Source organism: Rickettsia africae ESF-5 (genome assembly GCF_000023005.1).
In the GTDB taxonomy this organism is placed as follows: domain Bacteria; phylum Pseudomonadota; class Alphaproteobacteria; order Rickettsiales; family Rickettsiaceae; genus Rickettsia; species Rickettsia rickettsii.
Genome location: NC_012633.1, coordinates 57672 through 173014, shown reverse-complemented (window position 1 = coordinate 173014; position 115343 = coordinate 57672). Strand labels below are relative to the sequence as shown.

The window sequence follows — 115343 nt, the reverse complement described above, 5'->3', positions numbered from 1 at the left end:
CAACACCTCTATTATTAGAAGCTTCAAACAGCTCTTCGGCAAGTTTATCAATCATCATTTTTTCAGAACGTTTTGACGCAGCATTAATAATCCAACGGCTAGCAAGGGCATATCCTCTTCTTTCATCAACATGCGTCGGGACTTGATAATTAGCTCCTCCAACCCTAACCGAAGTTACTTCTAAATGCGGCTTCACGTTATGCATAGCATTATTAAAGGTTTGATACGGATCAACTCTATGCTTCTTTTCAATTTTATTAAAGGCTGAATAAACAATTTTCTCTGCAAGGGCTTTCTTCCCTTCTTTCATAATATTATTGATAAATCTTGACAGTAAAATACTGTTATATTTCATATCAGGTAAAATTACTCGCTTCTCTGCGGCATGACGACGTGACATTTTATTTTTTCTCTCTAACTAATAATTTATTTTTTTGTAACTGCAACTTGTTTACGAGGAGCACCGTAACGTGACCGACCTTGCTTACGTCCTTTAACTCCGGCAATATCATAAGCACCGAGTACGATATGATATTTCACCCCCGGAAGATCAGGAACCTGACCGCCTCTTACTAACACCCTATCATGTTCCTTTACACTATGCTTTTCACCAGGAATATATGCATTTACGGTTCTTTTATTACTTAAACGCACCGTTGCAATCTTACGAAGTGCAGAGTTAGGCTTTTTAGGGGTAACGGTTTTTACAACTAGGCAAACACCGCTTTTAAAAGGATTAGATTCTAAGGCAGGAGATTTGGTCTTACGAGTTTTTGACTTTCTCCCAAAACGTACTAATTGATTATATGTCGGCATTAAAAAAAATACTCCAAAAAAAACTTATATATACGATAATTAAAGGGTGAAAAATACTTCCACCCTTTATTTTCAATCATTTCTAAATACAAATTATAAGAATTTGTAAACTACACTAAATTTAAATTATAATTACTTTTTCCATAAAAGCAAGTATGTTTTAATTAACAATCATTTTTTTCTCAATTATTTTTGCTATAAAGCTGATTAACATCACTAAAATATAGTAACAGCACGCAGCAATAAGCATTGGAAAAAAATAATTATATGTTTCAATTGATACAATTTGTGCTCTACGCATTAAATCCATTTCTCCAAGCATAGAAATAATGGCTGATTCTTTAATCAAATTTACAAGCTCATTTACTAATGACGGAAAAATATTTTTAACTGCTTGCGGCAGAATTATATCTTTCGTTATTAAAAACTTTGGAATAGCAAGAGCTTCAGCCGCTTCAAACTGCCCTTTATCAACTGCATTAATCCCTGCCCTGATTACTTCGGAAACATATGCTCCCGAATTAAGAGAAAAAGCAATAGCTCCCGCCATAAACACACTAAATTTAATGCCTATGATATAAGGTGAAGCAAAATAAATAATACTTAATTGAATTAATAAAGGCGTTCCTCTGAAAATAGAAGTATAGAAATTTGCAAAAAGCCTTAAAGCACGATTTTTATTTACCTTACAAATAGCGAGCAGCATCCCTATTACTAAACCGAATATAACGGCAATAACGCTATATTTTAAAGTTACCAAAGTTCCCTCTACAATAAAAAAGATTTTTGGATAGAATTTTATTAAATACTCAAACATATTTTATATATATTTTTTTTTCTGTCATACCGCGGCTTGACCGCGATATCTAAAAAATAAGCATTTTTGGATCCCGCGATTTAATCGCGGGATAACATTAAAGGTTTCTAGATTCCTGCTTTCGCATGAATGACATAAGAACATTAATCAGTACACTCTCTTCACCGGCGGGACTGCTGTTACTTCATCGGTTAAAGTAGTTAAAGTCACAGGTTTATAATCAAGAACTACTTTACCTGCTTCATCGATAGAGCTAAGAGTATGCTTCATCCAATCCTCATCATTACGATCAGGATAATCTTCACGTGCATGAGCTCCTCTGCTTTCTTTTCTTGCAGCTGCCGAATATACCGTTACTAAAGCTTGATCAAGTAGATTATCTAGCTCTAAGGCTTCCACCAAATCGCTATTCCAAATTAAAGATTTATCGTTAATTTTTATATCTTTATAGCCGCTTCTTATTTCGCTAATCATTCCTGCCCCTTCATCTAGTACTTCTTGAGTTCTAAATACCGAAGCATGGCTTTGCATAGTTCTTTGCATTTTAAGCCTTAACTCTGCAACTAAAATATTACCGTTAGCGTGACGGACTTTATCAAATCTATTTATAATTTTTTCAAGGCTTTCTTCTTTTATAGACTTGTGGGGACTCGCAGGCTTAATAAGCTCGGCTGCTTTTAATGCAGAACTTCTACCAAATACTACTAAATCAAGCAAAGAATTTGATCCTAATCGGTTAGCACCGTGTACCGATACGCAAGCCGCTTCACCGATTGCCATAAGCCCTTTTACTACGCTATTATGATTTTTACCGTCTTTAATTATGACTTGACCGTGATAATTCGTCGGTATCCCGCCCATATTATAATGTACCGTAGGAAGTACCGGTATCGGCTCTTTAGTCACGTCAACACCGGCAAAAATTTTAGCCGTCTCAGAGATACCGGGCAAACGACTATGTAAAATCTCCGGCGATAAATGATTTAAATGCAAAAATACATGATCTTTATGCTCGCCGACTCCTCGCCCCTCTCTGATTTCTATAGTCATTGCTCTTGAAACTACATCTCTTGAAGCTAAATCCTTTGCAGCAGGAGCATAACGCTCCATAAAACGCTCACCGTTTGCATTAACGAGATATCCCCCTTCGCCTCTTGCCCCCTCGGTAATAAGACAGCCGGCCGAATATATACCTGTCGGATGGAACTGTACAAATTCCATATCTTGCAGTGGAAGACCGGCTCTAATCGCCATGCCGCCCCCATCACCAGTACAAGTATGAGCAGACGTCGCCGAAAAATAAGCACGCCCATATCCGCCCGTTGCAAGCACTACATTATGCGCTCTAAAACAATGCAGACTACCGTCATCTAAATTCCACGCAACTACACCTCTACATTCACCATCTTCCATCAATAAATCAATAGCAAAATACTCAACGAAAAACTGTACTTTATGTTTTAGTGACTGTTGATATAAAGTATGCAGTATTGCATGCCCTGTACGATCTGCCGCAGCACATGTACGCTGAGCTGCTTTTCCTTTGCCGTACTCTGTTGTCATTCCTCCAAAAGGACGCTGATAAATTTTTCCCTCTTCAGTTCTTGAGAAAGGTACGCCATAATGCTCTAGCTCTAAAATCGCATCGGGAGCGTTTTTGCACATATACTCAATGGCATCCTGATCGCCTAACCAATCAGAACCTTTGACCGTATCATACATATGCCAACGCCAATCATCTTCGCCCATATTCCCAAGAGCCGCACTAATTCCACCCTGAGCAGCCACAGTATGACTACGGGTTGGGAACAGCTTAGTTATACAAGCGGTATTTAGCCCTTCTTTAGCCATACCGAATGCAGAACGAAGACCTGCTCCGCCTGCACCTACAACTACTACGTCAAATTTATGATGAATGATATTATACGCTTTGGTCATTAAATTAATTTTTTACTATTTTGATACGTGAATTGTCTACCTCTGTCACCCCATGGCTTGACCACGGGGTCCAGTAATTCAATACACAATATTGTTTTCTGGATACCGCGGTCAAGCCGCGGTATGACAATTTTTATCCTTTATAAAATAGCACTACTACAAAAGCTACAATAGTAACAATGCAAAATAATTGCACTATTATAATCAATGTATTACGTAATTTGTGATAACTTATATAATCTTCAATTACTACACGCATACCAAGCATCGCATGATACAACGAAATAACCACCGTAATTAACAAAGCTACTACATTAAAAGGCTTTTTAAGTTCCCACAACATAATAATATTTATATCATTATTTTTGTTGGTTAACATAAAATATATTAGCCACACAGAACATAAAGCTAATATAATCCCCGTTACTCTTTGCAATAACCAATGATGAGAACCGCTTTTAGCAGAACCGCTATTTTTTGCTTTTACAATTTCTGCTTTAAAATCATATACCATTAATTTTCTCTATTATTTGTTTTAGCTTTTCGTCATTGCGAGGAAATTGCATAGCAATTGACGAAACAATCTCAGGCATTTGTTATTATTTCTGAGATTGCCATGTCGATGCTATGCATCTCCTCGCAATGACATTTTTAATTACTACACCCATAACAATACCGTTAATAATACAGATCCTACCACTACACACCAACCGGTGATATTAACCAATTTTATAGAAAAACCGTAACCGATATCCCAAAATAAATGCCGAATGCCGTTACATAAATGATAAAACCAAGCGTAGCTAACAGCTACTAAGCATATTTTTATAATACAGCATTCAGCAAGCTGTAAATAATTATTGTCATATTTACTAAGAATCAACCACCACACCAAGATTGACACCGCAAAAAACAAAGCTACGCCGGTCATACGATACAAAATTGATAATGTAGAACTTATTTGCGGCTTATATATAGTTAAATGCGGTGAAGTTGGACGCTTATTATAAATTTCTTGTTTGGTTTTAGTCATATATTTCTAATAAATAAACAAAGGGTTATGTCATTCCCGCGGAAGCAGGAATCCAGTAATTAAAAAATACAAATATACCGAATTTTTAAAATTAAAAGCTCTCTTTTTTCTGGATTCCCGTTTTCGCGGGAATGACATACTACACGTTTCAATCGGTCAACGACATCTATCTCTGCAACCAATGTCTTTCTACAGGCGATAAATCATCTGTCACTGCTCTCCTATCATCGAAGACAAAACATTCACCTTGCCATAAATTGTTCTTGTTTTGTGTATCTTCTAGATATTGCAGTATTCCACCCTTTAAATGATATACCTCATCATAACCTATGCTTTTAAGTAAGCTGGTGGATTTTTCACACCTGATACCACCTGTACAAACCATAGCAATTTTCTTACCTTTGAGCAATTCTTGATTCTGCTGAACCCAAGCAGGAAATTGTTTAAATGTTTTGGTATTAGGATTAACTGCTGATTTAAATGTACCAACCTCTACTTCATAATCATTTCGAGTATCTATTACTATAACATCTTGTTTTGTGATAAATTCATCCCAATCTTTCGGCTCTATATATTCGCCTTTAAACAAATCAACATTTAAACCATCAACGTTCATTGCTACGATCTCTTTCTTCAGTCTGACTTTCAATTTCTGAAAAGGATGAACATCACTATAATTTATTTTAACGTTAACATCTTTGGGACCGGTCAGCTTTATCAATTCTTCAAGTACAAGATTTACATTTTCATATGAACCTGAAAAAGAACCGTTAAAACCTTCATTAGCTAATAAAATAGTACCTCTAACATATTTTCTTTTACCTATAAGCAAAAGTTTCGGTATCAAATTCGCCGGTTCTTCTATATTAACAAAACTATATGCACTTAAAATTGCTATTTTTTCATTCATACATAAATTATTTAGGTATTATTTTTACATTCTATGTCATTCCCGCGAAGACGGGAATCCAGCAAAAGCTATAAAAAACTTATTTTTATAGCTTTCTTTTATTAAATATGTAATTTTTGTATCAATGTTAAGATTATTTTTCTGGATTTCCACCTTCGTGGAAATAACATAGAAAACTACATAACCTGCAATGGTACGAACATATTACTACTCCCCCTTTCAATCAAGAGCAAAATATTTTGCTTATCTGATTTTTTAGCATTTTCATATAATTCTTCTAGCTTACTTATATCGTCTATGCTTTTCTGATTAATATTGGTTATCACTATTCCCATTTTATCTTGAGGAATAGTATATTTTTGTCTTAGTTCTTCAGTCAAATTACCAAAAGTAATATTATTTTTAGTAATAGATAAATTATTTTCTTCTTTATTTGTTATTTCTTTCTTATTGGTCTCTTCTGTAGAATCTTTGGTAACCTCTTCATTATCCGAAGTAATTTTAATAGGTAACTCAAGCTCCTTTTTATCGCGAAGTATTTTTACTTTTACTTCCTGATCAATAGGAGCATCTGCAATAATTACACGTAATTTTTTAGTATTTTTAACCGGTATATCTGCAAACTCTATTATTATATCACCTGTTTTAATTCCCGCTTTATCACCTGGACCGTCTTCTTGTACTTTAGCTACTAACACTCCTCTAGTATTTTTAAGTCCTAGCCCTTCAGAAATTTCCTCGGTTAAATCTTGTATTGTTACTCCAAGGCGCCCTCTACTTACTTTTCCATCTTTCTTAAGACGTTCGATTATAGGCTTTGCAGTATTTGACGGTATTGCAAAACCGATACCTATATTAGTACCGAGCGGTGAAAAAATTGCCGTATTTACGCCGATTACTTTCTGATCCAAATTAAACATAGGACCACCGGAATTACCGTTATTAATTGCAGCATCCGTTTGAATAAAATTATCGACTATATTGTCCGTATCTATATCGATATCCCGCCCTTTAGAAGAAATAATACCACTTGTCACCGTACCACCTAGATTACCGAACGGATTACCGATCGCAATAACCCAATCTCCTACTCTTGCATCATTTGAATCTCCAAACTCAACAAAAGGTAGAGGTTCCTCGCTATCTATTTTTAAGAGAGCTAAATCGGTTTTAGTATCGTTACCTATTAATTTAGCCGATAATTCGGTATTATCTGCAAGTTTTATATTAATTTTATCAACATTTGCAATTACATGATAGTTTGTCACTATTAAGCCGTTAGGTTCAATAATAAATCCTGAACCAAGCGGGACACTTTTCGGAGTTTGATCAACCTCTTCCAAATTCAGCGGTATATTAAGCTTTTCTAAAAAATCATTAACTTTTTCTTGCAGAGGATCTTTCTCGGCGTTCTCCGATTTACTATTAACATATTCTATTGTTGAAATATTAACGACTGCAGGAATTAACGGTTCAACTATATCGGCAAAGCTATAACGAGCGGCTTCACTTACTTTTAAAGGAGCAGAATTTATTTCCGTAAATTCATTCTCTTCTTGAGCTGCTACTTTTAAAGACCTACTATTTTCTTTTGCTAGAACAACGTTACTTGATATTAAAACTATTATAACAATAACTATTTTCAGATTAACCATATACTCCAAGTAAATAAAAAGTAGATAAACTAGTATACTATTTAGTGAGATTTAGATATTTTAAAACTTCAGCATCCGGTGAAATTACAAAATTAGTATTCTCTTTCTTTAAAGAATTTTTATATACTAAAAGTGATCTATAAAATTTATAAAATTCCGGATCAACTGAATAAGCAGCATTATATATTTTTGCCGCCTTCTCATCACCGTCACCTTTAATAATTTGTGCATCTCGATAAGCTTTAGCAAGTATTATTTTACTTTCTTTATCTGCTTTTGAACGAATACGCACGCTTTCTTCTTGTCCTTCCGCTCTAATTTGGGTTGCTTCTTTTTCACGTGCCGTTTGCATACGACGATAAATAGCCGCACTATTTTCTTTTGGTAAGTCTGCTCTTAAAATTCTAACATCTACAACATCAATACCGAAGCTTTTAGCTTCACCGTCCACTTGATTTAAGATATTTAACATTACATTACTACGTTCCTGACTTAAAAGGCTACTTAGCGAGATTTTACCTATCACCTTACGCATTGACGATTCAAGATTACGAGTCAGCCTAATTTTCACACCTTGATAATCATGTACCGTTTTATAAAACATTACGGGATTATTAATTTGGAATTTGGCGTAGGCATCAACAATAACTCGTTTACCGTCAGCAGCCGTTAATTCTTTTGCCTCAACCTCAACATCTAAAAGACGCTTATCAAAAAATTCAACATTTTGAATAAACGGGATTTTAATATTCAGTCCTGGATTTTCTATAGTTCTAACTGCCTCACCAAACTGGAATACTACTGCAGATTGGCGTTGGTCAACTGAAAATAAGGAGCTAGAAATCAGTATCAGCCCAAAAACAATTGTAAAAATTATAGAATAAATCTTTTGTTGCATTTAATATTCCTTGTTGTTTAGATGTCATTTGTGTATAGCGTGAAAAACACGCTTGATGTCATGCCCGCAAAAGCGGGAATGACATAGCACCCCTATGGTTTAATAGCCATGTGCGGCAGTAGTGCATTATTAATAATCGTTTTATTTGAACCGCCTAATATCTCTTCGACTACTTCTAAATATAATCTATCTCTAGTTATTTGCCTACCTGTAGCATATTGTTTATAAATAGCATTAAATCTTTGGCTATCACCTTCTGCTTTCGATATAACTTCTGCTCTATAACCTTCTGCTTCTTGTATAATCTTTGCAGCCGCTCCTCTAGCTTCCGGCAAAATCTTATTATTATAGGCTTGAGCTTGATTTATTTCTTTTTCTTTATCTGCTTTTGAAGTTTGCACGTCTCTATAAGCGTCTATTACTTCGGCAGGCGGCTCGGCTTTTAATAATTGTACTTTCTCAATCATAACGCCGGCATTATAACTATCCAATATCTTCTGTGCTAATTTCTCTATTTTATAAGTAATCTCCTGCTTTTGATCGGATAATACCCAAGAAATAGGAGTATTGCCTATGACTTCCCTAACGGCACTCTCGACTGTTGCTTTTACTGTTTCTGCAGGTCTTTGTACGTTAAAAATAAAATCTTCAAGATTATTAATATGCCACATTACGTCACAATTTAAAGCAATGATATTTTCATCACCGGTGAGCATTATACTTTCACCGGCAATATTTTTAGTATTATCACCACCGCTACGCAGAGAGCTATTTGTACGATAACCAATCTCAATCCGACGTGATTGTTTAACTTTTTCAACTATTATCTTTTCAAAAGGTGCCGGTAAATGATAATTAAGCCCGGGGTAGCCCTTACGCACAAAACGCCCAAATCTTATTACCGCTGCTTCTTCGCCTTCTTTTATTTCATAAATACCCGAAGCGAGCCATAAAGCAACCACTGCAACAACAGCTAAAATTATTGTTTTAGCATTGAAATTAAACGGGAATTGAAATTGATCAAAATTAAATTGATTTTTACGCGGTCTTGTGAATATGTTATCTTCTTTATCAGAATCAAAATCTTTCCATGGGGATTTTTTTAAAATTGAGGTATGTTTTTTATTCAGCATTTGCTTTATTGTTTTATATTACTTTTAAAGATGAGATAATTATATATATTATAGTATATAACGTCAAGTTACGAGCTTAAACAGCTTTAAAAAGGAAATTTAATATGGCGAATTTACACCAACGACAAATTATAGATAAAATTCAGCATATTACCTTTAAAGACGGTACTTTTTTAAATGAAGTTATATCGGATATTATAATTAAAGGTAATAATATCGGTTTCTCAATAGATATATCAGGTAAAAACAAGTTAGAAGCTGAAGAAATTAGACTTAAGGCAATTAATAAACTTAACGAGATTTCAGAAGTAAATAAAATAACAATTGTTTTTACCGAAAGTAAACCGATGGAGAAAAAAGTTCAAAAACCAAAACATTTTGTAGAAAATGTAAAAAAAATTATCTTAGTAGCGTCAGGTAAAGGCGGAGTCGGAAAATCTACAATATCGGCTTTTATCGCTCAGCAGTTAAGTCTAGCAAATTACCGAGTCGGGATAGTAGATGCGGATATTTACGGTCCGTCAATTCCGCATATATTCGGCATTAACGAAGTACCGCAAACGAAAGATGGACGAATAATACCGGTACTTGCTCAAAGCATCGAAATTATATCTATAGGCTTCTTCGTTAAAGACCACTCAGCAATTATTTGGCGTGGTCCTATGGCGAGTAAGACTATTTATCAATTATTATCGGTAACAAAATGGGATAATTTAGATTATTTAATTATCGATATGCCGCCGGGAACAGGTGATATTCATTTAAGTATACTAGAAAATTATCATTTAGACGGCGTAATAATCGTAACTACACCACAAAAAATATCAGAAATAGACGTAATACGTTCTATAGATTTATATCAAAAACTAAATTTACCTATTTTGGGAATAATTGAGAATATGAGCTATATGCTTAAAAATAATAGTGGCGGACATTTATCACAAAAATATAATATACCACTAATCGCTCAAATTCCGATCACATCACAAATAGCCGAGGCTTGCGATAAATCACTACCTCTAACAAACTTATTAACATTACCTTTAGAGAAGTATTTACAATGAAAATACACGTATTGGAGGATGATAGAACAGGCAACACCCATCAGGCTATTGCACTTGCTGAAAAATTAACGGAAGAATATACAACAATTAAGCTTGAATATAATTGCTTAGCTAAGCTACCGAACTTTTTACTAAAATATTATCCTATTCATATAAAAAGTGATCTATTGCAGTATCTTTTGGATAAGTCCCCGCCTGATATGATAATTACCGCTGGAAGAAGAACGGCAGTACTAGCATTTTATTTAAAAAAGAAATTTAAAGATATCAAGTTAATACAAATAATGCAGCCTAATCTTCCTTACAATGCATTTGATGCCGTTATTCTGCCTTATCATGACCAACGTCATTGCGAAGCCACAAAGTGGCTGAAGCAATCTCAGGGCTTTTTTACTAGATTGCTTCGTCAATACTTCGTATTTCCTCGCAATGACGACTTTAAAAACATCATCCCCATCAACGGAGCTATCAACAACGTAACTGAACAGTTCGCCGCAGCGAACTTGGAACTCCAAAAACATTATCCTAATCTTAAACAGTTTATTGCAGTGATAATCGGTGGGAATAATAAAAAATTTAATTTCCATGAAGATGAAGCAGTTTTATTTGCTTCATTATTAAATAAAATATATACTAATCAAAAAATACCTTTTTTCATTAGTTTTAGTAGACGTACACCACACACTGTAAAATCAATTATTAAAAATAATATGCCGTCCTCCACAATTATTTATTACCCGAACGAAGACGCAGGCTATAATCCTTATATAGCTATGCTCTCCAAGGCAAAATATATAATCTCTACGGCCGACTCAATCTCAATGTGCAGTGAAGCAGCTTCAAGCGGCAAGCCTCTTTATATATTCTGCCCACCAAACTTTAATTCGTCAAAGCATAAGATTTTTATAAAGCAGTTAGTAGAACAGAAGATAGCAAGAATTTTTGATAAGTCGGCTATTGCTCTAGAAGAATATAGCTACAAACCCTTAAATGAAGCAGAAAGAGTAGCTGAAATTATTAAATCTTTAATCAAAAGCTGGTAATTATATGGATAAAGATATACAATCATATATATTCATTAATAAGCTAAAATCTTTACCGTTTGTCAACGAAATATGGCTTTTTGGTTTCTCGTGCTAGAGGGGATAACGATGAGCATTCTGTATCTGCCCTAATATTCCAAGATCAAGAATGGCTAGCAGTTATTTCTATTATAGAGAATGCCGACACGCTTTTAAAAATAGATTGTGTAAGGTTTGAAAGTACTAAAATAAGCTCTGAACTTTATAAAAATATATTAAAAGAAAAAAAATTATATATGTCAAAAATAAACCTTAAACTTGAAAAATTTCGTAAAGCTTTTATGACGCTTAAAGATATTTATTTAAAACCGACAACAGAAGATAGGGCTTATATTGATGCTACTATACAAAGATTTGAATTTACTTTTGAACTCGCTTGGAAGTTTTTAAAAGAATATTTTTCTCAAAAAGGCACATTTCTTCACTATCCTAAAGAAGTGATAAAGGAAGCTTTTGTTGCCGGTATTATAAATGATGAGAGTTTATGGATTTATATGCTTACTGATCGTAGTAATATGATATCTTATACTTACGATAAAAAGCTTGCTGATGTAATATATAACCGAATAAGAAATTATGTTCCTGAACTTAAGAAATTACTAAATATCATTGACTTAAAGATTTAATAATACCTTGCAGAGTTTGGACTTCAGGGGAAGAGAGACTATTTATACGTGTAAATATATTAGTGATATTTTGTTGCATAGCAGTTTTTTTGTCGGGAGCCTTGAAGAATCCAGCTTTATCGAGTTTGCCGAATAAATTTACTAAAAAATGCTCTATTTCTTCTTTAGTAGCTAATTTTTGAATGTTATGTACATCCTCTCTGGGCGTAGAATTACGCAACAACTCATAGCATATAATAATAACCGCTTGAGCAATGTTTAATGAGCTAAATTCGGTTGTATTAATAGTGATAATCTTATTAGCAAATGCGATTTCTTCGTTGCTAAGCCCATTATTTTCCCGTCCGAACATTATCCCGACTTTTTCAGAATTTGGATAATCTAAAGGTAAATTTTGTGAAAATACATAATCTTTATTCATAGCCCTTTTAATGCAAGTAGTAGCATATAAATATTCGAGGTCTTTAATGCTATCCTCTAGGCTATCAAAAATTTTTGCATGATCTATAATATTAACCGCTCCGACTGCATTACTACGTGCTTGCTCATTAGGCCAACCGTCTCTTGGAGCCACGATTCTAAGCTCATTTAAGCCAAAATTCTTCATTGCTCTTGCAGTAGCACCGATATTCGCACCCATTTGCGGGGCAACTAATATTATTATTGGATTCATTTTAATAATTTTTTGTAACTAAGCAGGTATAGGCAATCGCTACGGCGTCAGCTTCATCAGAATTGGTAATTAAGGCAGTGCCAGACAGCAAAAGCTTTATCATATGCAACATTTGGTCTTTCTCTGCATGCCCATATCCTGTTACGGTTTTTTTTACCGTATTTGGCTTAAACTCTCGCATGTCCAAATTATATCTACCGATCAGCGACATTATCGCCCCTCTAGCATATCCAAGCTTTAAAGAAGTCACGCTATTAGTATTAACAAATGTTTCTTCAATCGCTGCCATATTTGGTTGATATTCTAATATTACTTTTTCTAATGTACTATTAATAAAAGCAAGTCTATGATGAATTGCATCCTTACTATTTGTTCTAATAATACCACTAGCTAAATATTTCAACTGTGCGTTCTCCTTTGCCACTACTGCCCATCCAAGACTCCCAAGTGCCGGATCAATCCCAAGTATTATCATGATTATTTAATGTTATTTTTATTGGTATTATTATATGGCTTTTATGTCATTCCCGCTTTCGGGGAATGACATCGAAAACGATCCAACAAAGCCTGTCAAGCCACAGGGTGACAGCTTTATATCTTCATATACTGATAAAATTCTTGATTATTCTCCCACAGCTCACGCACCTTAACGAATAAAAATAAATGAACAGGAAATCCAAAAAATCTCTCCATTTGCATTCGGGATTTTGCTCCTATTTCTTTGATTTTAGAGCCATTTTTACCGAGTATTATAGTTTTATAGCTCTCTCTTGAAACTACTATAACTTGATTAATCTTTACGGATTTGTCTTTAAGATCTTCCCATTTTTCGGTTTGTACGGTTAATTTATAAGGGAGTTCTTTCTGCAAATTTAAAAATAACTGCTCTCTTGTAATTTCTGCTGCAATAAAACGCATAGGTAAATCCGTTATGTCGTCTTCCGCATAAAGCCAAGGAGAAATTTTGGCCTTACTTGTGATATATTCAAGTAATCCATCAATATTTTTGCCTGATAAAGCAGATATAGGAAAAAGCAAGCTATCAGGATGATTTTCTGTTAAAAAAGCTTTAATGTCATTTAGATATTTTGATTCGATGTCTATTTTGTTCAATAAAAATATCGGAACAATATTAAGTGAGCGAAGCTTATCTACAATATTATGCGTTATATCATCAAACGACTTTAGACTATCAATAATTAACAGAACTAAATCCGCACTATGCAAACTAGACCACGCACATCTTACCATTGCTTTCTCTAAGCTCCCTTTCGGCTCAAATATACCGGGCGTATCGTATAAAATTACCTGTGTATCTTTTAAGGTAATAATACCGGTAATAATTGACCTAGTAGTTTGAACTTTTGGGGTAACGATTGAAAGCTTCTCACCGATTATTCTGTTTAATAAAGTTGATTTTCCGCTATTAGGTCGCCCGATTATACAAACCGATACCGTTTTCTGATTAGGCATCTTCCCAAACTGCACTTCTAGAGGTAATTGAGACGTCGATCCAGTACTCGTATCCTCGCGTACTGCGGCGGCAAGTGCTTCCGTGTCTCCTTTAAATTCCTCTCTATAAGCGAATTTGGCAAGATGTCTATTAGTCATTTTTAAGTCTATGCAATAAGCTGCGTGCTGCGTTTTTCTCTGCTTCTTTTATTGCGTGACCAGTGCCTGTTTGTTCATAATCTTTTACTTTTACAAGAACCGTAAAAGTCGATGAATGGGAGGCTCCTTCTCTTTTGATCAGACGATATATAGGTAGGTGATGATCACTAGCTTGAGCCCATTCTTGTAAAGCAGTTTTTGGGTCATAATCCGTTAAATTCTGAACTTTTATAAATTCTGCCCATAACTTCTCGATAATATCATGGGTTGTTTCAATATTGCTATCAAGATATATAGCTGCAATTAAAGCTTCTGTGGCATTTTCTATATTATTAAGATTATCACGCCCGCCTGCTACTTCTTCGCCATGAGTCATAATTATATAATTTTTTAAAGTAAGTTTAGCTCCAACCATGCATATTGTTTCTTTGCAAACCAAATATGATCTAATTTTAGCTAAATTCCCCTCATTATAATTTGCAAAATTTCTAAATAAAATTTCTGTGATTACTAAATTTAATACAGCATCACCTAGAAATTCTAATCGTTCATAATCTTTATCATCCTTGTACTCGTGATGTTGCCTTAAAGACGGGTGACTCAACGCCTCTATTAAAAGCTCTTTATTTTTGAAACTATAGCTAAGTAGCTTTTCTAACTTCTCAAATGATTCCATTACGCATCCGTGTTATAAAGATTTCTGAAAATTCGATTTAACCTAACAGATTCAATCCATGGCTTTAACTTTAGTACTAGATTAATAACTCCTATATCATTATCCCACCAAGTTATTTTTGTTGAGAACCAAATAAATTGTGCTTTAGCAATAAAATTTTCAAACGGTACAAATCCAAGATTTACTCTACTATCATTTGACTGATCTCTATTATCCCCTAAAAAGAAATATTGCCCTTCAGGTACATAAAAAACATCCGTATTACCGTATCTATCATTATATATAACACCATAAATAGGAGCAAGCTTATAAGAAAAATATGTTCTACCGTTTGGCAGTGTTTCTTTAAACTTTAAATATTTTATTCCCTCTTCGCTTATATAAGTTCCAACTTCCGTGCGTTCTATTTTTTTGTCGTTAATATATATTACGTCATCAATCAATTGAATTTTATCACCGGGTAACCCTATTAAACGCTTTATATATCTAACACTCATATCGTTAGGCGGACGAAAAACTACAATATCGCCACGATCCGGTTCACGAGCAAATATGCGCCCTTTAAAAAGAGGAATAAAATCAAAAAAAGATAAAGAATAATTACTATAACCATAACTATATTTCGTAGAAAATATATAATCATTCTCAAGTATGGTTGCTTTCATAGACCCGGTCGGAACGGTAAACGGCTCCATAATAAGTATTCTAATAAGTAAAGCGATACATATTACAAAAGCAAAAGACCCCCACTCTTGCTTAGCTGTTTTATTAGTGTTTGATTTTGTATTATCTGTTTGCATAATCTCTTAATTATTTATAAATTGGAATCGTCATTGCGAGGAAATTATAAAGTAATTGACGAAGCAATCTCAGGAGTTTGTTATTATTTCATGAGATTACCACGCTCCTCTCTCCTTTCAGTCGTTCGCAATGACGGCTTAGTATCCACGCAGGCAATATCTCCTCGCAATGACGATAAAAAGTCAAACCACACTATCACTCTTTATCCTTGCCTCAATCTCGCTTCTAAAATGGCGTATCAGCCCTTGAATCGGCCAAGCTGCCGCATCACCTAAAGCACAGATAGTATGCCCCTCTATTTCTTTCGTAACGTTAAGGAGTTCGTCTATCTCAGATTTTTTGACATTACCTTTAACTAGTCGCATCATAACTCGCCACATCCAGCCCGTACCCTCACGGCAAGGAGTACATTGCCCGCAAGATTCATGCATGTAAAATTTACTAAGCCTTGCTATTGCATAAATAATATCGGTAGATTGATCCATAACTATAATACCTCCTGTACCAAGTCCAGAACCTGCTGTTCTTAAACTATCAAAATCCATATCCACTTCACATAATGACTTAGGAAGTAAAGGCACGGAAGAACCGCCCGGGATTATGGCTTTAAGATTATCCCATCCACCACGAACACCACCCGCATATTTCTCAATCAATTCTTTTAACGAAATGCCCATTGCTTCCTCAACATTACAAGGCTTGTTAACATGCCCTGATATGCAGAAAATCTTAGTGCCCGTATTGTTAGGTTTACCTATACCAGCAAACCAGCTAGCTCCTCGTCTTAAAATGGTTGGCACTACTGCGATAGACTCAACATTATTTATAGTAGTCGGACAGCCATATAACCCAAAGCCGGCAGGAAAAGGCGGCTTTAAACGAGGCATACCTTTTTTGCCCTCTAAGCTTTCAAGCAATGCCGTTTCTTCGCCACAAATATAAGCACCCGCCCCACGATGTAAATAAATATTACAATCAAAGCCCGAACCGCAAGAATTCTTTCCTATTAACCCTTCTTTATAGGCTTCATCTAAGGCACGCTGAATATTAGAGGCTTCATTATAAAATTCACCTCTAATATAGATATAACAATTATTTGCTCCTATAGCAAAGCTTGCAAGCAAGCAACCTTCTATTAATTTGTGCGGCTCAAACCTTAATATATCACGATCCTTACAAGTACCAGGCTCAGACTCGTCGGCATTTACTACTAAATAGCAAGACTGCTCTAAATTTTTAGGCATAAATGACCATTTCATACCGGTAGAAAATCCGGCACCTCCTCGCCCTCTAAGCCCTGATTTCTTAACCTCTTCAACGATGAAATCTCTACCTTTATCAAGCAAAGCTTTAGTATTCTCCCAATCGCCTCGCTTCTTGCTAGATTTCAAATCATGGCTTTGCTGCCCATGCAGGTTAGTAAAAATTTTGTCTTCTTCTTTTAGCATAAACTATTCTCGTTATGGCTTAAAAACGTCATTGCGAGGAAAAATTGAAAATTTTGACGAAGCAACCTCGTGCCAAAATCCTGAGATTGTCATGCAGGCTATGGCCACTCACAATGACAATAAAGCCGGCCCAAGCAACAATGCCTGCTCGCAATGATGATTCTTTACCTTTCTATTACTTTTTTATTAAACTTCCTATTAACAAACATTGTAAGTATCGGAGCAGAGATAAAAATTGAGGAATAAGTACCGGCTATTATCCCAAAAAATACAAGTACGCTAAAACTACGGATTGCCTCACCGCCAAAAAGAATAAGGGCTAAATTGGCAAGTAGCGTGGTAATGACAGTTAAAATAGTTCTTGATAAAGTCTCATTAATACTTAAATTTATAATGTCCGTGATATTTTTTTTATGATATTTACGTAAATTTTCTCTAATCCTATCATATATTACTACCGAATCATTAACGGAATAACCTATAATAGTTAACACTGCAGCAATAGTACTTAAGTTAAAATCAAGCTTTGTCATACTCATAAACCCAAGAGCGAGTATTACGTCATGCACTAAGGCGATAAGTATACCAAGACCAAAATACCACTCAAAACGCACCCAAATATAAACCATAATCGCTAAGAAAGAGAATAGCATCGCCATAGCCCCCGCTTCTATTAGCTGCCTACCGACTTGCGGACCGACAAAATCTACCTTACGATATTCAAACTTATACGGAAAATTACTTTGCAAAAATCCTTTAATTAACTCAATATTTTTCATGAGATTTTCTTCACTACTACTACCGAATCTAATCGATAAATCACGCTCACTACCGAAATTCTGTAAGACCACCTCACCTATTCCAAGCTTGCCTAGAACCCCACGCATTTTTGGCAAATCAGGAGCTTGATCAAGCCTTACTTCAATAACTATACCGCCGGCAAAATCAATACCGAAATTAAATTTATATATACCGATCCAAATAAAGCTAATGAGTGATAAAATAATTGAGAAAGTGTAACTAACTTTTTTAAAATTCATAAAATCAAAATCGATTTTATTAGGTAAAAGTCTTAAAGGATAAATTTGCATTATTATATATTTTGTTGAATAAGGATTATATTTGTATTATATAGTAAATTCAAAAAGGTTAAATGATTTTTTATGTCAGAAGTAGTAGTAAAAGAACAATTAGAGCAATATATAAGCAAAATAGAAAGATTAGAACAAGAAAAAGCTGATTTATCTCAAGAAGTAAAAGATATCTTCCAAGATGCTTCTTCACATGGATTTGATGTTAAAGCTATGAAATCTATATTGAAACTAAAGAAATTGGATAAAGATAAACTTGCCGAGCAGGACGCTATGCTTGAGCTTTATAGAGATACTTTAGGGATTTGAGGCATACGTCATTGCGAGGAAATTACGAAGTAATTGACGAAGCAATCTAAGGAGTTTGTTATTATTTCATGAGATTGCCATGCAGCCTACGGCTGCTTGCAATGACGTATTTAGTATTCACGTAGCAATGCACTCTTTCGCAGTAATGACATAAGAGATACAAATATATTTAAGCTTTTGCTGCCTTAGTTTTAGCAATAGGAATATGTCTCTCTTTAATTCTAGCCGACTTACCGCTTCTATTTCTTAAATAATAAAGTTTAGCACGACAAACTACTCCGTATTTTACTACATCAATAGAGTGTACTATCGGCGAGTAAGTCATAAAGCGTCTTTCGACTCCTTCACCGTGGCTAATTTTACGTACTAAGAAAGATGAAGTAATACCGCGATTTCTTTTTGCGATAACTACACCTTCATAAGCTTGAAATCTTTCCGTTAATTTTTCCTTACCGTCTTTCTCAATCGATCTATCAATAATTTTAACAGTTACCTTAACTGTATCGCCGGCTTCAAAATCAGGAATTTTTTTATTTGCAGTACGCTTTGAAATATTTTCCTGTTCAAAGCGGTCAATAATATTCATTTTTTAACTCCTTAACTCTATAAATCTTTAAGTAACTCCGGACGGCGTAATTTAGTAATCATATGTGATTGCTCTTTTTTCCATTCATTAATTAGTCTGTGGTTACCGGATAACAAAACACTCGGTACAGCTCGATCACGCCAAATTTCAGGTCTTGTATATAGGCTGCATTCAAGCCCACCCTTAAATTCCCCGTCTTCTTCAAAAGACTCAGAAGATAAGGTATTTTGGTTCATTAAAACACCTGGCAGTAGTCTAATTAAGCAATCGAGAATGGTGAGGGTAGGTATTTCTCCGCCGGATAAAATGTAGTCGCCTACACTAATTTCTTTAACATTATACTCTTCAATTACACGTTCGTCAATCCCTTCGTAACGTCCACATAAGAATATGAGGTTTTTATTTTTTAACATCTCTTTAGCAAAGCTTTGGGTAAAGACTCTACCGCGAGGTGAAGGATAGTACATTTCAGCATTAGGATTTAAAGCAAGAGCATGATCTATGCTACTGCCTAGAACATCAGGACGCATTATAAGCCCGTTACCACCGCCATAAGCCTCATCATCAATATTTTTATGCTTAGTTAAACCGAAATCTCGAATATTAATAACGTCATATGACCAAATATTTTTATTTAGTGCTTGTCCTGCTAAAGAATGTCCTAGAGTTCCAGGAAACATTTCAGGAAAAACGGTTAAGATTGTGGCATGAAGTATAGACATACGTTTAAAATAGTAGACAGTACCAATTAACGCAATAAAATTATAATTTAATTATTTATCCCACCCACCTGTCCTATAATCTTCTTTTCTTTGTTTTTTAGCAGCAGCTGTTGTACCACTCCTAAATGCTTCAGCTTTTTGTTGATGCGTTTTATGAGCTTGATCACTTTGAAATTTTTGAAATTCTGCTTTCTTAGCAGCTTCTATATTAATGGACTTGTTATTTTCTCTAAGCGTCTCATAGCATCTTTATCTAAACTAATACCTGCTTCTTTTGCTTGCTGCTCTATTTTTAATGCTGTCTTATAACCTGCTGCTGCGTTTTTAGCTATAACTTGCCTCTGCATCAACCCACTTTTCTAGAATCTTTCTTCATTGCATCATTATATGGATTTATCTTATTATTTTTAATATCCTTTATTTGTTTTTCTGCTTTCTTTTTATCAAAAAATCTTCTGGCATAACTTCCCCCAAAAATTAAGTTAAAAATATATCTATAGTTGCATATATTTCAAAAAAAGTTAATAAAGAAAAATATAGGTATAAGTAATTAAAAATTAACCAATTTGTGTTATAAAAACTTCATCACTTCCTCAGCGATGATTAGCTCTTCGTTTGTCGGCACAGCGAAAACTTTAACCTTACTGCTTTCAGCACTTATTAGATGCTCATTTTTTTGGTTTTTTGTATCATCTATTTTAATGCCTAGCCATACAAAGTTTTTCAGTAATCATTTCTCGTATTATGTCCAACACCGGCAGTAAAAATTAGACAATCAACTCCCTCAAGTGCAGCAGTTAGCTTACCTATTTCAAGTACAATGCGATACACAAATAAATCTATAGCAAATTTAGCATCAGGTGAGTTACTGGCAAGCCAAGTACGCATATCGGAGCTTTCACTGGACATACCGAGTAATCCTGATTTCTTATATAGTAACTCGGTTACTGCTTTCGTAGTCATTTGCTCATGATCGATAAGATATAACACTACTCCAGGATCAAGGTTACCGGTCCTTGTACCCATCATAACACCGTCAAGTACGCTAAGGCCCATGGAACTTGTTAAACTAAGACCGTTTTTAATAGCACATAGACTACTACTGCGTCCTAAATGAGCTATAATAGTCTTTGTAGGTAAATCTTCCTTTGTCATTTCGTTAAAATGGCTGCTAACATATTTATATGATAACCCATGAAAACCGTAACGAATTATCCCTTTATCATAATATTTTTTCGGTAAACCGAAAGCTTTTGTAATAGGAGGATTGGTAAAATGAAACGACATATCAAAACAAGCTATATGTGAGATTTCTTTATATTTTTGAAGAAATAAAGCCAGTACCTGCAAATTATAAGGTTGATGCAAGGGGCTTAGAGGTATTAATGGTCTTAAATCTTCACTAACTTTTTCATTAACAATAACCAGTTTATTAAAAATTTTCTCGCCATGGACAATACGGCGACCGGTTGCAATTAACTTGAGATTTTGTTGTTTTTTCCACCAATCTTCAAAAAGATCAATAATCATTTCAATAGCATCATCTTTAAATGTTGGTAGCAGATGCCTGTGTTTTATTTATATGAAATAATATTTTATTATCATTTTTTCTAAAAAAATATTATAAATTTTATCCTTAACTTTTTCATTTTGAATTTCAAAAATAGAAATTTTCAAACTAGATGAGCCAGCATTAGCTATTAAAATAACATTTTTCATTATTTACCTGCTTGGATATGTAGCTTCGCCTTAGTGTGATTATAAATAAATGAAGCAAGTACACAGGAAATAATACGCATATCCATAGGATCGGCTCTACTTGTTAAAATAATAGGCACACGGGCTCCAAGAACGATACCCGCCATAACCGCTTGACCCAAATATTTTAGCTGCTTTGCAAGCATATTGCCTGATTCAAGATTAGGTACTACTAATATATCAGCATTTCCTAAAACTGAAGAGCTAATGCATTTTGCTTCTGCAGCAAATAAAGAAATAGCATTATCAAACGCAAGCGGTCCGTCAACTATAGCATTCGTAATTTGCCCTCTATCTACCATTTGCGATAAAGCAGCAGCATCAAGGGTTGTAGGGATTGCAGAAGTTACCGTCTCAACTACCGATAATACCGCAACTCTAACCTGCGTGTCTTCTCTGATCATATGCATTAAATCAATAGCATTCTGCACTATATCACGCTTATCTTCTAGAGTAGGACGAATATTAATAGCAGCATCGGTAATAATGAACGGTTTTGGAAATGTAGCAACTGCCATTAAGAAAACATGGCTTATACGACGTTCAGTACGTAGAGTCCATTCGCCTTATAAACTACCACAGACATAAGCTTATCAGTATGAAGCGCCCCCTTGGCATAATAGCCGCAACTTCCCTTTTCTTCGCAAGCTCTACGGCTTTTTTTGCTGCTTCGTGGCTATGCTCAACATTAATTACTTGATAATCCTCAAGATCGACATTATTAACTTTTGCTACTGATTCAATTTTATGTTGTGGACCAATCAAGACCGGTTTTATTACATTAAATTGTGCCGCTCTAACTGCACCAAGTAATGATTCTGTATCGATCAGATGAACTACTGCAGTTTTAACAGGCTTAAAGCCGTCGGCTCTAAATAATAGATCGATGAAATGCTTTGCTGCTTCATCACAGTCAGGATCGTTGATTTCTTTTGGAGGAGTATAAGTAGTACCTAATTTCTTAGCTAGAATGGCATCTAAAAAAGTCTCGTTTATTATATGTTGCTTCTTCATAAACCCCTTAATAAATTAATCACTAACTTAATTAGATCGTATATAAGTTAATTAATAAAGGGAAAACTAATTATTGTTTTTAGCGGGCATTTCTTAAATGCTATTAACGCAACAGTGTATATTCGAATTCCGTGTAGGCATTGTTGCATAGTTCGGAAAATACCCTTATAATGTCATGCCCGCAGAAACGAGAATCCAGTCAAGCATAAAAAAACTTGTTTTTTATATGCTTATTTTATCAAATATGCAACTTCCGTATCAATATTGAAGTTATTTTTCTGGATTCCTGCTTTCGCAGGAATTACATAAGAGCTACATATCAATCATTTAAATAATTTCCAATTTCGTTCTTGCGGTGGAGCATCTTCTCTTCCTTCAGAAAAAAATTATTAGTAGGATTTGAGCTTAGTTCTGTAAATAGTTCTTCCCAACTTTTTGCGGTTTTAAGCTTTTATCTGATTATAAATACTTGAGTTCTTCAGAACCATTTTTAGTTTGATCGTTCATCAATATGTTTGTTTTTACATATTCTATATACTGTAATTGTTTAAAAAAACAATTATTAGTTATTCTACTTCATATTTCTTAAATGATCTTCTAATTTTCTTAGCTTTCTACCCTCGTTTACTATAGGCTTTACATAGGTTTGCATTTTGGCATTTTCTCTATATTTATTAATCTTATCGATCTGAGCATTGACTTCATCGGTAATGGCTTGCTTTCTATCCTCTATTTTATTTAATACTTCAGTACTATATTCATAATTTTTAACATCAGCATTAAAGTTATTAAGCTCTTCTGTAATCTTTTGGTCTATTTCAGCTCCCTCGGCGGTATCTTTAACTTTTTGTGCTATTAATGCCGGCATTTCTTCGATCTTGATATCATCTCTTTTGAAATGATCTTTAAGCTCTTTATAAGTTTGCTCTAAATTTTCCTGGGCTTTCTCGTGCATAATATCATAATGCTCTTGGCGACGAATATATCGATCTCCATCTATAAATTCTGCATATTTTCTATGAGCGTTATCTATCATATCGCGCATCTGAGAATCAGTAGCTTTCTCACACATAAATCTGTCGCCCATCATTACCGGTTCACCTTCCTCAAATAACCTACCATGCACCTCATGAATAAGCTTTCTTTGAGCTAATTCTTGATAATATTCCACATCACTATGTCTACCTGCTTTTTCTAGTCTTGCTAGATATTCCGGTGATAATATATCTGCTTGAGCAGCTAGCGCCTCCTTATTAATATGCATTTGGAGCTCTTCATGTTCTCGTGCTTTTTCATCATCTTTTAATTTTTCGCTATAAGTTCTAAGCCTTGGATCGTTATATTCAAAATCATGCCATTCGGCACTGGTTAGATTACCCTCATAAGCATCACGTAAATCTTTACCGACTATTGCAGTTAAAGCTCCTCTTTTTATTCCTGTATAACCTGCATATATTTTTTCGCCTATACCTACACGCTGTTCTTCTTTTAATTTACGTTTTGTATCAACACGATGCTTTATCTCTTGCCAACTTCTAAGCACTCCTATATTCTTACCAAACAGACCAACACCTCGCCCGGACATTTCTTGGTGAGCATTTTTATAAGCATCTTGATAATCTCTAGTAAAGTTTGCATCGCTAGCGAGTTCACGTAAGTTAGCATCTTTTAATGACTTATCAAGCTCAGCTTTTTGTTCTTTACTTAAAGCAGTGTAATCTTTCACTCCATATTTATTTGCAGCAATTTTATCTCGAAGCTGAGTAAACTTCATTTGCGATAGTTCTTTTGCTTTTAATTCATTCCCCTTAGGTAAATTCTTTAATAATCCTGCAATACCGTTTTCATAATCCGTAATAGCATTCATTTTTACATCTTTAGAATCTATACCGTATTTTCTCTTAACCTCATTTTGTACGGTTTTATTTGCTGAAGAACCGAGAGCTTGCTTTTCAAGCCTTCCCATCATCATATTTTCAAATTTCTCGGCAAAAAACATACGAACTTGCTCTTTCCCTGCACTTACACGGCTAGTTACAGGTGCACTTACCGTCTTAGCCACATAATTTAGCGGTCTATTCATTTGTTGCGCTGCAGATTCATAAGATTGCTGATTAACTTTTTGTATTTCTGTTAAATTACCTGAAGTACCAGCAATAAATTGTGCCGTTGACATAGCAGTATCGTTAAATTTACTTAGCAAATAAATAGACACAAAAATTAGTAATATCCCGTCAAGTTGGACAAATTTCCCATTTATAAAATTACTAATTCTTTTTGCATCTTTAACTAAATCTAAAAACGGTAATTCAATATAGCGTTCATCTATACACTCATACGCAGCACAATGCTTACATTTATCAGGGTCATTCTTACAAGAATCATCTACTATTATATGATCTTTAGGAACTAATATATTTGCTTTGTGGAAATTATTTATACCGCCTTTCATCGGTACTGGAAACCACCAATAAAATATTGAATGACCCAGGCTTGGATCTATATCCTCAAGGAAGCTACCGAATATTTCATTTATCGGACCTAAATTAGGAAAATCATGTTTACATACTGCAAAACCAAGCGTTGAATATATTTCGGTTCTGATGATCATTGAAATAAAAGCGATACCGGTAAATAAAATTATAGGCTGTAATGCATATGATATTAATTGTCTTAACCAATTCTCAAATAACGAACGAGTTATATTAAACAACATGAAACAAATAAATATCGGTCCCATAATTATAATCATCCCGATAGTTATAAGAGCGGTTAGATAGATAATAGTGGCTTTAAATATAAGAAAGAAAATAAAATATAAGGCTATTAAATATAGAATGATATATATAAAACCAAGCCAATCAACAAATAGTAAAGAAAATAATTTAGATAAAGTTTGAGGAGAAATAAGTAACCCAAGCAAGCTTTGAGAACCAGGACCGGTAGCCGAAGCTTCATTAATTATTTGCAGTATTTGCTGAACCCCATCAATAAAAAATACGAATAAATAATCATGAAAAAATGTCCAAGCTTTATCAGTACTTAATAATATTGAGACTATACTAACTTTTAATATTCTAACTATAAGTTCGACATGAGTAAGGTTTATATTACCTATTAAAAAGGAAAAACCTGTAAACATTATGTATAGAGTTAAAATAGCCGAGACACTCATCCTATAACCCGACGTATCAATTATTTGTTGATAAGTTTTCTTTATAATCCCATCCTTACCAAATAATACTCCTTTTATTAAATCCGTTAAAAATTGTAGCGGATCGGGTCTAGTATCAGTAACTCCAGACTTTATTACTAATCTATATTGCCCGCTATTATCATTATAAAATTTATCTATAATCTTAAAATAAAGAGGAGATTGAGCATATTTTGACTTATCTTCACCTTTATATTGATAATTTATACCGCCGGCTTCCAAGAATTGTCCTGTACTACTAGTACTATAAAATTCATAGCCCGAAGTAAGCTCCTCTCCTAAATGCTGAGTTATACCTTGCGGTTTACTCTGTGAGTCCGGTGAAATATTGGGATCGGTATTTTTAGCGGCAATAAGAAAATAAAGCCCGACACCGTTTGTCATTATACATGGAGCATTACTAATCATTGCATCATTTTGATTTGCGGGATTAGGAGTACACATATCAAGTCTAGTATTATCCCAAAAAGTACACGGTTGTAGCTTAACACAAAAAGCAGCCAAAGTAGTTGTGTTATTTTTTTGACCATACCATGGACACCATGCAGATAACTGACCTGAAGTATTTTTATCGCCAAGTATATAACTCCACGGTCTTACCATAATGGTTAAAGGATAGCCGTTTACTTTATAAGCACTATCACGCCATGGTGCTACCTGATTACCTTCCTGTCTTGAAGTAATTTCTTCCGGATCATATCTAGCAGAGACATTGAATTTGATAAAACCGAAATCATCAGGGTCAATACAAGTATCGCCGGTACAACCGGAAAGCAGCAATAGCGATATTAATAATGTAATAAAAATATTTTTGTTCATTTATTATGTGTTATTTCCATATGTCTTAATTTCAATGTCATTGCGAGCGACCATAGGGAGCGTGGCAATCTCATGAAGCAGTACTAAATTCCTGAGATTGCTTTGTCAATTGCTATGCAATTTCCTCGCAATGACGGTGAAAATATTTACAATTATTCTTTCTTCTCTCCTTCCTCTTTCTTCACATCATTACGCTCAGCAAGAAATTTATTTGTAAATTCACCACCTACTTCCGGTTTTCTAGCTTTATAATTTTGATCAATTATCTTGTCTTTGAAAACTCTAGACGGAGCCATTGCAGCCTTTTTAATCGGTTTTGTTACTGAATCTATATCCTGCATAACGGCTCCCACAGGATCAGAACGTTCTTGATAATTTCCTGATATTCGTGCCGGTGTAACATTTGTAAGCATTCCAACTACTATATTTACAAAAGTTACTAAACTATATGACATCAAGCAATATGAATAAAATAATAAAGCCGTAGTAAATAATACTAAGAAAGTATTAGCATTGTTCGTTAGAATATTCGAGCTACTAATTTCTGGAACATCCGGTACATAGAAAGGTATTCCGGGTAAGAACGGTAATGTAAAAGAGAAATGAAGTGGAATACCAAGATGTGTTAAATCAAGCCCTATTTTTATTGGTATAAGAGTATCCCAACAGGCTCTAACTACCACTTTTAAAAGCTGCTCAGATAAAACCTGATCTATCAATAAAAAGAAAATCAATAATATTGTCGGCTGCACTACATAGCTAAGCAATGTCGATATCCAATTATCAAATAAACTTTTAGTTTTTTCAAATAACATTAATATTATAAAAAACGGTGCCAATGAAATCATAACAGTTACCCCTATGAATGCAATCACATAACCTATTATAACTTCTAAAATAGCTCTAAAATAAGTAATAAGTGAATAAATGGTTATAATAGCGATAAATGCTAAACCATTATGTATTTGTAATAATTCAATAAATAGTAATCCCCAAATCCTACCGTTAGTATATTTATCAAATATAGGATCAATAAAACCAAAAATATTAGATCTAGAGCTTGTAACACCTACTACGTTAGTTACAAAGAAATCAATACCGTCAGTAAATGCACTAAAGAAGTATGTATTAAAGAAGCTCCAACTTTCTTCTCTAATTAAAAAAGCTACTATAGCTATTTTGCATATACGTGTTATTACTTCTACGGCAGTTAATTTTAATGCTCCTGTAACGAACATTAGCCCAAATATAGTAACATAAAGGGTTAATGCAGTTTTAGCTAAATTCTGCACTGCAGAATTTTTAACTAACTTAATATAAAAGTTTTGACTAAAAGTTCTAAACTGATCGGTAATAGGTTTAATAGCACCGTTATATATTATATCAGAAAACCAAGTTGTACCGGTATAATTAGCATAATTTACACTAACTACCCCTTGTATATTACTATTAGGATTTACCACCCTTAACCATAAATATCCATCTTGCGGGGCATCAGTCGCAAAGTTATAATCTACCGGCATACCACGAACAGATGGATCAGGTAATGTACCATCAGACGTTATTAAATATTCTAACTTTATATTTTGTTGATCATCAGGATTAATTAAATTTGCCCCATTACCTATTTCAACAATCATCGAATAACAACCAAAATATAAAAAATTAGCTGACCAATCATTCTTATTTATATAATCTACAAAACTAGCATAATTTGAAAAATTTCGGCTCCAATCACTCATTAAAACTGAATTACTAAACATGTTACTAACTTGCCAATCGCTAGTAAAATCCATAGTACCACCGCTAGTGGCTTGATAATATATAAAACTACTTTGAGTACTGCCTGAATTTACAAAACTCTGATCTTGTCCCTTAATAACCTGCCCGCCTACTTTAATTATCATCCCTCTACCTTGATCGTAATAGCAAGCAGGGCTAGTATTTATACCGGCATTAGCAGGACAAGCCTTAATTAAGCCCATGAAATACTGTACCGCTCCTGTTATCATAGGCTTACCGACTATTACTCCATTATCGGTATTTTTATACTTTGTAGCAGTACCCGTGCCGCTACATACACTTTTTCTTTCCTTATCTATCATATTACACACCTGCTCTGCAGAAGAGTAAATTATTCTATTATCAAAATCTCCAAGGTTACTTTGAGTATAAAGTGCAGAAGCAGCGAATATCGAGCTATCAAGTTCCTGTGTTAAAATATTATCTACGGTATTAGGAAGTTTTAGAGTATTAGGGCTAAAAAAATTATCTTTACCAACTAAACTAATATTTACTACATCGCCGGCCTTAACTTCAATTCTCGAATTACCGTTAGAATAGTTAAAATATTTAACAAAATCAGACATTTTAGTAAATGAAAGTGCATCAAGGTTTTTATCAGGCGGTATAGTCCCCGGTGTTTCACTGTTATTGTCCGTAACAAAACGAGGAAATCCTAAAGCTTCAAATTGTAATTTAGAATAATTATAAGTTTTAATGAAAACTTGCGGCATACTAAACCTTGGATCAATTCTATATAATACTAGATATTTTCTAGGTTCAAAAGTAATACCTGAAGTAGACCAATTTATTTTTAACAATTTACCTTTCTGAACAGTATTACCTGTTGATTGCCAAAGTCCGGCTGTAGATAAATTAATTCCTATATTACCCTCTTGAAAACTTGTAAATCCAGGCACTTCTAAACAACCGAATAAGCTTTTTAACCCGCCAAAGCTGGTTGACATCCATGAAAAAGCATCATCGGCTTTAGCTGGCATCGCCATAAACAAAACTAATAAAACTAAACTCTTAAGAATTTTCATAATTTTAAATTGTTATCCAACACGTCATACCGTGGCTTGTCCATAGTATTAAATAGTAAACCCGTCATTGCGAGCAGCTGTATGGCTGCGCGGCAATCTCATGAAATAACTCCTGAGATTGCTTTGTCAATTATTTCATAATTTCCTCGCAATGACGATTTTCGATTCACCCTCTATTTCGGTGTTTCAGGTTTAGGTGGTTCTTCATTTGTCTTCTCGCCCCCTTCTTTTGGCGTATTTTTCCTATTTTTCTCAGCCTGATCTAATGTCTTATTGCGTTGTTTTAATCGTGCTTCCGCTCTGCCGGTAATACCTTGTCTTGTTTTATCATCCATTCCTATTGAACTTAATGCTTTTTGTCCTGCATCATGAGACATTTTACCACCAATTTCAGTAGCCGAAGGCCCAACAGCACTAGTTAATTTTACTACCATACGTCCTGAAAATTCGACATAACCGTACATACCGTAAGCAATAATAACTAGAGCTACGATATTTTGCATATTTACTCCCATCATACCCGACATATAATCCATTCCCCAAGGGGCAAACCAATTAATACAGAAGATAGGTACATTCAGCAAGGCAATAGGTAAAATAGTACCGATAAACGGAATTTTTATCGGTAAAGCACATTTCCAACACACGCTATAACCTAAAACAAAATCTAGATAAATGGTAAATAGTTGTGTTAGCACTATAATACCTGCCATCATAACTACCGGTTCCAGCATATAGCGGATCGTAAACCTCACCCAATTATCAAATAAATACCTAGTAAAATCAAATAATAAGAAACTAATAAATAAAGGGGCTATACCGATTAATATACAAGTTGCCATAAATGCCATAATATAAACGGCAACAGCTCTAAGCGCCGTAATAATTACTATACAAACCGCAATAAAAGTAATTATAAAATATATAATACCGCTAAGCCCAAGAGAAAGAAGTGCAAGTAATTGAGCGATAAAGGTTTGACTAAAAAATATTTTACTCATTACTGCATCTAAAAACATGAAAGGATTAGAAATAGTATTAGTAGAAGTAAACAAACTATATCCACTCATATTAGCAATAATTGAGTCTGAAAAATTGGTAATTGCATCAAAAAGATAGTTATTGAAAAATTCAAAGGTATTACCGTTCATCAGTCCGCTAACTACCCCGATTTTTGCTATTCTAATTACTAGCTCTTTTTGGTTTATCTTAGCAAAACCAAGTAAAAACATTGCTCCGTAAGTCATCACATACAGAATTAAAATTGCTTTAATATAGGTAAAAAAGTTAGTACAGGACGAACTATCATTAGCTTTATAACATACCATATTTTTAAAAATAGAAGTAGCAGCCCCTTGCACTTTAGTTTTAAATAACTGAAGTAACGGATTCATTACTTTAATAGAAAAACTTCCTACTTTTAAGGATGTTGAGAAATGTACTTTATAGCTACCTTCACTATCTTTATAGTCCCTTAAATTATTACCAGGATCATTTAGAATTTTCATCCATATATAACCCGCCTCATTTGCGTTAAAGCTATATTTACCTTCACTATCAACGCTAATTCCTTGAGGTGAATAGGTTTTACCGCTAGTATTCGGGTTTTCCGAAGGCTTTACTATGATGTATTGCACTCGTCCTCGATCATCAAAAGTATCGTTAAAACTATTACCGTTTTCTCTATAGCATTTAGTCTGTTTAATATTTAAAACGTATCCTCCCGTATTCTTACTACTATCTTGTGAGGTAGGCGACCACAGCCTATATTGTAAATAACTTTTTGCAATATCACTGTTAAAAGGTATATTATATATAACTTTATATAAATATTTACCGTCTTTATCTTTATAGTCAGGCGGTTGATCTGTATCTGCAACAAATTTAGCAAATTCTAGCTTAGAAGGCAGAGCTTGACTTACAGAACCCGCATCATTCATTTGATATATTAATCCAGTTGGTCCTTTGCCTCCTTTACCGTCCGCCGTATACCAAAATCTCCGATTCTTTTGAAAATCTCCATCGCTACATATGCCCGAAGTACAATGTACACCTCCAATATAATCTTTATCTTTTGTACGACGATCGTGAACACGATCAGGACATTGATCAGCTGGAGGAATATTAGCATTATAAGAACATTGAAGGGCTGAATAGTCGATAAATAATTTACCTGTGTTGTCAGACCACGAAAATGTAAAACTCTCATCATCTAGGTAGTTTTCTGGTGCTGGTCTCATTATATTAACCCAAGCCATACATTTCGTTGTACATTCTGGTATCTTTTGACAAGACGCAATACAGCCCAATGCTCCCCAGTCGCAACCTGCTTGCTCATACCAGTTAGGGCACCTCCATGTGACTTGACAATTCCAATATTTCTCTTTTAACTCGCAAGCATTGACATACTTACCTGAATAAACAGAATATTTTCCACAAATTGGATTATAAGTAGTTTTATTCTCTGAACAATCTTGCGTAACTTCAGCACCTTTAAAAGCATCTTTAACTGTCGCATCCGTATTGGCAAAATTAGGAGATACGGAAACTAAAACTCTATCATTGGCGTATAATTCGGCAATATTACGCCATTCATTATTTTTTGCATCCATTATTAGAGAGACAGGTGGATTATTTGTATCGTTAATACGAGGAATCGGGATCATTTGACCGTTATCGTCTAAATTAGATCCAGCCCCTGTACGTTGTAAATTATCTTTCGGTATATAAGCTAAACACAAACTAACCTGACCGACCACTTGTAAATTCACCGGTTGGCTGTTTTCTACTAGCACCTGAGTATTTAGCCATTCACCGTAACGAGTAGGATCAGGAACAAGCAGAGTCGTGCCGTCGGACAACATCTTAGTAGTGTTTACATAATTAGCATTAGCATTAAGGGTTATAGTACCGGTTATTGAATCCGCTCCTCCTTGACCGTCCGATGCATATCTCATGTAGCAGCTGTCACCGACTTTTACTGCTCCTATCATACCAAGTGCTGCAAAAATAAAGCAAACTAACGTTGCTACTATAGCAAGTACTCCTAAAACTTTTAATAAGTTACCCTGCATATTCTATCATTTACCTCCACCCGAACCGCTTGCTAAATCCCTGCCTTGCTGCTCTCCCTCTTTACGCTTACCTCCAACACCCGGCTTATCTCCTACCAACGGCCTACCTTGCAAAGCCATAGCAGCATCCTTAAGGAAAGCTGCTCCTTTCTTTACTAAACCAACGATTTTAGTGGGACTTGCCGTTACTGCATCCATATTAGGACCATTAGTTAAATCAGAAGCAAATCGCCCTATAGATTTAGAGAAGTAATAAAAAATAACCGAAAATACCAATACGCATAAAAGTTCTGCTAAAATAGATACAACATCTCTAACAATTGATTTTATTGGAAAAAGTATCAATAAATGCTCTTCCCAACCTTTACCTGCATAATATTCTAACATTTTATATCCAAAACTTTCCTGACATTGATCTGCCCCGCCAACAGGAAGCCTTAACTCAAAAGTACTAAATCTAATATCCCCTTTTTCATAATCATATCTAAGAAATTCACAATTTTTAAATATTGCGGAATCATACATAGTTATTAATAAAGCTATAAAACCTGCTACTACTGCCGGCTGCAATGCACATGAAATACATACTTTTAGCCACCCGTCAAAATAAGCTTTTGTACGAGTAAATAGAGCCATAGGAATAAATATAGGAGAAATATATGTCATAACGTAAATAGTAATCATGCAAACTAAATAATGCGTAATAAAATATAAAAGTATAGATAAAAATATTACAGAAAATACTAAACCTGCTGCAAGTATAATAACATTTCCGGCCATAAAGAATCCAAACATAACGGTAAAAAATCTAAGTGCTCCTGCTTTACTTAAATCCTTCGGTCTGTCATTTTTGCCTTCAGGATCAAAATTAGGTATAGGTGTATTATTACCACGGGGACCATTGCCGACCACATTCCCTAACACTCCATTCTTATCTATATTATAAAGTAAATCCAAGCCAAGATAATAACCTATACGGCAATCAATCGCGTCCCATAAACCGTAAAATTTATAACCGTCCTTATACTTTGAATTATCAAATTGACATAATCCTCTAGAACCTGCTGCATTAAAGATCATCTGTGCAAAGTCCGGTGCTGCTCCTGTCAAAAGAGGTAATCCATATTTTAACATACCGTTTTCTTTTGTCGGCTGACCGCCGCTAAAATCTAAAGGTCCAAGACCGATAGAAAAATAAGCAACAAATAAGAATTTTATTACAAAAAGAGCTATTTTTTCAATACTTGCATATTCTGTATTTAGAGCCATATTAAAGGGCAAAAAACATAGTATAAAGAATTAATGCCGCACCTATAATTCTCTTTAAATAACCTTGAAACGTAGAAAAAGCAGCAAGATTAGTTATTCTAGAATTTTGATCTTGAGCACTACAACTCTTTCCAGCAAAAAATATTTTATTAAGCGTTTCACTCAAACACTGAACTGCAAGACCGGAAAAATTAATTAACGATTGACTATAATTTGCTCCCGTATAGCAACTTTTTCCTATATTACAATTCTCATCCTCAGAAGGAGGTGGAGTCGGTGTAGCACTCAAAGATTTACATGCTACCGGCATCGGTCCCCTTGACGTAGGCATAACTAAACATAGATCATTATCCCATTTTTTAACCGTTAAAACGATATTCTTTAATACAGGATTTGCTCCAAGATCAGGATTATTATCGGTACTTAAATCACTAATCTTTTTAGAGTCACCTTCATTTAAAGTATACATGGTGCAAGGGCTACTACTACCTTCTACATTTTTAAAACAAAACGTTATACTAGACGCAACTGAGTTACAATTACCTCTCGGATCCTTCATATCAATATTACGAATTATATAGCCATATGCCGTGTCCGTTTCTAAATACCCATCTGAAGTAGTCGGTAAACTAGAACATGATTCTCCAAAGCCGGCAAAGCTAGCTAAGCTTACAGACGCTATACAAACTGTAATAAATATCTTTAAGGTTTTAAGAGTTTTCATTAGAACTATTATCTTTTTTTTCTGTTACTACGCCGCTTTTTACTAACTCATCCCATGCCTTTTCAGCATTTGCACGTCGTTCTGATATTTCTCCTCCTTCTTGTTCTCTTACTCTTCCTCCTCCACTTGCTACTAGTTCATTCCATACTTTTTCTACTTTTACACGTTTATCTCGAATCTCTGCATTTTCCCGTATCTGTTTTACGCCTGTCGGATTATCATGTTCCTTTAAGTTAAAACTATAATCAATTACTCCTGTACCTTTACTTGTGCTGTCAACTTTTTCTTGTGGAGCTGCATTATCAACTTTTTCCTGTGAAGGCGGAGTATTATCAATCTCTTTTTTACTTTCTTGATTATTATCTCTTATGATTTTTCCAACACGTGGTGCAGGTGTAGAAATAGAAGTTCTAATACTAGCAGACGGTGGTGAAACAGCTTCTGTAGGAGCAGGAGGAATAACAACATCTGATCTTGCTTCACTACTTACAGTTTTTGGGCTAGAAGTTGCTACAGAAGACGAAGCTGTCGGCGTAGAAATAGAAGTTCTAATACTAGCAGACGGTGGTGAAACAGCTTCTGTAGGAGCAGGAGGAGTAACAACATCTGATCTTGCTTCACTACTTACAGTTTTTGGGCTAGAAGTTGCTACAGAAGACGAAGCTGTCGGCGTTGTTACCGCAGGTGCCGACGTACCTCCGCTTGCAGCAATATTATCATTTGGTAGTCCGCCTTTCCCTACCTCTAAATCACTTGCTCCTCCACCTTGACCAGCTTTTAAATCACCAACTCCTCCTCTACTTGCTATCTGATCGCCCCCCTTAGTTGCAGCACCCGCAGTAGCAAGTACTGCCATAGCTGCCTTAAATATTGCTTGCGGTTTTATAGCAACATTATTAAGAGCTACTCCTTCCGTCATATCTGCAGCAAATTCAGCTAGCTGACTACTAAAATTATACATCAAATACAATGTAAAACATGCCATAACTAACGCAAGCAAAATATTTTTAATTTTCTCAAAAAGCACTTTTGGAGACATGAAAAACATTCCGGGCCCTAAAACTACTCCCGATAAAAACTGGAATTTAGCAAGAAATTTATCGGTAGGGGTACTACCCGGTTTACTATCGACAATTTCACTTACACTATCTTTTGTAAAGTTAAATACTGTGGTAATAGGGTTATTTAACATATAACCTAAACTATTTTGACAACTTTCTACAGCATCTTTATCAGGATACTGTGACGTATCATCCCAATCATTATTAATGTAAAATATTAAAACATCCCTCTTAGAAGTAATGCCACCTTGAATTTTGTCTTCTATACTATTGTGAATTAACTTGCTCTTATATTGACATTTACCGTAGAAACCATAATCATATACCGAAAACATCGTGATCATAAAAGTAACTACCACCATAGGTTGTAGCAAGAACGAGATCATTAGTTTAACCCAGCTCTCAAAATAATTTCTTGTATATGCGAATAAAAACATAGGTACAAAAAGAGGAGCCAAAATACCGAGTATTACTATAGATATCATACACATAATCGTTGCATTAACCATAAAGGCAGCAACCGAAATCACAAGTAACGGATAAGAAAGAGCGAGTGACACCAACATCATATTACCGGAGATTATCGCCGGAATTAGCAAATAAATATATGGTGGAGCACTAAAACTAAAGAAATCAAAATTTAAAAAATCATGACTGCGATAAGCATTTTCGACAAGTAACGTAGATAATATATCAAGCCCTAAATAATGAGCTACCCTACAATCTAATGCATCCCATAATGCAATATAAGAAACGGTACCGTCATAAGAAAGATTGTTAAATTTACATAAACCGGACGGAGCAGCATTCATAACCCAACTTGCTAAACCGTTTATACCGTCAAGTAAGAAAGGAAACGCCCACTGAATCATGCCGTCTAACCGGTCATACGGAGAACCATTACCAGGGGTTATATTAATTCCTATTGAAAAATAAGTTACGAATATCATTTTCAATATAAAATTTATATACTCACTTTTTGGCGGCACTTCACCTGCAAGTAATAGTTTAAAGCCAAAAAACATAACATATAAAGTTAGAAAAGCCGTAACTATTTTATACATTCCTACTTGAAACTGAAAGAATACACTATCTTGCCTTGAAACCAAATTAACCACTTGGCTTACATTATCCAAACTACAAACATCTTTACTAATTAGTAATCTAGCAATCATTTGCCTCATACATTCTATAAGAGGAGAAGTCATGACTACTGCAGTTTTTGAAGCATTATAAGCTTTTTGATAACATCCATCACCCGCTGCACTACAGGAAACTAAAGCTAAAGGATCGGTAGGAGTTTTATTTGGATCCTCAATAAAATCCTTATCTGCTACATCCATAAAGCTATTATACATGGATTTTGGAAACGGCTCTTTCATATATTTACAGCCAACGGGAACGTCTCCTGTAAATCCTTTTGTCGATACGCATATTCTATCTTTATCTTGAATAACTTTCCAATATATTACAGGAAAACCTAAATCAAATGCAAAACCGTCATCACCGGGCTTACCACTATATGGAACATGATATTCCTTTTTTTTATTTGCCCACGCTGTCTTTATATCATCCCAAGGGTCGCTCCCTGTTAAGACGGCTTTAGCAATAGCAAGTGCCGATTCTGCAACAGATTTTGCCCGAGATACAATTAATTTAGCATTATTACATAAAGCAAAGCGTAATTCTGGATTTTTAGGATCAATTCTGTTTTCACGAGTACATTGACCTCCGGGAAAATTCCCAAAGTTACTATCGTTAAATAAATCACTGTCGTTTATTTTAAGCTTTAAAAACGTATTCATGTATAAAACGGGAGAGACAAGATTCATTACCGCAAAAGTAAAGAACGGAGCAACAATACATGTATGAGAAAATTCAGTACGCAGCAAATCGCCTACGCCTTGGGTTTCGCAAGTTAAGCCACTCAAAATATCTACAATGCTATCAAGAGTATCTTTAGCATGAGTTTTAGTAACTATCCCTAAATTTAGGGCAAAGCTTAATACTAATGTTATAAGTATACTACGAGGAAATAATTTCATAACTAGTTACTTGCCTCGCATTGTAAAAATGTCATCCCGTGGCTTGTCCACGGGATCTCAGAATACAGTCTGTGAGACAAGATCCCGCGGTCAAGCCGTGGGATGACAGACAGGCATTTATAATGTTTTAACTGCTGCATAAAATATAGGTAACCATTTATCCGGATCATTGCCATGTTTCTCTCTAATTTGATCGAGCAATATTACAGTCTCAACTCTACCGGATAAAACACTGATTATGTTATCCATACCATCTAAGCTAACTTTTGCCACTACGGCATCTATTCCTTGTTTTATTAAAAAATAACGTGTAGTAGGGTCGGTAGTTTTAATTAAAATATATTCTCGTTGACTTAACATAAATGCACTACGATAAATATCCGTAGCTTTCAAATTAGGTAAAAAAATCTGCGTAGCTGTTTGTTGAATCAACGTATCACTAATTCTACTTTTTGCAGCATCTTCAACACTCTGCGTAGCAAATATAACAAAAGTATTTAATTTTCTCAACACTTTTAACCAATCTTTGATCTTAGGTGCAAATACCGGATTATCGATTAAAGCCCATGCTTCATCAAGTACTATCATAGTTTTCTGCCCATCTAAAGAGATATTAATACGATGGAAAATATATAGTAATACCGGTGCAAGACTTACAGGATCTTTAAGTAATTCAGTCATATCAAAACCGAATACTCTTACTTTTTGTAAATCAATATCATCTATTTCATTGTCAAATATCTTAGCGTGTGAACCTTTACCAACCCACATTGCAATCCTACTTGCCAAACTATTTGGTGTATCAATACCAAGAAATGCTATAATATTACTAAGCCTTCTATCTTGTTTTGCTAATCTAAAATTACCGCTTACCGCTTGAGATAAGATTTTATTATCTTGTGCAGTTAAACTTTCACCGTTAGAAGTTACAAGCACACGAAGCCACTCTAAAATAAACGTTCTATTCTCACTAGTATCTTCAAGCTGTAAAGGGTTAAAGTTGCATTTTAAACCCGGATCAATTACTGTATAAACTCCGTTTAAAGCACGTATAAATATTTCTGCTCCTCGATCTTTATCAAAAAAGAACATACGAGGTTTGAATTTTTGTGCTTCAGCACATAAGAAATTCATAAGAACTGTTTTACCAGCACCGGTTGGACCGATAATGAGAGTATGTCCAACATCCCTTACATGGAAATTAAAATAAAACGGTGTACCTGAAGTAGTATCAAGTACTGTGACATATTCTCCCCAATGGTTATCTCTAATTTTACCGAGCGGATAATTATGTTGTGAGGCAAAGCTAGCCATATTAAGAGTATTTATAGTGGATTTACGCACTATATAATCCATATTTCCCGGCAACTGTCCCCAATAGCTAGGTTCCATGTTAACTTTTTCTCTAACCGGCTGAATTCCTGAATTAGAAAGCTCAACTGCTGCCATTGACAATATATCTTCCAAAGCTTTAATATTATTTGCGGAACATAAAAGCGATAAATGATGCTCACCGAAAGCGATATCACCGCTGGTGGCCATATCAAGGGCCGTATTAATTTCAGCAATTTGTGAAGTAGCTTTATCACCGGATTGTATCATTCTATTTTGCTGTAATTGCATTTTACCGATCGCTACTGTTCTATTAACAAAGACAAAGCTTTGCGTCATAACAAATTCAAAAGGCATTTGCAGGAATCCGTCAAAAATTCCTGCCGAAGTATTAGGACCGTATTCAAGTATACTAATCATTCCAGCATATTTCTTGCCAAGCGGACTTCTTACTTCAATAGTACGAGAATCAAAAAATAAGCGATGAGTCGGTAAATACTCGTCAATAGTACCACGCGGTAATGCTATAGGACCCGGTGAATCGCCACAATTGATTAAAGATGAAAGGAATTCTAAAATTTCACAATAACTACCTGACTGCGTTTGACGAACTCCAAGTAATCTTGCTCCGTAACTTCTGAATGTATTAATCACTCTAGTTGACATTTCTTGAAGATTTTCTTTCATCTCTTTCATGTCGTTTTCCCAAACGGTTTTATTAGATTTCTGTCTAAGCTTCTTTAGAAAATACTCAACTATAGCAACACCGCCAGTATCAGGCTTATATAAAATACTAACATATAATTCATTAAAAAACGACCTAGCCCCAGCATGTTTCTTACGCCATTCTGCACCTAAATAAGTAATAAAATCATTAGGGACTTTTACGGTAGGATCATAAGTAAATTCCGTATCGTCAAATATTACTGCTTTACGTCTTCTAATAGTATGGAAATACATAACGATATTTCCCGAGGCCATATTTTTAAGTAAGGCATTTCTGATATTCTTTTTAATGTCTAGATCTTCATCATCAGCAGTTTCAAAAGAAAATCCATTCATTTTAATAACTTGTAATAAAGAATTATCTTTCGTTAAAATAGTATTACTATCCCAATGACATTTATAAGGAATAAAATGCGAAGTGGGTCTTTCTTGTTTAGACCTTAATTCTTTAGCGGCTCTAGTTCTAAATAATTTCATTACCTCACCTGATTTAACTATTTTGATTTATTTTGTCAGTTATACCTCTTTTTATGTCATTCCCGCGTAAGGCGGGAATGACATAAAACTCAAATATTATACGAATTTGCTCCGTAGTAAAATTTATTAGGACATTGGCTAGTTCTTGACATTTTATTTAAATATAGCTCTATGAATCTCGGTTCTTTAAAACATATAATATAAGCTACCAAATGCAAAGCAGCTGCAATGAATAAAATCATAATGCCGTTATTCCAAATAAATACTATCATCGTCATTATCATATTTAATGCAGCAAACTTAATACTTACTCCAAATATCATCGGCGGTCTAGTTAACCCTACAAATAAAAGATCGGATGCTAATGCTCCTGCCATAAAAAATCTCTATTAATTTATATTAATATCAAACATAGTTGACAATATTGAATTCGGTGCTTCACTATTCACAAAATGTACGTAACCATTATTATTTTCAAGGGCATTAACTGCTATCTTAATTAATGCTTCTTCGATGAAATTATTACTATCATCTAACATTGATTTCAACAAGTTAATATCTCGTATTTTTATATTATACGGAAACGTCTCGGATACCTGTAATATCTCATATGGCAATATTAAATGTTCTACACTTAATGCAGAAGCAATTGTTGCTAACGTTAAGTTAACATTTAATAAATGCGTTTTCTCCTGATCGTCGCTCGCAAACGGTGCTATCACGGGTATAATATTATTATCTGCAAAATTTAATAAAATTTCTGGATTAATCAGAATAGGCTCGCTTAAAAAACCAATATTTATAACATCATGATTTACAATTTTTCGGTAAGATAGTTTTGATTTTTTTGCTTGCAGTAAATTAGCATCCTTACCTGAAATACCAACTGCATAACAACCTATACTACTTAACTTTGTTACTATAAGCTTGTTAACGTAACTGGATAAAATTTCCATAATAATAGGATTATTTAGAGAACTATAGTCGCTTATTTTACTAATTTTTTGACTAAAATTTTCATCTATTTGTGATATTAAAGACGAACTTCGTAAATCAATATGATCATGTACTATATATATTTTAGCACCGCACATCTCAAGCAATCTAACAGATTCAATAAAAGCCGTAAATAATTTATCGTCAATAATAATAGTAGCAGGTAATTTTAGAACTATTGCTTGATTCTTCAACTCACTACTACACTTTATTATATTCTTAATTATAGCAATGTTATTTAATGAAGAAATACTATCTACCTCTTTATTTTTGAGGTTTGATGCATTTTGCCAAACTAGCTTTAAGTTCTCTTGCACCTTCTTTACTCCTATTGCTTACATACATAACATTACATGAGTAGTTTAAAGTTGCAAGAAAATTCTGTGCTTCATCGTGAAGGTTTTTATGATCCGTAACTTTATCGGATTTTGTGAAAATAATTTGAAATTCTCTTTTATTTGCAAGTAATAGATCAGCTACTTTCTTATCATTTTCTTTTATACCCCTTCTTGAATCAATCAATAAGTTAACTAACCTTAAATTATAACTATTTCGTAAATAATAACTAATTAACACTCCCCACTGCTCTTTGACTGATATAGGAACATTAGCAAAACCATAACCGGGCAGGTCAACTATAATAAGTTTATCTGCAAGGTTAAAGAAATTGATTTGCCTAGTACGCCCTGGAGTATTAGAAACTTTAGCAAGATTTTTATTACTACATATCGTGTTTATTAGGCTTGATTTGCCGACATTTGACTTACCGACAAAAGCAATTTCCGGTAATGAAAAATTGGGGATTTGATTTATATTCATAGCACCGGCTACAAATTTAGCTTGATGACGAAAAAGCTTACTGCCATCAGTTGATTTTGTAGGCACTATTTTCTGAGTAGTCATAATTTGCTTTCGTATTGGATGTAAGGCATTGCCTACGTGAATACCAAGTCGTCATTGCGAGAAGGCATTATTGCGTGGTTCGGTAAAATTCGCTGTGTTACCCCGTGGCTTGACCACGGGATCCAGTTAAAAATACTATATTAGTATTTTTTATTGTTTTTATGGACCCCGTGGTCAAGCCACGGGGTAACACAGCGAATTTTACCGAACCACGCAATAATGCCTTCTCACAATGACAGGAAAACCAAACCATGCAACAACACTGAGTTAGGAATGGCATCAGCAGACTTCAATAACGCTATAAGTGAGCTAGCATGACATTAAAAAATATGGTAGCGGGGGCTGGATTTGAACCAACGACCTTCAGGTTATGAGCCTGACGAGCTACCGAGCTGCTCCACCCCGCAATAATTGAGAATTGACGATTTATCTGTGTTATATTTTGTTGTTAGTGTCATTCTTGCGTAAATACCGAGTAGTCGTAGACTGCACGGCAACCCAGAAAAAATAATAAAAAAATTCTATAAATCAAAATTGTTTACTGGATTGCTTCGTCAATTGCTATGCAATTTCCTCGCAATGACGATTTGTTATCCACAAACAAAGCCTAGCTAGCTTCTTTCTTACTACCGAAAGAAAGACCTGAGAATCTTTTATTGAAATCGCTAACACTTTTGTTCGATTGATTTACTACATTTCCGGAATCTTTATTCCATGCCGGATGCTTTCTAAAATCAACATCCATTAAAATTTCACCTGTAGGATGAGTAGACATTGTTTCAAAAACATCACTTCCTACTTTAATCAAAAACTTTTTATATTCTGGATGTATACCACTTTTCATAATGATTTTGCTGTTTTAGTCTGAATTATTTTTTTCTTAATAGCTCTAGCGTTACTTGATAAAACATTATCATCGGCTTTTAGAATATATGCATCAAAACCCCCGGCTTTTTCCACTGAACTAATACATCTAGCATTAACCGATAATCTATATTCCCCGGCTGTTATATCACTTGTAAACTTAACCGATCTTAGGTTAGGTTCAAAACGTCTTCTAGTTTTACGCTGAGAATGTGATACATTGTTGCCGTATAAAACACCCACACCTGTGAGTTCGCACTTACGAGACATAAGCTAAATACCTTAAAACTTATAAAATATACTTCAAGTAAATGAAGAGTCATATACGAAGATCAACTTCAAAAAGAACTAAGAGTTCACACACCGAGAAGCGGAGCTTATACTTAACAAGTGAGCACCGCAGATCTTGTAGAACGACGTAGCCAATTTTGAAGTTCATCCAGTATTATATACATATTATATACAATAGATAAAGAATATAAAGCAATACTCCCCTAGTGTCAAGAGATAATTATTTTGTAGCTAAGTATTAGCTAATGCTTGATTTTTATTAAATAACAGAGTTTTATATAAAAATATACATTAATTAAACTATTATAAATCTATGCTTATTAATGGGAAGCCAGTTCAAGGTAATATCACCGGACTAATTAAAAAATTAGGCGAGTTGCCTTCAAGTTTTCCTGAATATATTAGTAATCTTAATCCAAAACCATTAAGTACAAAGGAGCAAATTGATCATAATCAAGCAGCTTTTTGTATAATGAAGGATTAAAATTATATAGATAATCATCTTGTTGCTCTTAAACAACTACAACAAGCTGAACAAATTGCTATAGGTCAAACTGACAGTAATTTTCTTTCCTACTTTCCTATATTAATACTATGATAGGACGTAGCTATCAACAGCTAGGACTGTTTGATAATGCTATTCAACAATTTCAAGATAGCATAGAGAATTCTTTTGAAGCAAAACAATATTATAATGTCGAAAATTCATACAAAGAATTAGTCACTGCACATCAACCACAAGGAACATTAGCCAAGCTAAAGAATTAATGGCAAGATTAGCTTTAGGAGCTGCTTATAAAACTCAAAACCGTAAAGAAAATTCAATAGCGCAGGTATGCATATGCTTACTCATTACAACAAGGTATAGTTGATTATGAAGCTGTTCGTGTGGAACAGCATAAAGTTGGTTTTTCTAATAAAGAAAAGATAGGCACTGATAACATTCAACAATGCGTTGCTGTAATTTTACATGATCCATTAACTAAAAAAACTGCATTAGCCCATGTTGACAGGTTTACTGATGCTGGTTCTTTAACACATGATGTAATAAGCAACTTTCCTCCTAATACTCAATTAGAAGCTTATTTAGTAGGAGGGTGTGATAGATCTGCAGTATCAATTTCGGTATCAGATGGTAATATTCGTAAAGTAACACAAGAATTAACTAACCACTTTAACGTAAATATAAAATCTGCAGATATAGAAGACAAGGGAGCCCCATTAGGAATTATATCAATAACAGGTAACTGTTCCGGATAGAGAGGATAAAACAACCACTGCTAGACAAGTACATTTAAGTATAGGAAGTAATACTCCTGTACTTTATAAAGCTTTTGATTTCACTAAAAATAAAAATATACCTAATCGCTCTTTAAATGAAATCCAACAAAAACATATTATTCAGCAATATTTATTAGGATCTAATCAAAATCCTAATTCTATGGACACATGGCAATCTAATCAAATATCAAGACCACTTACTAAAGTAGCAGAGGAAATTCAAAAAACTAATCCAAAATTAGTAAAAAATGTAGTAACTAAAAATATTAGTAATTGAGTTCACGAATTGAATCTAAAGGATCAAGAACAAACAAAAATTGTAAATAATTTAATAGCTAAAACTGATTATTTATTATCTAACAATTTAAATCCGTTGGAAAGTGTACGTTCAGAAATTAATAAAACATTAGCACTTACTCATTCTACCTACCAACAAGATAGTAATATTAAAAAACCCTGGATACAAAAAAGTGTACAAAAAATAAAAGATTTGTTCATAAATATTTTTAGTAGTAATAAAACAAAAAATGAACCAAAATTAAACTTAACAAGTGATAAGATATTAAAAAAATATAAGTACTAAAACAAAAATAGCTGCACCTAGCTATACTCTTCCCAATAAAAATATTGCTTTACACAAAAATAATCAACAAAGTAAATAAACTATACAAATTGAAATTAACTCACAAGAATATAAAATTTTTGATATAAATGATGATTTAGTAATTTATACTAAAGATTTAAATGAAGAGATTGCCTGTAGTTTCTTTTCCGTAAAATGAAATAAAATAGCATTAGCTAGAAATATTAATTCACAACAGTTAGAGCAATTAATTACTGACTTTAATCAGAATGAATTGATAGAACAAGATTTAATAAAAGTACGAATAATTGGAGGTAATGATTCGCCTGAATCATCTAAATACTTGGAAGATATTCGTACTACTTTAAATGGTATTGATAATAATACTAATATTATTAATATAATAGGTTTAGATGCATGTAAAAATATACATCCCAATTCTTTTGAATTAGATGGCTATCACGGGGGAGTTAGAGCTTTAGATTAATTGTAGAATATTAAATTGATACTATTAGAAGAGAAAATAGCTGAGATGTGGGGCGTCACTAATAGCAATATTTATCTTTATGGTCCATTTAGTAAAGAAATAAAGATAGGTACGATGTATTTATACGTGAAATAGGCACAAGACAAGCCTAACATAGTACCGATAACGATTATACGGAATTTTGCAGGACTAAAAATTAAAATAACTATTCCAAGAATAATTACTATTTTTATTATATCATCTGTCGTATAAGAGCTAGAATTTATAGCATAAACATTTAGATTTATACCTAGAAATATTATTATACATAATAAGTTCTTAAACATTTTATACCTCTATAGGCCCAGTAGTTAATCCATTTATAAATTGTTTTAAATAAGGATTATCACTATTACGCATTTCATCTTTACTACCGTACCATTTAATTTTTCCTTGATAAATCATAGCTACTTCTTTAGCTATTTTTGCGGCACTAATCATATCATGAGTTATAGTAATCGTAGTTGCCTCTAACTCTTCTTGGATTTTTATAATTAATTCGTTGATAACATTTGCCATGATCGGATCAAGCCCTGTGGTCGGTTCATCAAGAAATAAAATCGACGGTGTACTACAAATAGCCCTAGCAAGGGCTACTCTTTTTTGCATTCCTCCCGATAATTCGGCAGGGTAAAGCTCGAGTATTCTAGGAGATAAACCAACGGCATTAAGCTTTGCACCGGCAAGGTCGTTTTTTTCTTTCTTAGATAAATTTTTAGTCTCGAAAGTAATATTATCACGTATATTTAAGGAGTCAAATAATGCTCCGCCTTGGAATAAAAAACCTATACCATCCATAATCTCAAATTTTTGTTTACTTGAGATATCTTGGATTTCTACATTATCAATAAAAATTTTACCTTTATCAGGTTTAATCAATCCTACTATATTTTTAATTAGAACTGATTTGCCACTACCAGAACCACCTAAAATCACTAATGAACTGCCCTTTTTTACATCCAAATCTATTCCGTCTAACACCTTATGATTAGCAAATGATTTATATAATGACCGAATTTTAATTTTAAATTCTTCTACACTCATGCATACTCCAAATAAACAAAAAAACTGTATACTCGTTTAATTTGGAAAAGAACTAGGCGTTTTATATTTTTTGATCCTCACGTACGTTTATGTACGCTGCGGTCAAAAAATATAAAACAACAAAACCAATTTTTCAAATCAAACGAGTATAACCTATACTTTAAAAAATAATTCGGTTATTAAATAATTACTGATTAAGATAAGGATAGAAGAATTCACTACTGCCGAGGTAGTTGCTCTTCCAACTCCCTTAGCCCCTTTACCTGAATAATAGCCGCTATAGCAACTTATTATAGAAATAATAAACCCAAAAACTCCCGCTTTAACAAGACCGGAAATTACGTCAATCGGTTCTAAATACTGAAAAGTACTGGTTAAATAAGCTGCACTATTAAAATCAAGTTTATATACCCCTACCAAATAACCGCCCATAACACCAATTATATCCCCGATTAAAACAAGACAAGGCATTGTAATAATAGCTGTTATTACTCTTGGAAAAACTAAATATTTAATAGGATCGGTAGATAAAGTATATAAAGCATCTATCTGCTCCGTTACTCTCATTGTGGCTATTTCGGCGGCGATTGATGCCCCAACTCTTCCCGCTACCATTAGTCCAGCTAAGACAGGTCCAAGCTCTCTAGTCAGCGACAATACTACTACCGTTGCAATAGAGCTTTCAGCTGAGAAACGGGAAAAACCGATATAGCTCTGTAATGCAAGTACCGCCCCTGAGAAAAAAGTCGTCATCGCAACAACCGGAAGCGAGTGAAACCCGATAAATAATAATTGTCTGATAATTAAACTCAAATATAAAGGCGGTCTTATGATACTGCTAACGGCAGCAAAGCTAAATAGAGAAAAACTACCTACACTTTGTGCAAACTTTACAGTACGTTTACCGACCGAATTAGCTATATTGAATAACATTTGTATTTTTTCTACTTAATTTAAGTACGCTATGTCATTTCTGCGCAAGCAGGAATCCAGTAACCTCTAATGTCATCCCCGCGACTTGATCGCGGGATCCAGTCTTTTTTAATTTTTTTCTGGATACCGTGTATGACACAGATATCTACCCGATATACTTTCTTTTATATCTACTACCAAGGTTAGTTAATACCTCATACCCGATAGTACCTATAATACTCGCTATTTTATCGGGCGTGCAATAATTTCCGATAATTTCCGCTTCCTGCCCTAGAAAAATCTCGGATGGTGGTAGATCGGTAACATCGATATTTATTAAATCCATCGATACTCGCCCTACTATAGGAACGCTGCGACTGTTAATAAATACTTCGCCTTGATTGCTAAAATTACGACTAAACCCATCGGCATAACCAAGCGGTAACGTTGCAATGACACTATCACGCTTAGTTGTAAAAGTCATATTATAACCGATATGGCTATCTAGTGTCAAATTCTGTAAGTGAATTATAGGAGCTTTTAAGGTTACGGGATTCTTTGTTAAGGGATTAAGACCATATAAGGCTGCCCCTGGTCTTGCTAAATCAAAATGGTAATCCTGTCCTAAAAATATGCCGCCGGAATTAGCAAGGCTTGCTTTGACGTTTGGGAAATATTGTAAATAAGCTTTAAATCTGTTTAATTGTTCTAGATTATAAGGATTATCTATTTCCTCGGATATAGCTAGATGGCTTATAATATATTGTAAATCTAGCCCTTTTAACAAATCACGATCATTAATGAGCTGCTCTATCTCATCAGAGCTTAAGCCAAGACGATTAATCCCCGTATTGAAATGTAAATAACAAGACAATAATCGGTTTTTCAAATTACTAAATTTTTGCCAAATTTCTATTTGTTTTAAGTTATTTAGGACAGGTGTTAAATTATATTCTATCAGCTCTAAAGCATCATGTTCAAAAACGCCGTTAAGAACTAAAATATTAACATCTAATCCTAAAGCGTTGCGTAAATTCACTCCTTCTTCACTTGAGGCCACAAAAAAATGCCTACAATTTTCTTCTATTAAAGCTTTAGAAATTTGTACTGCTCCAAGACCGTAACCGTTAGCTTTAACGGCAGCACCGACTAATGAGGTTTTGCAAATATCTTGTAATAAAAGGTAATTATTTTTTATTGTAGATAGATTTATTTCTACAGTACACAAGCTCATAGTATATTTATTAACTCTTTTACGATGATAGACAATACGGGTATTATATGAAATTTTGTAGATAAGTCACTTGTTTTTAGTATCCGTGATAAAAATATTGTCTATTAGACCTCTTGCATAACTTGCTTCTAAAGGTAATTTGTACGTCAATCCAGTACTCACATCCTCACGTACTAAAGTGTACGCTGCGGTGCTGCGTTCCGTGTTTCCTACAAACTCCTCTTTATTAGCTTCGTTCTCCAAGAGGTCTATTATCGAATTTTTAGAACCGGCCGGCAGAAAACACTACATGAGTTATAAAAGCACTAACCGATAAAGCCGAATGTTCTTTTAAAAATCTCGCTGCTTTTACGATTGTTTCTCCACTATCTATAATATCATCAATTAATATGCAATTTTTGCCCTCTACACTACTTGTGATTGATATCAATCTCGCAATTATTATTTATATCCCTTTCTTTGTTTATATAAGCTGAATCTATATTTAGTAAATTACTAATTTTTTGAACTCGATTGATACTTCCTTTATCAGGTGTAACTATAACGCAATTGCTATAAGTGCTTAAAAACGGGATATATAAATTTATAGGTTCAAGATTAGAAACAGGAATATTAAAAAATTTCTCTATTTTATCGGAGTGTAAATCAATAGTAATTACATGGTTTACTCCGAGCTTCTCTAAAAAATCTGCTATTAACTTAGCAGGAATTATATTTTGAGAATTTATATTATCTTGCCTTGCATAACCAAAATAAGGCATTACTAAAATTATTCGATTTGTGCTCCCGCTTTTTTTGTTGCATCTACTAGCAAAAACAACTCAATTAAGCGATCATTAACGGGTTTTGATGTGGATTGTACTATGGTTATATCTTCATTATGAAACGATTTTTGAATTTCTACTTTTATTTCGGAATCATTGAAATAGGTAATTTTCGGCTCAATATATTTAATATTTAATGCTATAGCTAAACGCGTTGCAAGTAACTTATTACTACTTGCCTGCTAAGATTTTCATGTGAGTGATTTATGTTGTTTAACGCTATTAGCGAGCGGGCTTTGTTGCGTGGATATCTAATCGTCATTACGAGCAGTCGTAGACTGCGTGGCAATCTCATGCAATAATAACAAACTCCTGAGATTGCTTCGTCAATTGCTACGCAATTTCCTCGCAATGACGACGAGGTGTCTACGCAACAATACCTCCTCACAATGACAATTTAAGATGAAAGTAAAATAAGCTTAAGAACGACTTTCTAATTTTTGTATTAGTGCCTTAAAGCCTTGATTTTTTAAAGTATCAGTAAACTCGTCTTGTTGAGCTCCAATAAGACTTACACCTTCCGTAATTATATCAGAAACTTTAAAAACGTCTTTTCCGTTTCCTTTCATTTCACGTACAAGATATTCTACTTTAATAGGGTCTTGCTCTTTATTACTAATGATATTCATAGCAACCATAAAATCGGTTGAGCTTAAAGGACGAACTCCTACTATTTTAGGCTGTTTGCCTTTATAATCTTTTATTAAATCAGTATAAGACTTAGTAACATATTTAGAGTAAACTTTGATGAATTCCTGAACCTGCCCACCTGATAAAGTTTTTATCCCATTTCTGCCTAATGTATATTTAGCCATCCAATCAAAATCTAGGTTCTGAGACATTAACTCACGTGCTTTAGCAATTTTTACTCGCTCAGATAACTTACTATCGTTTAATATACTAGAAGCTTCATTTACTAAATTAGTAACGTAATTGTTCAAACCGGCAGGCACTTTTTCATTAGAATAAGCGTAAAACGTCATAACTAATAAAAATAAACCTGTAATAATTTTTTGCATATAATCCTCTTTAATTTCATTAATTCTTGGGTTTAGGACATTTAAAATTTTCAGGATATTGAACCGATGCTTCACGAACACGATGTAATGCTGATCTAATAGCCACATAAGGATCGGTAGAATTCTTCATCACATAATCACTAAACGGTAATACAACATATCGATCGTTTATTTTACTAACTGCTAGTACTCCTAAGTCAAAATCATTATGAGTGTAGTACATTAATGGATTAAGAGCATAATTAGTAATTACCGAATCCATCATATCTCTTGCGTTAGTACTACCGATTATCGGCAATACTAAATAAGGACCTGGGGCAACTCCATAATGTGCAAGGGTACTACCGAAAGTTTGACGATCAGACGGCAAACCTACTTTACCTGCCACGTCAAATAAACCGCCTATGCCAAGCGTCGTGTTAATGAGAAACCGCCAAACGCTTTTCATAGTTTTATCGTAATTTAACTGAAGCCCGTAATTTACCGCCGTAAGCGGTGTATCGACATTACTGACAAAACTATTAACTCGTGCTTTTACGTAATCATTCGTGATGTTCTTATAACCTATCGCTAAAGGACGCAATATTATATAATCTAACACAGAATTAAATACAAACACTTTACGGTTAAATTTTTCATATGGATCATAAACTTCCACGCAACCGTTCTCATTGCTTCCACCATTATAGTTATATATTTCATTATCAACATATTCAAGATCAGCTCTTATCGATAATGAACATAAAATAATGGATAATATAATTAATATTCTCATTGATTTATGCTGTTTTCTTACAAACAATAATACTATATTTATTGTTTTCCGCTAGTATTATTTCTTCCGAAGTTAATATAGTAAAATTATTTTTTTGTAAAAAATTATTTATTTCATTCAAGTTAAAAATAAATTCTTTGCGTTTTACTGAAAATTGTGTCTTCGTCGCATTCGGTAAACAAAGGGCAAAATACCCTTGTTTATTAAGAGATGAGTATATTAAATTAAAATATTCTATTAAATTGTTAGTAAACGATAATCCGCAAAAACTAAAAATAATATCAAATTTATTAGAGTTTTGTTTTAAAAATTCATCGATAGCAATATTATATATTTGATCGTAAATTTTAGTGTTCGGGTAATATGTTGCTTGTAACCTATTCATTAAAGCAGAAACTTCTACACCGGTTAAAGTCAAACGTTCCGGAAAACGTTTTTGTATTTCATAACCTACAAGCCCTATATTACTTCCCAGTTCCAAAATAGAGTAATTATCCGGTAAATCAGATATCTGCTTAAGTGCTTCATTAACAAACATATATGGAAGATGGATATTTTTATCGTTATTAAAAATAGTAGGATAATATTGTGCAGTTAAATCACGATATTTTCCACAAATTTCTTGAGGTATTTCAGTAATATCCTTATAATTTTTCAAAAAATTTATACATATAGGTTTATATTTTTCATTAGATTTTTCTAAATATTCTATAGCTTGCCTGTAATTATTTTTTAAAAAATAAACCCATCCGAGTTGAGAATATACTTTAGAATCATTAGGATTAAAAAATTTATCGACTAGTTTAAACCTAAGTAATGCATCATTTAAATTACCTCTATATAAATGATCGAGTCCAAGTTGATAATTAGTTTCGGTTAAATGAGAGAATTTATATTTACAATCACTTATATAATTTTTAAATTCTAAAATTTTATTCTTAATAAAATTCGGTACATTTATTATAGTTAAGCAATAATGTTTGATTTTGTCTTTTATTTTACCGAGCATAGTTTAATTACTAAATTAATATTACTTACTATAATAAAGCATATCTTGATAAATTTTTAAATAAAATAATAATTTTACTTGTGAATTAATGGTATTGAAGCTAGGATGTACATGTTATTATATGTACATCAGTAGGTAGCTCATGAACTCAATTAGCGGCACTTCATTTAGAAAAAATTTAAGCTCTGTACTAAAATACCGTAGAAAACGATCATGCCCCTTAGCTTAATTAAAAGAAAGAATCATAAGAATATTATTCTTTTAACCGAAGAAGAATATGAATCTACAAAAGAAACATTATATTTATTATCTAATCTGGGGCTAATGCGAATCGAATAAAAAAATCTATCGAACAAGCAAAAAGAGGAGAGTTTGCTAAAGTTAATTTAGATGATTGAGATTGAGTAGACACTAGAAGCAACGGAGGATTTAGCGTATTGGAAAAAATACGATATTAAAAAATATGAACGTATTAAACTTCTAATAAAAAATATCCAAGAAGCACCGGTTACAGGTATAGGTAAGCCCGAATCTTTAAAACATATATTATCAGGTTTATGGTCACGTAGAATTAACCACGAACATAGACTAATATATTCTGTCAATACTAAACAAATTATAATATATAATTGTAACTTTCATTTAATACGGACTCAAATTATGTCAATTATTTCTACGAGGCTAAGTTCTATAAAACCGTCGCCGACCCTTGCAGTCGTTAAAAAAACTCTTGAACTTAAAAAAGCGGGAGTTGATATTATCACACTCGGTGCCGGTGAGCCTGATTTTGATACGCCTGACAATATTAAGGAAGCGGCGATTAAAGCGATTAAAGACGGCTTTACTAAATATACTAACGTTGAGGGTATGCCTCTTTTAAAGCAAGCAATAAAAGACAAATTCAAACGTGAAAATAATATAGATTACGAACTTGATGAAATAATAGTAAGCACCGGCGGTAAACAAGTTATATATAATTTGTTTATGGCATCTTTAGACCAAGGGGATGAGGTAATTATTCCAGCACCCTATTGGGTTTCATATCCTGATATGGTTGCACTTAGCGCAGGAACACCTGTTTTTGTAAATTGCGGAATTGAAAATAACTTTAAATTAAGTGCAGAAGCTTTAGAACGTTCAATTACGGATAAAACTAAGTGGCTTATTATTAACTCACCTAGTAATCCAACAGGTGCAAGCTATAATTTTGAAGAACTAGAAAATATTGCTAAAGTTTTAAGAAAATATTCACATGTAAACGTAATGTCCGATGATATTTACGAGCATATTACTTTTGATGATTTTAAATTTTATACATTAGCCCAAATAGCACCTGATTTAAAAAAGAGAATATTTACCGTAAACGGAGTATCTAAAGCTTATTCTATGACGGGTTGGCGTATAGGCTACGGTGCAGGCTCTAAAACTTTGATTAAAGCAATGACTATTATTCAGTCGCAAAGTACTTCAAACCCTTGTTCAATAAGTCAAATGGCTGCTATTGAAGCATTAAACGGTCCTCAAGATTATATAAAGCCTAATGCTTTAAATTGTCAAAAAAAGCGTGATCTTGCTTTATCAATTTTGAAAAGAGTAAAATATTTTGAATGCTATAAGCCGGAAGGGGCGTTTTACTTATTTGTTAAATGCGATAAAATATTTGGGCATAAAACTAAATCAGGAACAATTATTGCAAATAGTAATGATTTTGCCGAATATTTACTTGAAGAAGCAAAAGTTGCCGTAGTACCTGGTATCGCTTTCGGCTTAGAGGGATATTTTAGAATCTCTTATGCTACTTCTATGGAAGAGCTAGAAAAAGCTTGTATTAGAATTGAGAGAACAATTGATGTCATTCCTGCTTAAGGCTTTGCATGGATACCAAATCGTCATTGCGAGCAGCCATAGGTTGCGTGATAATTTCGTCAAATATCCTGAGATTGCTTCGTCACTTACTTCGTAATTTCCTCGCAATGACGGAAAAGTTAAAAAACCACCTAAACCAACAAAAAAATAATGCGGAAAGTTTTTAAAAAATTTTTAAAAAATAATAAATACGTACTTAGTATAATTACTATTTTACTATATTGGTATTTGCGTTTTGTTTACTTTACTTCAAAGCAGAAATTTATATTTTACGATAACGGCAATAAGGAAAAATTCCTAAACGAACAAGGGGTAATCTTTGCATTTTGGCATAATATGCTTGCCTTAAGTCCGTCTATGTTTATAGGACATAGAAATATCTATGCTTTAATATCACCGCATTTAGACGGAAAAATTTTAAACGATCTAGTAGGAAAATTCGGTTGCAGAGTGATAGTAGGTTCTACTAATAAAAATCCAATTGGAGCTTTACGTAATATTATAGGTAAGTTATCTCAAGGTGCAAATATAATAGTCACGCCGGACGGTCCTAAAGGACCGGTATATAAAGTAAATAGCGGTATTACCGAAATTGCCTATAGATATAACACAAAACTTATTACTATAGTCAGCTCCACTTCTAGATGTTTCAGATTAAAAAGTTGGGATAAATTAATAATACCCCTACCGTTTGGTACCATTAAAATCATAGTTGGCTCGCCTTTAGAACTCACAAATGATAAAATACAAAACCATATAAACCTTGAAAAACAATTAGCAAGCTTAACAGAAAGTTTAAAGAAATGATGTTATTATATTATGCTTTAAGCTTTATATTATTACCTGTTTATTTTATCATAATTCTTATACGTTTATTAATAGGTAAAGAAGATATAAGACGCATCCAAGAGCGTTTTGCTATTGGCAAACACAGACAAGACAATTCATTAGACTTCATGCAAACGTCCGCTAATAAAGAGGAATTTAAAGGAGACACTTCACTGCGAACCACAGCGTATACACTAATACGTGAGGATGAAGGGTTAAGATCAACGTATAAATTACCTTTAGAAGCAAGTGATGCACGAAGGCTGATATGGATTAATGCAGCAAGCATTGGCGAGTCTATGGTAGCTTTAACATTAATACATAATATAAGTAAACGCTATCCTGACGTTCGTTTTCTAGTAACTTCTTGGACTAACAGCTCCGCTAAAATATTAACTGCCAAATTACCTAAAATAGCAGTTCACCAATTTTTACCGATAGATAATATTATTTTTACTCGAAAATTTTTAAGAAATTGGCAACCTGATTTAGGCATTTTTATAGAATCGGAATTATGGCCGTGTACTATTAATGAGGGAGCAAAGCAGTGTAAATTACTACTAGTTAATGCTCGTATTTCCGATAAATCGTTTAAAGCTTGGCTACAAAGAAAAAGCTTTTTTCAGCTTATTCTCAAAAATTGCAGTAAAATTATCGTGCAAAGCGAACGTGACTTACAAAAATTCAATGAACTTGGCGTATCAGATGCAGTGAACTTAGGCAATATTAAATTTGCCAACGAAAAACTTCCGGTTAATCAAGAAGAGTTATCAAAATTAAGCTTACATTTAGACAATAAGCGAGTCGTGCTATTTGCCAGCACTCACCCCGAAGATGAAGAGGTGATTTTGCCTATAATCAAAAACCTAAAAGAGCAGTTTTTAGACTGCTATATTATCTTAATTCCAAGACATCCTGAGCGAGTTAAATCAATTATCGATAATTGTAAGTCACATAATTTATCCGCTACCGCTAAGTCGCAGAATGATTTACCTGTTTTAAGCGATGATCTTTATATAGTTGATAGGTTCGGCAAAATGGGACTATTTTTTTCTGTAGCTACAATTTCTTTTATCGGCGGTTCTTTTAAACAAGGCGGGCATAATATTTTAGAAGCAGCATATTTCTCTAATTGTATTATATTCGGTCCAGATATGAGCAAAAACACCGATATCGCTAAAGGCGTACTGCAAAATGAAGCAGCTATCCAAATCAAAAACGGTGAAGATTTACTAACTAAACTAACATATCTACTCAGGTCTAATAATGCTCTAGAACTTACAGCTTACCGCGAAAATGCTTTAAAATTTATTAAGGACAACCAAACAGTCCTAGATGAATATTTAAACGTAATTACGAAGTTTCTTTGATAGAATTTAACTAAAAACTTTTATTCTCCTAAAAGCTCTATAGTAAATTCAGGATCTACGTGACTGATTTCTATACTTCCGTTATTTTCTAGTATTTTCTTATTCAAATACCTATAATACCCACTATTTATAGGCAAAGAACATCATTCACCTTTATAAACGGTTAAGGCCGGATACCATTGGTTATGAAAAATTATAGGTGGGTTTGGCAACAATAACTTATTTAATTTTCCGTCTCTACCGTAATGTATCTTTAAAAAAGCAGGATCTGCTTTAGGCATATTTGCCCCATCAGAATATTTTAAAATTAGCGAAATATCAAAAGTTTCTCCTGTATCTTCTGTAGTATCAGGGACAATCATGCTTCTAAATTCTTTAATCTTAACTTATACGCTTGTTATTTAATCTTAATGTTAAGGAAGCTTCAATTGTCTCTTCCAACACAATACCGCACTTATAACCGTTTTCGGTTTTAAATTCTTTTTGAACAACTTTAAGCTTAGTAGGTTCAGAAAATATAAATTTTTCCTTACCGGTGCTGTTAAAAATCACTTCCTGGACCGACGACTTCTATTGTACCAATTGTCACTTTATAAGCGTTTGAAAGGGTTTTAGCTCCAATCTTTGCACTATCTACCAGTTTTTTTCCGTATATTTTAGCCTTTTCTCTTTTAGAGGTAGGAGTATTAGGGGAAGTTTGCTCTAAAGGATCTACACGATTAGTTTAGTTGTCATCGACTGAGTGGGAGTACTCGTATTACCTCGAGACGAAGGATGCTTTGTTATATAAGTTATTTTACTTTCAGCATCAGTACCGAGTACTGCTATTTGTCCACTTCCTATCTTATAGGCGTTTTCTATAATTTTACTTCCTGTGACGGTAACTTTTACTGCCCCTTCTACTGCTTTATAACATGCATAACCGGCACATACTATAATAACTTCAAGCAATTCGGCATCATTATCACTATAATTAGCTTGTCTCCTATGATGCTCTTCGGCAGCATAAATTTGTGCAGCATATTCCTCTTGTGTCCTTGACATAAAATGCTCTTCATTTAAACTAATAATAACAATTAATGTAAGATTTTCTATGATTAAGTCAATATAAATCTTTTATTATAAAGTAAAAAACCGAAAATTATTTATTAATAGATAGTTTTGTAGTTAGAGAGATATTATAAATACGAGTTTAGAATAAGCACTTATCCTAAATTCGCCTTTGTTTGCTTTGAAAAGGTGTGAGTGAGTATTCACGAGTTTTTTACTGTCACCTAGTTCAATTGACCACGGGAAGGTATTATTGCGTGGATAGAAAAACGTATTCGGTGTCATACCGTGGTTTGACCACGGTATTCATAAAAATAACTAGTATTAGGTGTTTTTATATTTTTACTGGATCCCGCGATCAAGTCGCGGGATGACAGGATAGCATTGTGTCTGCACAACAACGCATGCTCACAATGACGATTTGGTATCCACGCGGGAATGACATTGAAGCTATGAAACAAGCCCATTAACCTTGCGTAATGGCAGCTACTTCATCGGCAAAGTTTTTTTCTTCGTGTTCTATACCTTCACCAAGTTCGTATCTAATAAATTTGGCAATTTTAATTTCTGCACCGAGTTCTTTTTCAGCATTTTTAATTACTTCCGCAACGGTAAGTTTAGGTTCAAATAAGAAATTTTGCTGAAGTAATACAACTTCCGAGAAGAATTTACGTATTCTACCTTCTACCATTTTTGCTATAATATTATCAGGCTTTCCTTCTTCTTTAGATTTTTCAAAAAATACTTTTCTCTCACGCTCTACGAGTGCTTGATCCAAGCTTGAATCATCTATACTTTGCGGGTTATTTCCTGCTACATGAACAGCAATTTGTTTAGCTAAAGCTTCTAGTTTTGCTTTATCTTTTGCGTTAGACGCAAGACCTACTAATACGGAAATTTTTCCTAAATTCGGTACAACTTCATTATGCACGTACGAACCGATTGCTCCTTCAGATATCTCTAATATATCCATACGACGTAATGTTAAATTTTCACCGATTGTAGCGATATTTTCTATAATTTCTTCTTCAACTGATTTACCGCTTTGCATTTTAAATGTTTTTAGCGTGTCTATAGTTTTTGCAATTACTGCAAGATTTGCAATATCCTTAACTAGATCCTGAAACTGCTCATTTCTAGCAACAAAATCCGTTTCGGAATTTACTTCAATTACCACTCCGGTAAGCCCATCAACTTTTGCAGCCGTTAAACCTTCAGAAGCAATGCGTCCGGCTTTCTTTGCAGCAGCAGCTAAACCTTTCTTACGAAGAAAATCAATGGCTTCTTCAAAATTACCGCTGGTTTCTATTAATGCTTTTTTGCAATCCATCATACCTGCACCGGTTTTTTCTCTTAATTCTTTAACTGCTACAGCACTTATATTTATTTCACTCATACCTTACTTTCTCCTTAATTATTATATTTGGCTTGGGTTGTAGCTCGAAGAACGACCCCGGTGTCACCCCATGGCTTGCTCCTGGGGTCCATAAAAACAATTTAAAATACTAATATTATTAATATTAGTATTTTAAGCTGGATCCCACGATCAAGTCGCGGGATGACAATGGGAAATCCGATCCATGCAACAACACTTATGCATTATCAGAATTTTTATTTTCATCGGCATCATTTAATGCTTGCTCAAATTCTGTATTTGTCTCTTCATCAATATTTTTCGTTTTAGAGAATTTTTTAGCTTGTTTTAATTTAGAAACATTTTTAGAAGTTAACCCCTTATCTGTATGCTCTTGCATAGCACCCATATCAACTCCTGAAGCTTTCATTGATTCTTCAAGTCCTTGTAATGCCGCATCTGCAAATAAACTACAATAAAGTCTTATTGATCTTATAGAATCATCATTACCCGGAATAGGATAATCTACATTATCAGGATTAGAATTAGTATCAACTACTGCAACTATAGGAACATTAAGCTTTACCGCTTCATTAATTGCGATATGCTCTTTATTAGTGTCAATAACTACTAGAAGATCAGGTTTAGAATTAAGATTTCTAATACCGGCAAGAGATAGAAGTAATTTATCTTTCTTACGGCTCATATTGAGTATCTCTTTCTTAGTATAACCCATAAGTGCTTCTTCGTTTTCTAAGGTTTTGTCTAACTTATTTAGCTTTTCTATTGAACCCGCAATAGTTTTCCAGTTAGTTAGCATACCACCAAGCCATCTATGATTTACGTAATACTGCCCGCATTTTTCGGCATATTCCGCTATAATATCGCTTGCCTGTATTTTAGTACTTACAAATAATATTTTACCGTCTTTTTTTACAGTTTCATATATTGCATTCAAAGCAACGCTCATTAAAGCGACACTTTGTCTTAAATCGATTATATGAACATCATCACGTTCACCATATATATAAGATGCCATTTTAGGATTCCAGCGTGAGGTCTTGTGACCGAAATGCACGCCCGCATCTAATAATGCTTTAATGTTAACAGATGGTATTTTTGACATTTTTAAATTCTCCTAATTGTTAGTTTATACCTCCGTAAGATGTCCATTCTAATGAACTAACATATATCTTACGTGTGAATTTTTTGCTTAAGTTTTGGATAATCGTCATTGCGAGCAGCCGTAGACTGCGTGGTAATCTCATCAAATATCCTGTGAGATTGCTTCGTCAATTATTACATAATTTCCTCGCAATGACGACTTACAAGCCCATAAATTATATACGCATATTGCGTAATTTACAAGCTTTTATTCTTTTCGCCAAATAGTAGTACCATCAGGTCGATCTTCTAGAATTATTTTTTCCTCTAATAACTGGTTACGAATTTGATCGGCTAATAACCAATTTTTTTGTTTTTTTGCTTCCAAACGCTTATTTACAAGCTCATTTACATAGAGTTCATCCACACCGCTATTAAACCACTCGTTTGGAGTCTTATTCATTAAACCAATAAAATTAGCACAAGTAATAATAGCAGAGGCGTTAAGCTGCCTTTCTTCTTCAGTTTTAGAAATAAAAACACCTTTAGCGTAGTCATTAATGATTTTAACGGCAAGCGGCGTATTCATATCATCAAGTAAGCTTTGCATGAAATCATGAGGTAAATCTATTTTCTGCACATTAATATTTTCTATAGCTCTATACCAATAATTTAAAGTTTTCTTAGCATCTTCTATAGCTTTATCATTATAATCAAGAGGACGCCTATAGTGACTACTTAATAAAAATAACCTTACTACTTCTCCTTGAATTTGTTTATCCATTAAATCCCTTACAGTAATAAAATTACCAAGAGATTTACTCATTTTCTCACCGTTAACCGTTAGAAACCCATTATGTACCCAATATTTAGCATAGGTAGAACTTGGAAAAGCACATCTACTTTGAGCAATCTCATTGGTATGATGCGGAAAGATTAAATCTGCTCCGCCGCCGTGAATATCAAAATTCTCACCTAAATATTTGTAGCTCATGGCTGAACATTCAATATGCCATCCAGGGCGACCAAGTCCCCAGGGGCTTTCAAAATTCATATTTGCCGATTCATTTTGCTTTGCCGGTTTCCATAATACAAAATCTTGTGGATTTTTTTTGGTTTTACTATTTTCTACATGCACTCCCTCAAACATTTCTTCTAAATTTCGGTTAGATAATTCCGTATAATTTGGCGCTGATAAAACATCAAAATAAACATGATTATCAGCAATATATGCGTGATCTTTTGCTATTAAGCGTTCTATTATTGCGATCATTACATCAATATGCTTTGTAGCTTTCGGCTCAATACTAGGTAGCATACAACCTAAATATGCCATATTTTTATGAAACTCTTTCGTAACTTTATCAGTCAACTCATCAATAGTAACACCAAGTAGTGCAGCTCTATCGATAATTTTATCGTCAACATCCGTAATGTTACGTACATATTTTACTGCCTTCTCACCGAATATTTTTATAACTATACGATAAAGTAAATCATATACTACTCCCGACCTACTATTGCCTATATGAGGATTATAATAAACAGTCGGTCCACATACATACATTTTTACGTTAGCTTGATCTTGAGGATTAAAAACCTCTTTAGTACGACTAAGAGTGTTATATAAGTGAAATTGAATTTGCATATTTTATATTTACCAAAAACTGAAGTACATTTCTTTCAAAAGTAGTATTACTACATACTCCTTTTGAAAAAAGTTTAAAATTCGGAGTATAAATTAGCTTGTGATATATTAAACACATTTTGGCTAAAAAATTTATTGGTTAACAAAAATTAGTAATTAATAGTTCACATGAATTAACAAAAATTATATAGTTCGCCTCGTTTGTATTTAAAAAATAATAACTAATCGAGGTTTGAATGAATCTACAAAATTCCCACTCAAAAAAATATGTTTTAACTTTTTTTATGTCAACATGTTTGTTGACTAGTAGCTTTTTAAGTACAAGTGCTAGAGCGGCAAGCTTTAAAGATTTAGTTAGTAAAACCCCGGCATGGGAAAAGCACAATTCAACACAGCAACAAAATATTTGGAAAGATTTGACTCCAAATGAAAAAATCAAAAAATGGCAAGAAGCAGCTTTAGTTCCTAGTTTTACTCAAGCACAAAATGATCTAGGAATAAAGTATAAGGAAACAGATTTATCAAGTTTTTTAGATAATAATAGACATAAAGCAAGACAAGCAAGAGCTGAAATTTTATTATACATCGAAAGAGTAAAACAACAGGATTTTGATACAAAAAAACAAGAATATATTAATCAAGGTGTAGTTCCTACAGATATAGAAGCAGCAACAACTCTTGGAATAAGTTATGACCCTAGCAAAATAGACAATAATGTAGAACACGATCAAAAGGTACGTCGTGCAGAAAAAGACAAAAAAGCAGTAATCGAACTATATATCAGCTCAATAAACAGAGGTATTAAATACAAACATTATGTTGATAATGATATTATCCCTGAAATACAAGAAGTAAGGACTGCTCTTAACATGAATAAAGATGATGCACAATCTTTTGTTGCTTCAATAAGAACTGAAATTATGGAAAACGTAAAGGGACAATATATAGCCGATAGCCATATTCCTACAGAAAAAGAGTTAAAAAAGAAGTTTGGTATATCTCGTGATGATAATAGAGACGGCTATATTAAGTCAATAAGACTTAAAGTTATGGACAAAGAAAAGCCACAATATATAGCCGATAGCCATATTCCTACAGAAAAAGAGCTAGAGCAGAAATTTGGTGCTGATAAAGGTGAGGCAACAAACTATATCGCATCAATAGCAACTCAGATGATGCTTGGTAAAAAATCGTACTATATAGATAATAATATTATCCCTAACGCTGACGAATTAATGAATGAATTTAAGATAGGGCCAGTAAAAGCAATGTCTTATATAAACCAAATAAGAGCCGGAATAGAAGCAAACCAGTTTCTAAACAACAATGATACTACTAAACCATCTACCGGACGCTCTCAAAAAAAGAGCGGGAGCAAAAACGACCATTGGTATATGTCAAATCAAAGTCATAATACAGGAACATCTTCACGGATTTTCACGGGTAGAGCAAAGAAACAACGATATTTTTTTGATCCTATAAGTACTTTTAAAACTTACTTTAATACTAAAGCAAATAAGGGTAATTTAACGCAGTCTCAACACAATATAAATAGAATAATACAACAAGAAGAAAATATTGAAGAATTTAAAAATCTTATTAAAACAGATCCTATAGCAGCATTAACTCTTCAAGTAGATAGTAGTTATAAACAAGAAGCAGTAACGACTATCTTAAGTGATTTTAATGATGATACTATTCAAAGGGTATTATTTAGCAATGATAAGGGACAATTAGATTTCAATACCAATATTGACGTTAAAAATAGACCTATTTTACAAGAATTACTAGAAAATAGCTCTTCTGAAGAAAAAACTAAATTTGCTGAAAGAATTCAAGACTATGCAACACGAAATATATCTAATAGTCAATTTGAAGAAAAGGCACGATTAGATCTTATCAAACTAGCAGCAAGTAAAGATAAGAGTTCAGTAGAAAACTTTTTAACTCTGCAATTAGAGTTAAAAAACAGAATGCAACCCTATATTGTAAACAGCGTCTATATTTTAACACCAGAAATAGTAAAAGAAATAAATATAGAACTAAAAAATAAAGGGCTAATAAGAGATAGTTTAACTAAAGACTATATGATTAAACTAGCAAAAGAAGTAAATAACCACACATTAAATTCAGTAATTAAAGTAATATTATCTGATAGTAACATACTCAGCAATGAAACCAATAAAATTTTAGGGTTAGCAGTAGGTAATAATGCAAATAATTTAGAACAAACACAAAGCGGCATTCCGAATCCACCACCTCTACCGCTAAATGGGGGTATTCCAAATCCGCCTCCTCTACCGCTAAACGGAAACATGCCACCACCACCACCCTTACATTCTCAAGGCTTTAGTAGCAACTCTAAACATTTTGATTTAAATCAGTTACAAACAGAATATCCTCACATACATTCATTATATATTCAGTTTACTCACAATACTACTGTTCAATCAAAAGCACCACTTCAACCTACAGCTTCTAGTGCAACCAGCACAGTTAGAAGCACGCCAGAGACAGCTTATGCCAAACTATATGCAGAATATAGAACTGAGACAGGAGGTACAAAAGCTAATGATTTACAAGATCAGCTTATAAAAAGACAAGCTGATCTTACAAATGTTATACGTCAAATATTAACAGAATCATACGCCAACCAAGGAGCTGACGAGAAAACTCTTTTAAATTTATTTAGCATTTCAACCCCTGAAATCACAGAAAAAGCTAAAGAAGCTTTTAACACCCTTGCTCAAGACCAGTATATAAAAGATATAACCGTAAATGGTAAGAAAACAATAACAAGCGCAGAGATAATTAACAATCTTTTCAATGAAGACACTGATGATGCAGTAAAACGTATTTTATTATCGTCATGTAAAATATCTGAAGAATTAAAGAGACCTATTAAACTTCAATTCAAGCAATCAGAATTGATTAGAGAGTTACAGGGCAAACAAAATCCGTTTGAACAATTAAAATTTGCCTATATTAATGCAAAAAACTTCGATCAAGATATATTTGGCAATAGAGTCGACGAGTTAATTAACAACCCTAATATATTAACTATAGTACAACAAGCTACTTTTTTAATAACAGAAGATACAAACTTAAGAAAAACAATTAATTCTGATCAAGCACAGGCTAAACTTGATGATTTAAGAACAGCTATTTTAAGCACAATAAAATTTGAAGAATTAATTACAACAAATTTATCTCAACATGATTTTATTGCTATAGTAAAGGAAAAAGACCCCGAATTATTAAAAGAGTTTTTAAAAGCTACTACTCTCAAAGTAACAGGTAATAATAATTTAGATCAATTAAGATTAGCTTTGCCTTCATTTACAGGCATGAGCAATGAACAAATAAGAATTCTTTCTAATAAATTAAAGATGCCTATAATATTAAAAGCTCTTAAAGAGTGCTCGCAAGAAAAAGCTCCAAAATACATCCATACCGGAAACATGCCACCACCACCACCACCGCCACCGCCACTGCCTGATTCACAAGATTTGGAATTAGCTTATCTAACAAGTTTAGGGATTACTAAATTCAATGCAAATACATCTACTTTTAAAACAACTCCAAAAACTTATAACTTTAGCTCCGATATAGCTTTAAGATATGAAGAACTTGCTTTATCAGGACCAAAATCAGCAGGATATAAAGCAAAATACTCCGATGCCGATTTATTGAAAAAAGCTATAGTGGAATCAGTAGCATTTGAGCATTCAAAAAATTTATCTCAAGCTCATCAAAATAATCAGTATTTTGAACAAATCCAAGAAGCAGTCGACACTATGCACTCTAGCTTTACAGGTCATAGAACTGAAATAGGACAAAACATACATAATATTTATACTTCTAAACTTTTGGAATTAACAAAAGATAAAGAATTTATTAAATATGTTGAAGATAATATTATACTTAGCAAAAAATTAACGGAGGCGTTTACTTCCGCTGACTCTGATTTTACAGATTCTAGAACTGGACTAGAACAAAAAATACATGATATTTATATACAGCAATTGACAAAATATCCAGAGGAAGCGGTAAAAGAGGCATTTAATACTGCTAACCCTGATTTTATAGGTCCTAGAACTGAAATAGGGCAAGAAGTACATAATATTTATAAATCTCAACTTTTAGAGTTAACAAAAGATCAAGAATTATCTCTATTTACTCAACAAGTACTAGTAGAGTCTATTGAACTAGAACAAAAATATAGTAGTGATATTCAATCAGAAAATAGTAACAATGAAAAGAAAGTAGGGCTTTTAGATCAGGAAAAATTACAATCATTCAAACAAGTATTAAATCAGGAAAAATTACAATCATTCAAACAAGTATTAGATCAGGAACAATTACAATCATTCAAACAAGTATTAGATCAGAAACAATTACAATCATTCAAACAAGAATTAGATCAGGAACAATTACAATCATTCAAACAAGAATTAGATCAGGAACAATTACAATCATTCAAACAAGAATTAGATCAGGAACAATTACAATCATTCAAACAAGAATTAGATCAGGAACAATTACAATCATTCAAACAAGTATTAGATCAGGAACAATTACAATCATTCAAACAAGAATTAGATCAGGAACAATTACAATCATTCAAACAAGAATTAGATCAGGAACAATTACAATCATTCAAACAAGAATTAGATCAGGAACAATTACAATCATTCAAACAAGAAAACGAAGCTACAAATGACGAATCCTCAACAAAGGATGATACACAACCTGAAGATAGCAATAAAAAATCAGAGCAATCTGATTCAAAAACCGCTTTATCACCGAGATTATTGAGTTCTAACGATAGCAAAAATGATAAATCATCAGATGACAAAAAATCACTTCTAGCATTAAGATCTAGTGATGAAGACGATACAGGATATGCAACTGATGAAGAAGAATTAGAAGAAAGCAATAGCACCACTGACGGAGAATTAAAAGAAGAATTAAAAAAAGATGTAGTTTTAGAAAGCGAAGATGAAGCTATCGATGTGTCATTCAAAACTGAAGCAATTACAGAACAAGATGAGGTGACACAGAGACAACAGATATCTGATAATACTAGTGGGAAAGTAGCAATATTAGTTCAGGCGACTTCAACTCTTCACAAACCTGTTCACTATAATATAAATGATAGATTAACGGTTGCTGCAATAGGGGCCGGTGATGAAGAAACTAGTATAAACAGAGGGGTATGGATTAGCGGCTTATACGGCATCAACAAACAAAGAATTTGGAAGAATATTCCAAAATATCAAAATCGTACAACCGGCATAACCATCGGGACTGATGCTGAATTCATCAATAGTCATGATGTTATAGGAATAGCTTATAGCCGTTTGGAATCCCAAATTAAATATAATAAAAAACTAGGGAAAACAACAGTTAACGGTCATCTTTTAAGCATTTACAGTCTAAAAGAACTAATTAAAGGTTTCTCATTGCAGACTATAACATCTTACGGTCATAATTATATTAAGAATAGATCTAAAAATATTAATAATATAATTGGAAAATATCAAAACAATAATTTAAGTTTTCAAACTTTATTAAATTATAAATATCGTACAAAATACGATTTACATTTTATTCCTAATATCGGTTTTCAATATGATTATTCAAGAGCTAGCAACTATAAAGAGTATAATGTAGATATAGAAAATCTCATGATTCAAAAGAAATCAAATCAATTATTTGAAAGTAGCCTTGGCGGTAAAATAGTGTTTAAGCCTATAGTGACCACAAACAATATAGTATTAACACCAAGTTTGTATGGTAATATTGAGCATCACTTCAATAATAAAAATACAAAAGTTAATGCAAAAGCGACTTTTAAAGGACACACATTACAAGAAACAATTATTACACTAAAACAACCTAAGCTTGGATATAATATTGGTAGTAATCTACTTATGAGTAGAAAAAATATCAATGTTCTACTTGAGTATAATTATTATACGCATAGAAAGTATCAAAGCCATCAAGGACTTATTAAACTAAAAGTCAATTTGTAAATCACCAATAGAAAATTTAAATAAGGATAAGCTTTTCCTAAGAGCTTATCCTTTCTTAATGAATAAACTTATTAACCAAACTCCTGCATAGAATACTGGAGTACTAAATATAGTAAAAAATAAAATGAATAGCTATTAAGTACAAGATGACCTAATTGGTCAAAAGGAAAAATATTAAATAAGCTCATAATACCAATTACAATAAAAGTATCGATAAATAAAGAAATTGCTGTACTAAAATTATTTCTGATCCATAAATAGATATTAATATCAACAAGTTGAGCTATATAACAGGCAAAAGTTGATACTAAAAAAGATATTAGTAGCTTCCAATTTATCCATGAGACTTATTATTAAAACTACTATTATATTAAAAATAATAGCAAGCTTTACACAAAAATTGGCTCTTTCTTTACCGTAAAACTCAGCTATTAAATCCGTTAATAAAAAAGTTAACGGGTAAAAAATTGCTCCTATAGATAATTCAAGAATGTAAAAATTTAAAATATTAAGGTAAACAAATTTTTGCTATATTAAGTTTCCTACTATAATAAGGACTGTAAAAAACGTACATAAAATGATATAAATTTTTTCTTTTATATTAAATTCTATAGACATTTCTAAAATTATTTTAGGTGCAAAAATATTGCTATACTCTAATAATATATATTGGGAGTTCTGAAAACTATACTAAATTCTCTGATGTCATACCATTGATCCATAGGTGTTGTTACATGACTCCTGTTATGTCATTCCCGCAAAAGCAGGAATCCAATACTTTTATCTGTCACCCCGTGGTCAAGCCACGGGGTGACACAGTGGATTTTACCGATCCACACAACAATACCAACAAAGGTAGACAATGACAAGTATGAGAAATATTACTAAGATAAAGCTGTAACTATTTAGCTATAGGTAAACTATTTTCTGCTTGATTTTCTTCAATTTCATTAATCTTAGAAACTAAATCAGATTTCTTTTTTGAGGAAAGGTTAGCAAGTACTATTGCATTTATTAAAAATAATGTTGTAAGTATTATAGTGCTTTTAGTAAGAAAATTACCGACTGTTTTAGCACTGACTACTCCCATATTATTACCACCGCTTATACTACTAATTCCATCCGATCCACTATGCTGCATCAGAATAACTATAATTAGCAATATTGCAATAGTAATATGTACAAAAAGAAGAATGTCTATCATATAATAAAATAATCGTTACCGTACTTTAAATGTAAATCATACATTAGTTTTATATTATTTGCAACTTAGCTTTTAAAATAAACATAATACTATAATAGTATCTGACAGAAACTAGACTAAAATCAGCATATGAGTTTTTCAAGAAAGGTTAAAAACTCACAAAGCTTAGGATGTGTGGTGGTGCTACTAGGGGGAATCGAACCCCCGACCTCTTCATTACCAATGAAGTGCTCTACCCCTGAGCTATAGTAGCAAGATTATTTCAAACCCTTTTTGCCACATATTTGTAATTAAATCAAGAAAAATTTTGGAAATTCGTTTACTCTTTATAAAAAAGCTCTTATTCGATCTCTTCATTCGCTCCACTTATATGTACCCCATCATAAGATGCTACTGTAGTTTCATTAGCATGCATCCCAAATTCTTTCTGTAAATAATCACTTAAAATCTTTAGTGTTTTTTCTTTGGTTTGGCATGCTAATATCATTTTATTATCTTGTACTAACTTGTGTAATTTGGGTATCTCTTCTGCAGTAACAAGCCTCATTGCCAAACAACCATTTTCTTCTTATTGTAGAAGGTCAGCCGTTACACTCGTAGTAACTCTATGACATGTACCGAATAAGTCTAGATCTATCCTTGAAATTGCTTCGTCACTAGTTACTTCTTTAAAAGTTCTGGAATGATTGATGTATCCTCAGAAATACTGGCAAAGACTAATCCCTTTTCAGTTATTTTATGTTCACAAGCATCGCCATAGTAATAACTCTTAGGTTTAAAGACTACAATTTTGTTATTAAATTCAACTAGGTTTGTAGGTTTTGTAATTTTTTTTATATTTTATCTAAACTTCTATTTTTGTAAAAAAATAAGGCAATCAATGCAAAAATACAGCTTAATATGACATAATAAACTGCTGAGGTTACATGCCCTGTTTTGTGTAGTAAATATTCAAAGACAAGAGGCGTAGTACCACCAAAAATACTTGTAGCAGTGTTATATGAAATAGAGAGAGCAGTGTTACGTATATTTGTAGGATACAATTCTGCTTGTAATGCCGGTTCAGGACCGATATAGCTAGCAGCAAGTATAGCAAGTATCAATTGTGAGATAATTACACTTGTGAAGGCCCCATTCTCAAAATTATTAAGTAAAAATGGCGTTGTTACAATAATTATTATCAGATTAATTACAAAAATTTTCCTGCGACCTATAATATCGGATAGATAACCACTTAATAAAGTTACGGCTATCATAATCACGTAACACACGCTAGCAAGGCTATTTACCTCATTTTCAGTAAAGTTGCGGCTGATTTTTAAAAACGATACCAAGTAAATTGTAGTGAGATAGAATATTATCGAACCGGGAGCATTGATAAAAATCGAGATTAATATATCAAACCAATAATTGGTAATGACTTTTTTTAACGGTGATTGTAAAATCTTTTTCTGCTCTCTTAGATTTTTAAAATTCGGTGTTTCGTGTGTATTTTTTTTAATATAAAATGCTGCAAAAAGAATAAAAAAACCAAGTAAAAAAGGTATTCTCCAGCCAAAACTATCAAATTGTGAAGCTGTTAGGATATTCTTAACGATATAAGAAACAAAAGAACCAAGCAATAAACCGGAGCATATACTAGACATTGAAATACTACCGGTGAAGCCTTGGTGTTTATGGCTAGTATGCTCAATAACAAAGGAAATAGAACCGGTCAAAACTCCCCCCATTGATAATCCTTGTAGAATTCGTACACAAATCATTAATATAGTCGCAGTTATACCGATAGTATGGTAAGTTGGTAATATTCCTATTAATACGGTTGGGACAGACATGCAAAATAACGCACTAGTTAAGGCTACTTTGCGTCCAAATCTATCACCGATAACACCAAAAAATATGCCGCCCAACGGTCTTGCCAAATAACCTATAGCAAATACTAAAAAAACCTGCAGTAAAGAAGTATTAGCATCATCATTTAGAAAAAATTTTGTTCCTATTATGGGTGCAAAATAACCGAATAATACATAATCATACCATTCAAAAGTGTTAGCGATACCGCTTGAAAATACTAGTTTACTGCGATTCATGTTTTCTATTCATAGCTTTTTTTTCGGAATATATTATAAACAAGGTGGTAGGAATTATTATCACTGCTCCATGAAGTGTGCTTTTATCAGGAAATTCGTTAAATATGAAATATGCCGCTATTACCGAAATCACCAGCTCTAAATATCTATAAGGAGCGGTAGCGGTTGCATCTACCATAGAAAAAGCTTTAAGCAGGAAGAATAATATCAAGCTTCCACTACTACCGAGTACAAACAATAAAGCTAATTCAAAACTACTAGGAGTTAGCCAATACTGCGATGCTACAGGTAACGACACTATAGCAGTTACTATTGCCGAATAAAATAGCATGCTAATCATCGATTCTTTTATTACGAATTTTTTATTAATAATATCAAGCATAGCAAATGAAATAGCGGCTAATACAAAATACAAAATTTCTGGGTTAAAATCCTCGGCATGCGGTTTAAGAGTAACAACAAGTCCTATAAATCCTACTACGGTAACTACCCATCTTGGCCAAATAATATTTTCGTTCAGAAAAAATACGGCAAGTATTAAAGTAAATAAAGGAATAGAAAAACTTACAACTGTTGCAGTAGTAACGGGAGCTATGGTAAGACCGTAAGTCCAAGAAGTCATACCGAAAAATAATAATAACCCTCTTAATATATGTACAAAAGGACGACTTGTTTTTAAAGTATTTTTACCATAATAAACAACAAAAGGTAGTAAAACTATGCTACTGAAAAAGAAGCGGAAAAAAGCTACTTCAAAGCTATGTAAACGAGTCCCAAGATATTTAGATATTACATCATTGGCACTACTACTTACTAAACTAAGTAAAAACCAACCTATACCGGTTAAATATGTTTTTAATGCATCATTCATTAATATGCTCCAATAATTTCTATAATTTTACTTAAATGTCTTGACTTTTAGCATAAAAGAATTCTATCTTTTATGACAATGGTATAAATATATAAACAAAAATTTTATATAATAATACGGTAATCAATTTTAAGCAAGTAAAGGTTATAATTATATGTTAAGAATAGTGAAAAAATTAGGGATAATTTTGTTTGTATCCACCATAAGTATTAATAGTTTTGCTAAAAGCATGTATGATGATGTAGACTCTGCTTATGACTATGATAGTACACCGTATTACGAAAACGAAGGCAGTTTAGTTTTCAAGATGCGTCTAGGAGGTGTTGTTTCAAGTGCTAAGCAAAAAGGATTACCTACTCCTACCTCTCCTCAACCTGTTTCAGTAGGAGAAGTGGCAAAAAACGGTTATGGAGGTGATGCGTCCACTACTATATTCTTTAATAATTATTTAGCTACTGAATTATCACTTGGCTTTAATGTTTTACGCACTAAATATACATCCCTTGCAGCTGTTGCTCATAATTATGGCGTTGATAATGTTAAACTAGGAAAAAACAAACCTATTTATATGATTCCTGCAACAATTACCGGACAATTTTATATAGCTCCTTACGGTGGAATAAGACCATATATAGGTATAGGTTATCACGGTTCTTATATGCTTACTCAAGCTACCGGTCTTAAAATTAGAAACGGACACGGTGCCGTAGGACAAATAGGTGTAGATTTTTATGCTAAAGACGACACTTTAATCAATATTGACGTAAGACAATTTTTCTTAAATCCTAAACTTGAGTATAAATCGAATTTAGTAGGTAATAAAACCATGACCTCTAAAGTTAAACTTAATCCTTTAATAGTTTCTATAGGTATAGGATTTACTTTTTAGCCTTGTTGCATGGTTCTTGAAGCGTATTTGTCATCCCGCGACTTGATATCGCGAGATCCAGTTTTTTTATTTTTTTTGGATACCGTGGTCAAGCCGCGGTATGACACTAAATAGCTAATAATATAAACATACATTCACCTATGTCCCTACAAATTATCCAGTTATTATACTTAGTTGCGGCTGTTTGCTTTATTCTATCACTCAAATTCTTATCCTCACAGAAACAAGCACATTTAGGCAGTACCATAGGTATTTTGGGGATGGCGATAGCAGTCATCGTTACTTTTTTCCTACCGGATTTTACTCATAAATTACCCATTATAGCAACCATATTATTAGGTGCTGTAATCGGCGGGATTATCGCACTTAAAATCTCCATGACGGCAATGCCTCAATTAGTAGCGGGATTTCACTCTTTTGTCGGTCTTGCTGCGGTATTTGTAGCTTATGCTACAGTACTTGCTCCTGAAAATTTTTCTATAGGAATAGCAGGAAGTTTACCGATTAATGCATTAATAGAAATATCAGTAGGCGTCTCTATCGGTGCTTTAACTTTTAGCGGTTCGATTATAGCTTTTCTAAAACTACAAGGCTTAATGAAAAGTAGCCCGTTAAAATTCTACGGTCAGCAATATATATGCTTATTAACGGCAATAATATTGGTTATTCTAGTAATATTGTTTATTCGTTCAGAGAATATATTTTTATTTAATCTAATAGTCTTTTTATCACTGTTAATCGGAGTATTACTAATAATACCGGTAGGCAGTGCAGATATGCCTGTTATAGTCTCAATGCTAAATTCTTATTCAGGTTTTGCGGCAGCAGGTATAGGCTTTACACTTAGCAATAGCCTACTTATTATTACTGGAGCATTAGTCGGTAGTAGCGGAGCTATACTTAGCTATATAATGTGCAAAGCGATGAATCGCTCATTAATTAAGGTTATTTTTGGGGCGTTTTTGCCTGCACCTACTGGAATTAACAAGGATATAGACAACGATAAAATAGCAAAAACAAGCTGCCCTGAAGATGCGGCACATTTACTACTTAATACATCATCGGTGATAATTGTTCCCGGTTACGGTATGGCAGTAGCCCAATCTCAGCATATCATAAAAGAAATGGTTGATATATTAGAACGTTCAGATATTAATGTACGTTTTGCCGTACATCCGGTAGCAGGTAGAATGCCGGGGCATATGAATGTTTTACTTGCAGAAGCTAATATAGATTATGAGAAAGTACTTGAGCTTGAAGAAATTAATAGAGATTTCGCTACCACTGACGTAGTGCTTGTGATTGGTGCAAATGACGTAACTAATCCTGCTGCTAAAAATGATCCGAACAGTCCAATTTACGGTATGCCGGTACTCGATGTCGAAAAAGCACGTACGATTTTGTTTATTAAACGTTCTATGGCATCAGGATATGCAGGTATAAAAAATGCGCTATTTTATCACGATAATACTTTTATGTTATTCGGCGATGCTAAGAAAGTAGTTGAGGAGATAGTTAAGTTTCTAAATGAAGATTGACTTAAATAACTCTATTTGTTATAACTTCTTAAATTAAGCCAAAAAACAATTATCATGAATTCGCAAAAAACATTACCGCTTCTGCCAAAAGCCACGGCTATATGGTTAATTGAAAATACTTCTTTAACTTTTAAACAAATTGCCGATTTTTGCGGTATTCATGAATTTGAAATAAAAGGTATGGCTGACGGTGAAGTAGCACAATCTATAAAAGGTTTAAATCCAATTGCAAACGGTCAGTTAACTTTAGAGGAAATTGAGCGTTGCAGTAAAGATCCTAATGCTAATTTACAAATTTCATATAGCCCTGCTTATGAATTGATGAAAAATCAGAAAAAAAAACGTGCTAAATACACTCCTATAGCAAGACGTCAAGATAAACCGGATGCTATATATTGGTTATTGTCTAATTATCCGAACATCCAAGACCATCAAATAATTAAATTAATAGGTACTACTAAAATTACTATAGATGCTATTAGAACCCGTAGCCATTGGAATATGAATTCTATTCGTCCTCGTGATCCCGTATTACTAGGGATCTGTAGTCAAATAGACCTAAATAAAATAGTAGAAAGCCTAAAGCCTCCACAAAATCCTACAAAAGAATCATAAAATTATACTAACTGCTATCCTGCGAAAAGCTTGCTTACGTGAATTATTTTTGATTGTTGTTACCCCGCCTTGATCAGCGTTATTACGTGGCTCATTTATGTCATTCCTGTATAGTCAGAACATTGCTGGATAGACCGGTAAAATCCACTGTGTCAAGCCACGGAATGACAACGGATGCGTTTTTCAATCCACACTGACAATACTTTTCGCACAAACGAATTTTTTTTATGGATTAGAAAAGTGATTATTGCCTAATAAATCGTTTATCGCTAGGTAAAGTATAACTTTTATCGGTAGAACGATAGGGACAAATATCAATGCCTCCACGCCTAGCATATACTATATAAATAGAAAGAAAATCAGGACTTATAGCATTTTTAATATCTGTAAAAATACGCTCAGCACACTGCTCTGCAAACTCATTACAATTTCTAAAAGATATTAAATATTTCAGAAAAGAATCATATTTTAACTTTTTTCCTTTATATTTTATAACGATTGTACCCCAATCCGGTTGACCGGTTACTAGGCAATTTGATTTGAGTAAATTAGAATTAATCTCTTCTTCTACCAAAACATCTTCATACTCAATTAAACTATTATCGGGTGCACCGTAATTATTGCATACTATATCTAAATCATCGATATTTTTACCGCTTGGAACACCAAATTCTACTTTTGTATTTATAGAAAATATACGTCCTGTTACTTTAGCGTGTGTAACATTACTTAGATCCTGCAAGATAATTCTTTCTAGTTCTTTTACTGATTCAACAACAAAGTTATTAAAAGAATTTAGATATAATTTAAATGATTTTGATTCTACTATATTTTCAGAATCCGTCGGTATATAAAAAGTGCCTACTCCAACCCATGGCTTACCGTTCTTATTAAGACAAGATAGTTCATATGTATTCCAAACATCTACACCATAAAACGGAAGATTATTACTATTTATTCCAAGTTCGTTTCGATTATTTATACGTGGAATTTTAAATAATAAAGTTACATCATAACTATCTTTATAAGTACTTTTTTTACCAAGTAAAGAAGTAGATAAAGGCATTAATTATGCTCCTTGTGCTAAAATTTCTTTTTGTTGTAACTCATCATATTCTTTTAGCATATAACCACGTCCCCATACTGTGTCGATATAATCTCTACCACCGGCAGCATCACTTAACTTTTTACGAAGTTTACAAATAAATACGTCAATAATTTTCATTTCTGGTTCATCAACACTACTATATAAGTGATTTAAGAACATTTCTTTAGTTAAGATAGTTCCTCTTCGAAGTATTAATAGCTCTAAAATAGCATATTCTTTGTTCGTCAAATGTACTTTTTTGCCGTCAACTTCTACACTTCTAGTATCTAGGTTTACGCTAACCTTATCAAACCTAAATACTGATGCTGCATGACCTTTAGAACGTCTAACTATAGCTTTAATTCTAGCAATTAATTCCTCTCTTACAAACGGCTTGGTTAGATAATCATCGGCTCCGGAAGAGAAACCAGTAATCTTTTGATACGTATCCATTAAGCTAGATAAAATTAAGATTGGGGTTTTTATTTTTGCAGCACGCAATCTTAGTAATATCTCAAAACCATTAATATCCGGTAACATAAGGTCTAAGATTACTAGATCATAACCACCAACTTTACCAAGTCTTAAACCTTCTACACCAACTGAAGCTTTATCGCAAACTATCCCTTCTGAAGCTAAAGTTAGTTCAATTAAGTTAGCCATTTCCGGCTCGCCTTCAATTAACAAAACTCTCATTATTTTTCTCCATAAAATTCAATTTTTATATTGTGCTATAATTTAATTACAGTTAATTATTGTTAACTAAATTATAATTTTTTATCTAGTGCTTTATACATTCATTAATAACATAAGTAAAGAATATTTAATTTGATAAAATTTTTACTATTAAGCTCTATCTGTGGTTTAAAAACCATGGCGTTTAAAATGAAATTTATAATAATTAAATGATTTTCTTAGTTTTGATGCTCTGACATTTTCTTATGATATAAGGCACCAAAATCTATAGGATCAATCATTAAAGGCTGGAATCCTGCATCTTGAGTACAGCTAGCTATAATTTTTCTGGCAAATGGAAATATCATTGCCGGACAATGAACGGATAATAAAACCGGATGTTGTTCAGAATCAATATTAATTAAATTAAATACTCCAGCATATTTTAATTCTATCTGAAATAATTTATATTTCTCATTTCTTGCAATTGCCTCGATATTTAACTCTACTTCATAGAAATTTTCTTCCGATAAATTAGTAATATTTATATCTAGAGATAAATCAATTTGAGGGCGTTGATCCAAAGCCGCAAGAGAAGACGGGGCAGAAGGGTTCTCAAGAGATAAATCTTTTATATATTGTGCATTAACGGAAACATGCGGCATTGTCTCATTAGTATCGGTGTTTATTGTACTCATAAAAATCCTTATTAAAAATTTAATATAATTTTCTACATAAAAAAGTTATGTTAGCGGTAAAGTTACGCCTACTTGTTTCATATATTTTCCTTGGCGATCGGCATATGAAGTATCACAAATTTGATCACTCTTTAAAAATAAAAACTGACAAGCTCCTTCATTTGCATATATTTTAGCAGGTAATGGAGTAGTATTAGAAAACTCTAAAGTTACATGTCCTTCCCACTCCGGTTCTAACGGAGTCACATTTACTATTATACCGCATCTTGCATAAGTAGACTTGCCGACACAAATAACTAATACATCACGCGGTATTTTAAAATATTCTATAGTTCTGCCAAGGGCAAAGCTATTGGGTGGGATAATACACACATCTACTTCTCTATCAACTAAATTATATTCACTGAAATTTTTTGGATCAACCGTAGTAGAATTTATATTGGTGAATATTTTAAATTCATTAGATACTCTAGCATCATAGCCGTAAGAAGATAAGCCGTAAGAAATAATCTTTTCTTTATTATGCACTCTTACCTGCTTTTCCGCAAAGGGCCTTATCATACTGTGATTTATAACAGCTTCTTTTATCCACTTATCTGACATTATAGCCATAATCAAAACTTGATTTAATTAATAAACTAATGATTATAACTCATAATTATTTACAATACAAAATTTTTCTTTAAAACTATAAGTCTGAGACTAAGTGATAATAATACAACATTATATACTTAAAATTAAATTATTACAAATTAAAATAGTTTTTTATTGTCAATTCTGAAAAGTATTATTATATTATAGTATGGTTGGTTTATATTTATTAATACTAAAAATTTACTTTGTATAGTAAATATTTATTTAAATTTATAGGAGCTTTATTAAAGTGAAAAAATTATTATTAGCTGCAAGTATTATTTGCCTTGCATCGGCTGGTCTTGCCGAAGAAAATCCAACACCTGTTATTTCTAATTCTGATACTGAAATAAAATTAGAAGGATTCTATTTATTTGAAAACGGTTATATTAAACAGGATCATTTAATTTTATTTGATAAAAATGTAACTGATAATAGGAAAAAGCTAGGGTTTTACACGGAAGCAGCGTTTGCGGCCACTATTGCTAAAACTATCAATGATGTAATAGCAGGTGCTAAAATAGTGCTTCAACCTACTACAAGAGCAAAAACCTCTACAAGTTATAATGGATCACATATATTTATTGAAACTAGTTACGGTAAAGTAGAACTAGGCTCTCCTGCTGATGCAAGCGCTAAGTTGCGTATTACCGGTAGTCAAGTAACTGCAGGTACCGGAGGATGGTCTAGATATGCTCTACTTGACGGTCAATATATGCGATATAATGGTTTAAAATCGGATTTTGATACTAATGCTAGCTTTTATCTTGAGTCATACTCTAATTCTTTTGGTCAAATCAATGATAAAGCTGAGAGAGCTAGAAGATTGAATTTTTTCACGCCTAAAATGAAAGGTTTCCAAGCCGGAGTTTCTTATACTCCCGATACTGCTAATACAGGCGGTAATAGAGATATAAATAATTTAACGCTTACAAGCTCAGGCAGAAACGGAGTTAGTGTTTCTAAAACTGGAATAAAGACGGTTAAATTAGAGAATAACGAAACCATGACTATTAATCAGAATATTAGGGATGCTTTTTCTGTCGGCTTAACTTATGAACATGAAATTAGCGAAGATGCAGACTTAAAACTATCTGTCACCGGAGAATACGGTAAACCTGCTCGTCGCCTTATTCATGCTAAAATGGACGGAACTACAATTCAAGTGCTTAATACCTATAAACTTTCTAATTTAAAAGCATATAATCTTGGAGCTGTATTTACTTACGGTAATTTCTCTTGTGGTGCTTCTTACGGTAATTTAGGTAAAAGCTTAACCGCTAAGGAATATTATAAAGTCGGTCGTGATACCTATTATTACAATGGAGCAGTTGCTTATGGACAAGGACCTATAAAAACAAGTCTTGAATATCTTAAAACTTCAAGATATAAAAACACCGTTGATGCTGTAAGCCTCGCTACTGAATATAAGATCATGCCTGGTTTATTACCATATGCTGAAATTTCTCATTTCCAAGCTAAAGGTAAACCTGTATATTACCCTGAAGCACCTAGTAAAACAACACGAGGTACTGTTGGCCTTATAGGTACAAAACTTAAGTTTTAATTATTTACAAATTAATTGCCATCACTATTATAATCAAGGCTTAGAGTAATCTTATGCCTTGATTATTATATTTTTTTTAATTGAACTATCAATAAACTTTATAGTTCCATCGTTGTAATAATCTTGTTTTCTCTTCTGTTAAATCTTTAAACCATTTTATTAGCTTACAGTGCTCTAATTCTTGTCAAATTATGCTTAGCTTTTGCAAGTACCGGCCCAAACCTTGAAAAATTTATGCTATACTGCCTTTTGATTAAATAAAATTATATATTTTACTTTTTTTATTTTTAGATATTGATTTTCTCTGGTTACCATATATTGGCAACCACAATATATGGTAATCATGTGATATATGATTTTTATTATTTTAAACAGGAGTAACACTATGAATCATGCTCAATTTACAAGCTCAGGATATTCCTTTGTAAATGGATTAAAAGCAGTTACAAGATATGCAACCGCTTCTAAATACAGGGATTTTGAGACAGCATTGAAGTTTTTTAATATGCAACAGGATAATTCTCTAAAGATATGTAACTCAGAACATCGAAAACCAGCATCAGAGGACAATGAAAATCTTTTCCCTCCTATATTAATATGATGAAAATCTATTATTTTTTGGGAAGCCCATAGGAGGTAATTTACCAGTACTACCTCTTTTGCCTAAAAATGCAACAATGTTTTTCTCAAGTTTTACTTTTCCATTGTTATTCCAACCTAAGCCGTCTTCTTTATTGAATATTTTAATATCTAGAAGCTTAGCATTCTTAAATTTTTGCAGCGTTACACCTTGCCCTTTTTTCATTTCAGGTATTTCATCTATATTAAATACCAGTAATTTACGACTTTCACCGATACAAGCAATACTATCACCGTTTACAGGTAAACAAGCTATACATACATGACCATCCGGTACATTCATAATTTGCTTTCCTGTTTTTGTTTGAGCCATTACTTCATTTGAATTAACTAAAAACCCCTTACCTACACTACTTGCAAGTAATAAAAGCTGATCAGGTTTATAGACTAAAATATTCGTAATATCGTTATTACCTATATCCACAAGTAGTTTTATAGATTCCCCTGTTCCTTTACCTTTGGAAATATTATCGGCAAGCAAAGTAAAAAATCTGCCTTCTGAACTAACTATTAATATTTTATCAGTCGTGTAAGCTTCTAAAATAAATTTTTCTGCATCACCTTCTTTATATTTGATAGTCGATAAATCGGTGTTATGACCTTTTAACGAACGCACCCACCCCATTTTTGAGCAGATAATAGTAATCGGCTCTTTAGTAATGAAAGCCGTTATATCAACTACTTGATTCGTAAGCGTTACTTCCTCAAAGCTTGTACGCCTTGCTCCTATTACCGTATTTAATCCAAATTTCGTTTGTACTGTTTTGATTTCTTTTTTAACTATTTTCCATAGTTCTTTAGGATTATTTAGAATTTCTTCTAATATAGCTTGTTGCTTCTGCAAATTACTATGCTCATTAATAATTTCCTGCTCTTCAAGCTTACGAAGCGAGCGAAGACGGGTATTTAATATCGCTTCTACTTGTATTTCGGTTAGTTTAAACCGCTCCATCATTATCGCTTTTGGCGCATCTTCTTCACGAATAATTTTAATTATCTCATCAAGATTTAGATAAGCTATCCTAAGCCCTTTTAGAATTTCTAAACGATGCTTGATTTTGTTTAAAAGATAAGTTGATCTGCGAGTAACAATATTTTGTCTATGATATAGAAACTCTTGTAAAATCTCTAAAATATTCATTACTCTCGGCACGTTATTACTGCCGATCACATTCATATTTAACTGAATGCGGCTTTCTAAATTCGTTAGTTTGAATAGAGATTCCATAACTATTTGCGGATCACATCCCCGATCTCTCGGCTCTATAACCAACCTTATAATGTCTGTTGATTCATCTCTAATATTGCTAACAAGGGGAATTTTTTTATCCTTTAGTAATATTGCTATTTGTTCTATAAGTTTTGATTTCTGAACCTGATAAGGTATCTCGGTTACGACTATCTGATATGTACCGTAACTTAGCTCCTCTTTTTCCCATCTGCTTCTTACTCTAAGACTACCGCGTCCAGTAGTATATGCAGCATTAATAACTTCAGCTTTATCAATAATTATGCCGCCGGTCGGAAAATCAGGACCTTTGACAAAGTTTATTATATCGTTAATTTCAGCTTTCGGATGGTTGATTAAATGTATTAGAGCATCACAAAGCTCATGTAAATTATGCGGCGGTATATTGGTTGCCATACCGACTGCTATCCCTTCAGAACCATTAGCTAGTAAATTCGGAAAACTTGCCGGCATTATTACCGGTTCTAAATCGGCACCATCATAAGTAGGGCGAAAATCTACCGTATCTTTATCGATGTCCTCCATTAATAACGTACATATGTCCGTCATACGTGATTCGGTATAACGCATAGCTGCTGCATTATCACCGTCGATAGAGCCGAAATTACCCTGCCCATCAATTAAAGGATAACGCAACGAAAAATGCTGAGCAAGGCGTACCAAGGTATCATACACTGCCACATCACCGTGCGGGTGGTATTTACCTATTACGTCACCGACTACCCTCGCACATTTCTTATAGCCGGAATTCGGCTCAAGCCTTAACTGTAGCATTGCGTATAATAACCTACGATGTACAGGCTTGAGTCCGTCACGTACGTCAGGAAGCGAACGTGACATAATTGTTGATAACGCATAAGCAAGATAACGCTCTGATAATGCATTACCAAAGTCAATATTTTCTACTTTAGCTTCTTTCATAAGTTATTTAGTTTTTATTTATAGTCGTTGTTGCGTGGTTCTCTATGTCATTCCTGCGAAAGCAGAAATCCAGAAAAAAAGTATAAACACAGCAAATTCTTGAAATTAAAAGCTCGATTTATCTCGCTTTATGATGGATTTCTGCTTTCGCAGGAATGACATAAGAGTATACAAATATCACTTCAACACACAACTCTGCTTATTATAAGCTAATTTCTTACAAACCGCTTTAGCTTGACTAAGACTACCATAATCACCGGCTAAGATTAAATAGAAAAATTTGCCGTCATCATATTTAACTTTTTTGGTTGTGATAACAACATTTTTAAGAATTTTCGGGAATTGCTTTTTTATTCTTTCCCCTTCTTTCATTGCTTCTGCTTCAGATTTTACCGAACCTAGTTGTACTTTATAACTTTCATTATTTTTACAATTTTTAGCATTACTAACCTTATCTTTACTTCCTTTTTCAAGCTTTATTATATTTAAATCCGTTTCATTTTTGGCGTTATTATTTGGCTCTATTAATGCAATAAGATTAGATATTTCATCAAAAGATTCATCGCTTTGACTTTGGTTGCGAGAATCTATACTCATAGGTTTCTCAGGGTCAGGAAGCAATTTTACGGTTTTAATATTTGTATCTTTAGCAATAAGATTTTCATATATCGTACTATGTACTGCGGCTATTTGGTTATTTTCTATTATAGACGGTTTTATTTTTGTAGGCAGCTCATCAGGATAAATAGTAATTACCGGCTTACTATTCTGATAATATTGATAACCAAAATAAATAGCGGACATACATACTAAAAATACTAGAAATATTTTAATAAAAATATTATTGATCATATTTAGTAATTTGATAATAGAAAAACGTCATTGCGAGGAAAAATTGTAAGTTTTGACGAAGCACTCTCAGGAGTATTATTTCATGAGATTGCCACGCAGCCTACGGCTGCTCACAATGACGACTCGGTATCCACATGAGCAATACCTCCTTGCAATGACGATGAAAACCTAACTACATTTTGTTCATTGGTTCTACACCTATCACTTCGAGACCGCTAGCTATAACTTTCTGTATGGCACTTGCAAGAGCAAGGCGTGCTAGAGTTAATTCTTTATTGCTCTCAATTACAAATCTATAATCGCTATTTTCTTTACCGAAATTCCACATAGAATGAAATTTTGAGGCTAAATTTATTAAATAAAATGCGATGCGATGCGGTTCAAAATATTTTGCAGATGCTTCTAATGTTTTTGTCCAACTAGCCAAAAGTTTTATAATCTCAATTTCTTCTTCAGAGGATAATAAAGATAAATCATACTTACCTGATTCAAAGTTATTATAAGATTCAGGCATTAATTCTTTAGCTTTTGATAAAATAGATATCGTTCTCACATGTGCATATTGTACATAAAAGATAGGATTTTCTCTTGATTGTTCTTTCACTTTTACCAAATCAAAATCAAGTGGCTTATCATTTTGTCTAGTTAACATCATAAATCTTATGATATCTTTCCCCACCTCATGATTTACGTCTTGCACACTAGCAAAGCTCCCAAGACGTTTTGACATTTTAACCGGCACACCGTTTTCAACGAAATTGACCAATTGACAAATTTTAACGTCCACTTTAACCTGCTCCTTACCTAAAGCTTTAACTATTGCCTCAATTCTTTTAACATATCCACTATGATCGGCACCAAGTACATAAATTAAGTGATTCGCTCCCCGCTCTATTTTATCCTTAGCATATGCAAGATCAGAAGCAAAATAAGACCAACTTCCATCAGCTTTTTCTATAGGACGATCTTGACTATCACCGTACTTAGTAGATTTAAATAATTTTTGAACTCTATTATCCCACTCTTCGTGAATTTTACCTTTAGGGGCAGGTAACGTACCTTCATAAATTAGCCCCATACGCTCCAGTAGTTTAACTGTTTCCTCTATCTCACCTTTATCATGCAATGATTGCTCAGAGAAAAATATATCATGTTTAATCCCTAAATCTGCTAAATCTTTTCTATTTAAATCAAGCATTTTTTCTACGGCAAAACTTTTAATTATTTTGAACCTTTCAGCATAGTTCATCGTTAATAATTTATTGCCGTATTCTTTCGCTAAAATTTGCCCAAGCGGAATTAAATACTCTCCCGGATATAACCCGGCAGGGATAGTAATTTGCTCACCTAAAGCCTCTTTATAACGTAATAATACCGTACTAACTAAATCATTTATTTGTGAGCCTGCATCATTAACATAATATTCTTTTGTAACGGAATAACTTACCTTTTGCAAAATCCTTGCTAGCACATCACCATATATCGCACCCCTAGCATGCCCTATATGCATTGGACCGGTGGGATTTGCCGAAACATACTCGATGTTAATATTTTTGCTTTTATCTATATCAATTTCAAAAAACTTTTCTTCATGCTGTAAAATATCCTTTATTGATGCCTGCCAACTATCAGCTTTTATAGTAAAATTAATAAAGCCAGGTCCTGCTATTTCTATACTTGCAATATAAGGTAATGTTATAAGGACTTCTTTAAATTTTAAAGCCACTTCCCGAGGAGCAATACTTTCTTTAGCTGCAATAATCATTGCAATATTACTTGATAAATCACCGTTAAAACTATCTTTCGGTATTTCAATAGTAGCAGTATTTGCTATTTCTTGATTATTATATAATTGCCTGCTTGCCACAATTATATCTTGTTTCAATTGATTAAATATATTCATAATTATTAAATGTTATTAAAATTCAGCGAATAGAATTCTTACAAACGCTTGCTAATAAGGAGGAATTTGTAGGAGACACAGAACGCAGCACCGTAGCGTACACTTTAGTACGTGAGGATGCGCGAGTACCGGAGCGACGCACAAATTACCCTTAGAAGCAAGTTATGTAGGAAGTCGAGCAGAGCTGATTATATTCCTGAATGGCAAAACGGTCAGTCATCCCTGCTATATAATCAGCAACAACTCTAGCTTTACTATATGTTTCATTAGAGTCTATTAGCATTTTCCAATTAACCGGCAATAAATTAATATCATCCATATAAACCTTAAACAGCCCTTGTACGATTTTAGTACATTTAAGGCTGATGGCCGTAATTTTATTACTTTTATAAACTCGCTCATGAAGAAACTTCTTAGTTTCCTTAATATTTTTATTAGTTTTTTCCGTAAAATCCACTATCTGATAATTTAAGTTACGTATCTCATCTATGTTAGTAATTTTTTCTTTATTTAAATTTTCTTTTGTTTGCCATAATAAATCGGTAATTAACTCATGTATTAGCTTACGTACTACCTCATAAATCAGACATGAGGAACTAATATTTTTAAATTTTGACTTGAGTTCAACAACATGTTGATCAATATATTTAAGTTCAGCAAGACTATGAAAATCGATAATTTTAGCACCGATACTATCTTCCAAATCATGCGAAATATAGCTAATATCATCGGCAAGAGCTGCTATTTGAGCCTCTGCTGATGCATAGGTACTAAGTTCTAAATCATTTTGCTTATTATACTCTGCTATATATTCATTTATCTCGCCTAGTATAGGACCGTTATGTTTTACTATTCCTTCTAAAACTTCCCATGTTAAATTTACTCCATTATAAGCCGCATATCTTTTTTCAAGTAATGTTAGTATCTTTAAAGATTGAGCATTATGAGAAAAGCCGTTATACTCTCTCATACATTCATTTAAAGCTCGCTCTCCCGCATGACCGAAAGGCGTATGCCCAAGATCATGAGCAAGTGCTATTGTCTCAGCTAAATCATTTGATAAATTTAAAGTACTAGCGACCGAACGTGCAACAGTCGAAACCTCTAGAGAATGAGTTAGCCTATTTCTGTAATGATCTCCCTCGTGATTAATAAAAACTTGAGTTTTATATTGCAAACGCCTAAATGCATTAGTATGTATAATACGATCACGATCACGTTCAAACTCGTTTCTATAAGAGGTCGGGATTTCCTTATATAATCTTCCCCTACTTTTAAGAGGATCAGAAGCGTATGAAGCAAGCATCGTTATCCTTTATTTTGAAAGACGTTGTTGTGGTTCTAACTTTTCGTCATTGCGAGGAAATTGCATAGCAATTGACGAAGCAATCTCAGGAGTTTGTTATTATTTCATGAGATTACCACGCAGCCTACGGCTGCTCGCAATGCCGATTGGGTATCCACACAACAAAGCCAACTTGAAAAATATCAAGATATATTATATAATTTATGGGACTTTTACAAGGTAATTTTAAGTGACGATAACAATTACGGATAGAGCTTTTGAACGGGTTTGCGAGTTAGTAAAGCTAGAAAAAGATAAGAATTTAGTACTGCGAATTTCGGTTGATAGCGGCGGTTGCTCAGGACTTATGTATAATTACGAACTAGTCTCAAAAGATAATATAGAGCAAGATGATTATGTCATTACTAAACATAATGCTACAATTATTATTGATCCTATCTCTCAAAAATTTATGCTAGATTGCACTCTTGATTTTATAGAAGAACTAGGCAGTTCATATTTCAACGTTAGTAATCCGCAAGCTAAAGCAAAATGCGGCTGCGGTAATTCTTTCTCGGTGTAAATGCAAGTATTGCGAGTGGACATTGTTATTAGAATGCCGATGTCATTCCTGCAACAGCAGCAATGACATCGCAACGTCAAACTTTTAATGTTAATTATTAAGTTGCATAGTTCTCCACCTACCTCAACTTCGTCATTATTATCATAAGGAGGACGCTCTACTTCATTACTATTAACGTTATTATCTTTATCTTCTTCGTTATCTGAAGTATTACTATCTAATGTTAATATAAACATGTTGTTCTTGGACTTGTTGAGAGCTATTAAACTTTGTTTTAATGTTTCAGCTTGAGATTGTCTTATTAAATCATCGCATAACAAAACTCCGTAGTCCTCAGTATTTCCTTCTTCTTGTTGTTGAGTTTTTAAATCCATTATTTCTGCATCAGAGCAAACCTCGGTAATAAGTTTTACTAAGTCAGGACGATCATTTAATGATCTGCCCAAAGGATCATTATAAGTAAATATTATCTTATTTGTATCATTATCTCATATTTACCCAATGCCTATGTCCTGTATTAATTGGCATTTGTTTACTTCTTGTTGATTATTAGTCAATTGCTCATTTTAATTTTGTTGTACTTCTGGCCACTCCTTGGCTTGCAGCTCCGGCAGTGAAACAAAATCATTTATTATAGTCTGTGTATCACTTAAAAATTTTGTTCTGTCAGCCTCTTTAGTAACTATACTCAGATCTTCCATCTTACCTTTGTCAAGCATTGAGCGTATAAAAACAGTATTTTCCTCCATCTCCGTACTATAAACTTTATGAACTTTTAACAATAATTTTTGTTCTTCCTGAGGGCTAGCTATACTTGCAGCCTTTAAATATTCAAAAGCAGCTAGCGGTATTAAATTTAATTTAAATAAAAATTCTTCTAAATATATATAAAGATCTTTTTTTAAAGATAGATACTTCTCTACTTCTTTTTTATTCTTAGGGATGTTAAAAATTTCTCTAAAAATAAAACTACACTCTTCTATCGGGTCTATACTTAAACTTACCTTGAAATATCTTATTGCTTCAAGAAGCAATTTAATTACTATTTCGCTTTTATTTTCGTCCTTATAGAATCTCCCTAAATTTAAAATAATCCACCTATTTTTTTACAAATATTGCTAAAAATGTACGGAATTGTATCATGGTTATAGAGAAAGTTAAAATCTTTCTCAATTTCCAGAGTACTAATATATTCTCTTATTGCTCTAAACCAATCTAATTCCGATTTACTATTTTCATAAATCATACCTAAATAATAATGAGCATTGGCTTTTATTTCATTTATAGATATAATAATATGCTCAGCTTGCGATCCCGTAAGTTTATCAAGCCATTCTAATGCTTCTTTATAATATTTTTTTTGTTCTTTATTAGATTCTACATTATCGGTTACTTGATAAGGTTTTAATTTTATATTATTATTTACTCCGTCAAAAAATCATTTATATTTTTCTGTTTAGGACTACCAAGCAGTGTACTGCCAACTGCTTTTATTTGATTCCATATAATAATTATACCTATAAATTATTTGCATTTATACAAACAAAAACATTTTTGATCTATAAGCTGAATAAATTAATATTAATACTATTTAAAAAAATTCTAAATAAGTAAATTTACAACAAAGATTTAAAGGCGAATTTGTGAAATTCTAACGATAAGAAAGTTCTATTTTTTTATATTGTAAAAAATTATTACTTCTATTTTGAAATTGAATTAATAGGGGATATTTATATATATTTTGAAAGGTAAAATTTGAAGTTATTTTTCTTTTGTAATTTTATCATATTTTTTTAGTTTGATAAGAATAGACTCTAGATTATCCAACTTCATCATACATGGACCATCGCTTGGAGCGTTATCGGGGTCTTGATGTACTTCCATATACATACCGGCGATACCTACAGAAGTTGCTGCCTTTGCAAGTAACTCTACATATTTTCTTTCTCCGCCGGTACTGCCTCCTAGCCCGCCCGGTTGCTGAACGGAATGTGTGGCATCAAAAACTACAGGTACATTTAACTCTGCCATTATTGCAAGACTACGCATATCAGATACCAAGTTATTATAGCCAAAACATGCTCCTCGCTCTGTAAATAATATATCCTTTACTCCAAAAGCTTCTAGTTTTGTTTGTACATTTTTCATATCCCACGGAGCTAGAAACTGTCCTTTTTTTACTTTTACTATTTTACCTGTTTTTGCTGCAGCTTGAAGCAAGTCGGTTTGTCTACATAAAAATGCCGGAATTTGTAAAATATCTGCTACTTCGGCTGTTTCAGTACATTGACTCTCTGAATGAACATCAGTAACAATAGGGCAATCGAATTCAGATTTTACTTTTGATAAAATTTCTAAACCTTTCTCAATACCAACTCCTCTAATCCCATGTACGGAAGTTCTATTAGCTTTATCAAAAGAAGATTTATAAATAAATGGAATCTCAAGCTTGCTAGTTAATTTAACAAGTTTTTCTGCCATAAACAACGCATGATCTTTTCCTTCAATCTGACAAGGCCCTGTAATTAGAACAAACGGTAAATCATTTCCTATTTTGATATTGTTAAGTTTTACTACTTTTTGCATAATTCTTAGATTTAATTAATTGAACGAGGCACGGATTAGTGTTTCTCTGTTATATCAGGTACTGATTCATTTTCTATTAAGTCATTATTAATTATTAGTGTATAATATTTTTCTTTTATTGTCGTTAAATCATAACTACCATGATAATAACCTTCTAGGTTAATAATTTTTTTTAAATAAAAATTTACCTGCTCTGTTTCTAACGGTTCATCTATATTTTTTACAATAGATGACTTAATATTAATTAAATACGCTTTTATTTTTTTTAATTCTTTAATAATTATAAAAATATCATGCGGTTTTGTTACCAATATTCCTACAAACAAAATTAATAATATTTGTGTTAAAGACATATTTATATTAATTTCTTATGTTTATATTTTGGATTTAAAATACTTTCCCCGTTAGTACTTAGCATATATTCATGATAATCTTGATAATTTCCTTCAAACCATGTAGCATTATTTTCTTTATCATATGATATAATATGAGTAGTTATTCTATCTAAAAACCATCTATCATGACTAATCACTAATACACAACCTGCAAAATCTAAAATAGCATCTTCAAGTGCTCTTAACGTATCAATATCTAAATCATTAGACGGCTCATCTAATAATATAACATTTGCTCCTTCTTTTAGTAATTTTGCCAAATGTACTCTGTTACGTTCTCCACCTGAAAGTTGTCCAACTTTTTTTTGTTGATCACCGCCTCTAAAATTAAAAGCTGCACAATAAGCTCTACTTTTAATTATTCTATTACCAAGTTGTAATTCATCTAGACCTTCTGAAATTTCTTCCCATATAGTCTTATTATCATCTAAATGATCCCGTGATTGATCGACATAACCTAATTTGACCGTTTGACCAATTTTAATAGAACCACTATCTGGCATTATTTTACCTGTAATAATATTAAACAAAGTAGACTTACCTGCTCCATTCGGTCCAATAATTCCTACAATAGCTCCACGTGGAACTTTAAAACTAAAATCTGATAATAATATTTTATTATTAAATTTTTTAGTTATATGTTCTGCTTCAATAACAAAATCACCTAAACGAGGTCCGTTAGGTATAATTATTTGAGTAGGATCAGTTTTTTGTTCTTGTTGTTTATTTAATAACTCTTGATATGCTGTAATACGTGCTTTATTTTTTGATTGTCTAGCTTTTGGAGTTTGACGAATCCATTCAAGTTCACGATTCAATTGTTTTTTTCTATCATCGTCTTCTTTACTTTCTAAAGCTAATTTTTTTTGCTTCTGCTCAAGCCAAGAACTATAATTTGATTCCCACGGTATACAATTTCCACGATCTATTTCTAATATCCATTCTGTAACATTATCTAAAAAATAACGATCATGGGTAATTACTATTACAGTACCTTCATAATGCTTTAAATAATCCTCAAGCCAAGAAACTGATTCTGCATCCAAATGATTTGTAGGTTCATCAAGTAACAACATATCAGGTTTCTCTAAAAGCAATTTACATAAAGCCACTCTTCTTTTTTCTCCACCGGAAATTTTTGTAATATCTGCTTCTTTTGGTGGGCAACGTAAAGCAAGCATTGCGATCTCTATTTCACGTTCTAGATTCCATCCATCACAATTGTCTATTTTTTCTTGCAATTCTGCTTGTTTATCAAAAAGCTTTTGCATTTCTTCATCAGCGATTTCAGCAGCAAATTTGTTACTTATATAATTAAATTCATCAATAAGTTTTTTCTTTTCATGAAGACCTTCTATGATATTATCAAAAACATTTTTACTAGCATCAAGATACGGTTCTTGAGGTAAATATCCTACTTTTATACCAATTTTAGCTGTTGCTTTACCTTCAAACTCTTTATCAATACCTGCCATTATTTTTAATAAAGTCGATTTGCCTGCTCCATTTGGACCTATTATACCGATTTTAGCTTTTGGTAAAAATGATAAATTTGTTTCTTTTAAAATTCGTTTACCATTTATAATTTTGCTTAAACCAACCATTTCATAAACATATTGATATGACATAAATTACTTATTTCCTTATATTATTATTTTACACCGATATATATATTTACTACTGTATTGTATGAATTTATTGCTCTATGATCATATAATTCAAAATTAGACATTGTAATTTCTATCATTGTGTTTCTCGTTTAGATATTTATTTTAAGAAATAAAATGCTGTATATATACTTTAATTTTAGCAGCTTGAGGATTGTGTATACTTTTATACTTATAATTTTTCGTTCAAGCTTATTGATAATTTTTCCATATGCATTTTAATTTAATTTTAACAATATCAAGTCTAATTCTTCCAAATCTTTATAATGAAATATTAATTTTCCACCTAATGGATAATTTTCTATTGTTATTTTTATACCAAATTTTTCTGATAAAGCTTTTACTAATAATTCTAGATCATTATCCGTAGCGTTGTCCTTTAAAAAACGCTTTCCTATTTTGTTATTATTGTTTGGGGATTTTGTATACTCATTTTTATACCATTGCCTTACTAGTTCTTCTGTTTGACGTACATTTAAATCATTATTTATAATATAATCGGCTATTACTTCTGCATGTTCATGATTTATTAAACACCGAGCTTGACCCATACTTAGTATATTTTCATTTACTTTATCTTGAATAGACTGCGGCAAATTATTAAGCCTTAATAAATTAGCTATATGACTACGACTTTTACCAAGCCTTTCAGCTAATTTTTCTGCCGTATAATTAAAATTTTCTATTAAATATTTAAAGCCACGAGCTTCTTCCATCACTGTTAAATCAGTTCTTTGTATGTTCTCAATTAATGCTATTTCCATACTCTCTCTAGGATCTAAATTTTTTATAATTACCGGTATCTCTAAAACTTTTGCTAATTTACATGCACGCCAGCGTCGCTCTCCTGCTATAATTTGGAAATTATTATCAACAATAATAGGCTGTAATAAACCATTATTCAATATAGAATCTGCTAATTCTTTTATTTTATCATATTCAAAGTTTTTTCTAGGCTGATTCTCGTTTGGTCTTATTTTATCAATATTTATTATTTGTACTATTTCTGATTCTATAGAAATAACTTCTTCTCCAAGTAATGAAGATAATCCTCTTCCTAGTCCTTTATTTTTCGCCATATCTTTCTAAGATTTCTTTTGTAAGTTCTATATATGCAACTGCTCCCGAACATTTATAATCATATATAATAGCCGGTTTTCCATATGAAGGAGCTTCAGATAGTTTAATATTTCTTGGAATAACGGTTTTAAATACTAATTCTCCTAAGCATTTTCTAACATCATCTTCTACTTGTTCCGTTAAACGATTACGCTTATCATACATTGTAAATAATATACCTGCAATCTTTATCTTAGGATTTAATTTTTTCTCTACAATTTCAATTGTTTTTAACAAATGACTTAATCCTTCTAAAGAATAAAAATCACATTGCATTGGAATCAGTACTTCATCGCTTGCAACTAAAGCGTTTACCGTTAATAAATTTAATGAAGGAGGGCAATCAATAATTATATAATCATATAATATTTTTATTTCTGCCAATAGCTTCATTAAAATATATTCTCGGTCCTTTAATTTTGTTAAGTCTAATTCAGCCGCAGATAGATTAGTGTTTGAAGTAATTATTTCTAAATTTGGTATATCTGTAGAAATTATTGCATCTTGCAATTCTATTAAATTTGTTAATACTTGGTATATAGTATTTTTGCGTTGTTGCTGACTAACTCCAAAACCGGTACTACTATTCCCTTGAGGATCAAGATCTATAACTAAAATTTTTTTATTTACAGCAGCAAAAGCTGTAGCTAAATTCACAGTAGTTGTAGTTTTAGCTACCCCTCCTTTTTGATTAACAATAGCAATTACTTTCATATCATTTTTGTTAAATTACTAACTTCTAGAATTTTCCCTTCTTCACAAGTAATACTTTGATGTATTAAATAACCAAATAACCATCTCTCTTTAGCTTCTACTATTTCAGTTAAATAATTTTTTCCTTTTAATAACAAAAATTTTTCTCGTACTGAAATATTTTTTATGCAATTAAATATTGTATTTAAGTTAGAGAAAGCCCTACAAGTTAATATACTACAATCTATTTCTACTTTTTCTATTCTTTGATTGATTATTTGTATGTTATTATTTGATATCTTTGATGCTTTTTCTAAAAATATACATTTACGCAAATCAGCTTCTATTAAACTTACTTGCGCTACCCCCGCTATAGATAATACTATACCAGGCAAACCGGAACCGCTTCCTATATCAACCAAATGTATTTCTTTATTATCAATATATTGTATTAATTGTAATGAGTCTAATATATGACGTTGCCAAAAATTATGTATAGTATTATCCGATACAAGATTGATTGATTTATTCCATTTTTTAACTAACTTTTGAAAAATTTCTAACTTTTCAATTATTTCACGTGGAACTTCCATCACTATATTTAGTTTTTAAATAAATTATAATAGCCGTAATTGCTGCAGGTGTAATCCCTGGAATTCGACGTGCTACACCAATAGTAGTAGGTTTATGGGAAGAAAGTTTTTCCTGTATCTCTAATGATATACTTGGTATTTTAAAATAGTCAATATTTTTAGGTATGAACTGCGCCTCTTCACTTTGAAATAAATTAATATCTGCGTGTTGTCTAGTTAAATATGAAGCATATTTTGCTTCAATATAGAGTAATTGCAAAATGTTCTTATTTTGTGTTTCTTTAAGCATAGGAAAAATTTTAATAGCTTGTTCAACATTAAAATTAGGTATTTTAAATAAGTCTAATACTGTTTTATATGTACCATCCTGTGCAACCTGTATACCCATTTTAGCAAGTTTACTAGTAGTTAAAGACAAGGTATTTAATAATGATTTTATTTTTTCTATGTCTTCACATTTTTTTGTGAATATTTTTTTACGTTTTTCTGATACGACTCCAATGTTCATCCCTAATTCCGTTAAACGTAAATCAGAGTTATCTGCTCTTAAAGATAATCTATATTCTGAGCGAGAAGTAAACATACGATAAGGTTCTATAGTACCAAATGTTGTTAAATCGTCAATCATTACTCCAATATAACTGTTTGCTCTTGTTAACATAAACGGTGCTTGATCTTTTACTGCTAAAGCAGCATTTATACCGGCTATTATACCTTGCCCTGCGGCTTCCTCATATCCTGTAGTACCGTTAATTTGCCCGGCCAAATACAATCCAGCTATTTTTTTTGTCTCTAACGTAACACTTATTTCACGTGGATCAACATAATCATATTCTATAGCATAACCTGGACGTAAAACCTTTACATTTTCTAATCCTGGTATTGTTTTGATTAATTTATGTTGCACATCTTCAGGCAAAGAAGTAGAAATACCGTTTGGATAAATCGTATAATCATCTAACCCTTCAGGTTCTAAAAATATACGATGTTCTGATTTTGTACTAAATCTGACTATTTTATCTTCAATAGAAGGACAATATCGTGGTCCTATTCCTTCTATTTGCCCTGAATACATTGCGGATTTATCAAGATTCTCACGTATAATATCATGAGTTTCTGAGGTTGTTTTTGTGATAAAACAATTTATCTGAGAAACATTAACAATATTTGTTAATTCAGAAAAAGGACGAGGAATTTTATCACCGGGTTGTAAAATTGTTTTACTATAATCAATAGTACGTCCATCAATGCGAGGCGGTGTACCTGTTTTTAAACGAGCCAGTTTAAAACCTATTTGTTTTAATGTATTTGATAATCCATACGAAGGCTCTTCATCTACTCTACCTGCAGGAATTTTTTTTTGTCCAATATGAATAAGACCTGATAGGAAAGTACCTGTAGTTAATATAATTTTTTGACAAAGAATTTTGCTACCGTTATTTAAAATAACCGCTTCAATTTTAGAAGATTTAATTTCTATATCTTCCACTTTTCCATATAATATATCTAAATTAGGATAATTTGTTAATATTTGATACATTGCTTTTTTATAAAGCTTTCGATCAGCTTGAGCTCTAGGTCCCCAAACTGCTGGTCCTCTAGTCTCATTCAGCATTTTATAATGTATACCGGCTTGGTCTATAACATAACCCATTAACCCATCAAGTGCATCGATTTCTTTAACTAATGTGCCTTTTGCAATGCCACCGATTGCTGGATTGCAAGACATTTCGCCTAAATTTTCCGGTTTTAACGTAATTAAGAGAGTAGGAACTCCAAGACGCGCAGAAGCAGCGGCTGCTTCTACGCCTGCATGTCCACCGCCTATAACTATTACGTCATATTTTAGCATTAATTATTCTATAATTTCAGATTTATTAAAGAAAAATTCGATTTCTCTTTTCGCACTATTTTCACTATCTGAACCATGAATACTATTAGCCTCAATTGATTCGCCTAAATCTTTTCTAATAGTACCTGCTTCAGCTTCAGCAGGATTAGTTGCACCCATAACGGTACGGTTTAAAGTTATAGCATCCTCCCCCTTAAGCACTTGAAGTACTACCGCTCCTGAAGTAATATATTCAACTAAGCTATTAAAAAATGGTCTTGCTCTATGCTCATCATAAAAACATGCAGCTTCATATTTAGTTAAAAATTTCATTTTCTGAGCCACTATTTTTAAACCGGCATTTTCTAAGTAAGTATTAACTTGCCCTATTTTATTCCTTTTGATAGCATCAGGCTTAATCATTGAAAAAGTATATTGTATTGTCATTTTGTAACCTATTTATTATAATTATTAAATATATTTTTTAGCTGAACGATTCCATATTAAAGCAAATAATCCTCCTCCTAAAAGAGCAGAAATACTGAAAAATATAAATACCCCATTCCAACCATAATTATCGCTAATCCATCCTACGCCGACTCCCGCAATAGCCGCTCCTAAATAACCAAATAATCCTGATAATCCATTAGCCGTACCGACAGCCTGACGGGTACTAAAATCAGCAGCTGCTATACCTACAAGGAGCTGAGGTCCTGAAACAAAAAAGCCTATTAAAGAAAGAATTACTATACTTAATAATTCACTGTGAATAGGAAGTTTCCAAAACAAGACTAACAATAAGCTAAGCAATACCATACATATGGATGCAACAGGACCTCGACGACCTTGAAATAGTTTATCAGATAAAACACCTGCTATTAATGCCCCTGGGATACCTATCATTTCATATAAACCGATTTGTAAGCCTGCATTTGCAAGACTTATATTACGTAAATCTTTTAAAAATGTTGGAGCCCAATAAATTACTCCGGAACGTATTATATAAACAAACATGTTTGCTAAACAAACATACCATATTAGCTTATTACAAAAGACCATTTTAAGTAATTGTGGAGTTAATAGCTTCTCATAATCTCCTATAGCTTCAAGCGGATATTCTTTATATTCCTCTACGGTAGATAAATCTACTTCTTTTGGAGAATTACGAAGCCTATTATATAAAAAAAGCGATACTACACAAGCAACTACACCTGGAACAAAAAAGGCAGCTCTCCAATCAAATTTATCGATTAAATAACCGCAGCTTATCATAGCAAGGGCACCACCTATTTGATTAGAAGTTGCACCCATAGCCCATTTAGTTCCAAGTTCTTTTGAAGCGAACCAGTGAGTAAGCATCTTTGTTGCAGGAGGCCAGCCCATAGATTGAAACCAGTTACTGGCTATCCATAAAATTCCTATAAGCCATAAAGAATCTGAAAAACCTATTAGCATAGTAATGATCCCGACAAATAAAAGACCCAAAACCATAAATATCCGAGCATTAACTTTATCGCTAATAAACCCGTTACACGCTTTACTAACTCCATACATAATAGATGAAGCAGTTAATATCCAGCCAATTTGCGTTTTAGTAACCCCAAAATATTCTCTTATAGCAGGAGTTGCTATATTAAAATTCTGACGACAAAAATAAAAAGTTGCGTAACCTATAATAATAGAATACAAAATCCTTACTCGCCAACTATTATATTTTTTTACATATGGCGATCTTGGAATTTTAATTTTGGATCTTGTATTTGTCATATTATAAACTCTCCGAGTATAAAAAAAGCAAGTTTAAGAGTCTAGCAGTAAATAAATTTTAACAAATTCTATTTTCGGTTTTATTTACCAAAACTTTATACTCTTTATTTAAACCTTTAACGGCATATATCCATAATATTACTATTACAAAGAATATAGAAGCAAAATAAGGAGTTGCCTCTACAAAACCAAATGCAGGAAATAAAATAAAGAATGTAGATTGAATAATAGCACCGCCTGATTTACCAAATCTTCCTCCAATAACTTCAACAGCAGCTTGCCCTTTTACTCGTAAATCCTTATCAAGCGGAATATACGCCATGTTTTTAGTGGCATCAAATAAAGAATATTTTACACCTTTACTTAAAACATTTTGAATCATACCGATCATAACAGCAAGTGCTAAAGGACCTGAAGCAAGAATACCTGTTAAATGCATAGCAATAACACTATCAAAAAAGATAAATACAAAAAACGCTGCACCGGTAATTAACATCATTAATGGAGTTATCATAGCTGCAGTTAGCCATGATACTTTTCTTAAAATATTACTACCTATAAGCATGAAAGCAATTGCAACCCAACCCTGATAAAATTGGAACTTCCCCATATATATAGTGTAAGCCTCTTTCGTCGGATATAATTCTTTTACTTTGGATTTCCAAACACCTTCAACTAAATTTACTGAAACACCGTAAGCAATAAGTAACAATGCAATATAACCTACATACTTAGAAGTAAAGATCATTTTAAAACTGTCTATTAATGACATTTTAGCTTTAGCTTTCTTTTCTTTTACTAATGCCGGATCATAAAGTCTAGGATCGGTTAGAACGTTTTTATTCATCCATCTATATGTTAATATTACCAAAAAGCTACTTGTTATCATTATAACAAATAAAGGCACAAATTTTAGATGTTCTGCAACTATTTGAGTTTTTTCATGCAAGCAATATCCAATAATTACGGATGTTACAGGCAATGCTAAATTAGCAAGTAAACCAAACATTGAGTAAAAACGTTTAGCTTCATCGGTTTTAGTAATTTGGTTAGCAAATTGCCAAAATAATAAACTAAGCATCATTGTTCCCCAAAGCTCTGCCATAGTATAAAAAGATGCAAAACTCCATTTCCCAACTATTCTTATAAACCATTTGAAATTAGGATAAGCTACACTCCAAGATTCTATGGTTTCAGGATCAGGATGAACTAAATCAGGGTAAGGGTAAAGAACAAACGCAAATAATGCAAAATACCCTAAGAAAAATGAAGTAATAACATAAAACACGTTTTCTTGCTTTAAAATATCGCAGAGCTTAACATAAATTACCATAGCGATTACAGCAGAAGGTAGTACTATATATGTTTTTAAGAAACTTATTGCTTCTGCTCCTATATCCGTTACTACAAACCCGTCTTTAATTGAACGAAGCGTTGAGTAGTTTAATAAAATACAGAACATCATAAACGCCATAGGAAGAAACTTCTTATTTTCATATCTTTCTATAGGCCAAATTACCTTGCTTAGTTCCGAGAGATAATTGTCATTTTTGGGAGTATTCATAAATTAAATTTTTCTATTTGTTGTGAAGATGAATATTATACTAGAATATGTTAGAAAAGTCAAACTTATTGATTTTTCTCAAAAGAAATTAAATAAAATTATTAACTATAGGATGCGTAAAAGAAATATGACAATTTATTTACTTGATTTTAGTTTCTATCTATAATTTTCTATTTATAAATTATTATAATAAAATATATGTCCAAATTAAAAACAGCTCTATTATTAACTGCTATAATTTTTATAACAGGTTGTAAAAGTAATATGAAAAATGAAAACAATATTTCATTACCGCAATATGTAACTTTGAACATTCAAACCTTAAATAGTTCAGAGGATAAAACTATTAGAATAAAGGCACAAACTTTAAACTTTCCGTTATCTTCAGAAGATTTACGTAATATATCTATTTTAGAAAAGAAATATGATCAAGAAGAAAATTGTGCAGGACTTGCTGCACCGCAAATAGGCATATCAAAATGTATAATAATATTTGCTGTACATGAAGATGCAGAGTTAAAAAAATGGCATCCTGACCTTAAGGATACAATACCTAAAACTATTTGGATTAACCCCTCATATAAACCGATAGGTATTGATAAACATGAAGATTACGAGGAATGCTTTTCTGTTGAAAATGCTACAGGACCGGTAGCAAGATTCAAGAAAATTCATTATCACGCATATGATATAAATGGCAATCAAATTCAAGGTATCGCAGAAGGATTTTTAGCAAGAGTTATCCAGCATGAAATCGATCATCTAAACGGAAAAGTATTTTTAGATTATGTAGCTCCCAAAAAAATAATGACTAAAGAAGAATATTTAGAAATGCGTAAAAAAGCAATGGAGCAGGAAAATATAAAATCTTAGAGTTCTCTAAATCTCAAATATCATTCTAGCTAAAATTTGAGTATGTCATTCCCGCGAAAATTTACTTTATATTATTTGGTATAATACTATTGAATCGGATACGGGACGCACGCGATGTTCGCCTAAAGCTTCATCTTCATCACCTGTTACATTATTTATAATTTTTCCGCCCATGAATAATGTAGAAGAACCGCCACCGTATAAATTGATTGCCGATTCATATCCAAGTTAACATATAATCTGCAAGTTCTGTTTTAGTTAATCCTATCACAGTATAATTAACAAGGTGTTTTTCTAAAATTTTCAAAGCTTCAGGGATTATTAATTTATCAACATTTATTTCTTTCTCTTGCCGTAATATTGATCTTACTTGCACAAGCTTAAGGTCTTTTACATGTTGCTTATAAATATGCTCGACTACAACTATAACTATAGTGCCGTCATTACACACTCCTAAGGCAGTACGAGCATGAGCCGGATCATCTTGCTTTGGATTATCTACAACATTTTTACCGTTTTGAACCAATAAGGGAATACCGGTTACTATTGAAGCAGTGTTACTTAAATTTATAAGCTTACCGTCTTTATCGATAAATTCCAAAATTAACTTTACAGAATCATTTATATTTACTACCGGCAAACTTGTTGCTTGTGGAAAGGACAATATAAAGCCTTTCTGTGGGATTTGATTATCACCATGCTTACTTATTGCCGTAACAATAAAATTAGACCTATTCTGATCAATCAAAATTTCTTTGTTAGTATACGACGTTAATGTGGTAGACGCCCAAACATCATTATAGAAAGTAGTATCTTTTAGGTTTGAAAAATAATGAACTTGATTTGGAATAACAGATTTATCGCCTATTGCTACTAAAATTTTTGCACTAGCCTTGGTAATTTGAATATTGCCCTGATCTATAATTAACAAACTTTGTAGTTGTTTTCTAAGGCTAAATAGCTTGCTGTCTATCATTAAAATAAGACTTGGTCTGCCGTCATCACTACCAGCGATTTCAAAGAATCCGACATTAATAGCAGCAGCTGCATTAGTGCGGTATGCCATAACGTTTACTGTTTCTCTGCCTTATCACCTGATTATGAGCTTTAACTAGTTTTAACCCAAAATTCTTAGGATCAATAGTTAAGACATGAATCACATGCTTATCTTTTTCATAACGATTATATATTAAGCCTTTATATTCCTTTATATTTTAAAACTGATTATTAAAGCAAGAAATAAGTAAACTAATCTAATCATATTGTTTTACTTTTTTTAACAATAAAATTTAACCATAATGCCTCTTTACTTGGAGAGAATCTCTTACTCTTTTCCGTCCATATTTTAACTATTTCAAAAAGCCTGTTAAAATAAGGTTTTATTGTATCTTCATGCATATTGTAAAAATCACGATCATCACGTTGTATAATCTCTGAACCGTATCCGTAAGAAACATAAAAAATGCCTTCCGGCTTTAATGCAGCATGAATTTTTTATACACATTGATTGTTTCATTATAAGGTACATAAAGGAGAGTTGCTTGAGCCCAAACACCATCAAACGACTCCTTAAAATCGATATCTTGAAAAGTGGAGTGCAGTACATCTTATTCCGGTTGCTTTTGTAGCTCATTTAACCATTTCGGTTGAACCGTCAAAAGCAGTAACTTGATATCTTTGACTTAAACAATATCGTGTATCACGACCAACTCCGCAACCTGCATCTAAAATATGAGCTTGTTCAGGTAAATAGCTAGTAAATGCTTTATAGTTATCAGACAAATCTGCATTGATTGTTCTGCTATAAAACTCTTGAGCGTTATTATTATAATATTGTATATTTTTCCCAACTATTAGTATATTTATACTCACCAAACAATAACATACAAATAGAAAATACATATAATTTCTATTATATAATAGACTTCTTTTCGAACTCGCTTATAGGGAGGAATTTGGAGGAAACACGGAACGCAGCACCGCAGCGTATAAAAAAGTACGTGAGGATGCGAGTACCGGCTTGACGTATAAATTACCCCTAGAAGTAGAGTTCCAAAAGAAGTCTATTGACTATTAGACTTAAAAATGGTCTACTTATCAAGAATAAGGCTTAAGGTTTATATGATAAAAAAAATAATATTTGGAATAGCTATTTTACTTAGTACAAGCTGCTTTGCCAATAGTACAACTTCTGACGGCTCAAAAAAAGATGCAGCAAAAACTAACGATATTACAACACAAAAAATTATAGATGATTTTTCTGCTTACGCCGGTACTATAAAACCGGAAGTACGGGAGGAAATACAAAAATATAGAGTAGCAATAGTCAAGATTAATAAGAAGAAACGTGAACTATATAACAGGCTTTCCAAAGAGGCTCAAAATTTTTTAGCAGAGCAACAAAAATATAAACAAAAACTATCTATCTCTAAGCTATCGGTAGAAAACGACCAAAAGAATAATACTGCTGATTCTAATGATAATAAGAGCAAAAATACAAAATAAATTACTTTTCTTAGCCGTTATTGTGCGGGTCAAAAATCGTCATTGCGAGCAGCCGTAGGCTGTGGCGGCAATCTCATGAAATAATAACAAACTCCTGAGATTGCTTCGTCAATTGCTACGCAATGTCCTCGCAATGACGGATAAACCTATCCATACAACAACTCCGCTTTTAGCTAGGTATTTCATAAATCTGCTCTACTACACCATCAAGACCCATTAAAAAAGTATAAACTTTTAATTGGGGGAATTTTTCTTTTATTATATCACGGGCCTTGTTTAAAATTGCTGCATGTGCTGCCGTTTCTTTTTCCTTGGTATTTAGCTGTTCCTGACCTATAAGTATTTTATAAGCTCCACATTCTCTATGATCAAGAAAAACAATTTGTTTTATGTTATGTAATTCTTGCAAAATCTCAATAGTATCTTCTATTATTTTTCCCCAATAAGTATATTTGTCGTTAATGAGAGCAAGCGATGCACCGGGCAGTGATACTTTATCAAAATTATCTTCTCATCCTAATTGCTTCATTAATTTATCTGTTTCGTCTATTAATCTAAAATCTACACAACTAATTAAAAGAGTAGAAGCTTCATTTAATGTTTTTAAATGTTCATTACTTACTTCTACCTTCACAACTTTCTTATTGGCAATTATACATTGTTAGCAGCGTAAAGATTTAAACTAGACACCATAATAAACCCTAAAATTATATATTTTACATGTATCATAAAATTCTCCTATTTAAAAATATTTCTTACAGGCTTTAAAATAAGAATAACCTGTAATGATTGTTAAAAAAGCGGCAATCCATAAAATTATTTCCCCTACTATATCTAAATAAATAATTCCTGAACCTTTCGAGCCTAGTATCAATATCGATAAAGCAAACATTTGTAAAAACGTTTTGACCTTAGCAAGTCTCGATACAGGCACACTAACCTTTACTAGAGTTAAAAATTCCCGAAGACCGCTAACTAAAAATTCTCGTGCTAAAATTAATAAGCAAGGTATCTCATCTACATTATCTTTTTTTAGTAGCATGATAATAACGCAACCTACAAGTAGCTTATCTGCTATAGGGTCAAACATCTTGCCGAAACTTGTCACTAAATTATATTTTCTTGCAATATAACCGTCAAAAAAATCCGTAATACTAGCTAAAACAAATAATAATGCCCCAAGTGTACGTGCAAGTGAATTATTTATATAAAATACCAGTATAATAACTGGAATTACCATTATTCGAGCAATAGTTAAATAATTAGGTAAATTTTTATCTATTCTCATTAATTAAATTTATTAATATAATATTGTTGAATGATGGATAGAATATTATTCCAAGACCAATATATTAAAAGTCCCACAGGAAAACTACTAAACATAAATAAAAAAATTAGCGGCATAAATTTCATTACTTGAGCTTGCATCGGATCCGCAGGTTCAGGACTCATTTTTTGCTGTAAGAACATAGTAATAGCCATTAAAATAGGCCATGCTCCAATCATTAAAAATAACGGCGGCGAAAACGGTAATAAGCCGAATAAATTAAAAATAGTAGTAGGGTCAGATGCAGATAAGTCTTTAATCCAACCGTAAAACGGTGCTTGCCGCATTTCAATAGTTACATACAATACTTTATAAATGGAGAAAAATACCGGAATTTGAACAAGTATAGGTAAACAACCAGCTACCGGATTTACTTTTTCTTTTTTATATAAAGCCATAATTTCTTGATTTAAACGTGCTTTATCATCACTGTATAAATTTTTTATCCTATCGATTTCCGGCTGTAAATTTTTCATTTTTTTCATCGAACGATAAGACTTATTGGCTAAAGTAAACATTAATAGCTTAATTATAACCGTAACAATTAATATACTAACACCGAAATTACCGACATAGCCATAGAAAAAATTCATGGCGTAGAAAACCGGTTTGGTAATTATATAGAACCAGCCGAAATCAATAGCTCTATCAAATAATTTAATATCATATTGCTTTTCATATTTATCAAGCAAGTCTACTTTTTTTGCTCCAGCAAAAATTCTGCTTTTAATTGAAAAATCTTCGCCAGGCTTTATTATTTGTACCGGTGAAATAAAATCTACCTGATATCTTTCAGTCCCTTGCTTAAGAGCATAATTAAAATTCGAGCTGTAATTACTTGATTTATCCGGAATCAAGGAAGATAACCAATATTTATCGGTAATCCCTATCCAATCAACCTTACTTGCTACAAATTTTTCACTTTTCTTATCTTTAATATCATCATAAGAATATTCTTTAAGATTCTCGTCTATACACCCGATAGGCCCTTGATGTAATATATTCACCGCTTTCTCTACGGCAATATATTTACGATTTATTAAACCGTAAGATTGCACAGGAAGTTCTTTATCACTATTATTAACGATGGTTTGCTCTATAGTAAATAAATAGTTTTCATCGACAGTAATAGTAACTAAAAATTTAACTCCGTCTTCATTAACCCAAAATAAATGCACAGGTTTTTCAGGGCTTAATATTTCACTATCACTATTCCATATAGTATCGTTGTTAGGGAGTTTTACACTAGATAAATTACTAACTAAACCAACTTCAGCAAAATATGCATTTTCTGTATTAGCCGGTGAAAATAACCTCACTTCAGGACTATTTTTAGATAAATCTTGTTTATATTTCTTTAATATTAAATCATCAAATCTAAGTCCTTTTAATGAAATAGAACCGGTAAGTGATTCAGATTCTATTTTAATACGCTGTACTTGACTTTCTTCTTGCACAACAATACCAGTTGCAGGTTCGACTACAGCTTTTAACTGTTGTTTCTTTAAATTTTCTGCTTTCTGCACTGCTATTTGCTGTTGCTGTTTTTTTTGTTCAGGTTTTACAACAAAATACTGCCAACCGAAAATTATACTTAAAGACAGTATAATAGCGGCTATTAAATTAATTATATTATTATTCATTCCTAGGTCTTAAATTTTAATATTTTTAAAGCTTTAAGTTTTAAAGCATTTAGAGTAAATAATCAAGTAGTATAATATACTTCTTTGCTTTCAAAAGTAGTAAATATCCAAGCTGAAAGACAACTTCCATCTTGAATACAAATTTAATTTATTTTTACTACTTTTCATTTTACTTCGGATATATTATACCACTCCTACATTCTGAAATATTTTTAATTTAAATTCAGGAAGTATAGAAATGAAATGTTCAGAAATATTGTCCTGTATATTTTCATAACCTACTAAATTTACTTCTTTAACAAAGATATATATTTCTATAGGCAACCCATTAATCGTAGGTTCAAGCTGTCTTACTAGAAAAGTAAACCCTTCGGTATAAACTGCTGGATTATTTTTTAGATATTCCTGAATATATAATTTGAATAGTTTAATGTTGGTTAAATCTTTCTCTTCTTTATCAAGAGTGATTTTATCTATTACATCCTTTGATATATAAGGAGATTTTTTTAGTGCTTTTAAAATAGTAGCATCACAGAAGTTAATAGTTGCCATATTAATATTAAATACTCTCTTTACCCTTCTTGCTCCTGATTCACTAATTCCTCTATAATTAGTTACGTTAGAATTTAAAATGCTGTAAGTAGGAACTGTGGAAATAGAATGGTCAAAATTCCTAATTGTTACTACGGAAATAGTAATTTTTTCAACTGTTCCTTCAATTGCGCCTATACGTACCCAGTCTCCAATATTAATAATTTCTTGAGTAGTTAGTTGCAAGCTTGCAAGTAATCCTAAAACGGTATCTTTGAAAACAAATGTTAAAAGAGCTGTGGCTGCACCTAAGCTTGTTAAGAATGTACTAAGCGAAATATTTAATATATATGAAATAGTTACCATTGCTGCAATAACTATGACAATAATTTTTAATATTTGAAAATATAAGCTAAGTGGTGCATTTTTTGTAACGGCTTTGATTCTATTGTGATACAGATCTGCAAAAGCATCTATAAGCGTTAATAATAACATCGTCACAGGTATACCAGTATATAAGATTACTATAGTATCTTTGATTCCCAGTAATACATGTGCTTTAAAAGAAGTAGGATGAAAAATCTTTCCCCAACATACAAAGTAAAGTGCTAATAAAGTATGTAATAAATAACGAAATATAGGATATTTTTTTATCCTTTCATAATCATCGTAATGATGTCTAGTTAAATAATTTTTTACCGGAATAAAAATTAATCTTTTAATTAGAAATATCACCGGTATGAGAGATACTAACATAACAAACAATAATACTAACTCAGTACTTGAGGTATGATATAGATCCATTAAATATTGCATATTTTACCTATCATTATTATTGTAAATATAAATCTTTTTTATTATTATTAAGAATTTTATTTTTATCAATAATTTTAACTCAAAAGAATTTGGTATTGCTAAGCAAATATAGATACTGTCATTGCAAAGCCACGAAGCAGCTGCGGCAACCCATAAAAATAATAAAAAACTGAATTGCCTAGTCAATTACTTACGTAATTTTCCGTAACTCAGACGTTAAATGAATTAAATAACTTATTTATCTATGACATTTCCTAATATCAATCCAATTATTTTCTCTATAGGTCCACTTGCTATCTCTTGGTATTCTCTTTCATATGTAATAGGAATTTTGCTAGGCTGGTTCTATGCAAATAAAATTATAGAAAAATTTAAGCCTCAAATTACCAAAAAAAATCTAGAAGATTTCATTACTTATGCCGTTATAGGCATAATAGTCGGAGGCAGACTAGGGTTTGTTTTATTATATAACCCTTCTAGATATTTTTCAAATCCAATAGATATCTTAAAAACTTATGAAGGCGGGATGTCTTTCCATGGCGGAGCTTTAGGGGGGATTATTACTGCTTATTTGTTTTGCCGAAAATATAAAATTAATTTTTTAAGTCTCACGGATATAATAGCCCCTGTAGTACCTATCGGATTATTTTTAGGTAGAATCGCTAATTTTATTAACGGCGAACTATACGGACGTATTACAAATTCTTCTTTTGGTATGATTTTTCCGAATAGCGATTTGATGCCAAGACATCCTAGTCAATTATATGAAGCTTTTTTTGAAGGTTTAGTATTATTTAGTATCTTAGCATATACAACATTTAAGCACAAAACTCTTAAAAAGTGCGGTTTAAACTCAGGAATATTTTTCACATTTTACGGTCTTTTCCGAATCACTATTGAAATATTTAGAGAACCCGACATACAAATCGGGTTTATTTTAGATAGCTTAACTATGGGACAGATTTTATCTGTACCTATGTTACTTTTAGGAGGTTATTTAATATGTCAATCGAATCCAAAATAAGACAATTAATTGATCAAAACGGTTATATTACTTGCGATGTCCTCATGCAGGAGGTATTAAACTTAAATCCTACTTCCTATTATAAGCAAGTAAAATCATTAGCTAATGAAGGTGACTTTGTTACGGCTCCTGAAATTTCACAGCTATTCGGTGAAATTATCGGCTTATGGTGTATCAGAGAGTGGCAAAGAATTGGCTGCCCAAAAAGTCTTAGTTTAGTAGAGCTTGGTCCTGGTCGAGGTCTATTAATGCGTGATTTACTACGTACTGCAAAATTAGTACCGGAATTTTATAAAGCCTTATCAATTGAACTAATAGAAATTAATAAAAATTTTATTGCTTATCAAAAGGCCAATTTACAAGATATTAATTTACCGATTAGTCATCAATCATTTGTAGAAGATATACCAAAAAAACCTACTATAATAATAGCTAACGAATTCTTTGATGCTATACCGATAAAGCAATATATTAAAGTCAAGGAATTATGGTATGAAAGAATATTTGTAGTGCAGCCGGTAGATGAAAGAATTAAATACGATAAAATAAGCGTTAATAAGCAACTACAAGAATATCTGCTGTGTACTCATATTGAAGCAAAAGACGGGGCAGTACTTGAAGAATCTTATAAATCGATAGAAATTATAAAATTTATAGCGCAGCATCTAAAAAGACTAAGCGGCAGTGGCTTAATAATAGATTACGGCTATGATATAGCTCCGAATGGTAGAACTAGATATCAATATAATCAAACATTACAAGCGGTTAAAAACCATAAATATTGCCCCATCCTTGACAATCTTGGAGAAGCTGATTTATCGGCACATGTGGATTTTTATGCATTAAAGACGGTAGCTAAAAACAGCAAAATAAACGTAATAGATACAATATCGCAACGAGATTTTTTAATAGAAAATGGAATCTTATTACGTAAACAAACATTGCAAGACAAGCTTAATGATAGACATCATGCCAAATTCGCTTATAGAGAGGAATTTAAAGGAGACACGAAACACAGCACCGCAGCGTACACTTTAGTACGTGAGGATGCGAGTATCGGATCGACGTATAAATTACCTCTAGAAGTAGAGTTTGGAAAGATGTCTGAGCAGGCACAAATAATAGAAAGACAGGTAGAAAGACTAATATCACCGAAACAAATGGGAGAATTATTTAAAGTATTACAAATTATGAATTAATTTAGGTTTTTTTGTGGACATTTCTAAAAAGATTTAATTTTGGCTATTTGTTGCTGCAAATTATAAGATTTTTTTGAAATATGACTAACTATTCCGCAAAAATCTTATTAATTTTTGTTACAAAATACCTCAAAATAGCAAATCAACTAGAAATGTCCACAAAAAAACCTAGGTTCTGAGTCTTGATTATAAATGGACAACTTAAGTTCCCTTCTTCACATTTCAGCATGGCTTCAAATTCTTTTTTATACGCTCTTCGGTTTTTCCTGTAAGATGTAAGACACATAAGCAGTATCATTGGATATACGGAACCGCCATAAACCCCAAAACTTCGAAATTCACAATCAGCATCTCGGTACTTAATCCATAAATTTGGGGATTTTTTAAGTAAATTCACTTGTTCTCGTTTGTCTGAAATATGTTTTAATATTTCTTGGTATATTTGATTTAGTTTCTTATCAACTTTCTTATATTCTGCAGCGACACAATAATTCATATCACCTTGTATCATGGTATTATTACAATCAACAGAAAATAATTGCTTTTTTCATTATTTTATCATTTTTAAAAATAATTAATTAAGAATCACAAACCGTGACGTTCTGCAATTAAACTTTTTATTTTACCGATAGCTTTAGCAGGATTTAAGCCTTTCGGGCAGGTCTTAGTACAGTTCATAATCGTATGACAACGGTAAAGCTTAAATGGGTCTTCTAAAGCTTCAAGACGTTCACCGGTATTATCATCCCTTGAATCGGCAATCCATCTATATGCTTGTAGTAAAATCGCAGGACCCAAATATTTATCACCGTTCCACCAATAGCTAGGACAAGAAGTAGAACAGCAAGCACATAATATACACTCATATAAACCGTCAAGCTTTTCTCGGTCTTTAATCGACTGTAACCTTTCAGAGTTTGAAGGGGTAGGGCTATCGGTTTTGAGCCAAGGTTCTATAGATTCGTATTGTGCATAAAAATGCGACATATCAGGTACTAAATCTTTCACTACTTTCATATGAGGAAGCGGATAGATTTTGATATCGCCTGATATATCTTCTATTGGTTTTATGCATGCTAAAGTATTTGTACCGTCAATATTCATTGCACAACTACCGCAAATTCCTTCCCGACAAGAACGCCTAAAAGTTAAAGTAGAATCGATGTCGTTTTTGATTTTAATTAAAGCATCTAAAACCATCGGTCCGGTTTTGCTTAAATCTATCTCAAAACTATCGATAGTAGGATTCTTATCAAGATCAGGGTCATACCTATAAATTTTTATCTTTCTAGGTTTAAGCATTTCCTCTTGTTCTTTATGCTCTCTACCTTTTTTTACTACTGAATTTGGCGGTAACCTTAACTCTGCCATTTTAAGCACTCTCTTAAAATTTGTTTTTAGAACTATACAAAATAATTAGCTAATTCACAATCTTTCATACCTGTTACGTGGATGACATTAATATCTCTAGGTTGCCATGCTACTTACAGTTACTCACAAGGTATTGCCAGCGTGGATACCGATGTTATTCCCGCAGCAGCAGGAATCCAGAAAAAATAGTCTTAGTACTAACAAAATAAACCTAAAAAAACAAATTTTTTGTAGGTTTTACTGGATTCCCGCTTCTGCGGGAATGACATCAAAAGCATTTACTGGTCCACGCAACAACGCCTACTCACAATGACGATATTTATAGTTAGCAATCCATATACGAAGATCAACTGCAAAAAGAGCCAGGAGTTCACAAGACGAGGAACGCAGCATATACTTAATACGTGAGTACCGCAGTACTTGTAGAACGACTTAGCCAATTTTTGAAGTTGATCGAGTATATTCCATTATCCATTAAACTGCTCTTTTATTGAGTCATATATATTTTATAATCTCATCTAATTTTTTAGTTTCAATTACGCTGCCATTATTAATATTCAGAATATTTTTAACATTCTCAAGCAATAATATATAGGGTTTGTGATATTGTACTATTCTGATTATTTCATACAAAAGTCTACATCTCCTATACCAAGCCTCTTACCTGAAATACTAAAAGATTGGCAAGGAAAACCGGCACATAAAATATCATGTTTAGGGATTTTGGTTTCTGATATTTCCGTAATATCACCGTATGGCTTATCACCGAAATTTCTTTTATATGCTTCTTGTACGTCTTTGTCTATGAAAAAACACATTCAAGACCCTTTATTTCCAAGGCTTTTCTAAAACCACCGATACCACAAAATAAATCTATAAATTTATACATAAATTATACTACTAAACTTAGGAAGCGTAATTTTCTTTTTTAGCTTTAGTTGTTTTTGTTTTCTCAGGTGATTTTTCTTTATCTATTTTTATAGTAGATGAATCATTAAAAGGAAATTTATTCTCCTCTTCTGAATCTAAAGCTCTACCACTAAGTAAATTTTTAATTTGCTGACCGGACAATGTCTCATATTCAATTAAAGCATTTGCTAAGGTATGAAGTTGATCTATATGTTTTGTTAAAATATCTTTTGCAAATTCATATCCTTGCGTAATAATTCTTTTAACTTCAGCATCAATTAACTCTGCAGTAGCTTCCGAGGTTTCATTATTAGGTTGTCTACCATACATATCGTCACCACTTGAACCGTGAAATATCGGTCCTATTAAATCACTTAAACCTGCTTTTGTAACCATCGCTCTGGCAATATTAGTTGCACCTTTTATATCCGACGAAGCTCCTGAGGTAACTTTATTTCTACCGAAAATAATTTCCTCCGCTACTCTTCCTGCCATATAAACTGCTATAGATGATTCCATCTGTTCACGATTCTGAGAATATTCATCAGTTTCAGGAAGTCTTTGCACCATCCCAAGAGCATTACCACGCGGTATAATCGTAGCCTTATGAATAGGCGATGCTGCAGGACAATAAAGTCCTACTAATGCATGTCCGCCTTCATGATATGCAGTCAACCTTTTTTCTTTCTCCGACATTGCAATGGAGCGACGTGCAACTCCCATCAGCACCTTATCTTTTGCCTCTTCCATGTCGTGCATATCTACTTCTTTCTTACCAAGCCTTGCAGCAATAAGAGCAGCTTCATTAACTAAGTTAGCAAGTTCAGCACCGGAAAAGCCCGGGGTACCGCGAGCAATAATTCGTGCTAGTACCGTACTATTATATTTAATTTTCTTTAAATGTACTTTTAGAATTTGCTCACGACCGTTTATATCAGGGTTTGCAACGGCAATTTGACGATCAAACCTACCGGGACGCAGTAATGCACGATCAAGAACGTCAGGACGGTTTGTAGCTGCAATGATCACAACTCCCTCGTTTGCTTCAAATCCATCCATTTCGACTAACATTTGGTTTAAGGTTTGCTCACGTTCATCATTGCCGCCACCCATACCGATACCTCTATGACGACCTACCGCATCAATTTCATCGATAAAGATAATACAAGGAGCATTACGTTTACCCTGTTCAAACATGTCACGCACACGGCTTGCACCGACACCTACAAACATTTCAACAAAATCAGAGCCGGATATGCTAAAAAACGGAACATTAGCCTCACCTGCAATTGCTTTAGCAAGAAGTGTCTTACCGGTTCCGGGAGGACCTATAAGTAAGCAGCCTTTCGGTATTTTACCACCAAGCTTTTGGAACTTGCTTGGATCCCTTAAAAAATCCACTATTTCAGTTAATTCTTCTTTTGCTTCATCGATACCTGCTACATCTTTAAAGGTAATTTTTGGTCCTTTATCTGATAGCAACCTAGCTTTAGATTTTCCAAACCCCATGGCTTTCCCACCTCCATGCATTTGACGCATGAAAAAAACCCAAACACCTATCAATAAAAGCATAGGAAACCAAGAAATTAAAAAGCCTAAAAAGGTATTCATTCTTGTTTCAAGAGGCACTACTTCAATATTAACGTCATTGCTAGTAAGACGATTTACTAAATCAGGATAATCAGGAGCATAAGTATTAAAAGTAGAGCCGTCATTTGAAGTGCCTTCAATTACTCTACCCTGAATTTTTACCGAATTAACGGTCTTTTCATCAACTCGTGTTAAAAAATCCGAGAAAGTTATATTATTTCTTCCACCAAGTAAACTGTCAGATTGGAACACATTAAAAAGTAATATTACAAAAATAAAAAGTGCTGCCCAAGCTAAAATACTTCTACCTTGATTATTCATCGATATAAAACCTAATAAAAATTTTTATTGGTATAAGAGAGGTCTGTAAATAAATTTTATCGTTAAAATTTATTTACAGATAACCTCTTAAATACCGGTGTTAGCAAAAATGGGTGAAACGAGATACAAAATTTGGAGAAAAAGATACTTCAAAGTTCCACATGTCGTTATCATAATATGATATATGTGGTATTGCTATAACTTTTTCAAGTATTTTAATGATAGGTAAGGTCAATAAAACTGCATTGTGGTTTTTGCAGGATAGATTTTTCAAAGGTTCTAAATCTAATTGTTTCTTTATTATTTTATAATCTTTTAACGATAGATGAGTTACAAAACAATTTGGAGTTTCTTGATTTTTTGTGATACAAAATCTATTATCCCAAATAACGGATTTATCTAGTAATATTTTACTCTCAGGCAATTTTTTGCCGAATTCCCTGTATATAAGTAACTCGTTTTGTATGCGCTTAATTATACAGCCATGAAGTGTATTCTTAAAGTTTACGTCTTGAGTAATTAATTTCAAAATAGGTTCTACCGAATAAAAACGAGCTACTCTAGATTGTCCACTAATTATTATCAGTAAAAAATTAATTATTTGTACTTTCACCTCATTTGAAAACTTATCAAATTTAACTAAATCAAGAAAAGCAAAGCCATATTCAAAAATCTTGACCGCTTCAGCTATCGCCGATATTAATTCAGGCTTAAACTCGTTTTCTATAAGTTTGTTGGTTTTAAGTTGTTGTGAGATTATTGCGGCTTTAGACATCTTTCCACACTTCGCTTCTAGAGATAATTTAGACGCCGTTCCGGTACTCGCATCCTCACGTACTAAAGTGTACGCTGCGGTGCTGCGTTCCGTGTCTCCTTTAAATTCCTCTCTATAAACTGGTTTGGAAAAATGTCTAATATAATCTGCACCTTTAGCTAATTTTTGCCTAATAACATTTCGTCTATATTTATCAGATGAATTTGACTCATCTTCAAACCATTTTATATTATGCCTGACTAAATATTCTACTAATTTACTTTTTGGAATATTATATAGCGGTCTAATTATTTGTATATTATTATACCAATTGATATTACTGCTACTAAGTCCAAATATACCGCTATTACGCTCTAATCTTAAACAAAAATTTTCTACGTAATCATCTTCATGGTGAGCAGTTAAAAGTACTAATATATCGAGTTCTAGACATAGATTTGTCATCAAATCATAGCGTCCTTCTCTTGCTCTTTCTTGTAAATTGGAAAAATTATTTTGATGGTAAAAAGATAAACTATAATGCTTGCGATTTAGACTATTACTGATATTTTGGATATAATGGGTCTCTTGCTTCGACTGTTCCCGTAAGTTATGATCAACCGATATAACAAATAATTCTATATTATTTTTCTCTGCCCAAATATTAGCAAGATAAAGAAGTGCTACCGAATCGCTCCCACCAGATACTGCAATCGATATTTTAGATAAGCCAAAATTACCTATTAGATTATTGATATTATACTCAAATTTTTCATATAGCATGGTTGAAAAATGTTAGTATTGTAAAGTGTTTGGATATTGTGGTCAAACTTAGTAGTATGTCATTTCCGCGTAGGCGGGACGTTGTTGCATGGCTCTTATGTCATTCCTGCGAAAGCAGGAATCCAGAAAAAAAGTATAAATACAGCAAATTCTTGAAATTAAAAGCTCGATTTATCTCGCTTTATGCTGGATGCCCGCCTACGCGGGAATGACATCGAGCAAATTTCTCAATCCATACAACAATGCTCTACTTTTGCAATGGTAACAAAAAACTACACAATTAGATGATAAAAAAAATTTATGCTGACTCAGCTAAATCTTCTGAAGTTTCAGTCTTTTGTTCGCGTAAATAATCTTGTGCTTCTGATTCTGATCTTGCAACAATAACCGTAACTATAGCATTAAGCTCTGCATGGAGTCTTATTTCAACTGTA

105 protein-coding genes, 2 tRNA genes and 11 pseudogenes (2 of these 118 cut by a window edge) are annotated in these 115343 nt (G+C 32.9%); 27 read left to right on the top strand and 91 right to left on the bottom strand.

The features are described 5' to 3' along the window. From rpsG to hflK, 10 genes are all read right to left on the bottom strand, one after another. Window positions 1–400: the 5' portion of a 30S ribosomal protein S7 gene (gene rpsG / locus RAF_RS00895; RefSeq protein WP_004996646.1), read on the bottom strand. Its footprint begins 83 nt before the window's first position; only the first 400 of its 483 coding nucleotides appear in the window; it begins with the start codon at window positions 398–400; the stop codon falls past the left edge of the window. 26 nt (window positions 401–426) lie between these two features. Further along, window positions 427–816 carry a 30S ribosomal protein S12 gene (gene rpsL, locus RAF_RS00890; RefSeq protein ID WP_004996647.1) on the bottom strand — a complete coding sequence of 130 codons (390 nt, stop codon included), beginning with the start codon at window positions 814–816 and terminating at the stop codon, window positions 427–429. A gap of 160 nt (window positions 817–976) precedes the next feature. Then, the gene (locus RAF_RS00885; RefSeq protein WP_004996648.1) at window positions 977–1633 is read right to left on the bottom strand and encodes an amino acid ABC transporter permease; all 657 of its coding nucleotides are present in this window, start codon (window positions 1631–1633) and stop codon (window positions 977–979) included. Between the two features lie 147 nt (window positions 1634–1780). Further along, the gene (gene sdhA, locus RAF_RS00880) at window positions 1781–3571 is read right to left on the bottom strand and encodes a succinate dehydrogenase flavoprotein subunit (RefSeq protein ID WP_012719408.1); all 1791 of its coding nucleotides are present in this window, start codon (window positions 3569–3571) and stop codon (window positions 1781–1783) included. A 133-nt stretch (window positions 3572–3704) separates the two neighbouring features. Continuing rightward, on the bottom strand, window positions 3705–4085 hold the full coding sequence (gene sdhD / locus RAF_RS00875; protein ID WP_012719407.1) for a succinate dehydrogenase, hydrophobic membrane anchor protein: 381 nt from the start codon (window positions 4083–4085) through the stop codon (window positions 3705–3707). A 144-nt stretch (window positions 4086–4229) separates the two neighbouring features. Further along, entirely contained in the window at window positions 4230–4604 is a 375-nt protein-coding gene (gene sdhC, locus RAF_RS00870) for a succinate dehydrogenase, cytochrome b556 subunit (RefSeq protein ID WP_010976843.1), read from the bottom strand. Window positions 4605–4770: 166 nt separating this feature from the next. Next, a complete protein-coding gene (locus tag RAF_RS00865; RefSeq protein ID WP_012719406.1) occupies window positions 4771–5514 on the bottom strand; it encodes a rhodanese domain-containing protein in 744 nt (247 codons plus the stop codon). 176 nt (window positions 5515–5690) lie between these two features. Then, a complete protein-coding gene (locus RAF_RS00860; RefSeq protein ID WP_012719405.1) occupies window positions 5691–7169 on the bottom strand; it encodes a Do family serine endopeptidase in 1479 nt (492 codons plus the stop codon). A 37-nt stretch (window positions 7170–7206) separates the two neighbouring features. After that, on the bottom strand, window positions 7207–8067 hold the full coding sequence (gene hflC / locus RAF_RS00855) for a protease modulator HflC (RefSeq protein ID WP_012719404.1): 861 nt from the start codon (window positions 8065–8067) through the stop codon (window positions 7207–7209). A gap of 92 nt (window positions 8068–8159) precedes the next feature. Further along, window positions 8160–9200, bottom strand: a complete 1041-nt coding sequence (gene hflK / locus RAF_RS00850; protein ID WP_012719403.1) for an FtsH protease activity modulator HflK — start codon at window positions 9198–9200, stop codon at window positions 8160–8162. A 104-nt stretch (window positions 9201–9304) separates the two neighbouring features. Between hflK and RAF_RS00845 the strand changes: the two genes are divergently transcribed. Genes RAF_RS00845 through RAF_RS09605 form a run of 3 tightly spaced genes read left to right on the top strand, consistent with a single transcriptional unit; the run spans window position 9305 to window position 11972 of the window. Further along, a complete protein-coding gene (locus tag RAF_RS00845) occupies window positions 9305–10264 on the top strand; it encodes an Mrp/NBP35 family ATP-binding protein (RefSeq protein ID WP_012719402.1) in 960 nt (319 codons plus the stop codon). Then, window positions 10261–11307, top strand: coding sequence for a mitochondrial fission ELM1 family protein (locus RAF_RS00840; protein WP_012719401.1), 1047 nt, complete (start codon window positions 10261–10263; stop codon window positions 11305–11307). The genes RAF_RS00845 and RAF_RS00840 overlap by 4 nt, the downstream gene beginning before the upstream one ends. 59 nt (window positions 11308–11366) lie before the next feature. Then, window positions 11367–11972: a nucleotidyltransferase substrate binding protein gene (locus RAF_RS09605; RefSeq protein ID WP_012719400.1), complete on the top strand. Its 606-nt coding sequence runs from the start codon at window positions 11367–11369 to the stop codon at window positions 11970–11972. On the opposite strand, the gene RAF_RS00825 is transcribed toward RAF_RS09605, so the two are convergent. From RAF_RS00825 to secF, 7 genes are all read right to left on the bottom strand, one after another. Next, window positions 11953–12645 carry an RNA methyltransferase gene (locus RAF_RS00825; protein ID WP_012719399.1) on the bottom strand — a complete coding sequence of 231 codons (693 nt, stop codon included), beginning with the start codon at window positions 12643–12645 and terminating at the stop codon, window positions 11953–11955. The two genes, RAF_RS09605 and RAF_RS00825, sit on opposite strands and share 20 nt — an antisense overlap. Before the next feature lies 1 nt (window position 12646). Further along, a complete protein-coding gene (gene ruvC / locus RAF_RS00820; RefSeq protein WP_012719398.1) occupies window positions 12647–13120 on the bottom strand; it encodes a crossover junction endodeoxyribonuclease RuvC in 474 nt (157 codons plus the stop codon). Between the two features lie 116 nt (window positions 13121–13236). Further along, window positions 13237–14256, bottom strand: a complete 1020-nt coding sequence (era, locus tag RAF_RS00815; protein ID WP_012719397.1) for a GTPase Era — start codon at window positions 14254–14256, stop codon at window positions 13237–13239. After that, window positions 14249–14932 (bottom strand): ribonuclease III, encoded by a 684-nt coding sequence (rnc, locus tag RAF_RS00810; RefSeq protein WP_004996667.1) that lies wholly within the window; start codon window positions 14930–14932, stop codon window positions 14249–14251. The genes era and rnc overlap by 8 nt, the downstream gene beginning before the upstream one ends. Then, the gene (gene lepB / locus RAF_RS00805; RefSeq protein ID WP_012719396.1) at window positions 14932–15732 is read right to left on the bottom strand and encodes a signal peptidase I; all 801 of its coding nucleotides are present in this window, start codon (window positions 15730–15732) and stop codon (window positions 14932–14934) included. The genes rnc and lepB overlap by 1 nt, the downstream gene beginning before the upstream one ends. 183 nt (window positions 15733–15915) lie before the next feature. Continuing rightward, the gene (nuoF, locus tag RAF_RS00800; protein WP_012719395.1) at window positions 15916–17181 is read right to left on the bottom strand and encodes an NADH-quinone oxidoreductase subunit NuoF; all 1266 of its coding nucleotides are present in this window, start codon (window positions 17179–17181) and stop codon (window positions 15916–15918) included. A 164-nt stretch (window positions 17182–17345) separates the two neighbouring features. After that, window positions 17346–18272 carry a protein translocase subunit SecF gene (gene secF, locus RAF_RS00795; protein WP_012719394.1) on the bottom strand — a complete coding sequence of 309 codons (927 nt, stop codon included), beginning with the start codon at window positions 18270–18272 and terminating at the stop codon, window positions 17346–17348. 72 nt (window positions 18273–18344) lie between these two features. On the opposite strand from secF, the gene RAF_RS00790 reads away from it, so the two are divergent. Further along, window positions 18345–18581 (top strand): DUF2312 domain-containing protein, encoded by a 237-nt coding sequence (locus tag RAF_RS00790; RefSeq protein WP_004996682.1) that lies wholly within the window; start codon window positions 18345–18347, stop codon window positions 18579–18581. Window positions 18582–18750: 169 nt separating this feature from the next. On the opposite strand, the gene rplS is transcribed toward RAF_RS00790, so the two are convergent. The 17 genes and pseudogenes from rplS to rpmB form a co-directional block, all read right to left on the bottom strand. Beyond that, window positions 18751–19167, bottom strand: a complete 417-nt coding sequence (gene rplS, locus RAF_RS00785; protein ID WP_012719393.1) for a 50S ribosomal protein L19 — start codon at window positions 19165–19167, stop codon at window positions 18751–18753. A 17-nt stretch (window positions 19168–19184) separates the two neighbouring features. Then, window positions 19185–19889 carry a tRNA (guanosine(37)-N1)-methyltransferase TrmD gene (gene trmD, locus RAF_RS00780; RefSeq protein ID WP_004996686.1) on the bottom strand — a complete coding sequence of 235 codons (705 nt, stop codon included), beginning with the start codon at window positions 19887–19889 and terminating at the stop codon, window positions 19185–19187. A 203-nt stretch (window positions 19890–20092) separates the two neighbouring features. Beyond that, complete coding sequence (locus RAF_RS09175) at window positions 20093–20236, bottom strand: hypothetical protein (protein WP_014410359.1); 144 nt, start codon at window positions 20234–20236, stop codon at window positions 20093–20095. A 224-nt stretch (window positions 20237–20460) separates the two neighbouring features. Beyond that, window positions 20461–21608 (bottom strand): annotated as a pseudogene (locus RAF_RS00770) (acetate/propionate family kinase). After that, window positions 21608–22661 (bottom strand): annotated as a pseudogene (locus RAF_RS00765) (phosphate acetyltransferase). The pseudogenes RAF_RS00770 and RAF_RS00765 overlap by 1 nt, the downstream one beginning before the upstream one ends. A 571-nt stretch (window positions 22662–23232) precedes the next feature. Next, entirely contained in the window at window positions 23233–26694 is a 3462-nt protein-coding gene (locus tag RAF_RS00760) for a type IV secretion system protein (protein ID WP_012719392.1), read from the bottom strand. Window positions 26695–26846: 152 nt separating this feature from the next. Further along, window positions 26847–29522: a type IV secretion system protein gene (locus RAF_RS00755; protein WP_012719391.1), complete on the bottom strand. Its 2676-nt coding sequence runs from the start codon at window positions 29520–29522 to the stop codon at window positions 26847–26849. Window positions 29523–29695: 173 nt separating this feature from the next. Beyond that, complete coding sequence (locus RAF_RS00750) at window positions 29696–32596, bottom strand: type IV secretion system protein (protein WP_012719390.1); 2901 nt, start codon at window positions 32594–32596, stop codon at window positions 29696–29698. A 6-nt stretch (window positions 32597–32602) separates the two neighbouring features. Continuing rightward, a pseudogene (locus tag RAF_RS00745) lies at window positions 32603–34589 on the bottom strand (type IV secretion system protein). After that, entirely contained in the window at window positions 34576–37695 is a 3120-nt protein-coding gene (locus tag RAF_RS00740) for a type IV secretion system protein (RefSeq protein WP_012719389.1), read from the bottom strand. The pseudogene RAF_RS00745 and the gene RAF_RS00740 overlap by 14 nt, the downstream one beginning before the upstream one ends. A gap of 117 nt (window positions 37696–37812) precedes the next feature. Further along, window positions 37813–40230, bottom strand: a complete 2418-nt coding sequence (locus RAF_RS00735) for a VirB4 family type IV secretion/conjugal transfer ATPase (protein WP_012719388.1) — start codon at window positions 40228–40230, stop codon at window positions 37813–37815. 89 nt (window positions 40231–40319) lie between these two features. After that, complete coding sequence (locus RAF_RS00730; RefSeq protein ID WP_010976817.1) at window positions 40320–40607, bottom strand: type IV secretion system protein VirB3; 288 nt, start codon at window positions 40605–40607, stop codon at window positions 40320–40322. A 12-nt stretch (window positions 40608–40619) separates the two neighbouring features. Further along, on the bottom strand, window positions 40620–41543 hold the full coding sequence (locus tag RAF_RS00725; protein ID WP_012719387.1) for an acetylglutamate kinase: 924 nt from the start codon (window positions 41541–41543) through the stop codon (window positions 40620–40622). Next, window positions 41491–42129, bottom strand: coding sequence for a ribosome biogenesis GTP-binding protein YihA/YsxC (yihA, locus tag RAF_RS00720; protein ID WP_012719386.1), 639 nt, complete (start codon window positions 42127–42129; stop codon window positions 41491–41493). Before yihA ends, RAF_RS00725 begins: the two co-directional genes overlap by 53 nt. A gap of 330 nt (window positions 42130–42459) precedes the next feature. Then, window positions 42460–42536, bottom strand: a tRNA-Met gene (locus tag RAF_RS00715). 200 nt (window positions 42537–42736) lie between these two features. Beyond that, window positions 42737–42973: a 50S ribosomal protein L31 gene (gene rpmE / locus RAF_RS00710; RefSeq protein ID WP_004996719.1), complete on the bottom strand. Its 237-nt coding sequence runs from the start codon at window positions 42971–42973 to the stop codon at window positions 42737–42739. After that, a complete protein-coding gene (rpmB, locus tag RAF_RS00705; RefSeq protein ID WP_004996729.1) occupies window positions 42970–43263 on the bottom strand; it encodes a 50S ribosomal protein L28 in 294 nt (97 codons plus the stop codon). The genes rpmE and rpmB overlap by 4 nt, the downstream gene beginning before the upstream one ends. Before the next feature lie 334 nt (window positions 43264–43597). Here rpmB and RAF_RS09170 point away from each other — a divergent pair, with 334 nt between their 5' ends. From RAF_RS09170 to RAF_RS00675, 5 genes and pseudogenes are all read left to right on the top strand, one after another. Further along, window positions 43598–43768: a hypothetical protein gene (locus RAF_RS09170; protein ID WP_014410348.1), complete on the top strand. Its 171-nt coding sequence runs from the start codon at window positions 43598–43600 to the stop codon at window positions 43766–43768. Between the two features lie 110 nt (window positions 43769–43878). Further along, a complete protein-coding gene (locus RAF_RS09165) occupies window positions 43879–44052 on the top strand; it encodes a hypothetical protein (protein WP_016769858.1) in 174 nt (57 codons plus the stop codon). Continuing rightward, a pseudogene (locus RAF_RS00695) lies at window positions 44052–44544 on the top strand (hypothetical protein). The gene RAF_RS09165 and the pseudogene RAF_RS00695 overlap by 1 nt, the downstream one beginning before the upstream one ends. Window positions 44545–44851: 307 nt before the next feature. Then, window positions 44852–45148 (top strand): hypothetical protein, encoded by a 297-nt coding sequence (locus RAF_RS00685; RefSeq protein ID WP_012719384.1) that lies wholly within the window; start codon window positions 44852–44854, stop codon window positions 45146–45148. Window positions 45149–45422: 274 nt separating this feature from the next. Continuing rightward, the gene (locus RAF_RS00675; RefSeq protein ID WP_041471799.1) at window positions 45423–45635 is read left to right on the top strand and encodes a hypothetical protein; all 213 of its coding nucleotides are present in this window, start codon (window positions 45423–45425) and stop codon (window positions 45633–45635) included. Window positions 45636–45712: 77 nt separating this feature from the next. On the opposite strand, the gene RAF_RS00670 is transcribed toward RAF_RS00675, so the two are convergent. The 11 genes from RAF_RS00670 to RAF_RS00630 form a co-directional block, all read right to left on the bottom strand. Continuing rightward, window positions 45713–45961, bottom strand: coding sequence for a DUF5510 family protein (locus RAF_RS00670; protein WP_004996738.1), 249 nt, complete (start codon window positions 45959–45961; stop codon window positions 45713–45715). 1 nt (window position 45962) lies between these two features. Beyond that, window positions 45963–46718, bottom strand: coding sequence for an ABC transporter ATP-binding protein (locus RAF_RS00665; protein WP_012719383.1), 756 nt, complete (start codon window positions 46716–46718; stop codon window positions 45963–45965). A gap of 153 nt (window positions 46719–46871) precedes the next feature. Then, complete coding sequence (locus tag RAF_RS00660; RefSeq protein ID WP_004996740.1) at window positions 46872–47651, bottom strand: MlaE family ABC transporter permease; 780 nt, start codon at window positions 47649–47651, stop codon at window positions 46872–46874. Window positions 47652–47796: 145 nt separating this feature from the next. Further along, window positions 47797–48864, bottom strand: a complete 1068-nt coding sequence (locus RAF_RS00655) for an alanine racemase (protein ID WP_012719382.1) — start codon at window positions 48862–48864, stop codon at window positions 47797–47799. A gap of 66 nt (window positions 48865–48930) precedes the next feature. Further along, window positions 48931–49143: a palindromic element RPE1 domain-containing protein gene (locus RAF_RS07285; RefSeq protein WP_234943953.1), complete on the bottom strand. Its 213-nt coding sequence runs from the start codon at window positions 49141–49143 to the stop codon at window positions 48931–48933. Beyond that, window positions 49127–49294: a phosphoribosyltransferase family protein gene (locus tag RAF_RS00650; RefSeq protein WP_041471798.1), complete on the bottom strand. Its 168-nt coding sequence runs from the start codon at window positions 49292–49294 to the stop codon at window positions 49127–49129. Before RAF_RS00650 ends, RAF_RS07285 begins: the two co-directional genes overlap by 17 nt. Beyond that, a complete protein-coding gene (gene prs, locus RAF_RS00645; protein WP_041471797.1) occupies window positions 49275–49625 on the bottom strand; it encodes a ribose-phosphate diphosphokinase in 351 nt (116 codons plus the stop codon). The genes RAF_RS00650 and prs overlap by 20 nt, the downstream gene beginning before the upstream one ends. An 8-nt stretch (window positions 49626–49633) precedes the next feature. Beyond that, window positions 49634–49810, bottom strand: a complete 177-nt coding sequence (locus RAF_RS10255) for a ribose-phosphate pyrophosphokinase-like domain-containing protein (RefSeq protein ID WP_268738945.1) — start codon at window positions 49808–49810, stop codon at window positions 49634–49636. A 297-nt stretch (window positions 49811–50107) separates the two neighbouring features. Continuing rightward, entirely contained in the window at window positions 50108–50707 is a 600-nt protein-coding gene (locus RAF_RS00640; protein WP_012719381.1) for a phospholipid-binding protein MlaC, read from the bottom strand. 19 nt (window positions 50708–50726) lie between these two features. After that, window positions 50727–51482, bottom strand: coding sequence for a VacJ family lipoprotein (locus RAF_RS00635; protein ID WP_012719380.1), 756 nt, complete (start codon window positions 51480–51482; stop codon window positions 50727–50729). A 4-nt stretch (window positions 51483–51486) separates the two neighbouring features. After that, entirely contained in the window at window positions 51487–52491 is a 1005-nt protein-coding gene (locus RAF_RS00630) for a methyltransferase domain-containing protein (RefSeq protein ID WP_012719379.1), read from the bottom strand. A gap of 423 nt (window positions 52492–52914) precedes the next feature. Here RAF_RS00630 and RAF_RS10250 point away from each other — a divergent pair. The 4 genes and pseudogenes from RAF_RS10250 to waaA form a co-directional block, all read left to right on the top strand. Then, window positions 52915–53121, top strand: a pseudogene (locus RAF_RS10250) (Txe/YoeB family addiction module toxin); the annotation flags it as partial. Between the two features lie 30 nt (window positions 53122–53151). Then, window positions 53152–54357 carry a pyridoxal phosphate-dependent aminotransferase gene (locus RAF_RS00625; RefSeq protein WP_012719378.1) on the top strand — a complete coding sequence of 402 codons (1206 nt, stop codon included), beginning with the start codon at window positions 53152–53154 and terminating at the stop codon, window positions 54355–54357. A gap of 150 nt (window positions 54358–54507) precedes the next feature. Continuing rightward, the gene (locus RAF_RS00620) at window positions 54508–55164 is read left to right on the top strand and encodes a lysophospholipid acyltransferase family protein (protein WP_004996752.1); all 657 of its coding nucleotides are present in this window, start codon (window positions 54508–54510) and stop codon (window positions 55162–55164) included. Continuing rightward, window positions 55161–56555, top strand: a complete 1395-nt coding sequence (gene waaA, locus RAF_RS00615; RefSeq protein WP_012719377.1) for a lipid IV(A) 3-deoxy-D-manno-octulosonic acid transferase — start codon at window positions 55161–55163, stop codon at window positions 56553–56555. The genes RAF_RS00620 and waaA overlap by 4 nt, the downstream gene beginning before the upstream one ends. Before the next feature lie 143 nt (window positions 56556–56698). Here the strand turns inward: waaA and RAF_RS00610 are convergent, their stop codons facing one another. The 6 genes from RAF_RS00610 to cysS all read right to left on the bottom strand — a co-directional run bounded on the left by RAF_RS00610 (window position 56699) and on the right by cysS (window position 61711). Next, entirely contained in the window at window positions 56699–56917 is a 219-nt protein-coding gene (locus RAF_RS00610) for a hypothetical protein (protein WP_041471796.1), read from the bottom strand. Between the two features lie 19 nt (window positions 56918–56936). Continuing rightward, the gene (locus RAF_RS00605) at window positions 56937–57107 is read right to left on the bottom strand and encodes a hypothetical protein (protein ID WP_234943911.1); all 171 of its coding nucleotides are present in this window, start codon (window positions 57105–57107) and stop codon (window positions 56937–56939) included. Window positions 57108–57266: 159 nt separating this feature from the next. Continuing rightward, complete coding sequence (locus tag RAF_RS00600) at window positions 57267–57599, bottom strand: hypothetical protein (RefSeq protein WP_012719376.1); 333 nt, start codon at window positions 57597–57599, stop codon at window positions 57267–57269. Window positions 57600–58071: 472 nt separating this feature from the next. After that, window positions 58072–59001 carry a translation elongation factor Ts gene (tsf, locus tag RAF_RS00595; RefSeq protein ID WP_012719375.1) on the bottom strand — a complete coding sequence of 310 codons (930 nt, stop codon included), beginning with the start codon at window positions 58999–59001 and terminating at the stop codon, window positions 58072–58074. A gap of 196 nt (window positions 59002–59197) precedes the next feature. Beyond that, on the bottom strand, window positions 59198–60085 hold the full coding sequence (gene rpsB, locus RAF_RS00590) for a 30S ribosomal protein S2 (protein WP_004996764.1): 888 nt from the start codon (window positions 60083–60085) through the stop codon (window positions 59198–59200). 246 nt (window positions 60086–60331) lie between these two features. Continuing rightward, the gene (gene cysS, locus RAF_RS00585; protein WP_012719374.1) at window positions 60332–61711 is read right to left on the bottom strand and encodes a cysteine--tRNA ligase; all 1380 of its coding nucleotides are present in this window, start codon (window positions 61709–61711) and stop codon (window positions 60332–60334) included. Between the two features lie 236 nt (window positions 61712–61947). Between cysS and RAF_RS00580 the strand changes: the two genes are divergently transcribed. Beyond that, window positions 61948–67749, top strand: a complete 5802-nt coding sequence (locus tag RAF_RS00580; RefSeq protein ID WP_012719373.1) for an autotransporter domain-containing protein — start codon at window positions 61948–61950, stop codon at window positions 67747–67749. A gap of 45 nt (window positions 67750–67794) precedes the next feature. Here RAF_RS00580 and RAF_RS07260 read toward each other — a convergent pair. The 6 genes and pseudogenes from RAF_RS07260 to RAF_RS00555 form a co-directional block, all read right to left on the bottom strand. After that, window positions 67795–68367: pseudogene (locus RAF_RS07260) on the bottom strand (VUT family protein). A 283-nt stretch (window positions 68368–68650) separates the two neighbouring features. Further along, window positions 68651–68953, bottom strand: a complete 303-nt coding sequence (gene secG, locus RAF_RS00575) for a preprotein translocase subunit SecG (RefSeq protein WP_012719372.1) — start codon at window positions 68951–68953, stop codon at window positions 68651–68653. 178 nt (window positions 68954–69131) lie between these two features. Next, window positions 69132–69206: transfer RNA gene (locus tag RAF_RS00570), tRNA-Thr, on the bottom strand. Window positions 69207–69293: 87 nt separating this feature from the next. After that, the gene (locus RAF_RS00565; protein WP_014273150.1) at window positions 69294–69506 is read right to left on the bottom strand and encodes a hypothetical protein; all 213 of its coding nucleotides are present in this window, start codon (window positions 69504–69506) and stop codon (window positions 69294–69296) included. 280 nt (window positions 69507–69786) lie between these two features. After that, window positions 69787–71043 (bottom strand): MFS transporter, encoded by a 1257-nt coding sequence (locus RAF_RS00560; protein WP_012719371.1) that lies wholly within the window; start codon window positions 71041–71043, stop codon window positions 69787–69789. Beyond that, on the bottom strand, window positions 71030–71914 hold the full coding sequence (locus RAF_RS00555) for a DMT family transporter (protein ID WP_004996775.1): 885 nt from the start codon (window positions 71912–71914) through the stop codon (window positions 71030–71032). Before RAF_RS00555 ends, RAF_RS00560 begins: the two co-directional genes overlap by 14 nt. A gap of 154 nt (window positions 71915–72068) precedes the next feature. On the opposite strand from RAF_RS00555, the gene RAF_RS00550 reads away from it, so the two are divergent. The 3 genes from RAF_RS00550 (at window position 72069) to RAF_RS00540 (ending at window position 74956) form a co-directional block, all read left to right on the top strand. Beyond that, window positions 72069–72803 carry an OmpW family outer membrane protein gene (locus RAF_RS00550; protein WP_012719370.1) on the top strand — a complete coding sequence of 245 codons (735 nt, stop codon included), beginning with the start codon at window positions 72069–72071 and terminating at the stop codon, window positions 72801–72803. A gap of 140 nt (window positions 72804–72943) precedes the next feature. Next, the gene (locus RAF_RS00545; protein WP_012719369.1) at window positions 72944–74341 is read left to right on the top strand and encodes an NAD(P)(+) transhydrogenase (Re/Si-specific) subunit beta; all 1398 of its coding nucleotides are present in this window, start codon (window positions 72944–72946) and stop codon (window positions 74339–74341) included. Window positions 74342–74395: 54 nt separating this feature from the next. Then, window positions 74396–74956, top strand: a complete 561-nt coding sequence (locus tag RAF_RS00540) for a DUF1013 domain-containing protein (RefSeq protein WP_010976786.1) — start codon at window positions 74396–74398, stop codon at window positions 74954–74956. A gap of 244 nt (window positions 74957–75200) precedes the next feature. Here the strand turns inward: RAF_RS00540 and queF are convergent, their stop codons facing one another. From queF to dcd, 4 genes are all read right to left on the bottom strand, one after another. Beyond that, the gene (gene queF, locus RAF_RS00535; protein WP_012719368.1) at window positions 75201–76022 is read right to left on the bottom strand and encodes an NADPH-dependent 7-cyano-7-deazaguanine reductase QueF; all 822 of its coding nucleotides are present in this window, start codon (window positions 76020–76022) and stop codon (window positions 75201–75203) included. 3 nt (window positions 76023–76025) lie between these two features. Further along, entirely contained in the window at window positions 76026–76739 is a 714-nt protein-coding gene (ctrA, locus tag RAF_RS00530) for a response regulator transcription factor CtrA (RefSeq protein WP_012719367.1), read from the bottom strand. 218 nt (window positions 76740–76957) lie between these two features. Continuing rightward, on the bottom strand, window positions 76958–77416 hold the full coding sequence (gene secB, locus RAF_RS00525; RefSeq protein ID WP_012719366.1) for a protein-export chaperone SecB: 459 nt from the start codon (window positions 77414–77416) through the stop codon (window positions 76958–76960). 45 nt (window positions 77417–77461) lie between these two features. Then, complete coding sequence (gene dcd / locus RAF_RS00520; protein ID WP_004996797.1) at window positions 77462–78028, bottom strand: dCTP deaminase; 567 nt, start codon at window positions 78026–78028, stop codon at window positions 77462–77464. Between the two features lie 271 nt (window positions 78029–78299). Between dcd and RAF_RS00515 the strand changes: the two genes are divergently transcribed. Further along, the gene (locus tag RAF_RS00515) at window positions 78300–79616 is read left to right on the top strand and encodes a porin (protein ID WP_012719365.1); all 1317 of its coding nucleotides are present in this window, start codon (window positions 78300–78302) and stop codon (window positions 79614–79616) included. A gap of 385 nt (window positions 79617–80001) precedes the next feature. Then, entirely contained in the window at window positions 80002–80217 is a 216-nt protein-coding gene (locus tag RAF_RS00510; protein ID WP_041471795.1) for a hypothetical protein, read from the top strand. On the opposite strand, the gene parC is transcribed toward RAF_RS00510, so the two are convergent. The 3 genes from parC to argS form a co-directional block, all read right to left on the bottom strand. After that, window positions 80209–82425, bottom strand: coding sequence for a DNA topoisomerase IV subunit A (gene parC / locus RAF_RS00505; RefSeq protein WP_012719363.1), 2217 nt, complete (start codon window positions 82423–82425; stop codon window positions 80209–80211). The two genes, RAF_RS00510 and parC, sit on opposite strands and share 9 nt — an antisense overlap. A 177-nt stretch (window positions 82426–82602) precedes the next feature. Further along, window positions 82603–83277 (bottom strand): SPOR domain-containing protein, encoded by a 675-nt coding sequence (locus RAF_RS00500; protein ID WP_010976780.1) that lies wholly within the window; start codon window positions 83275–83277, stop codon window positions 82603–82605. A 172-nt stretch (window positions 83278–83449) separates the two neighbouring features. Further along, complete coding sequence (gene argS, locus RAF_RS00495; protein WP_012719361.1) at window positions 83450–85180, bottom strand: arginine--tRNA ligase; 1731 nt, start codon at window positions 85178–85180, stop codon at window positions 83450–83452. A gap of 14 nt (window positions 85181–85194) precedes the next feature. Between argS and RAF_RS07250 the strand changes: the two are divergent. Beyond that, window positions 85195–85346 (top strand): annotated as a pseudogene (locus RAF_RS07250) (palindromic element RPE1 domain-containing protein); the annotation flags it as partial. On the opposite strand, the gene RAF_RS00490 reads toward RAF_RS07250, so the two are convergent. After that, the gene (locus tag RAF_RS00490; protein ID WP_010976778.1) at window positions 85332–86486 is read right to left on the bottom strand and encodes a deoxyguanosinetriphosphate triphosphohydrolase; all 1155 of its coding nucleotides are present in this window, start codon (window positions 86484–86486) and stop codon (window positions 85332–85334) included. The pseudogene RAF_RS07250 and the gene RAF_RS00490 sit on opposite strands and share 15 nt — an antisense overlap. Window positions 86487–86579: 93 nt before the next feature. Between RAF_RS00490 and RAF_RS07245 the strand changes: the two genes are divergently transcribed. Both RAF_RS07245 and RAF_RS00485 read left to right on the top strand, forming a co-directional pair. After that, a complete protein-coding gene (locus tag RAF_RS07245; RefSeq protein WP_083762077.1) occupies window positions 86580–86738 on the top strand; it encodes a multidrug transporter in 159 nt (52 codons plus the stop codon). Beyond that, a complete protein-coding gene (locus RAF_RS00485) occupies window positions 86716–87048 on the top strand; it encodes an iron-sulfur cluster assembly accessory protein (RefSeq protein ID WP_012719360.1) in 333 nt (110 codons plus the stop codon). Before RAF_RS07245 ends, RAF_RS00485 begins: the two co-directional genes overlap by 23 nt. 332 nt (window positions 87049–87380) lie before the next feature. On the opposite strand, the pseudogene RAF_RS10680 reads toward RAF_RS00485, so the two are convergent. The 12 genes and pseudogenes from RAF_RS10680 to tlc1 form a co-directional block, all read right to left on the bottom strand. Continuing rightward, a pseudogene (locus RAF_RS10680) lies at window positions 87381–87494 on the bottom strand (hypothetical protein); the annotation flags it as partial. 120 nt (window positions 87495–87614) lie between these two features. Then, window positions 87615–88082, bottom strand: coding sequence for a hypothetical protein (locus RAF_RS09155; protein WP_012719359.1), 468 nt, complete (start codon window positions 88080–88082; stop codon window positions 87615–87617). 727 nt (window positions 88083–88809) lie between these two features. Then, on the bottom strand, window positions 88810–89634 hold the full coding sequence (kdsA, locus tag RAF_RS00475) for a 3-deoxy-8-phosphooctulonate synthase (RefSeq protein ID WP_012719358.1): 825 nt from the start codon (window positions 89632–89634) through the stop codon (window positions 88810–88812). 35 nt (window positions 89635–89669) lie between these two features. Next, window positions 89670–89987, bottom strand: coding sequence for a DUF2672 domain-containing protein (locus RAF_RS00470; protein WP_004996813.1), 318 nt, complete (start codon window positions 89985–89987; stop codon window positions 89670–89672). A gap of 2 nt (window positions 89988–89989) precedes the next feature. After that, window positions 89990–91657, bottom strand: a complete 1668-nt coding sequence (gene ettA, locus RAF_RS00465) for an energy-dependent translational throttle protein EttA (RefSeq protein ID WP_012719357.1) — start codon at window positions 91655–91657, stop codon at window positions 89990–89992. Window positions 91658–91914: 257 nt separating this feature from the next. After that, complete coding sequence (locus tag RAF_RS00460) at window positions 91915–92775, bottom strand: ParB/RepB/Spo0J family partition protein (RefSeq protein WP_012719356.1); 861 nt, start codon at window positions 92773–92775, stop codon at window positions 91915–91917. Continuing rightward, window positions 92762–93529, bottom strand: a complete 768-nt coding sequence (locus tag RAF_RS00455; RefSeq protein ID WP_012719355.1) for a ParA family protein — start codon at window positions 93527–93529, stop codon at window positions 92762–92764. The genes RAF_RS00460 and RAF_RS00455 overlap by 14 nt, the downstream gene beginning before the upstream one ends. After that, on the bottom strand, window positions 93526–94101 hold the full coding sequence (gene rsmG, locus RAF_RS00450; RefSeq protein WP_004996817.1) for a 16S rRNA (guanine(527)-N(7))-methyltransferase RsmG: 576 nt from the start codon (window positions 94099–94101) through the stop codon (window positions 93526–93528). The genes RAF_RS00455 and rsmG overlap by 4 nt, the downstream gene beginning before the upstream one ends. Next, window positions 94085–95953 carry a tRNA uridine-5-carboxymethylaminomethyl(34) synthesis enzyme MnmG gene (gene mnmG, locus RAF_RS00445; RefSeq protein ID WP_012719354.1) on the bottom strand — a complete coding sequence of 623 codons (1869 nt, stop codon included), beginning with the start codon at window positions 95951–95953 and terminating at the stop codon, window positions 94085–94087. The genes rsmG and mnmG overlap by 17 nt, the downstream gene beginning before the upstream one ends. Window positions 95954–95956: 3 nt before the next feature. Next, complete coding sequence (gene ndk / locus RAF_RS00440) at window positions 95957–96379, bottom strand: nucleoside-diphosphate kinase (protein ID WP_010976767.1); 423 nt, start codon at window positions 96377–96379, stop codon at window positions 95957–95959. Window positions 96380–96403: 24 nt separating this feature from the next. Beyond that, window positions 96404–97699, bottom strand: a complete 1296-nt coding sequence (locus tag RAF_RS00435) for an MFS transporter (protein ID WP_012719353.1) — start codon at window positions 97697–97699, stop codon at window positions 96404–96406. A gap of 58 nt (window positions 97700–97757) precedes the next feature. Then, the gene (tlc1, locus tag RAF_RS00430; protein ID WP_012719352.1) at window positions 97758–99263 is read right to left on the bottom strand and encodes an ATP/ADP exchange transporter Tlc1; all 1506 of its coding nucleotides are present in this window, start codon (window positions 99261–99263) and stop codon (window positions 97758–97760) included. A gap of 198 nt (window positions 99264–99461) precedes the next feature. Here tlc1 and RAF_RS00425 point away from each other — a divergent pair, with 198 nt between their 5' ends. Continuing rightward, a complete protein-coding gene (locus RAF_RS00425; protein ID WP_012719351.1) occupies window positions 99462–100136 on the top strand; it encodes a peptide deformylase in 675 nt (224 codons plus the stop codon). A gap of 66 nt (window positions 100137–100202) precedes the next feature. Here RAF_RS00425 and RAF_RS10245 read toward each other — a convergent pair whose 3' ends face one another. The 4 genes from RAF_RS10245 to RAF_RS00410 form a co-directional block, all read right to left on the bottom strand. Then, window positions 100203–100310 carry a hypothetical protein gene (locus RAF_RS10245; RefSeq protein WP_014419687.1) on the bottom strand — a complete coding sequence of 36 codons (108 nt, stop codon included), beginning with the start codon at window positions 100308–100310 and terminating at the stop codon, window positions 100203–100205. Window positions 100311–100353: 43 nt separating this feature from the next. Beyond that, on the bottom strand, window positions 100354–101202 hold the full coding sequence (locus RAF_RS00420) for a phosphodiester glycosidase family protein (protein WP_012719350.1): 849 nt from the start codon (window positions 101200–101202) through the stop codon (window positions 100354–100356). A 191-nt stretch (window positions 101203–101393) separates the two neighbouring features. Then, on the bottom strand, window positions 101394–101534 hold the full coding sequence (locus RAF_RS00415) for a hypothetical protein (RefSeq protein WP_016769756.1): 141 nt from the start codon (window positions 101532–101534) through the stop codon (window positions 101394–101396). A gap of 231 nt (window positions 101535–101765) precedes the next feature. Continuing rightward, window positions 101766–102038 carry a class I SAM-dependent methyltransferase gene (locus tag RAF_RS00410; protein ID WP_012719349.1) on the bottom strand — a complete coding sequence of 91 codons (273 nt, stop codon included), beginning with the start codon at window positions 102036–102038 and terminating at the stop codon, window positions 101766–101768. 19 nt (window positions 102039–102057) lie between these two features. Between RAF_RS00410 and RAF_RS07225 the strand changes: the two are divergent. Beyond that, window positions 102058–102207 (top strand): annotated as a pseudogene (locus RAF_RS07225) (palindromic element RPE1 domain-containing protein); the annotation flags it as partial. A 50-nt stretch (window positions 102208–102257) separates the two neighbouring features. Next, window positions 102258–102641: a hypothetical protein gene (locus RAF_RS00405; protein ID WP_041471794.1), complete on the top strand. Its 384-nt coding sequence runs from the start codon at window positions 102258–102260 to the stop codon at window positions 102639–102641. Between the two features lie 169 nt (window positions 102642–102810). Here the strand turns inward: RAF_RS00405 and RAF_RS00400 are convergent. From RAF_RS00400 to RAF_RS00385, 4 genes and pseudogenes are all read right to left on the bottom strand, one after another. Continuing rightward, window positions 102811–103370: pseudogene (locus RAF_RS00400) on the bottom strand (carbonic anhydrase). Window positions 103371–103383: 13 nt separating this feature from the next. After that, a complete protein-coding gene (gene pgsA, locus RAF_RS00395; RefSeq protein ID WP_012719345.1) occupies window positions 103384–103929 on the bottom strand; it encodes a CDP-diacylglycerol--glycerol-3-phosphate 3-phosphatidyltransferase in 546 nt (181 codons plus the stop codon). Beyond that, window positions 103929–105611 carry a membrane protein insertase YidC gene (gene yidC / locus RAF_RS00390; protein WP_012719344.1) on the bottom strand — a complete coding sequence of 561 codons (1683 nt, stop codon included), beginning with the start codon at window positions 105609–105611 and terminating at the stop codon, window positions 103929–103931. Before yidC ends, pgsA begins: the two co-directional genes overlap by 1 nt. A gap of 183 nt (window positions 105612–105794) precedes the next feature. Then, window positions 105795–106958 (bottom strand): mechanosensitive ion channel family protein, encoded by a 1164-nt coding sequence (locus tag RAF_RS00385; protein WP_012719343.1) that lies wholly within the window; start codon window positions 106956–106958, stop codon window positions 105795–105797. 244 nt (window positions 106959–107202) lie between these two features. Here RAF_RS00385 and lgt point away from each other — a divergent pair, with 244 nt between their 5' ends. Both lgt and RAF_RS00375 read left to right on the top strand, forming a co-directional pair. Further along, on the top strand, window positions 107203–107982 hold the full coding sequence (gene lgt / locus RAF_RS00380) for a prolipoprotein diacylglyceryl transferase (RefSeq protein ID WP_012719342.1): 780 nt from the start codon (window positions 107203–107205) through the stop codon (window positions 107980–107982). Then, on the top strand, window positions 107961–109181 hold the full coding sequence (locus tag RAF_RS00375; RefSeq protein ID WP_012719341.1) for a class I SAM-dependent methyltransferase: 1221 nt from the start codon (window positions 107961–107963) through the stop codon (window positions 109179–109181). The genes lgt and RAF_RS00375 overlap by 22 nt, the downstream gene beginning before the upstream one ends. Window positions 109182–109323: 142 nt before the next feature. On the opposite strand, the gene RAF_RS00370 is transcribed toward RAF_RS00375, so the two are convergent. The 6 genes and pseudogenes from RAF_RS00370 to rplI form a co-directional block, all read right to left on the bottom strand. Beyond that, window positions 109324–109692, bottom strand: a complete 369-nt coding sequence (locus RAF_RS00370) for a lysozyme inhibitor LprI family protein (protein WP_012719340.1) — start codon at window positions 109690–109692, stop codon at window positions 109324–109326. A 74-nt stretch (window positions 109693–109766) separates the two neighbouring features. Next, window positions 109767–110552, bottom strand: a complete 786-nt coding sequence (locus RAF_RS00365; RefSeq protein ID WP_012719339.1) for a succinate dehydrogenase iron-sulfur subunit — start codon at window positions 110550–110552, stop codon at window positions 109767–109769. Between the two features lie 495 nt (window positions 110553–111047). Beyond that, window positions 111048–111441 (bottom strand): annotated as a pseudogene (locus tag RAF_RS09595) (DNA cytosine methyltransferase). 17 nt (window positions 111442–111458) lie between these two features. Continuing rightward, the gene (gene ftsH / locus RAF_RS00355; RefSeq protein WP_012719337.1) at window positions 111459–113372 is read right to left on the bottom strand and encodes an ATP-dependent zinc metalloprotease FtsH; all 1914 of its coding nucleotides are present in this window, start codon (window positions 113370–113372) and stop codon (window positions 111459–111461) included. A 100-nt stretch (window positions 113373–113472) separates the two neighbouring features. Continuing rightward, window positions 113473–114909 carry a tRNA lysidine(34) synthetase TilS gene (gene tilS / locus RAF_RS00350; protein WP_012719336.1) on the bottom strand — a complete coding sequence of 479 codons (1437 nt, stop codon included), beginning with the start codon at window positions 114907–114909 and terminating at the stop codon, window positions 113473–113475. A gap of 298 nt (window positions 114910–115207) precedes the next feature. Continuing rightward, a protein-coding gene (gene rplI / locus RAF_RS00345; protein ID WP_012719335.1) for a 50S ribosomal protein L9 crosses the window boundary here: on the bottom strand, window positions 115208–115343 show its final stretch. 380 nt of this gene lie beyond the right edge of the window; the window shows 136 of its 516 coding nt (coding positions 381–516); its start codon lies off the right edge, out of view; it ends in the stop codon at window positions 115208–115210.

Coding starts and splice junctions, on each gene's coding strand:
- rpsL (WP_004996647.1), bottom strand. CDS start 816: ATGCCGACATATAATCAATTAGTACGTTTTGGGAGAAAGTCAAAAACT.
- RAF_RS00885 (WP_004996648.1), bottom strand. CDS start 1,633: ATGTTTGAGTATTTAATAAAATTCTATCCAAAAATCTTTTTTATTGTA.
- sdhA (WP_012719408.1), bottom strand. CDS start 3,571: ATGACCAAAGCGTATAATATCATTCATCATAAATTTGACGTAGTAGTT.
- sdhD (WP_012719407.1), bottom strand. CDS start 4,085: ATGGTATATGATTTTAAAGCAGAAATTGTAAAAGCAAAAAATAGCGGT.
- sdhC (WP_010976843.1), bottom strand. CDS start 4,604: ATGACTAAAACCAAACAAGAAATTTATAATAAGCGTCCAACTTCACCG.
- RAF_RS00865 (WP_012719406.1), bottom strand. CDS start 5,514: ATGAATGAAAAAATAGCAATTTTAAGTGCATATAGTTTTGTTAATATA.
- RAF_RS00860 (WP_012719405.1), bottom strand. CDS start 7,169: ATGGTTAATCTGAAAATAGTTATTGTTATAATAGTTTTAATATCAAGT.
- hflC (WP_012719404.1), bottom strand. CDS start 8,067: ATGCAACAAAAGATTTATTCTATAATTTTTACAATTGTTTTTGGGCTG.
- hflK (WP_012719403.1), bottom strand. CDS start 9,200: ATGCTGAATAAAAAACATACCTCAATTTTAAAAAAATCCCCATGGAAA.
- RAF_RS00845 (WP_012719402.1), top strand. CDS start 9,305: ATGGCGAATTTACACCAACGACAAATTATAGATAAAATTCAGCATATT.
- RAF_RS00840 (WP_012719401.1), top strand. CDS start 10,261: ATGAAAATACACGTATTGGAGGATGATAGAACAGGCAACACCCATCAG.
- RAF_RS00825 (WP_012719399.1), bottom strand. CDS start 12,645: ATGAATCCAATAATAATATTAGTTGCCCCGCAAATGGGTGCGAATATC.
- ruvC (WP_012719398.1), bottom strand. CDS start 13,120: ATGATAATACTTGGGATTGATCCGGCACTTGGGAGTCTTGGATGGGCA.
- era (WP_012719397.1), bottom strand. CDS start 14,256: ATGACTAATAGACATCTTGCCAAATTCGCTTATAGAGAGGAATTTAAA.
- rnc (WP_004996667.1), bottom strand. CDS start 14,932: ATGGAATCATTTGAGAAGTTAGAAAAGCTACTTAGCTATAGTTTCAAA.
- lepB (WP_012719396.1), bottom strand. CDS start 15,732: ATGCAAACAGATAATACAAAATCAAACACTAATAAAACAGCTAAGCAA.
- nuoF (WP_012719395.1), bottom strand. CDS start 17,181: ATGCTAAAAGAAGAAGACAAAATTTTTACTAACCTGCATGGGCAGCAA.
- secF (WP_012719394.1), bottom strand. CDS start 18,272: ATGCAAATTTATCCTTTAAGACTTTTACCTAATAAAATCGATTTTGAT.
- RAF_RS00790 (WP_004996682.1), top strand. CDS start 18,345: ATGTCAGAAGTAGTAGTAAAAGAACAATTAGAGCAATATATAAGCAAA.
- rplS (WP_012719393.1), bottom strand. CDS start 19,167: ATGAATATTATTGACCGCTTTGAACAGGAAAATATTTCAAAGCGTACT.
- trmD (WP_004996686.1), bottom strand. CDS start 19,889: ATGTCTATACTTCATGCCACAATCTTAACCGTTTTTCCTGAAATGTTT.
- RAF_RS09175 (WP_014410359.1), bottom strand. CDS start 20,236: ATGCAGAGGCAAGTTATAGCTAAAAACGCAGCAGCAGGTTATAAGACA.
- RAF_RS00760 (WP_012719392.1), bottom strand. CDS start 26,694: ATGAACAAAAATATTTTTATTACATTATTAATATCGCTATTGCTGCTT.
- RAF_RS00755 (WP_012719391.1), bottom strand. CDS start 29,522: ATGAAAATTCTTAAGAGTTTAGTTTTATTAGTTTTGTTTATGGCGATG.
- RAF_RS00750 (WP_012719390.1), bottom strand. CDS start 32,596: ATGCAGGGTAACTTATTAAAAGTTTTAGGAGTACTTGCTATAGTAGCA.
- RAF_RS00740 (WP_012719389.1), bottom strand. CDS start 37,695: ATGAAATTATTTCCTCGTAGTATACTTATAACATTAGTATTAAGCTTT.
- RAF_RS00735 (WP_012719388.1), bottom strand. CDS start 40,230: ATGAAATTATTTAGAACTAGAGCCGCTAAAGAATTAAGGTCTAAACAA.
- RAF_RS00730 (WP_010976817.1), bottom strand. CDS start 40,607: ATGGCAGGAGCATTAGCATCCGATCTTTTATTTGTAGGGTTAACTAGA.
- yihA (WP_012719386.1), bottom strand. CDS start 42,129: ATGACTACTCAGAAAATAGTGCCTACAAAATCAACTGATGGCAGTAAG.
- rpmE (WP_004996719.1), bottom strand. CDS start 42,973: ATGAAAAGTGGTATACATCCAGAATATAAAAAGTTTTTGATTAAAGTA.
- rpmB (WP_004996729.1), bottom strand. CDS start 43,263: ATGTCTCGTAAGTGCGAACTCACAGGTGTGGGTGTTTTATACGGCAAC.
- RAF_RS09170 (WP_014410348.1), top strand. CDS start 43,598: ATGCTTATTAATGGGAAGCCAGTTCAAGGTAATATCACCGGACTAATT.
- RAF_RS09165 (WP_016769858.1), top strand. CDS start 43,879: ATGATAGGACGTAGCTATCAACAGCTAGGACTGTTTGATAATGCTATT.
- RAF_RS00670 (WP_004996738.1), bottom strand. CDS start 45,961: ATGTTTAAGAACTTATTATGTATAATAATATTTCTAGGTATAAATCTA.
- RAF_RS00665 (WP_012719383.1), bottom strand. CDS start 46,718: ATGAGTGTAGAAGAATTTAAAATTAAAATTCGGTCATTATATAAATCA.
- RAF_RS00660 (WP_004996740.1), bottom strand. CDS start 47,651: ATGTTATTCAATATAGCTAATTCGGTCGGTAAACGTACTGTAAAGTTT.
- RAF_RS00655 (WP_012719382.1), bottom strand. CDS start 48,864: ATGAGCTTGTGTACTGTAGAAATAAATCTATCTACAATAAAAAATAAT.
- prs (WP_041471797.1), bottom strand. CDS start 49,625: ATGCCTTATTTTGGTTATGCAAGGCAAGATAATATAAATTCTCAAAAT.
- RAF_RS00640 (WP_012719381.1), bottom strand. CDS start 50,707: ATGCAAAAAATTATTACAGGTTTATTTTTATTAGTTATGACGTTTTAC.
- RAF_RS00635 (WP_012719380.1), bottom strand. CDS start 51,482: ATGAGAATATTAATTATATTATCCATTATTTTATGTTCATTATCGATA.
- RAF_RS00630 (WP_012719379.1), bottom strand. CDS start 52,491: ATGCTCGGTAAAATAAAAGACAAAATCAAACATTATTGCTTAACTATA.
- RAF_RS00625 (WP_012719378.1), top strand. CDS start 53,152: ATGTCAATTATTTCTACGAGGCTAAGTTCTATAAAACCGTCGCCGACC.
- RAF_RS00620 (WP_004996752.1), top strand. CDS start 54,508: ATGCGGAAAGTTTTTAAAAAATTTTTAAAAAATAATAAATACGTACTT.
- waaA (WP_012719377.1), top strand. CDS start 55,161: ATGATGTTATTATATTATGCTTTAAGCTTTATATTATTACCTGTTTAT.
- RAF_RS00610 (WP_041471796.1), bottom strand. CDS start 56,917: ATGATTGTCCCTGATACTACAGAAGATACAGGAGAAACTTTTGATATT.
- RAF_RS00600 (WP_012719376.1), bottom strand. CDS start 57,599: ATGTCAAGGACACAAGAGGAATATGCTGCACAAATTTATGCTGCCGAA.
- tsf (WP_012719375.1), bottom strand. CDS start 59,001: ATGAGTGAAATAAATATAAGTGCTGTAGCAGTTAAAGAATTAAGAGAA.
- rpsB (WP_004996764.1), bottom strand. CDS start 60,085: ATGTCAAAAATACCATCTGTTAACATTAAAGCATTATTAGATGCGGGC.
- cysS (WP_012719374.1), bottom strand. CDS start 61,711: ATGCAAATTCAATTTCACTTATATAACACTCTTAGTCGTACTAAAGAG.
- RAF_RS00580 (WP_012719373.1), top strand. CDS start 61,948: ATGAATCTACAAAATTCCCACTCAAAAAAATATGTTTTAACTTTTTTT.
- secG (WP_012719372.1), bottom strand. CDS start 68,953: ATGATAGACATTCTTCTTTTTGTACATATTACTATTGCAATATTGCTA.
- RAF_RS00560 (WP_012719371.1), bottom strand. CDS start 71,043: ATGAATCGCAGTAAACTAGTATTTTCAAGCGGTATCGCTAACACTTTT.
- RAF_RS00555 (WP_004996775.1), bottom strand. CDS start 71,914: ATGAATGATGCATTAAAAACATATTTAACCGGTATAGGTTGGTTTTTA.
- RAF_RS00550 (WP_012719370.1), top strand. CDS start 72,069: ATGTTAAGAATAGTGAAAAAATTAGGGATAATTTTGTTTGTATCCACC.
- RAF_RS00545 (WP_012719369.1), top strand. CDS start 72,944: ATGTCCCTACAAATTATCCAGTTATTATACTTAGTTGCGGCTGTTTGC.
- RAF_RS00540 (WP_010976786.1), top strand. CDS start 74,396: ATGAATTCGCAAAAAACATTACCGCTTCTGCCAAAAGCCACGGCTATA.
- queF (WP_012719368.1), bottom strand. CDS start 76,022: ATGCCTTTATCTACTTCTTTACTTGGTAAAAAAAGTACTTATAAAGAT.
- ctrA (WP_012719367.1), bottom strand. CDS start 76,739: ATGAGAGTTTTGTTAATTGAAGGCGAGCCGGAAATGGCTAACTTAATT.
- secB (WP_012719366.1), bottom strand. CDS start 77,416: ATGAGTACAATAAACACCGATACTAATGAGACAATGCCGCATGTTTCC.
- dcd (WP_004996797.1), bottom strand. CDS start 78,028: ATGGCTATAATGTCAGATAAGTGGATAAAAGAAGCTGTTATAAATCAC.
- RAF_RS00510 (WP_041471795.1), top strand. CDS start 80,002: ATGAATCATGCTCAATTTACAAGCTCAGGATATTCCTTTGTAAATGGA.
- parC (WP_012719363.1), bottom strand. CDS start 82,425: ATGAAAGAAGCTAAAGTAGAAAATATTGACTTTGGTAATGCATTATCA.
- RAF_RS00500 (WP_010976780.1), bottom strand. CDS start 83,277: ATGATCAATAATATTTTTATTAAAATATTTCTAGTATTTTTAGTATGT.
- argS (WP_012719361.1), bottom strand. CDS start 85,180: ATGAATATATTTAATCAATTGAAACAAGATATAATTGTGGCAAGCAGG.
- RAF_RS00490 (WP_010976778.1), bottom strand. CDS start 86,486: ATGCTTGCTTCATACGCTTCTGATCCTCTTAAAAGTAGGGGAAGATTA.
- kdsA (WP_012719358.1), bottom strand. CDS start 89,634: ATGCAAAAAGTAGTAAAACTTAACAATATCAAAATAGGAAATGATTTA.
- RAF_RS00470 (WP_004996813.1), bottom strand. CDS start 89,987: ATGTCTTTAACACAAATATTATTAATTTTGTTTGTAGGAATATTGGTA.
- ettA (WP_012719357.1), bottom strand. CDS start 91,657: ATGTCATATCAATATGTTTATGAAATGGTTGGTTTAAGCAAAATTATA.
- RAF_RS00460 (WP_012719356.1), bottom strand. CDS start 92,775: ATGGCGAAAAATAAAGGACTAGGAAGAGGATTATCTTCATTACTTGGA.
- RAF_RS00455 (WP_012719355.1), bottom strand. CDS start 93,529: ATGAAAGTAATTGCTATTGTTAATCAAAAAGGAGGGGTAGCTAAAACT.
- rsmG (WP_004996817.1), bottom strand. CDS start 94,101: ATGGAAGTTCCACGTGAAATAATTGAAAAGTTAGAAATTTTTCAAAAG.
- mnmG (WP_012719354.1), bottom strand. CDS start 95,953: ATGCTAAAATATGACGTAATAGTTATAGGCGGTGGACATGCAGGCGTA.
- ndk (WP_010976767.1), bottom strand. CDS start 96,379: ATGACAATACAATATACTTTTTCAATGATTAAGCCTGATGCTATCAAA.
- RAF_RS00435 (WP_012719353.1), bottom strand. CDS start 97,699: ATGACAAATACAAGATCCAAAATTAAAATTCCAAGATCGCCATATGTA.
- tlc1 (WP_012719352.1), bottom strand. CDS start 99,263: ATGAATACTCCCAAAAATGACAATTATCTCTCGGAACTAAGCAAGGTA.
- RAF_RS00425 (WP_012719351.1), top strand. CDS start 99,462: ATGTCCAAATTAAAAACAGCTCTATTATTAACTGCTATAATTTTTATA.
- RAF_RS10245 (WP_014419687.1), bottom strand. CDS start 100,310: ATGGGCGGAAAAATTATAAATAATGTAACAGGTGATGAAGATGAAGCT.
- RAF_RS00420 (WP_012719350.1), bottom strand. CDS start 101,202: ATGGCATACCGCACTAATGCAGCTGCTGCTATTAATGTCGGATTCTTT.
- RAF_RS00415 (WP_016769756.1), bottom strand. CDS start 101,534: ATGCATGAAGATACAATAAAACCTTATTTTAACAGGCTTTTTGAAATA.
- RAF_RS00410 (WP_012719349.1), bottom strand. CDS start 102,038: ATGTATTTTCTATTTGTATGTTATTGTTTGGTGAGTATAAATATACTA.
- RAF_RS00405 (WP_041471794.1), top strand. CDS start 102,258: ATGATAAAAAAAATAATATTTGGAATAGCTATTTTACTTAGTACAAGC.
- pgsA (WP_012719345.1), bottom strand. CDS start 103,929: ATGAGAATAGATAAAAATTTACCTAATTATTTAACTATTGCTCGAATA.
- yidC (WP_012719344.1), bottom strand. CDS start 105,611: ATGAATAATAATATAATTAATTTAATAGCCGCTATTATACTGTCTTTA.
- RAF_RS00385 (WP_012719343.1), bottom strand. CDS start 106,958: ATGCAATATTTAATGGATCTATATCATACCTCAAGTACTGAGTTAGTA.
- lgt (WP_012719342.1), top strand. CDS start 107,203: ATGACATTTCCTAATATCAATCCAATTATTTTCTCTATAGGTCCACTT.
- RAF_RS00375 (WP_012719341.1), top strand. CDS start 107,961: ATGTCAATCGAATCCAAAATAAGACAATTAATTGATCAAAACGGTTAT.
- RAF_RS00370 (WP_012719340.1), bottom strand. CDS start 109,692: ATGATACAAGGTGATATGAATTATTGTGTCGCTGCAGAATATAAGAAA.
- RAF_RS00365 (WP_012719339.1), bottom strand. CDS start 110,552: ATGGCAGAGTTAAGGTTACCGCCAAATTCAGTAGTAAAAAAAGGTAGA.
- ftsH (WP_012719337.1), bottom strand. CDS start 113,372: ATGAATAATCAAGGTAGAAGTATTTTAGCTTGGGCAGCACTTTTTATT.
- tilS (WP_012719336.1), bottom strand. CDS start 114,909: ATGCTATATGAAAAATTTGAGTATAATATCAATAATCTAATAGGTAAT.